This is a genomic window from Sphingorhabdus sp. 109 (genome assembly GCF_902506555.1).
Lineage (GTDB): Bacteria > Pseudomonadota > Alphaproteobacteria > Sphingomonadales > Sphingomonadaceae > Parasphingorhabdus.
The window spans coordinates 3,153,837-3,265,549 of sequence record NZ_LR732707.1 but is presented as its reverse complement, the minus strand read 5'-3'; the positions used below and the strand labels follow the sequence as shown (position 1 = coordinate 3,265,549).

Here is a 111,713-nt window from a genome sequence, read left to right as displayed (position 1 = left end):
GGTGATCGAAAATGCAATTCTCGCCGCCGGAACCGCGCCCAATGGCGCCAATCACCAGCCATGGCATTTCGCCGTGATCGAATCCGCAGAGAAGAAAAAGGTCCTGCGCGCCGCAGCCGAAGAAGAGGAGCGCGCCTTTTACCAGAGCAAGGGCAGCGAAGAATGGCTGGAAGCACTTGCGCCGCTCGGCACCGATGCCGACAAGCCGTTTCTCGAGACCGCGCCCTATCTGATCGTCATCTTCGGCCAGCGCAAGGGCGGTATGAATCCGGGCGAGACGAAGCAGAATTATTATGTCAACGAAAGCGTCGGCATCGCCACCGGCATGCTGATCACCGCGCTGCACGACGCCGGTCTCGCTACGCTTACCCACACGCCCAATCCGATGAAATTTCTCAATCAGCTCTGCGATCGTCCGCACCATGAAAAAGCGATGATGGTGCTGGTCGTCGGCAAGCCGGCCGCCGATGCCACGGTCCCGGTGCATGCCACAAACAAGAAACCGCTGGACGCCATTTCCTCATGGCTGTAGTATATAAATAATACAGTGGGAGCAACAGAATGAGCGCGTCATACCGCTTCGTGGAGATAGACGCGCTGCGCGGCTTTGCCGTCATGGGCATATTGGCTATCAATATTGCCGCTTTCGCCCAGCCGGAAATGGCGTTTGTCAATCCGCTGCTGTCGAGCCATGCGTCCAATCTCGACATCGCCGGATGGGCGGCCAATTTCATCCTTTTTGACGGCAAGATGCGGGGTCTGTTCTCACTGCTGTTCGGTGCCAGCAGCGCCATGGTGATCGAGCGCGCCGTCGCCGGCGGCCAGTCGGCGGCGGAAGTTCATTTTTCGCGCATGTTCTGGCTGGCGCTATTCGGTCTGGTGCATTTTTTCCTGCTCTGGATGGGGGACATATTGTTTCTCTACGCAGGGTGCGGCTGCATATTATACCTGTTTCGAAATTGGGACGCGGAGCGGCTCGTCAAGTGGGGCGTTATCGCCTATGCCGTCGGAGCGATCCTGCTGATCACCGACCTGGCTCCCCTGCTGCTGCTGGCACAGGAAGCCGCGCAGGCCAATCCGCCGCAGGACGTGTTGGACCGGATTGCAGAAATCTATACGGTGATGGGGACATCGCCGGCAGAAATCGCCGCGGAAACAGCGCGGATCAGCGGCGGTTTTGCTACGCTGCTGCAATATAAGATTTTCCACCAATGGTCGGTCCCGCTGGAGAATTTGATGCTCGGTCCGATCGAAACGATCCCGCTAATGATGATCGGCATGGGGCTCTATAAAAACGGCTTCATCCTCGGACAGGAAAATCCGGCGACCTACCGCAAGATTGGCGTGGCAATGATGGCTGTCGGCCTGCCGGTTTTCGTCGCGCTCGCGGCCATCGCCCATCACCAGAATTTCAACACCTTGTGGATGCTCAACATCACCCAGGCATGGTCGGCATTGCCGCGGTTGTTGATGATCATTGGCTATGCCGCGCTGCTCATCCATCTCGTCCAGCGGTTCCGGGACAGCCTGTTCGTGCAGCGCGTTGCGGCAACAGGCCGTGCCGCCTTCTCCAACTATCTCGGCACCAGCATTGTCATGACCTTCATTTTCTACGGCTGGGGTCTCGGCTATTTTGAACAGTTCGGCCGGTTCGAACTGCAGCTGTTCGTCGTTGGCGCATGGCTGGTCATGCTGCTCTGGTCGCGGCCCTGGCTATCGCGCTATCGCTACGGCCCGCTGGAATGGCTGTGGCGCAGCCTGGCGCGGCAACGGGCGCAGCCGATGCGCCTGTCATGAAGGATCGCTGACCGCTTCTGCCGGACCCGATTGTTCATCATCGGTGAACGCGCTGGTATAATTGGCGCTTAGCTGCTCGTACAGATTGAACCCGGAGACAAACTCCAGCCGGTCCCCGGCATCGTCCATCAGCCCTAGCGGCCGCCCATCCGGCGTATATGCAAAGTTCAGCAGATGGCCTTTCTGATCCCGGCGATATATCGAGCAAATTACCGGCGAGTCGAGACCGCCCATCATGCTGTGCATCACGATCGCTTCCGTCTCTGCTTCCAGAGAGGCATCGCTTTCCGGATCAAACGGTATCCCGGAATATCGATACACGGTCAGATGATCCGATGCTTTTGCTATGGGATTTTTCATGCAACTGGCTTTGCCGGTCTGTATTTCATCAGCCGCCAGGAAAACAACATGGACCGGACTGATAGCAACAAAGATGCCGCCCTTGGCATCGACCGGACTTACGGCTTTCGGCCCCGCTTGAATATATTCCCAATCGGCAAGAATGTCGGCAGGAATTTTTCCGAAAAGCTCCAGCGACGGCACCTCTCCAAGGGTCAACAGACCGTTATTGGCAATGCCGCCCGGCAAGGACTCTATATGTCCGATCAGGTCTATACCTCTGGTGTTCCAACCTGCTTCCGTTTCTCCGGTCGGCACCAAGGCGGCGCGAAGCTCGCTTTCAACCGATTCCAGAAACTCTTCCAGGTCCTCGGCTATTTCCGATGGCATTATCTGCCAAAATTCGACAACCGGAAACGGTTCCGGAGCGGTCGATTTTCCCGCGTCTTCCCTTTCGACCATTAGCTGCGTCGATTCAGGCACATTGGCAGCATCGACCGACGTTGACGCCAGGGCCAGCGCAACCGGAACAATGGAACTGTATATTCTACGCATCACAAACCTCATGCTCTGGCCATGGGCCGGTTTAACCAATATTTCCTATTTGGGAAGATTCCATCTATCGTTATTTTGATATTGCGATCTATTCTCATTAGCGATATACGAGTCGCAGAGAGGAACCGAGATGGTTGTTTGCGTTTGTAATGCGATTAAGGAAAAAGACCTGAGAGCCGCCGTGCGTAGCGGAGCGGACAGACCTTCCCAGGTCTACGCCCAGCTCGGCCGCAAGCCGAAATGCGGACAATGCCTTTCCTTTGCGCAAACCATTATCAAATCCGAAGTTGCGACCGCTTAGCATTCGCGTTAGCAAAGCATTGAAATAATTGCATTTTTTCGGGTAGCAGCCCTTTCGCTTGTTGGCGATATGCTGTATAGACTTCCCCAATTGATCCACTGACAGAAGGGAAGGACTCTGCCATGAAGGGTGATACGAAAGTCATCGAGTTTCTCAACGAAGCGCTAAAAAACGAACTTACTGCCATCAACCAATATTGGCTGCATTATCGCATGCTGGACAATTGGGGCGTGACAAAGCTGGCCGAATTCGAACGGCACGAATCCATCGACGAAATGAAGCATGCGGACAAGCTGGCCGAGCGGATTTTCTTCCTCGACGGCCTGCCCAATTTCCAGCTGCTCGGACGGCTCAAGATCGGAGAAACGGTCGAGGAAATTCTCAAAGCCGATCTCGAACTGGAATATGAAGCGCTGCCAATGCTCAAAAATGCGATCGAGCATTGCGAGAGCGTCCGCGACTATGTCAGCCGCGACCTTTTTGCCGAAATTCTGGAAAGCGAGGAAGACCATGTCGATTCGCTCGAACAGCAGTTCGACATGATCGAACGCATGGGTATCGAAAATTATATCCAGCTACAGTCAAAACCGGTCGAATAGGAACGTAACGGGAGCTTCAGCCGAACCGGCGGCCAAAGCCGGTCGGCTGCCGCTGCTGCACCAGCGGGCTGGTTCCCCTGTCCAATATGGCCAGCGTATCCTCGAACATCGGCCGTAGTGCTACCACCAGCTCGATAAGCTCTTCTGGCGTCTCGTGATGTTCAACACAGGCGCGGGCGGTCATTTCGATCGTTTCCGCTGCAATGCTCAATTTCATGCCACCCAGTTGCAGCGCCTCGCCTTTCAGCTTGTGCGCTGCTAGCACCATGGCTGCAGGATCGTTGGCCCGCATCGCTTCTTCGATCTTGTCCACCGACTGGTAGCCATCTTCACGGAAATAGCCCAGAATCCGGACGAAATGCGGCCCAAGAGCCGAGCGGGTGTCCGCCCAGACCTTCCAGTCAATCAGTTCGCTTTCTACTGGTCCCACAGAACGCTCCCGGCGCAATAGCGGAAATACGCTATCCTCCCCGACCATAGGGCAGAACCTGTAAAAACTTAGTTACCAGGCCCAGAAAACTGCCGGTTTTTCTAACAAGCTACAGAGAATTCAATCTTTTTCATGATAAGGGTTTTTGGGTGCGCGAATGATCAGTCGCACCGGGACGCCGCCGAAGCCCAGTTCGCGGCGGATACCGTTGACCAGGTAGCGGCGATAGCTCTCCGGCAAATCGTCGACCCGCGTTCCGAAAATGACGAATGAAGGCGGCCGCGTCTTGGCCTGGGTGATATAGCGCAATTTGATCCGCTTCCCGCCGGGTGCCGGGGGCGGGTTTTCGCTAATCGCATCCTCGAACCAGCGGTTCAGCTTACCGGTCGAAACCCGCTGCGACCAGATCCGTCGTGCCTTGAACGCAGCCTTCATCAACTGGTCGATACCCTTGCCGGTAAAGGCCGACACGGCAATCAGCGGCACGTCGCGGACTTGCGCAAGGCCGTCGTCAAGCGCCGCCCGGATGCCGTTGAACAATTTGCTCGGCCCTTCGGCAACATCCCATTTGTTGATGCCGATTACCAGACAGCGGCCTTCCTGGATTGCATGGTCGGCGATCCGCAGATCCTGTGCTTCCAGTCCCTTGGTCGCATCGAGCAAAAGCACCACCACTTCGGCAAAGTCGACCGCATGGCGGGCATCGGCCACGGCCAGCTTTTCCAGCTTGTCATTGACCTTGGCCTTTTTCCGCATTCCGGCGGTGTCAATCAGTCTGACCTGCCGGTCCGGCTCTATACCATCCAGCTTCTCTTCCTCGGTCAGGGCATCATCATGCCAGACCCAGTCGACGGTGATGCTGTCGCGGGTGATCCCGGCTTCCGGCCCGGTAATCATCCGGTCTTCATCCAGCATCTTGTTGATCAGCGTCGACTTGCCCGCGTTCGGGCGGCCAACGATCGCCAGTTTCAGCGGAGCCGACTCGTCGGTTGGTTCTTCCGCGGCAGCCGCCCTGAAATTCTCGACATAGGGCTGGATAGCCTGGAACAGGTCGGCGATACCGTCTCCATGCTCGGCGCTGAACGGGATCGGATCACCGAAACCGAGGGAATAGCTTTCCAATATGCCGGCTTCCGCCGCTTTGCCCTCGGCCTTGTTGACCAGCAGGACAACCGGGGTTTTCGCGCTTCTCAGCCAGCGGGCGATTTCCTCGTCGAGCGGGGTCAGGCCCGCCCGGCCATCGATAACGAATATCGCCAGTTCCGCCCCGGCTACCGCCAGTTCGGTTTGCTTGCGCATCCGGCCAGGCAGGCTTTTCGGATCCTCATCCTCATAGCCCGCGGTGTCGATGATATTAAATTCGAGCCCCAGCAGATTGGCCGCCCCTTTGCGACGATCGCGCGTCACCCCGGGCGTGTCGTCGACGAGCGCCAGCTTCTTGCCAACCAGACGGTTGAACAGGGTTGATTTGCCGACATTCGGTCGACCGATAATAGCGATATTGGGCAGCATGGAGCCGGTCCCTATCCTTTGGTTCTGATCCTCAGCGGAACGCGGAAATCCGGCCGCTGTCGTCGAGAATATATAGCATGCCACCCGCAGCAACCGGCGGCAGCGAAACGCCGTCGTTCAGCTCAAACAGCGTCTGGCTCGATCCCTCACCCGGCGAAATCGACACGATTTCGCCTTCGGTGCTGGCTACGATCAGACGGTTGCCAGCCAATATCGGCCCCGTCCAGTTGATCGGGTTCTTCTTCTTTTTCTCGTTCCGGAATGCGGCGAGCTGGCTGATCCAGCGAACCTTGCCATTCGGCCGTGCGATGCACAGCAGTTTTGCATCGTCGGTCAAGACGAATACCCACTCGCCCGCGACAACGGGTGTGGCGATACCGGCAATGTTCAGTTCCCAGATACGCTGGCCGGTGACCAGCTCATAGGCAGCCATACGGCCGCCCTGTCCCAGCGCGAAGACCCGTCCGCGATCGATCACCGGATCGGCATCAATATCGGACAAGGTTGCCACCGAGGTCGAGATGCTCGTGCGCGCCAGTGCGTCATTCCAGAGGTTGCGACCATTTTCGTATCGATAGGCGGTCAGCTCGCCGGAAGAATAGCCGGCGACGACCGTGCCCTGTCCGGCAGCAGGAGCGGCGACACCGAAAATTCCGGCCAGTCCGACCGTACCGGCTTCGTTCCACTGCACCGAACCGTCTGCCATGCTGAGCGCGTAAATCTGGTTGTCCTGGGTCATTACATAGACATTGCCATTTGAGATCGTCGGCGAGCCGCGCAGCGGTCCAGCCGGCCGGACTTTCCATATCTGGCTGCCATCAGCCGCATTGAGCGCGACGACATCGCCGACGCCGTTGGTTGCGTAGACGACCTCACCCAAGACGCTCGCACCACCGCCGAAACGCGAATTGGAGCCGTCGCCCTTGACCTCAATCTGCGATGACCAGATTTTTGCACCGGTTGCAGCGTCGAAGGCATGCACCATGGCTTCCGTGTCGATTGCGAACAGCCGTCCGCCGGATATCACCGGCGCCGCTGCCAGCCGTTCCCGCTTGGTGGTGCCGCTGATATTGGCGGTCCAAACCCGTTCCAGACTGCCCGGCAAGGCGATATGACCAATCGACTTGCTTGCGTTTCCGCCCGACTGCGCCCATTCGCTATTGGCCACAGGAGCCGGCAGGATCACGGCAATCGAGGCCAGTGCGGGATCGACTTCCGCGCCGCTTTCACCGCTCAATATCGGCGTGCGCTTGCCCAGCGTCGGCGTGTTCTTCTTGTCATCGCCATCGCCGCCGCCCAAAATGCTGCAGCCGGACAGCAGTGACAGAGTCAGCAGGCTGGCGATCAGTGTCTTACCGGAAATCATTCCTTGGATTCTCCCTCGGTCGCAACCACAGTTGGCGGTGCAACTTCATTATCATCGCTGCCCGGTTCGACAGCGTCAATGCCCTCGACGCCGGCCATCTGCAATGCGCGCGACCGGATCGTCGCCGGAACGCTCTCGTCTTTTGCCAGCTGGGCGAAAAGCGGCCCCGCCAGATCCGACTTGTTCAAATTCAGATAAGATATCGCCACCATTTCGCCGGCGCTCCCGAACCAGGGGTTGCCCGGCACCGCAAGCGGCTTCAGCCGGTCGATCACCTGCTGCGGCTTGAGTGTATCGAATTCAGCGGTCGTCTGGCGGATCAAGGCAAGATCGCGAAACGGCTTTGGCAGGCTGTCGTCGGCAGCAACCTTGGCATAGCCGGCGATCGCTGTTTTCGGATCATCTTTCTCCAGCGCGATGCTTGCCCGAAGGATTTGCGCTGCGGCCCGATAGCCGCTTTGTTCGGCCTCCGTCAGGGGCTCAAGCGCGGTTGCGGCGCCGTCCAGATTATTCTGGCGGATGCTGTCAATGGCCGCGACATATTCCTCGCTGCGCAGACCGGCATCTTCATTCTGGCTATTCTGCCAGAAGATCCAGCCAGCCAGTGCGCCCAGAGCGAGAACGATAGCTGCGAAAATCCAGATCCCGTAGCGCGTGACGATGGTTTTCAGCTGGTCCTCGCGCACCGCCTCATCGACTTCCCGCAGAAATACCTGTTCTTGCTGGTCCGGCTTCTCTTCCGGGGCTTTATATTTGTCTTTGGCCAAGCTGGCTTCCTCAAATCTGTTTCGCATGTCCTGTTCGCCGGTCAGGCAAAGACATTATGCAATCGGCTGTCCTTTAGCGTCCGCGATAGCAAATGTAAAAGTCTATTGACCATTTCCACAGGCTGAACAACGGATCGGCGGAATAGAAGAAATATCGCTATTTTTTCGGTTGATAGAGCTGGTCGGGGCCCGGAAACGCGCGTTCCCGGACCTCTCCGGCATATTGCTCGGCGGCCTGGTCAATCTGTTCGGCAATATTATGATAGCGTTTCACAAAGCGGGCCGTGCGGTCGAACATGCCGAGCATATCCTCGGTCACCAGCACCTGGCCGTCGCATTGCGCGGACGCGCCGATACCGATGGTGATCGCATCGACCGCCCTCGTCGCCTCGATCGCGATCGGCTCGAGCACGCCCTCCAGCACAATCGCGAAGGCACCCGCCTTGTCGAGCGCCACCGCATCGCCGACGATCTTCTTCGCCTCGGCATCGCTGCGCCCGCGCGCTGCATAGCCACCGAGCACGTTGATCGCCTGCGGCGTCAGACCGACATGGCCAACCACCGGAATACCGCGCTGGACAAGGAATGCGACGGTTTCGGCCATGACTTCCCCGCCTTCAAGCTTGACCGCAGCCGCACCGGTTTCCTTCAATATCCGCGCCGCGCTTTCATAGGCCTGTTCCGGCGAGGCTTCATAGGAACCGAAAGGCATGTCGACGATGACGACGCTATGATAGCTGCCACGAACCACCGCCGCGCCGTGGTTGCACATCATCTCCAGCGTGACCGGAATGGTTGAATCAAGGCCGTAAATCACCTGCGCCAGCGAATCGCCGACCAGCAGCATATCGCAATGCGCATCGAGCAATTGCGCTGTACGCGCGGTATAGGCGGTCAGCATCACCACCGGCTCCGCCGTCACCCCGTCAACCTTGCGGCCCTGGATTTTCGGCACGGACAGGCGCCGCATCGGCTGGGGCCGGGGATTGGCGCGACTGGTGGACGTATCGAGTTTGAAGGTCGTGGACATGGCTATCCTCAGCAGAACGTTATCGGACTGGCCTCAATAAGCGACGATGGAGGATATGGCCAGCTTCGCGGTTATTGCCTTACAGCTGTCACCGCCTGAGCCGGATTGTCGCTGAAAAGTCCATCCACGCCGGCGGCGACAAATGCACGTATTTCGCCCGCCAGATCGCCCGGCTCGCGCGGATCGATGCCGCTCTTCAGATCGGTCGGCAGAAAATAATTTTCACGGCGGAAGGTCCACGGGTGAACCACAAGACCGGCCTCGTGCGCGGCCGCGACCAGTCCGGTCGGCTCGCCCAGCTGACCGATGGCATTGCGGCCGATCACCATATCCTTGGACGGTCCGACCCCGTCAGCATAGGCGGCAATGGCGGCCAGACCGGACGGGGATACCATGGACGCATAGGTTTGCCCGGCGATGTCGGGTGGCCCGCTCTCCCCGGCCACCAGCTGCACCAGCCGGACTTCGGTATTTCTGGCCAGCGCCTTAAGGTTGCCGACTTCGAACGACTGGATGAAGACCGGATCATCCGCGCCATCAAAGCCATATTGCTTGAGCAACCGGAGCATCGGTGCCTCGTGGTTCAGCCCCAGTGTTGCAAAATAGCTCGGATGCTTGGTCTCCGGGTAGACGCCAATCCGCCTGCCCGTCTTGACCGCATGCGTTTCGAGCAGTTGCAACACCTCTTCAAAAGTCGGGATCTCGTACTGGCCATCATATGGCATATTGCCCGCCCGCAGGTCGGGCAGCCGTTCTCTGGCCCGCAATGTCTTCAGCTCGGCGAGGGTGAAATCCTCTGTGAACCAGCCGGAAAATTCTTGGCCATCGATAATTTTTGTGACTTTGCGACCGGCAAATTCCGGCCGGTCGGCAACATCAGTGGTGCCGCCGATTTCATTCTCGTGCCGGGCCACCAAAATGCCGTCTTTGGTCAACACCAGATCGGGTTCGATAAAATCTGCCCCCTGTTCGATCGCCAGCCGATAGGCCGCCAGCGTATGTTCGGGGCGCTCCCCGCTGGCGCCGCGATGGGCGATGATGATCGGAGGCTCTCCGGTAAGCGTTGTCATGGTCATGCCGGTTTTTCCTGCCTGTTCCGCCTGCGCGCCGCATCCGGCCAGCGCCAGCGCCCACAGGATCGGCAGGACAATGCGCCCGATCCTCATCACCCGATCTCTACGTCTTTCCAGAAGGCAACCCGTCCCTTGATTTCTGCGGCCGCTTCCTTTGGCGCCGGATAATACCAGGCCGCATCCTCGTTGATTTCACCCTCGACGATCAGGCTATGATAGGCTGCATCACCCTTCCAGGGACAATGGCTGGTCGTATCGCTATGCATCAGATATTTTGACCAGACCGCATCGCGCGGGAAATAATGATTGCCCTCTACCACGACCGTGTCGTCGCTGTCGGCGATCACCGTGCCGTTCCATTTTGCCTGAACCATTTGCTTGTCCTTTTCCTGATACCAAAAGCTGCGGCAACCAGTGTCAACGGTATCCAAATCCAGATAGCTTCGGAATATAACACTTTAATGCCACGGCCACTGATAAAATCGGAAACCCCGATCGGCGATACGGCAATCGGGGTAAACGGAGCGAAATGGCGTATCTCGTCGAATGGCCAGAACACAGCCACGCCCAGACCGCCATTGGTGAGCATATCCAGCGCACCGTGCGAGGCCATCGAGACAAACAGAAAAGCCGCCGCCACGCCATATCGCTGTGGCCGCAGCAAGGCCGTGGCGAACAGTGCTGCAGCGGCGGCAAAGAGCAGACTATGGGTCGCGCCGCGATGTCCCCAGCCGTCGCCATATGCGATGCCAAGCCGGAAGCCGATCACATCGGCGTCGGGGAGCATCGCGACCAGCAAACCGGTTGCGATCACCGGCAGGGAAAGCCGACTCCGTCCCAATATCAGCGCGCCCGCAAGCGGCACCGCAGCATGGGACATGATCGTCGGCATCAGCTGTTGCGCGCTGTCAGACCCGCTGCTTCATAATCTGACGCCTTGAAACCGACCACCAGTTCGTCGCCATGTTCCAGCACCGGGCGTTTGATCATGCTGGGATTTTCCGCCATCACCATCACCGCCGTATCATCGCCAATATTTTCCTTCACCATGTCGGGCAGTTTGCGGAAAGTGGTACCGCGCTTGTTGACCAGCGCCTCCCAGCCGACCTGCATCACCCACATTTCCAGCTTTTCCTTGCTAATTCCCGACTTTTTATAGTCGTGGAAGACATAGTTAATGCCGTTTTTCTCCATCCAGTTGCGCGCCTTCTTGATCGTGTCGCAATTGGAAATGCCGTACATTTTGGTTTCGTTGCTCATGGGCCTGATCCTGTTTTTGCTGCACGTCGCCCCAGAGACACAGGTCAGCGACCGGACAATGGTCGCTTTTCGGGCTCCGGGCCGTGCAAATTCGCTTCCGGAACTGAATTAGCCAGAAATGTTCGTCGCGCAAGGCCCAATCGGGACTGCGTTGTTCCAGTTGCCGCGCGGTCCTGTCGGCAGTCTTTGCATCCGTCAGGCCGGTACGGTTGCAGATCCGGTCTCGCAATCGGCCCGCAGCGGACAGGATGGACAATCCGGTCGTTTCGGCCGGCAGATGGTCTGGGCAAGGCGCTTGCCGAGCAGATGGTGCTCGTCCAGATCCTCCGCCGACCATTCCGGCGGCATCAGCGGCATCAGTTCGTCATAAGCGCGTCTGGTATCGGCCCTGGCCGGTACCAGACCCATGCGCTGCACCACGCGCCGATGGCCGGAATCGAGCACCAGCGCTTTGCGATTGAAATGGCTGGTATTCATGATCCCGGCGCTGATCTTGCGCGCAATCCCGGGTAGAGTCTCCAGCCAATCCATCGCGTCCGCCGTCTCCATGGATCCGAGATGCTCCAGGCTGGCCTTGCCGCACCGCGCGATAATGTCGTTGAGGCAGGCCTTGAGCCGCTCTGCCGCCATCCCCGGAAAAGTGGCGGTCTGCAAATGGTTCCGCAATTGCCCGACAGGCGCCTCGGCAACGCGCTCCCACGACCCGTATTCGGCGATCAACCGATCGGTATTGGCGTTGGACACCGCGGTTTTCGCGCGCGCGCCGATCACGCCCTGTACCAGAACCCACATGGGATCGCGGCGCATATCGTCGACCGGCATCACCCGGCCGAACCGCTTGATCAGACCGCCGTGCATCCTGCCCAGAATTTCCATGCGATGATCAGGGCCGAGGTCGAGTTGCATCAGCGGAATATGGCCGAGCCGCCGATCGGTAGCAAGGCTATCAGCCCCCCTGAAGCCGGTCGGTCAGTCAAGGCGGCGGCCAATGGTCACAACCGGCTGCGCATCAAGGCGAAGCGCCTTGAAGAAGCCGGTCGCCGCCTCATCGATCAGATATCGACAATGATCTTGCCGAAATGCTGCCCCGATTCCTGATGGCGGAACGCATCGCCCAGGTCGGCGAGCGGAAAATGCTTGTCGAGCACCGGTTTCAGGCCATTCGCTTCAATGGCCGCGATCATGTCCTGTTGCTGCGCCCGGCTGCCCACGGTCAGACCCTGCACGCGCAGATTCTTGCCCATCAACAGGCCGGTCTGCACCGGCCCGGCAAAGCCGGTGAGCACGCCGATCAGGGCGATATGGCCGCTGATCCGGGTTGCCATCATCGACTGGTCGAGCGTGCTCGGCCCGCCGATCTCGACGACGCAGTCGACACCCTTGCCACCGGTCAGCTCGAGCACCTTCGGCCCCCAGGCCTCGATTTCCTTATAGTTGATCAGATGGTCGGCACCGAGTTCCTGCAACCGCTCCAGCTTGGCGTCGGAAGAGGATGTCGCGATCACCGTCGCACCCGCCGCCTTGGCAAATTGCAGCGCGAAGATGGACACGCCGCCGGTGCCCTGTACCAGCACCGTGTCACCCGGCTTGACCGTGCCATCGACAAACAGGGCGCGCCAGGCGGTCAGGCCGGCGCAGGTCAGGGTCGCGCTCTCGGCGGCGCTATAGCCTGCGGGCGCGTGGGTCCACGAGGTCGTCGCGCCAATCGCCTGTTCGACCGCATAGCCGTCGATCCCGTCGCCCGGCACACGCTTGAACCCGCCTTCGGGCGGCGCACCGTCGATCCAGTCGGGGAAGAAGGTCGAAACCACCAGATCCCCCACTTTGAACTCGCTGACGCCCTCGCCCACGGCGGTGACTTCACCAGCGCCGTCGGACATCGGGATCCGCTTCTCGGCGGTTGGGATCATTCCCGTGACCACGGCATAATCATGGTAGTTGAGGCTCGACGCGCGCAGCCGCACCGCGATTTCGCCGGGTCCGGGCGCCGCCGGATCGGGCAGGTCGACCAGCTTGAGATTGTCGAGCGATGCGGGAGCGTGGAGTTGGATGGCTTTCATGGGGTTGTTCCTTACCAGAGGGTTTTGACCGGATAATGGTGAATATTCTTGTCGGCGGTGACCAGTGTCAGGCCCAGCACAATCGCATGAGCTATCAGCATCCGGTCGACCGGGTCACGATGAATATCGGGCAATTCGGTCGCAATTTCCCATAGGTCGGCTGGAAAATCGAGTAGGTGAAACCCCAGTTTTCGCTGAAATCTGGAAAGCGGAACGCTGGCCGGAAAACGGCCCCGCCCCAGCAGATCACTATATTCGTAGGCCGTCACGGCACTGACGAACAGCCGGTTGTCGACATTTGGTAATTCAGCAAGAAAGTTGTGGCTCAAGCGCGGGTCGTCATCTCCGATCCACGCCAGCACATGGGTGTCAATCAGCAGATCCAAATTTCCTCCGGAACCGCTCCTCGGGATCGCCCCGGTCGGCTTTCAGTGCTTCAAGACTAAGATCAAAGCCCTTAAACTCTTCCTTGAACGCCCCGACCGCCTGCACCCGCCGCCGCGCAATTTCTTCGCGCTCCGCCCGGTTGGCTATTTCAATCGGCACCAGCTTCAGCTTCGGCACGCCCGCTTTTTGCAGGATCACCTCTTCCCCGCGCAGCGCCGCTGCGACAAGTTCCGAAAGCCGGGTCTTGGCTTCGCCTATATTGACATGGATGGTCATTGCTTGACCAATATAGCTTGGTCAAGGGGGTTGGTCAAGTTGGAGTGATGACTGGTTTGGCGACCAATTTCGCGTAGGAAAGATGCCATCGGAATTATATATGCGGATAGCGTGCAGCCACTTGCTGCGGCGATAGCTCGCGCTAAGCCCTTCGACAGGCTCAGGACGAACGGGAGATGGGGAAGGGCCGCAACAGAGAAGAGCCCTCAAAGCTCCGTTCGAAGTGAAACAAACCAATCTCCGTTCGTGCTGAGCTTGTCGAAGTACGAATTCGCACAATCTAGCGTCAAGACCGTGATCGCGCCAGGCGAGAAATCAAGCCCCAGTCACCATCAATCAAGGCCCGCTTTTTTGCTCGTGACCAGCCCTTTATCTGTCGTTCCGCCGCAATGGCTTCTTCACGTTTGGAGAAATATTCGCTCCACACCAGCACCACCGGGCGGCGGCAGTGGGTATAACCGCCAATTGTCCCCGACTGATGGGCGGCAACGCGCGCTTCCAGATTATCGCTATGCCCGACATAAAAATGCCCGTCCGCGCATTTCAGCATATAGGTCCAGAATGCCATCGCCGCACGATAGCGCGCACCCGTCCTTCGACAAGCTCAGGACGAACGGAAGGAGATGATTGGCCTAAACTGTTAAGAAGCGAGCGCTCAAAAAGCCCCGTTCGTCCTGATCCTGTCGAAGGACCGAGTTGTTCACACAGCTATTGTCGTTCAGTCGGTCGCATCAATTTGGTGCTTCCCCAGCGCTCTTTTTGCGATCCAAGCTACCACAGCACCATAAAGGGAAAATAGTACCAACGCTATCAAGTTGCCCAAGATCAAGCTTCCATTAAACGCAAACATGAAGAAAATTGCAATTCCACAAACTGAGCCCAGAGCGATCCAATACCTTAAACTATATCCGAGAATGCTCTTCGCCAAAATCAATAGGACGAATCCCACCGTCAAGCTTAGCGTCAATGAAACCGGCAACACGTACATCAGAGGATAAAAAAATTGGGTCGAAAGCCCGTCAAGCACCCAATATTCACCTCTGACAGCCAAGATCAAATACGGCAGTATTTGGTGGAAAGACACCAATAAGCCCACCGCTAAACCGATTGCCAGCGCACTCCTTAACATCGACAATTTGCTATAGTGCATCTTGCTTTATTCCCACTCGATCGTCCCCGGCGGCTTGCTGGTATAATCGTAAACCACCCGGTTGATCCCCTTCACCTCGTTGACGATCCGCGTCGATACGCGGGTCAGGAAGCTGGCATCGAAGGGGTAGACGTCGGCGGTCATGCCGTCGGTGCTGGTAACCGCGCGCAGGCCGCAGACGCTGTCATAGGTGCGGCTGTCGCCCATCACGCCGACGGTTTTCACCGGCAGCAATACAGCAAAGGCCTGCCAGATCGCGTCATAGAGGCCGGCGTTGCGGATTTCCTCGAGATAGATGGCGTCGGCCTTGCGCAATATGTCGCAGCGTTCCTTGGTCACTTCGCCGGGAATACGGATGGCCAGTCCGGGTCCGGGAAACGGATGGCGGCCAACGAAAATTTCCGGCAGCCCCAGTTCACGGCCGAGATCGCGAACTTCGTCCTTGAACAATTCGCGCAGCGGCTCGACCAGCTTCATGTTCATGCGTTCCGGAAGCCCGCCGACATTATGGTGCGACTTGATGGTGACGCTCGGCCCGCCGGTGAACGAGACGCTCTCGATCACATCGGGGTAGAGCGTGCCCTGGGCTAGGAAATCGGCGCCGCCGACCGCCTTGGCCTCTTGGTCAAACACGTCGATGAAGGTCGCACCGATAAACTTGCGTTTCTTTTCCGGGTCGGTGACACCAGCGAGACCCGAGAGGAACATTTCCTCCACATCGCGGTGGACCAAAGGCATTTTATAATGTTCGCGGAACAGGCTGACCACCTGATCCGCCTCGCCCATCCGCATCAGGCCATGATCGACAAAGACGCAGGTCAGCTGGTTACCGATCGCTTCGTGGATCAGCACCGCGGCCACCGCGCTGTCGACGCCGCCGGACAGGCCGCAGATAACTTTCTTGTCGCCGACCTGGTCCTGGATTTCCTTGATCTTGGCCGCCTTGAATTCCGCCATCGTCCAGTCGCCGGCGCAGCCGCAGACATGGCGCACGAAATTGGCGATCATCTTGCCGCCATCGGGCGTGTGCACGACCTCGGGGTGGAACTGGGTGCCATAATAGCGCCGCTCGTCATCGGCAATCAGGGCGAAGGGCGCGCCTTCGGTGGTCGCGACGATCCGGAATCCCGGTGCAAATTCGGTAACCTTGTCGCCGTGGCTCATCCAGACCTGGTGCTTCTCGCCGACCTTCCACAGACCATCGAACAACACGCATTCTTCGCTGATCTCGATGAAGGCACGTCCGAACTCGCCGCCAAACTGGCCGCCGTCGCCGGATTCCACCTTGCCGCCCAGCTGATGCGTCATCACCTGCTGGCCATAGCAGATGCCAAGGATCGGCAGGCCGCTTTCAAAAATCACATCCGGCGCGCGCGGGCTGCCTTCTTCGGGCACACCGGCGGGTGATCCGGAGAGGATGACCCCCTTGGGTTTCAGCCGGTGAAAGGCTTCTTCCGCGGTGTTGAACGGAGCAATCTCCGAATAGACTCCCGCCTCGCGCACCCGGCGGGCGATAAGCTGCGTGACCTGAGAGCCGAAATCGACGATCAGAATGGTTTCTTCATGAGCTATGGACATGGCTTAGCCGCTTAGTGGGCCACCCCATTCGAGTCTAGTGCCTTTGTCGCCCGCCACCGCAAAATCCCGCCCGGCTCAGGCGGTGGCAAGCTCGCCCAGAAAGACCGCCAATATCACGCCGATTGCAGTCGCGACGCCGGCCATATGATGATCTTCCTTATAGGCCTTGGGAAACACCTCGGTCGCGAGCGATGCCACAACCGCACCCGCAGCAAAACAGCGGGTCGCAGCCAGCACATGCGGAGAGACGCCTTCCAGCGCGAAATATCCGATGATCGCTGCGGCCGACAATATCAGCGCGGTCATCGCCCAAAGCCCCAGCGTCCTGCCCCTCGACAGCCCGTTGCCGACCATCTGCTTGGCCCCGCCCGCGGCTTCGGGAAGATTGGACAGCAGGATCGACCCGGCCAGCGCCGCCACTTCAATCGGCGCCGCCCCGATCAGGGCGACCCCGAGCGCCAGATTTTCCGGCACCCCGTCCAGCGTGATCGCGGCCAGCAAACCGCCGCCGCCTTCCGCTCCCCATTTTTCGTCGATCCAGTAATCGACAACGGAAAAGACCATGGCCCCGGCTGCCACCGCGCCCAGCCCGACCCACAGGTTGCTTTGCGCGACCGCTGGCTGGATCAGTTCGCTGACCAGCGAGACGATCAGCGCGCCCCCGGCAAGCGCTATGACAAAGCCCTCGGTTTTGCGCGACAATTTGCCGTAGATACCCCAGAGCGCCCCGGCGATCAGCGCCGCCGACACCACCCCCACGACAAGAAAAGTCATCAACATGTCGGGATAACGCTCCTCATCAAACTAGGTTGGCCGAGCCCGTAGTAACGAGCAGTGCCCCTGCGCAGGCAGGGGACCATCTCCGGAATTCCCGTCGCCAGAGACAGGTTATTTTCAGCGCTCCGGCCCCGGCATTGCGCGAACTAAAAAGCATTCCGTCCAAGCGCACCATCGGGAGATGGGCCCCCGCCTGCGCGGGGGCACATCGAACAGTCCCGGGGTTCATCCTATCCCTCGGCCATATCCCGCAATTCCGTCTTCAATATCTTGCCGATATGACTGCGTGGCAGTTCGTCGATCAGGCGCAGTTCGGAAAGCCGCTGGGTTTTGCCGAGATTGGCGTTGGTCGCCGCCTTCAGCGCTTCCGGATCAAGCGTCACACCGACGTCCGCCACGACGAAGCCGACCGGCGTCTCGCCCCATTGCCGCGAAGCCACACCGATGACCGCCGCATCGGCGACGCCGGGCTGCGCCATCAGCGCTTCTTCCAGATCGCGCGGATAGATATTGAAGCCGCCCGAAATGATCATGTCCTTGGTCCGGCCCATCAGCGTGATGAAGCCGTCCTCGTCGACCTTGCCGATATCGCCCATCCGCTGCCAGCGGTCGCCATTTTCGTCATACCAGCTGGCTTCCTCGGTCTTCTCAGGCTGGTTCTTGTAGCCCGACATCATCGTCTGCGACCGGCCGACCAGCTCGCCCATTTCGCCCGCGGGCAGCCGGTTGAGTTGTTCGTCGACGGTGATCACCTCGCTACCGCCCCAAGCGATGCCGACCGTGTGCAGCTTGTCGGGATGCTCGTGGCACAGCAACAGGCAGACCACGCCGCCCTCGGTCATCGAATAAATCTCGATCAGCCCGCCCGGCATGCGTTTGAGCACTTCCGCCTTCAGCTCCGCCGAGAAGGGCGCGCTGGTGCAATATTTATGGGTCAGGCTGCCGAGATCAAAATCGTCAAAGCCTGCAAAATCCATCAGCCGCTGATATTGCACGGGCACCAGCATCGTATGGCTCGCGCGGTGTTCCTGCGCCAGTTCCAGCCAGCGCTGGCAATCGAACTTGCCCATCAGCACCACCGTCCCGCCATAGGCGATCGTCGGAGTGAACAGCGCCAGCGTCGTGTTCGAATAGAGCGGCGTCGACAGCAGGGTGACCTGACTGGGCTTGCCATATCCGGTCGCCTCGCCCACCGCGGCATGATACCAGCGCATCTGGCGGCTGTGGACAATGCCCTTGGGCGTGCCCGTGGTGCCACTGGAATAGATGATATTATAAGGGTCTTTCGGTCCGACATCGGGATCGGCGGGCATCGCGCCTTCGCTTGCCATCCAGTCGGACATCGCCGGCGCATCGTCCACCGCCTGATCGAGCATCACCTGTTTGAGCGGCGGCAAAGCTTCTCCACTCTCCAGCAGCTCGGTGCGCTTGGCGCAGTCGATGAACAGATGCATCGCGCCGCTGTCGCGCATCATGTTCGCCAGCTGCGTCGGTGTCGCCGAAGTGGTCAGCGGCGCCGCACAACCACCCGCAACGATCGCGCCGAGATAGGCCAGCGCATAGCGCACCGTGGTGGTCCCCAGAATCGCAACCGCCTGCCCCTTTTGCAGCCCGTCCGCCTGCAACTGCGCCGCAATCCTGTTGACCTGCGCCGCGGTCTCCGCCCAGCTGAGCTTCTCCCCGCTGTCATCCAGCGCGATCCGGTCGGGCTGGTTGACCACATGGGCGTTGATCAAATCGGCGAGATGGCCGAACGGCTGCTCGAGATAGCGGGCGGGGTCAATATGTTTCATCAAGCGATTAATTCCGCATATCGGTTTGAGATGCAATGGCTTTCCGCGCGGCTTGTTCTTTTGAACAGGTAGGGAAGATTTTCACGCGAAGACGTGAAGGCGCTAAGGGTGATAATTATTGACGATGCGGCGTAGACCCAGCTTGAAGGTTGTCGCTGCAAATTCCAGAATCTGGGCAGATCATCGTCATTGCGAGGAACGCAGCGACGCGGCAATCCAGAGCGTCTCACCCCAATCACTAGCGCCTGCCGCCCTGGATTGCCACGCTGCGCTCGCAATGACGTCCTTGGCGCAGATGCGCAAAGCCCTGGCCAGAAATACCCCGGTCACCTACCTCTTCGCGCCTTAGCGGCTTCGCGTGATAAAACTAGCCGGCCACCAGCTTCACAAAGGTGCTCTCGACCCAGCCGCTTTTGCACGGCCCGTCATAATCACGTTTCGAGCGCACCGGAGAGGACACGCCGCAATCGCCGGGTCCCTTGGCGGCAACCGGTGTCGCGCTGTTTTCTTCAGCGCCTTCGACGTCGTCAACAACGCCGTCATCATAGACAATGCCAAACCATTGCTGGTCGATGCTGCGAGTGCATATCCACAGTTGCTGACCTTCCCCTATTTCCGCTTTCTGCTTCGCTGCATCAAACGGCGCAATCCGGACCGGAAGCGTGCCGCCGCGCAGACCCTGCACCCGTCCCACCGCCTGGCAGGCATCAAAACGCGGCCCGCCTTCACCGATGCGCACCGGCTTTTCAGCCGGATCCGACCCCTGGCGCGCCTCGCGGCCCGTCGGATTAACGAGATCTGCCTGCGCTTCGGACAGGTCATCCTCCACCCGGGTAGTCTCGGAACAGGCAAGCGTCGCCAGCGACAGTGCAGAAATAGTCAGGATTTTTCGGATCATGACAGAAGGTCTAGCGCAAAAGCAGGGTCCTTGGGAAGCTGCGAATATTTGCGGCGGCGGGGCCGAGGCTATTCGACTCCCATCCTGCCGTTCGTCCTGAGCCTGTCGAAGGACGCCGGAGAACGCAAAGATGCTTCGCCGCGCTCGGCCCGAACGGATTGAGCCTCACAGCACGATCTGCGTCTGCGTGACCACGGCCACGAGCGTTCCGTCTTCCAGCGTGATCTTCGTCTGCCAGACCGACTGGCGGCGGCCAATCTTGAACGGCGTCGCCTCGCCATAGACGGTGGAGCCCTCGGGGGCCGCACTCAGGAAATTGGTCTTGCTTTCCGATGTGGTGGTGCCGTTCGAACCGTCTGGCAGATTGGCAAAGCCGCCGAACGCGCCCAGCACATCGGCGAAGGTCATCACCGCGCCGCCGTGAATGCTAGGGCTGCCCCGCCCGTTCCCCGCGGTACAGATTTCCGGCCGCACCAGCATTTCGCCGCGCACGACATCCTTGCCCATCTCGGTAATCGTAATCCCCATGGCTTTGGCAAAGGGCACCATATCGGCAGGATTGGTCATGATCGGGGTCCTTTTTACTCGTTTTCGGCGTAAAAGCGGGAAGAATTGTATTGTTTTGCACAAAGGCGCTGCGGGAGAAAGGGCTTTTGACCGCCGCCGTGGAAGACTTCCCTCGGCGGCTGCTGTCGCCCCCTATCCATTTTGATAATCATCACCTCGAGCCATTATTCTCCCTCCAATCTCAAACCCTTATAAACCATTGAATCGAGGGGATTTTAATATCCCGAAATCCTACATTTCCCTTGGGTTTGCCGGCTCCAGCGGCTATGGTTGCGCTATGAGTGACATTAGCAAGAACGAAACAGCGGAAGATGCATCCAACTCTTCCAATCAGAACGAATATGGCGCCGATTCCATCAAGGTTCTCAAGGGCCTGGACGCGGTGCGCAAACGGCCAGGCATGTATATCGGTGATACCGATGACGGCAGCGGCCTCCATCATATGGTGTTCGAGGTGTCGGATAACGCGATCGACGAAGCTCTCGCCGGCCATTGCGACCTGATCCTGATTACGCTCAACGCCGACGGCAGTGTATCGGTCGAGGACAATGGTCGCGGCATTCCGACCGGTATGCACAGCGAGGAAGGCGTCTCGGCCGCCGAGGTCATCATGACCCAGCTTCACGCCGGCGGCAAGTTCGAGAACACTTCCGACGATAATGCCTATAAGGTCTCCGGCGGCCTGCACGGCGTCGGTGTGTCGGTAGTCAACGCCCTGTCCGAATGGCTGGAACTCGATATTTGGCGCGACGGCAAGGCGCATAATATGCGCTTCGAATTTGGCGATGCGGTACGGCCGCTGGAAGTGACCGGCGATGCACCGCCCGCCGATAATGAAACGGGCGTCAAAAAGGGTACGAAAGTCACATTTTTCCCGTCCCCCGCGACCTTCAAAATCACCGAATTCGATTTCGAGAAACTGGAGCACCGCTATCGCGAACTCGCGTTCCTGAACAGCGGCGTGCATATCATTTTGCGCGATGAACGGCACGAGGAAGCGAAGGAAATCGACCTCTATTATGAAGGTGGTATCGCGGCTTTTGTGCAATTTCTCGATCGCAACAAGACTGCGCTGGTGCCCGAGCCGATCGCCATTCACGGTGACCGCGACGATGTCATCATCGACGTCGCGCTGGAGTGGAACGACAGCTATTATGAAAATGTCCTCTGCTTCACCAACAACATCCCGCAGCGCGACGGCGGCACCCATCTGGCAGCCTTCCGTTCGGCGCTGACCCGGACGCTCAACAATTATGCCGAAAGCTCGGGCGCGCTCAAGAAAGAGAAGGTCAAGCTGACCGGCGATGATATGCGCGAAGGCCTGTCGGCAATCGTCTCGGTCAAACTGCCCGATCCGAAATTCAGCTCGCAGACCAAGGACAAGCTGGTCTCCTCGGAAGTTCGCCAGCCGCTGGAAAGCCTGATGGCCGACAAGCTCGCCGAATGGCTCGAGGAAAATCCGCAGAACGCCGCAATGGTGATCCAGAAGGTGATTGATGCCGCTGCCGCCCGCGAAGCCGCGAAAAAAGCGCGCGAACTGACACGCCGCAAGGGCGCGATGGATATCGCCTCGCTACCCGGAAAACTCGCCGATTGCCGCGAAAAAGACGCAAGCAAATGCGAACTTTTCCTGGTGGAAGGGGACTCCGCAGGCGGTTCTGCCAAACAGGGCCGTGACAGCATGTATCAGGCGATCCTGCCGCTGAAGGGCAAGATCCTCAATGTCGAGCGCGCGCGGTTCGACCGGATGTTGTCCTCCAAGGAAGTCGGCACGCTGATCCAGGCAATGGGCACCGGCATTGGCCGCGAGGATTTCAATCTCGAAAAGCTGCGCTATCACAAGATCGTCATCATGACCGACGCGGACGTCGACGGCGCGCATATCCGCACCTTGCTGCTGACCTTTTTCTATCGCCAGATGCCCGAGATCATTTTAAATGGCCATCTCTATATCGCCCAGCCTCCGTTATACAAAGTCGGCAAGGGCAAGAGCGAGGTCTATCTGAAAGACGACAATGCGCTCGACCAGTATCTGGTCGAGGCCGGACTGAACGGTATGGTTCTGCAGACCGGCGAAGGCGCACGCAGCGGAGAAGACCTGCGCGGCCTGATCGAACATGCCCGCAGAATGCGAAGCCTGATGACCTATGTGCCGCGGCGCTATGACAGCACGATTGTCGAGGGCATGGCACTCACCGGCGCTCTCAACCCCGATCACGGACGAACGGAACGGCAGGCTGCGGTCGACGCGACTGCGGCATGGATGGACAAGGTGGACGAGGAAGGCCGCTGGTCCGGTCAGGTCTCCGAAGAAGGCGGCTATTTGTTCCAGCGATTCTGGCGCGGCGTCACCGACCATCATATCATCGAAGCCAAATTCCTCGAAAGTGCCGAAGCGCGCAAGCTGCACCTGCTCGCCTCGGAAGAGAGCGTAACATATGGCAGCGGCAGCCGACTGGTCAAATCCAGCCCGGGTGATGCGGATAATAGCGAAGATGGCGACATCGGTTCCGAAGGAACGCTGATCACGCGCCCCTCCGAACTGCTCGATACGGTCATGGCCGCAGGCCGCAAAGGGCTGTCAATTTCCCGCTACAAGGGTCTGGGCGAAATGAATGCCGAGCAACTCTGGGAAACGACACTCGATCCGGAAGTCCGCTCCCTGTTGCAGGTGACCGTGGAACAGGCTGATGTCACCGATGATATTTTCACCAAGCTGATGGGCGAGGTGGTCGAACCGCGGCGCGAATTTATCGTCGACAATGCGCTGAATGTCGCCAATCTCGATATTTAGCCTCAGTTGCCCTTAGGCCTTTGGGCCATATGGTGATGGGCCATCCCGTCGCTTAACTGTCTGTTGCAATGATAGTGAGACGCTTGTGAAGCAAGGCAGCAGTGATGGGAAACAGCGATGCGCCGGGTGACTGTCTGGTACGACGGCGCCTGTCCGCTGTGTATCCGGGAAATCGCCCTGATGCGTCGGCTCGACTGCCGTGATGCCGTCTCCTTCATCGATATATCCGTGCCCGCCGCGTCCTGCCCGCTCGACCGGCAATTGATGCTCAGCCGGTTTCACGCTTCGGTAAACGGGGACATATATACCGGTGCGGCCGCATTCGCCGCCATGTGGCGCGTCATTCCGGTCCTGCGGCCAATCGGCCATCTCGCCCGCATTCCGGCTGTGCTGCGGATCCTCGAGGCCCTGTATATCCAGTTCCTGAAAATCCGTCCGCACATCCGGAAGCGGTTCAAACCCGCAGACTAGGATCAGGAAGCGGCGGCGACAGCCCCCATCATCAGTTCCTGGTCCTTGCGGGTCGGATTGCCGCGCAGGCACAGTCCACCGTTGACCTGCAAATTCTCGCCGGTCATGAAACATTCGTCGCTGGCCAGGAATACGGCGGCAGCTGCAATATCCTCGCTGGTGCCGATCCGCCCGAGCGGGTAGCGCGCCTCGAAGGATTCAACCAGTCCCGGCACCTGGTCGACACCAGCGGTCATGGGCGTGCGTGTCAGACCCGGAGAAATACTGTTGGCTCTTATGCCCTGCTCGCCAAATTCATGCGCCACGCAGCGGATGATATGGTCGGTTGCCGCCTTCGTGCCCATATATGCGGCGTGATCGTTGAGCATGATCGTCGCGGTTGCCGAGCTGATCTGGATGAGTGATCCGCTATCGCCCATTGCCTTGATCATTTCCTGATAGAATTGGAACGGCCCGACCAGCTGCAGCGCTGACATGGTTTCCAGCTCTTCCCTGGTGTTTTCCAGAAATGGCTTGAGAAACCCCAGTCCGGTGGCATTGACCGCAATATCGACGCCGCCCATTTGGCTTTTCGCGCTATCGGCTAGCGCCTTGATATCCGCTTCGTTGGTGAGATCGCACAGTGCGTAATGGCCGCCAATCTCCTCGGCAAAGCGCTTCAACTCCTCTTCGTGGCGTCCTGCAACCAGCACATCGGCACCTTCATCGTGAAAACGCTTGGCAATTACCTGCCCCATATTGTCGCGGCCGGCAGCCCCTAAAACTATCGCCCTTTTTCCTTCCAGTCGTCCCATAGACTTGCTCCTCCAATCCAGTTGTTATGCGTTTCGCCATATTAGTTGTTCACGAACTGCGGACTACTCTCACAATGGCTATTGTCGCCAAAAAAAAGGCCGGATTGACGTGAGTCAATCCGGCCAAAATCAATCAACGGGAGTTGATCAGAACTTGAAGGCGGCTTCCACGAACACCTGACGGCCGCGATTCTGGGTAAGCACGAGATCGTCACCGACACCGGGCTCGAGGAACGGGCGACCACTGCTGGTGTTGGTCCAGATTTTGTCGGTCAGGTTGACACCGATCAGCGACAATTTCCATTTGCCGTCCGGATCGCCAACCGAGACCGAACCGTCGATCGAGATATAGCTGTCCTGTTTCATATCCGAGAAGGAATCCTCGTTGGTGAAATAGGAACCGCTATATTGCAGGTTGCCGTTCAATCCCAGTTCGAGAGCATCGCCCATCGGGACTGTCCAGTCGAAAGCAGCATTGGCGGCGAATTTCGGCGCGCGTGCGGCGGACCGGCCGTTAATGTCTTCTCCCGATGTGGTCACGAACGGAGCGGTAAACTCCGCATCGGTATAAGCAATCGAACCGGAGAGATTCAGACCCTCGACCGGCGTGCGCCATCCCCATTCGACATCGACACCCTGGCTGGTCAGCTGGCTGGCATTGAACGTCTGGAACTGGACCGCAGCGGCATCAAAATTCTGCACCTGAAGATCATCAAATACATAATAGAAAACCGAAGTGTTCACCGTCAGCGTGCGATTGGCGAACTGCGCCTTGACCCCGACTTCGCCGCCGAGACCGGTTTCCGATTTGAATTTCAATGCGTCGGCAACCGCCTGACGGGTAGCCGGATCCGGATCATTGAAGCCCAGCAAGCTGGATGATGGCAGAGCGCTGTTGTCAATACCGCCAGATTTGAAGCCGGTCTTGAAGGCACCGTAAATATTAATGTCCGGAGTGGCCTGATAACGGATCGACAGTTCCGGCGAGAAATTGTCGTCGCTGAACTCGATCGGTCCGGAGAAAAAGCCGCTTGGAATGAATGCCGGGCCCGATGACAGGAAAGTGTGGACATAAGGCACCGAAATCCGGCTGGTCTTGTTCTCGTCCGTCCAGCGTACACCGCCGGAAACCTGCAGCTCTTCCGTCAGGTCCAGCGTTGCACTGGCGAAAAACGAAAGCGCTTCGGTCTTGGTATTCTGTTTCTTGTACCAGTCATAAGTATAGCCAGTGACCGGATCAGCGCCGAGGAAAGAAATATTCACACCCTGCTGCGAGGTGTTGAAATCGATATCGCGTGATTCATAAAATGCACCGACCATGAAATTGAACATGCCGTCAAAATCACTGGTGATCCGAAGTTCCTGAGTAAACTGCTCGGTCTTGTTCACAGGATCGCTGCAACCCGCGTTACCGGGTACACCAGGCGAGATCTCGCCGAGATAGGCATAGCAGTCGGTGTCGATCGAATCGAGGCTGAGATAGCCGGACACCGACGACAGGGTCAGATAATCGGAAAGACCCAGATCCCATTTCAGCCGCCCGAAGAAAATATCGGTTTCGCCATAAGGTATGCCATTTTCAAAACGGGTGTCGCCGCCGGATCCGTCGGGGACATTGCCCATAAGAACCGCTGCGCCATCAGAAGTGTGATACAGGCCGTCACGATCGTTACAATCGGCGTTCGAAGGGATGACGACCGCACCGGAAAGCAGATAGACAGGATCCGCCACGCCATTTGCACCGCAGTTGATGTCGGTATGACCGATGGCGCCATCGCTCTTGTTCTTGACATAGTTCAGCTTCAGATTGGCATTGAAATTGTCAACCGGATCCCATTGCAGGGTCACCCGGCTGATGAAGTTGCTGATCCCTCGGGAATCCCGGACGCTGCCATCGGGATTGAAGGCCGGGGTTCCCGGTGCCAGCTTCACATAGTCCTCGATATCCTGATATTGCGCAGCAACACGGATGCCGAGCGTATCGGTGAGCGGCCCGGAAATATGCCCGCCGAGCGTGTAACCGTTTTCCTCAAATTCGTAGGAAGCTTTGCCAGCGACTTCCCAGTCCCGGGTCGGATTGGCGGAGCGGATAGCGAAGACACCGCCGGACGCGCTTTTGCCGAAAAAAAGTGACTGAGGTCCCTTGAGAACATCGATCTGTTGAACATCGAAGAAGCCCGCCTGAACGATCCGCATGGTACTGACTTGAACACCGTCAAAGTCAAATGCGACAGCGGAATCGAACGCTGCCGAAAGATTCGACGATCCGACGCCGCGGAGACTGATCTGGCCACCAGAACCCGAGCCACCGACCTGCACGTTGAGCGCAGGCACACGGCTGACCACATCGGCAATTTCATTGACCTGATATTTGTCCAGCGTGTCGCCGCCAATAGCGGTAACCGTCACAGGCACTTCCTGCAAAGTTTCGGTCTGCTTACGGGCAACCACGGTGATGACGTTGCTATCATCATATTCGACAGCGTCCTGTGCGTATGCTGGTGCCGCAATGCCGGCGAAAGCCAGGCTCGCCGCCGAACCCATCAGCAGCCCCCGAACGGAATGGCAGGGCGATATTTTAGCAAGACGTGTCGATTGTGTACTCATAAGAACCTCCAAAAAAAAATACCTCAGTGATGACCTGAGGCATATCCAAAAACTGACGGCTATTTGTCTGCCGCCTTGTTTCGCAGCGAGTAACAGGTCCCTTGCTGCCTGCTACTGTCACTTTCGCTATTTGGCTGGTGAGCGCATCGTCAAAAATGACAGGCCGGGAACAGCTTGCGCTGCCCCGGCCCGTTTAGATCAACCGTGAAAAACAGTTAGAACTTGAAGGCGGCTTCCACAAATACCTGACGGCCACGATTTTGCGTCAGCAGCAAATCATCCCCAACACCCGGTTCAAGGAACGGACGGCCGGCACTGGTATTGATCCAGATCTTGTCGGTCAGGTTGACGCCGACCAGCGACAATTTCCATTTGCCGTCCGGATCCCCAACCGAAACCGACCCGTCGATGGACACATAGCTGTCCTGCTTCAGATCGTTCAGCGAATCTTCGTTGGTGAAATAGGAGCTGCTATATTGCAGGTTGCCATTCAATCCGAGTTCCAGTGAATCGCCCATCGGGATCGACCAATCAAACGCTGCATTGGCCGCAAATTTTGGCGCGCGCGCCGCTGCCCGCCCGTTGATGTCCTCACCCGAGGTGGTCACGAAGGGAGCGGTGAATTCTGCGTCAGTATAGGCAAGCGAGCCGGAGAAGTTCAGGCCCTGAACCGGCGTGCGCCACGCCCATTCGACATCGACACCCTGGCTGGTCAACTGGCTGGCGTTAAAAGTCTGATACTGAACCGCGGCAGCGTCGAAATTCTGAACCTGAAGATCATCAAAGACATAGTAGAACACCGAAGTATTCAGGGTAATCGTGCGATTTGCCAACTGGGTTTTCACGCCAATCTCGCCACCCAATCCGGTTTCGGAATCGAACTTCAATGCATCGGCGACCCCCTGACGAACAGCAGGATCAGGATCATTGAAGCCAAGCAGGCTAGAGGATGGCAATGCACTATTGTCTATGCCGCCGGATTTGAAGCCGGTTTTAAAAGAAGCGTAGATATTGATATCGGGCGTCGCCTGATATTTGATCGAGGCTTCCGGTGAAAAATTGGAGTCCGAGAAATTGATGGGCCCCGAGAAAAAGCCGCTCGGGATAAAGGCAGGGCCAGCCGAAAGGAATGAATGAACATAGGGAACGGTAATTCTCGATACCTTGCTTTCGTCAGTCCAACGCACACCGCCCGACAGTTCCAGCTGGTCTGTCAAATCCAGCGTGGCACTAGCGAAAAACGATAGCGCTTCGGTTTTCGTGTTCTGCTTCTTATACCAGTCATAGGTGAAGCCTGTAATGGGATCTGCGCCGAGGAAAGAAATATTCACGCCCTGCTGCGAAGTGTTGAAGTCGATATCGCGGCTTTCATAAAATGCACCGATCATGAAATTGAACATACCGTCAAAGTCACTGGTGATACGAAGCTCTTGCGTGAATTGCTCGGTCTGGTTGACCGGGTCACTACACCCTGCGCCACCCGGAACGCCGGGAGCCAATTCCCCGACATAGGAATAACAGTCGGTGTCGACAGCATCGAGGCTCAGATAACCGGAAACCGACGACAGGGTCAGATAATCGGAAAGACCCAGGTCCCATTTCAGACGGCCGAAGAAAATCTCGGTTTCACCAAAAGGCGTGCCGTTTTCGAATTTTGTATTGTCACCGCCTGAGCCGGTCGGAATGTTGGATACCAGGGCGGCCGCACCATCGGAAGTATGGTAAAGGCCATCATGGGAGTTACAGTCCGCATTCGACGGGATCACAAGTGCGCCTGACAACAGATAGATGGGATCCGCAACACCATTTGCGCCGCAACTTACATCAGTATGCCCAATCGCGCCGTCGCTTTTGTTCTTGATATAATTCAATTTCAAATTCGCATTGAAATTGTCAACCGGATCCCATTGCAGGGTCACACGGCTGATGAAATTGCTGATACCCCTGGAATCCCGGACACTGCCATCGGGATTGAAGGCCGGCGTTCCCGGTGCCAGCTTCACATAATCTTCAATATCCTGATATTGCGCAGCTACGCGAATACCAAGCGTATCGGTGATCGGACCGGAGATATGCCCCCCGAGCGTATAACCTTTTTCCTCAAACTCGTAGGATGCCTTGCCTGCCACTTCCCAGTCTTGGGTTGGATTGGCGGAACGAATGGCGAAAACACCAGCGGAAGCACTTTTGCCAAAGAACAGAGATTGCGGCCCCTTCAGAACATCGATCTGCTGAACATCGAAAAATCCGGCTTGTACCATCCGCATGGTGCTGACTTGAACACCGTCAAAATCAAATGCCACAGCGGAGTCAAATGATGCGGAAATGTTGGAAGAACCGACACCACGCAAGCTGATCTGCCCACCCGAACCGGAGCCACCAACCTGCACGTTCAGTGCAGGCACACGACTGACCACATCGGCGATTTCATTGACCTGGAATTTTTCCAGCGTATCGCCGCCAATCGCGGTGACCGTGACAGGAACTTCCTGCAAAGTTTCGGTCTGCTTGCGGGCAATAACGGTAATTATGGCTGGCTCATCCATGCCTTCGGAATCTTGTGCCAAGGCTGGCGACGCCAACGCCGCGCAAGCGGTGGCGGCGGCCGAGCTCAGCAGAAGCGATCTGACTGCTGTGCTTTTCAGGTTGGTTTTGTGGCGCGGCGAATTTCTGGTCATAGCTCTCTCCCAAATGGCCCGGTCGGGTCGACCGGAATCCTTTTCCAGTTTTTGGCGGTTTTACAGCCTTAGTGTGGGGTTTATCTTAAGCATGCGTTCCGGATCGCTCTGCTAGCCAATTTGATAGCAACTAATGAAAACTGTGGTGTCTGCGCAACAAAAGTACGTTTGCGCCGCCAATCCGTATACCCACTATCGATAATGCTAACGATAATAGGGATTGCAACAGCGGGCTGCACGACGCCTAAAGCATCGCAACGATTCAGAACGGGAGATTGATCAATGGGCCGCCTCAAGGGAAAAATTGCCATCGTAACCGGCGCCGGATCCGGCCTCGGAAAAGCGATCAGCGAAACATTTGCCGCAGAAGGCGCCCGGGTCGTGCTAACCGACATTGAGATTGACGCCGCAAAACAGGTCGCCGAGAGGATCGGCGCCAATGCCATCGCCCTGGAGCAGGATGTTGTCGACGAGGCGCGCTGGGATAAAATATTCGCGGAGACGGCAGGCGCTTTCGGTACGCCGCATATTCTGGTGAACAATGCAGGGCTGGTCCTCCCCGGAACAATCGAGGATTGCTCGTTCGAACTGTTCCGCAAACAGACCTCTATCATGCTCGACGGTGTATTTCTGGGATGTCGCAGCGCCGTGCGAGCGATGAAGTCCAACGACCAGCCGAGCTCGATCATCAATCTCAGTTCGATGGCGGCCTTGCAGGGCTATTCGCCATTTGTCGCCTATAGCGCCGCCAAAGGTGGCGTGCGGTCGATGACCAAATCGGTGGCCCTGCATTGCAAGGAGCAGGATTACCCGATCCGCTGCAACAGCCTGCATCCCGCCGGGATCGACACGCCGATGGTGCGTCAGGAATCCGTTGGCGCTGGCGGCGGAGAAACGCCGGCAACCGGAATGATAAAGATTGGTGAACTGGGCCACCCCAATGATGTTGCGGCTCTATGCGTCTATCTGGCGAGCGATGAATCCCGCTTCATGACCGCTGGCGAATATCCGGTCGACAACGGGGTGCTCTACAAGCCCGCCTGATATCAGGAGGCGGCAGCACCCACGGCTGCCGCCATCTGGTTCTGGAATTCGGCAAGGTCGAAATAATCCCGCCACTTGGCGATCTTGCCATCACGCATTTCGAAGGTGCCCATCACGCGGATGGCGATCCACTGTCCGTTGATCCGGAACTTGTCGGTGCGCTCGGTCAGCACCGCGTCGCCCTCGGCGGCTATATGGTGAACGATCCATTCCGCACCATCGGAACCCATCCCGGATCCGTCGAAAAAGGCCCGGACAGCATCAATCCCGACGCACGGCTCCATCGGGATATTATGATAGAAAATATCGTTCGCCATCGCCGCGTAGATCGCGTCAAAATCGAGCCGGTTCCAGGCGTCGATGAAGTCGAGCACCTGTCGCTTGCTGTCGGACATGGCGAAAATTCCTTCTATTCTTCCGGTGAAACGTCGAGGATCATCTTGCCCTGGTTGGCACCGGAGAACAGCTTCATAAACGCAGCATAGCTGTTCTCGATTCCCTTATCGATATCCTCGTCATGCTTGATCTTGCCCTCGGCCAGCCATTTGCCCATATCGGCGATGCCTTCGGCGAAACGCGGCGGGTAATCGCGAACCAGAAAGCCCTTGATCGTCGCCTGACGGGAGATCAGATACCAGAGGTTGCGAATGCCGACCGGCTCGGGGCTATTATATTCGCTGATCAGGCCGCAAAGAACGACGCGGCCATATTCGTTGATCGCGGTAATTCCGGCATCGAGAATCTCGCCGCCGACATTTTCCCAGATGATGTCGACACCATCAGGGGCTGCCGCTGCAATTTCCTTTTCCAGATCGGCCTGACTCTTGCCGCGATAGTCGATCGCCGCATCAAAGCCATAATGATCGGTCAGCCGCGCGCATTTTTCGGCACCACCAGCGATGCCGACAACCCGGCAGCCCTTGATCTTGCCAATCTGCCCGACCAGCGAACCGACCGCACCAGCCGCGCCGGTGACCAGCAATGTGTCACCTTCCTTGGGCTTGCCATCGTCGATCATGCCGAAATAGGCGGTCATCCCGACTGCGCCGAGCACCGACAGAAAATTGGTTGGCGAAGGAACCAGCGAAGCATCGACGGGCGAGGTAAAACCACCGGCTTCGACGACGGAATATTCTTCCATCGCACTGAGGCCGACAACCCACTGGCCAACCGGAAAATCGGGATTCCTTGACTCGAAAACCCGGCCGACCGTGCTGGCCGTAACCGCCGCACCGAGAGCGATCGGCGGCATATAGCTTTCGGCATCACTCATCCAGCCGCGCTGGGCCGGGTCGAGCGAGATATAATGATTGCGCACCAGAAACGAGCCGTCGGCGAGTTCCGGCAGATCTTCCTCGACCAGCGCAAAATCGCTCTCCTTGGGCTCGCCCACCGGGCGACTGACAAGTGTAAATTTGCGGTTTTTGGTCATGAATTATCCTTCATTGGCAATTTTGTGGGATTTCTTGATTTTCTTGGCGAGCGACCATTTGTGCACCTCGGTCGGCCCATCATAAACGCGGAAAGCGCGCACTTCACGGAACACCTGTTCGACCACTGTATCCTTGCTGAGGCCAGTACCGCCCATGACTTGCACGCAATTGTCGGCAATCCGGAACAAAGCTTCGGAAACAGCAACCTTGGCCATCGAGCTTTCGGTTGTCCCCAGCGCACCGGTATCGAGTATAGAAGCGCACCAGTCGATCATCAGTTCGGCCTGCTTCAAATCGATTTGGTTCTGCGCCAGCATGAAACCGACCCCTTCATGATCGATCAGCGGCTTGCCAAAGGCCTGCCGCTTGCAGGCGTAGTCGATGGCGATTTCCTGAGCCCGGTCACAACTGCCAAGCCAACGCATGCAATGGGTTAGACGCGCTGGCGCCAGACGCACCTGGGCATATTTGAAACCTTCGCCGCTTTCACCGAGCATTTGGTCCGCTGGCACACGAAGATTGTCAATCTGGACAACCGAGTGACTGCCCGGCATCGAGCTGTCAATTGTGTCGAGTACGCGCTCGATCTTGATTGCGGGGTCCGGAAGGTCGACGAGGAACATCGTCGCACCCTCATCGGATTTCGCCATGATGATCCCGACCTTCGCGCCTTTTGCACCGGTGATGAACGTCTTGCGACCATTGATTACCCAGTGGTTCCCGTCGGGCTTGGCCGTCGTCTGCATCATCATCGGATCGGAACCAGCACCATTTTCACTCGCTGGCTCGGTCATGAAAAAGGCTGATCGTTCCCGCCCGGATACGAGCGGCTCAAGAAACCGCTCCTTCTGCTCAGGCGACGCGCATTTGCCAAGCAGGTACATATTGCCTTCATCGGGCGCGAAAGTGTTCACCGCCAGAGGCCCCAACGGCGACAACCCGGACTTGCGCAAAACCAGCGCCGTTTCCAGATGGGTCAGGTGGCTGCCATCTTCACGGATATGCGGCGTCAGGACACCGGCTTCTCGGGCCAATGCACGCATTTCCTGAACCAGACCGTCGGTCGGGCCATGGTCTTCGCACCGTTCGTCCTTTTCATAAGCAAAAATCTTGTCGCGAACGAATGTCTCCACCCGTTCAGCCATGTCATGCGCTTCGGCGCTGATCTTCTTCGTCATTGAATCTCCTATCTTTGGAGAATCGTTACGGCAGATACGCCCGGCGCGCCATAGACTTGTGTATAAGCAGTCTTCGGATCGCCCTGCACCTGCCGAGCGCCCGCGGTGCCGCGCAGCTGCACGACATTTTCGTAGACCTGCCGCAGACCCGACGCACCGATAGGTTCGCCACAGGCAAGGCACCCGCCATCCGTGTTGATCGGCAGTGAACCGGTGATATCGCTGCGCCCTTCCAGCAGCCATTGCTCCTGCTCGCCGGGCTTGCAGAAACCATTTTCCGCCATATGCATGATTTCCGCACCGGATTCCGTATCCTGCAATTGCGCAATATCGATATCTTCGGGGCCCATGCCAGCCTGCTCAAAGGCAGCCTTGGACGCGATTTCGGTTGCCGTGCCACCGCGTTCATTGTCGATCGACGCGGCAAAGACCTCGAAGGAGCCCGGCGGCCGGGTGCGCATCACCGAGCTTTTCAGGCGAATGATGGGCACGCCCAGCTCCCTTGCCTTTTTCTCGCTGGCCAGAATGACCGCGACGGCCCCTTCGGCGGGCGAACAGAACATATATTTGGTGAGCGGATCGCAGATCATCGGTGCGTTCATGATCGTTTCCAGGTCCACCTCGCTCCGCCGCCAAGCATGATCGGTTTTCACCCCGTTGCGAAACGCTTTTTCGGCAACCCGGCCCAATGTTTCGCGGCTGATATTATGTTCGTGTAAATAGCGCATGATCTTCGCGCCAAAAAACTGCACGGTCAGCATATAGCCGGCTTCACCATACCAGTTGGGCAAACCGTAGGCCGACGGATCGGCATTGAAGGCACCGCGTGGATGCTTGTCGAAACCGACCGCCATGCCCATTTCATATTCACCCGACTTGATCGCGCTGACAGCGGCGTTGAGCGCAGAGCCGCCGGTAGCACAGCCGTTCGAGACATTGATGAACTGGATGCCGGTCAAGCCCAGCTGCGACACCATATTGTCGGCGCTGCCCGATGCCGCCGAGCCGCCGAAGGCGAACTGGACATCTTTCCATTCGATACCGCTGTCGGCGAGCGCCTGCCGGACCGCGAAAATGCCTTGGTCCATGCCATCGCGCCCTTCGGTGCGGCCGAACGGATGAATGCCGGCTCCTACGATACAAACGTCTGACATGATTATTCTCCCTGAACAGGTTTGAAGGCATGGATGAGCTTCTGCTCTTCCACCGGCGCATCGGGATCGAGCGGAATCACCGTAAATTCGACCTCCATGCCGATTTTGACATCGTCCGGATCAATGCCGGTCAGACGAGATTCCACCATCGTCTGGTCAGGCAGGCTGACATAGGCGACCACATAGGGCTTGAACTTCTCCGGATCGGTCGGTCCGATATAGGGGGGCTTCGGCGGAAAGCGCTGGACGGTATAGGTCCAGACGGTGCCGCGCGTACCGAGCACAACGGGCTCGATATTGTCATCGGGAGTTAGTGGCAGCGGAAAGAATATCTGGCCTGTTTGCCTGTTGCGCGCGCCCAACAGGGCGCCCATGTCATCGGTAAACAGATTATCAGCAATCGGTTGTGCACTCACGAAGGTCTCTCCTTTTATGCGAATCCTATAAGGGGGAAAGCGGGCGGCAAATAACTGCCAAAACGGCTAGGGAGGATGCGCCTCAATAGCCTGGATGCACCGCCAGCATGCCACCATCGACCAGCAGATCGCTGCCGGTCGCGAAACTGCTGTTGTCACTCGCGAGATATACAGCGGCCGCGGCCAGATCGCTGCCTTGCCCGATCCGGTTCAAGGGCGACATGGCGGCCGCCATTTCGACCATCCCGGGAACGCTCTTTGCTGCGGTGTCGATAATGCCGGTATGAGTGGCGCCGGGCACCAGATTGTTGCAGCGGATATTCAAGCCGCTTTGCGCGCAGTACACCGCCACCGATCTGGACAGCATGCGTACCGCGCTTTTCGAGGCGGTATAGGCAACATCACCGGGCAGCGCGGCAAAAGCGCTGGTCGATGCGATATTGATGATCGAACCGCTGGAACCGCCCGGATTTTCCTTCATTGCGCCAATTGCCTTTTGGCACCCCAGCATCACGCCGGTCAGGTTGATGCCGAGCAGATGATGCCAGCTGTCGAGATCCATTTCCTCGATATTCTTGCCAATCACGATGCCGGCGTTGTTGACCAGGATGTCCAGCCTTCCGAATTCGCCAAGCGCCTTGGCCATTACCCCGTCCCAGGCCCGGGCGTCGCTCACGTCCTGCGCCATGAACAGCGCGCCTGCGTCATCCGCAACCTCCTGTCCCAGAGCGTCCTGCACGTCGGTAGAAAGAACCCTGGCACCCTCTTCGACAAAACGTTCGACGGTCGCTGCCCCGATACCCGAAGCGCCGCCGGTGACGATCGCCACCTTGCCTTCCAATTGACCCGACATTTTCTTCTCCCTATCAAATTCAGCAGAGGCCTATCACGCCTCGGCACTCTAGTTCCGGCCCCATATACAGCGAAAGGAAGCCTGATGCTCACACCGGAATATATGAAACAAATTGTCGACCAATATCTGGCCGCAATCAACGATGGCGATATGCAGGCGGTGATGGACCTCTATGCCGACAATGCTGCCGTCGAGGACCCGGTTGGCACAGAGCCCAAATCCGGCAATGATATTCTGGAATTTTACACCAAGGCCTTCTCCGGTGGCGCCAATGTCGAACTGACCGGCCCGGTCCGTATCTCGGCAAAAGCGGCTGCTTTTCCGTTCCGCGCCGAAATCAACCAGCAAGGCGGTCATATTCTGGTTGTGGACGTGATCGATATTTTCGAGTTTGATGCCGACGGCAAGGTGGGCAAGATGACGGCGCATTTCGGACCAGCCAACGTGACGGTAAAGGGCGCCTAGCCCGTTCCCCACCCGATCAATAGCCGGACTTTTTTGCCCAGCGATCACTGTGAAAACCGGCATCGCCGAACATTTGCTGCGCGACATGGACCCGCTTGAAATAAAGTCCGACATCATATTCGTCGGTTACGCCGATTCCGCCGTGCATCTGGATCGCTTCCTTGGTTGCAAGCTGCGCGACCTGGCCGGTCTTGGCCTTCGCCAGCGAGCAGGTCATGCCGGCATTGGCAAAATCCTGATCGAGGTCTTTCAGCGATTTCAGCACCGCCGATTTCATCATTTCGATCTCGGTCGCCAATTGGGCAGCGCGATGCTGCAATCCCTGAAATGAGCCTATCTTCTGGCCAAATTGCTCGCGTTCCTTGAGATAGTCGGTGGTAACGTCGAACACCTGTTGCGCAGATCCGGACATTTCCGCGCTCAGCACGGCCCGACCAGCAGACAATATGCCTTCCAGCGCCCCGAAGCCGCCGTCCAGTTCACCCAATATATCATCTCCGGTGACTTCCAGGCCATCAACCGACAGATTGGCTGCGTTGCGGCTGTCGACCATGGGCGTATGCTCGCGCGTAATTTCCGGCGCGTCGGCATCCACCAGGAACAGGGTGATACCATGCGGATCATCCTGTTCACCCGAAGTTCGGGCTGCAATGATCAGCTTGTCTGCGACATGGCCATCCGCGACAAAGGTCTTTGTTCCGGACAGCGTAAAGCCGTTGCCCGACGGTATGGCGGAGAACGCAATCCGGCCGGGGTTATGCCGCGGGCCTTCGTCGACGGCCAGCGCATAGAGCGTCTCGCCGCTGCTGATTGCCGCCAGATTTTCCGCTTTTTGCTTCTCGGTCCCATATTGCTGGATGGCTGTTGCACCCAGAACAGACGTCGAAAAGAAGGGCGAGGCGGTCAGATTGCGGCCCATCTGTTCGGCCAGAACACCGGCACCGACATAGCCGAAACCGCTGCCACCATGTTCTTCCCCGACGATGATACCGGCCCAGCCCATTTCGGCCATCTCGGACCAAAGCTCACGGCAGAAACCGTCTGCCGGCTTGTTGTCGCGCACCTTGCGAAAAGCGGCAACCGGCGCTTTTTCAGCCAGAAAACCGTTCGCTGCATCCTGCAGCATTTCTTGTTCTTCGTTCAATATCAAAGGCATGATAATTCGCTCTATTCGCTCGGCAATCCCAAGACGCGCTTGGAAATGATGTTAAATTGAACTTCCGTGGTACCGCCAAGGATCGAATAGGCCCGGTGATAGAGCCAGTTGTTGGCCAGGCTGCCATATTCGATACCATCTTCACCGATGGTTGCTCCGGTCGTGCCTTCGATCTCCATGAGCAACTCGGTGCCGCGCTTGGTGAGTTCCGATGCGGCATATTTGAGCATCGAGGATTTCGCCCCCAGACCGCTACCTGCATTGGCTTCGTCGGTCAGCCGCTCCACCGTCAAATTATAGGCCCAGTCGTCCAGCTCAGCCTGCGCTATGCTCTGCCGCAAGGCGGGATCATCCAGACGCCCGGTGGCATCCAGACCGATTTTCTCGGCTGCATGCTTTCCAAGACTCTCTGGCCCGCTCGTACCGCGCAACGGTGACATGGTTCCGAGCATCCCGCGCTCGTGCACCAGCAGATTTTTTGCCACGTCCCAGCCACGATTGACCTCGCCGACAACCGACGCATTATTCTCGCCATAGCTTTTGGGAACTTTGACATTGTCGAAAAATGTTTCACAAAAGGGCGAGTGGCCGGAAATCAGGACGATCGGCTTCACGCTAATGCCCTCGCTGGCCATGTCGATCAGGATGAACGTGATACCCTTGTGCTTCGGGGCGTCGAAATCGGTCCGCACCAGACAGAATATCCAGTCCGAAATGTCGGCATTGGACGTCCAGACCTTCTGGCCGTTGATCAGCCAATGATCGCCCTTGTCCTCGCATTTCGTCTTGAGCGAGGCCAGATCCGAACCGGCTCCCGGCTCGGAATAGCCCTGACACCAGCGAATTTCGCCCCGCGCAATTGCAGTCAGATGCTGCGCCTTCTGTTCGTGCGTACCAAAGGCCAGCAAGGCGGGGCCAAGCATCGATATGCCAAAATTGCTCAGCGGCTTGCGGGCATTGATCGCCTGGCGTTCTTCATCGAGAATCTTGGCTTGGTCGGCAGAAAGCCCGGCTCCGCCATATTCCTTGGGCCAGGTCGGCACCGTATAGCCCTTGGCCAGGGCCCGCTCGAACCATATTTTCTGCGCCTCGGACTGGAACTCCCATTGGCGTCCACCCCAACATTGATTTTCGGCGGTAATATCCCCGTCGCGCATTTCCTCGGGACAGTTTTCTTGCAGCCATGCCCGCACTTCGATGCGGAAATTTTCAAGATCGCTCATGACTTAACCTCTCGTGACAACCATGTCATATGTCAGCCGACACGATGCTGGCACTGCGCATTTAGTTAGCGATGTCATCCGCACCATCAGTCCAGACGAAGCATTTGCTTGCCGAAATTCTGGCCAGCGAATAACCGCTTCAATGTCGCGGGAATATTGTCAAAGCCGTTCTGGATATCTTCTTTGAAGGTTATTCTGCCTTCCTTGATCCACTCCCGCATACGTTTGCGCGCTTCGGGAAATTCACTTGCATAATCCGAGACGATAAAGCCCGACATGCTGGCGCGCTTGAAGATCAGGTTGAAATAATTCTCAGGACCGGCCGGCATGTCGCCCTGCTCGTAGCGGGAAATACCGCCGCAGATCGCGACCCGGGCATGCATCGCGATATGTGCCAGCGCATCGTTCAGGATCTTGCCGCCAACATTGTCGTAAAAGACGTTGATTGACTGCGCACAATGTTCCTTCAACTGCGCACGGACATCGTCATTCTTGTAGTCGATCGCTACATCATAGCCGACCTCTTCCGTCAGCCAGCTGCATTTTTCTTCACCCCCGGCAATGCCAATGGTGCGGCAGCCGGCGATTTTGGCAATCTGCCCGACCATCGAACCGGTTGCGCCGGCCGCACCGGAAACGACGACCGTATCGCCCGGCTGGGGCCGGCCATGTTTCAGCAGGCCAAAATAGGCGGTCATTCCGGTCGTACCCAAAGCGCCCAGATTGGCAGCGAGCAAATCATCGTCCGGAACCTTGTTCAGCTCGCCGCCGGGAACATGGGCATAATCCTGCCAGCGCAGCATCCCCATGACCTTGTCGCCCTCGGCAAATCCGGGATGACAAGACTCGACCACGGTGCCAATTCCGGAACCGCGCATCACTTCACCAATTTCGGTGGGCGCGACATAGCCGCCGATATTTTCCATCCACCCCTTCTGCGCAGGGTCGAAGCCGAGAATTTCCGTCTTCACCAGCACATGGCCTTCGGCACATTGCGGAACTTCGGTGACGACCTTCTTGAAATCATCATCCACTAGTCCGCGCCCTTTGGGACGCCCATTGATCAGCCATTGCCTGTTGTCGGTCATATATTCTCTCCGTTGGAAGATTTAGAAACCTGTTAGACGGATTCTCTTGACCAACCGAACTGCCAGCTTTGATAGCTGACCGGTTAAAACCGCTATCGGCCGCAGTGGGCGGGAAGATTTAGCACCTGTGATTGCTACTTTTCAGCCATAGTGAAGGGCGTAACAAAGCCTGACTATCGAGTGGCCCGCTGGCGGCTTACTCCCTATAACAATAGTGGCGGGTCGGGCCGCTCGCGCTATGACGTTTTTTAAGGATAGCGTCCCCTTCAGAGGGCCGCATTACAAAGGAGCAAAGCCTTGGCAAATAGTGACATGGCGGACAAAGACGTCCTCATCGATATTTTTACCCGCGCCGACCTGATCATGCAGTCGGATATCAAATTCCGGCAGATGATCGGAGCGGGCCAGTTGCAAATCGTCTATTATCCCGTGCGCGGACAGGAAGTTGTCTCCTCGGCAATGATGGCAGCGGTGAACAAGGAAGATTATCTGGTCACGATTTATCGCGGCCTGCATGACCAGCTCGCCAAGGGCATTCCTTCCAAAGATCTCTGGGCCGAATTTGCCGGCAAGATGGCGGGCACTTGCAAGGGCAAGGGCGGGCCGATGCATATCACCCATCCCGAAACCGGAGTGATGGTGACCACCGGTATCGTTGGCTCGGGCATTCCCATTGCTAACGGCCTCGGTCTCGCCAGCCAGCTCGACAAGGATGGCAAGGTCACCGTCTGCTGCTTCGGCGATGGCGCTACCAATATCGGTGCTTTCCACGAGGGCCTCAACATGGCCCAGATCTGGAAGCTTCCGGTAATCTTCCTGTGCCAGAACAACCTTTATTCCGAACATACCCCGATGGCTTTTGCCACCAGCTCTGATTCGATCAAGCAGCGCGGCGAAGGCCTTGGCATGCGGTCGGTGCAAGTGAACGGCAATGATGCCAGCGCGATGTATGCAGCCGCGAAAGAAGCGGTCGAATATGCGCGTGCCGGCCACGGACCGACGCTGATCGAGGCGATGACCTTCCGGTTCCACGGCCATCTGCTTGGCGATACCAGCCATTATATCCCGAAAGAGGAAATGGAGCAGGCGAAGAAAGACGATCCGATGCCAATCCTGCGCCAGCAGTTGCTCGATCTGCAGATCAGCGAAGCGGATATTGCCGCGATCGAAGCGAAAAACGCAGCGATCATCGAGGAAGCGTCACAATTTGCGCTCGACACCCCCTATCCTCCGGGCGAGGAATATCGCATCGATGTACTCGACGTGGAGATTGCAGCATGAGCGAGAAACCAAAAGAAATCATGTTCGCCCAGGCCTGCAACATGGCGATGGCCAAGGCGATGGAAGACGATCCCAAAGTCATTTTGATGGGTGAAGATATCGCCGACGAACAGGGCGGTGGCGTGTTCAAGGTGACGCTCGGCCTGTCCGAGAAATTCGGCACGGACCGCGTCCGTTCGACCCCGATTTCCGAACAGGCAATTGTCGGCGCCGCGGTTGGCTCCGCAATGGTCGGCTACAAGCCGGTCGCCGAGATCATGCTGATGAACTTCATCACCGTGGCGATGGACCAGATCGTCAACCATGCCGCCAAGCTTCGCTTCATGTCTGGCGGACAGACCACGGTTCCGCTGACAATCCGCACCACCACCGGTGCCGGCACCGGTCTTGGTGGTCAGCATAGCGACATGCTCGAGGCATGGCTGGCCCATGTTCCCGGCCTGAAGGTTGTTGCCGCATCCAATCCGGCGGATGCCTATGGCCTGCTCTATTCCTCGATCATGGATCCCAATCCGGTGATCTTCATCGAGAATACGCCGGGCTATTTTGTCAAAGGCCCCGCTCCGGCAGCCGATCATACGGTGCCGCTCGGCAAGGCGTCTGTCCCGCGCGAAGGCACGGATGTCACCCTGATCGGCTATGGCAGCAGCATCAGCCGGTGCCATGCTGCCGCAGACAAGCTGGCCGAAGACGGCATCTCCTGTGAAATCGTCGATCTGCGCACCATTGCGCCATTCGATGAAGAAACGGTGCTGAAAAGCGTCGCCAAGACAAAGGCTGCGGTCGTTGTCCACGAAGCGGTCAGGAACTTCGGTGTGGGCGCGGAAATTTCTTCGCGCATCCACGAAGAACTCTTTTCCGAACTGAAAGCACCCGTCGGCCGCGTCGGCTCCGGCTATGCGCCCGTTCCCTTTTCCCCAGCGATCGAAAAGGCCTGGATGTTCAGCCAGGACGACATCGAACGCGAAGTGCACAAAATCTTAGGATAAATTACAATGGCTACAGAAATCAGAATACCGAAACTGGGCTTCAGCATGGAATCGGGTATCCTTGCAGAATGGCTGGTCGAGGACGGCGCAGATGTCACCGCCGGACAGGAAATTTACGCGCTGGAAAATGAGAAATCGACACAGGAAGTCGAATCGCCAGCAAGCGGAAAACTGAAAATTCTTATCCAGGCCGATGGCGAAGAATATCCGGTCGGCGAACTGATCGGAACGATTGAATAGCAAAAGCCGGAAGGCACTACAGCTCCTATCATTATGGTTAGGAATGTTTGGTTGACTAGAAAACCAAACAACGCGACACACGGCGATCATAAAATAAGCGTCGCAAGGAGTAGTGCCAGATGGCTGACAATTTTATCGCAGAAATTCCCGAGATTGGACGGAAACGTTTTCGGGAGAATGTAAACAGTGTCACCATCACCAATCCGGCGGAGATTCGTCCTGCTGCCGAGGCCGTGCACAAGATTGCCCAGTCCTACGGCTTCAGAATAGCGGTTTCCGCCGATATCTCATCCAAGGCGCATCTGGTCGATGCCGACGGCAATCTGATCAACAAGGACGTCTTCGGCTGGGTTGCTGAAGGCGAACGCTGGTGGGAAGATACCCGTCTCGCGCTCAGCTCCCCCCTGCCCAGGGCCTGCCGCTACGAAAGCGAGCCGATCTGGTGCAATGGTGACGGCTTCCACGGTCATTGGCCGAATGAATATCTCGACAAGATCGACCTGAAGGATTTCTACGCGCAGGGCGGCACCTCGGCAAAATCTGCTATTCTCATCCCGGTGCACCTGCCGTTTGGCCAGATAGCTGCGGTCAGCTTCACCCCGCTGGAGCACGATATCTCCGATCTTACCGAACCCTATCGGCTCTATTCCGATTTTTTCGGCATCATCACCCGCCGTTTCGTCACCGGCTATGTACTGGCCATGCGCGAAAAGCACCGGATGCCGGCCAATTGTATACTGTCCAAACGGGAAGCCGAGTGTCTGCACTGGGCGGCGATCGGCAAGACCGACAAGGAAATCAGCATGATCCTGTCACTCAGCCATGCGACGATACGCTATCATGTTAACCGTGCCGGGCAGAAACTGAACAGCGTCAACCGCGGACAGACGATTTTCAAGGCCGGACAGCTTGGGTATCTCGGCGCGACCGACTGATCGCGTGATCTAGAGATTATCTGCCGCGTCAAGCGCGGCGCACTATCGCTATTTCCGCAAAATCGCGAACACCGCGGTCATCGTCATAAGAACCGTGTCGCCGCAGACAATCCGGCCGCTGCAATAAGCGGTACGCTTGCTCATGCGATCGATCCGGCAATTGGCCTCGACCCAGTCATCCAGCTTTGCGGCAGCCAGATAGTTGGTATTCAGACTCATCGTAGCAACCGGCAGACGGGGCCTTTCGGCCTCATGAACCTGCAGGCTCAGCGCCACGTCGGCGAGCGTCCCGAGGACGCCGCCGTGCGCGACGTTAATATGATTGATCTGGCCCTCGTGGATGCGCGTACCGACGATGATGCCCTCGTCACCAGGCCGCACATAATAGGGCCCGGCCATGTCCAGAAACGGGTTCGAAAATTTCGCCCGTTCAAAACCGGCCGGGACAGACTCAACCAAGGTCAGGCAGCCGCCCGCTTCGGGCTCTTGGGCGGTTCGTCAGAATTCAGCCACAAATTCAGCGTCTCGTGGAAATGGCGTAGCTTCGATTCCTGATATTGCGCGAACAGGGAGACGCCATCCGGCTGACTCTTGACCCCTTTCTGCATCGCCTTGTGGTTGAGATAATCCTGATTGAAAATCTTGTTCAGATAGCTGCCGAATTCAGCCGCCTGAGTATAATCGTCATCCAGGTCGAGGAACGTGCATTTTGCCGGTTCGGGCCGCTCCGCGCCCTCGGGCAGCGCAACCATGAACATGACTTCATGCAGCGATTGTTCCGGATTGTCACCATCCGGCCGGAACCGGTAGAAAATCGGGTTGAAGTCGGCCCATGGACTGATGTTCGGGAACACGCTGTAGAAAATAGCGTCCATCAGATCGGCGTCACTGATCTCGTCGACCATATCGCCCCACATGGGCCGCATTTCCTCGCGGCGCGCCTGTGCGGCCTCATCGCGCAATGCATGTGCGGATTCATCGGTATAAACCATCGGCATATCTTCATCCGCCGGCGCGATCTTTCCGCCAATCCAGTTACACATGTGCGGATCGGCCGATGTCACATCGCCCTCGATATAATTGGCTTCCATATCGAAAATGCCGCTTTTGCCGTTCGGCAGCGATACTTTGACGCGATTTTCCTCAAGCCGTTCGAACTTGTGCTTGCTGATCGGGTGGATGAAACTCTGGAACGCCTTCTGGTCCGGGAAAGCTGTCGGGTCGGGATTGACCAGTCCGGTATGCGGACTGGGCTGACCATGGGCAGACATTGCACGGGAAATATTGTGCCAGACATCATATTTGCTGTTCGCATCGGCAAAGGCGGGCATCAGCTCGGGATGGGTGCCGACCACATGATAGGATTCCATGAAGGCTTCCTGCGCAATCTTCCAGTTGCAGGGCAGACGCTTGATCATATGCGCAGCCTTGTAGCGCCGCTCGAAGGGAATCTGGAAATGGCGATCGATATCGCCGAGGAAATCCTCCAGCGGCTCGCAATTCGGATCCGGATTGATGAAGACGAACCCGCCCCACTCGCCGACACTGACTTCCTGCAAGCTGTGGGTTTCTTCGCTGACCGAGGGAAAATCCCACTGGCAGGGCACTTCTTTCAGCTTGCCGTTGAGCTCCCAGGACCAGCCATGGAACGGGCAGCGCAGCGCCTTCTGGCCTTTTTTGTGATTGTCGCAAATTGCCCGGCCGCGGTGCATACAGCTGTTCGGGAAGGCCTTGATCTCGTCTTCCGAAACGCGGACCACCAGAAAGGACAGCTCGGCAATATCATAGACGAACGTGTCGCCGACATTCTTGATCTCATCCTTGTGACAAGCCATCTGCCAGACGCGTTTCCAGAGCTTCTCGACTTCGCGGTCATGCTCTTCCTTGGACCAGTAGCGGCTGACCTCGACGGTGGTAACGCCCGGCTCCATCGGAGATTCCTCGAGATACACGGCGGGGGGAGCGACTTTGTCACCCTCCAGCAGTTCCGTGTAGGAAATACCGTTAGACCGATTATGTCCGGTTAAAGTCTCAACCATCATCTTCTCCTGAAAACTGAACGTCTTTGTTTCGATCAAAATAGCCTAAACAGGCCCTTCGGCCACTAGTGAATCTGGCAGCATCGCCTGTTGTTTTTGAGAGGTTAGTCCCCGGTGGTTACCTGTGTATCTTTACATCATATAGAGACGGAAGCGAATCCGCCCCGAAGGAGAAATCTCACGTGAAGCTTTATTCAAGCCTTGGTCCCAATCCCCGATTCATCCGCATGTTCATCCTCGAAAAGGGGCTCGATATCGAACGGGTCCATATCGACATTCTCACCGCGGAAAATCGGCAGCCGGATTTTGCCGACAAGAATATTCTCGGTACCACGCCGGTGCTCGAACTGGACAATGGTTTCATGCTCAGCGAGATCATGGCGATTGCCGAATATCTCGAGGAAACCCATCCCGATCCCGTGCTGATCGGATCCACTGCCCAGGAGCGCGCAGAAGTGCGGATGTGGACGCGGCGTATTGATCTTGAAATCGCCGTTCCGATGACCCTCGGATTTCGTGGCGGTGCCGGACGGCCGATGTTCGAACCGCGAATGGAAGTCGTCGGCGCTGAAGGCGCGGCCGACCTGTCGCGCATGGCGGACAACAAGTGGAAGTGGCTCGACAGCCAGCTCGAAGGCAAAGACTATATCTGCCAGGACAAGTTCACCATGGCGGACCTTATCGCCTATTGCTTCATCCAGTTCGGCTACACCGTCGGCTGGTCGCTGCCTGAAGGCACGAATAATCTGGCAAAATTTGTCGATCGGATCGGCGAGCGGCCATCCTCGAAAGTCTGGCAGGACAGCGAATGACCAACAAGCCAGCCTCTCTCGCCAAACTCGGCACGATCATGCAGATCAGCTATGTGCCGGAGGATTATGACGCCGCGCTCGATTACTGGACCCGGAAAATGGGCGCCGGCCCGTTTTTCCACACCGAAAAGGTCGAAGTGGAAAATGTCAAATATCGCGGCGAGCCTTCCGATATCCAGTTTTCCATGGCGATCGGCTACTGGGGCGATATCCAGGTCGAACTGATCCGCCCGAACAATGAGGCCCCGTCGATGTTTAAGGACTGGCGGGAAAAAGGTCTGCAAGGAGTTCAGCATCTCTGTCTGGTGGTCGACGATCTGGCGCACGCCCGCGCGCTGACCGAAGAAGCGGGGGGCGAGGTGATCCAGGAAGTCAGCCTCCCCGGTGGCGTCGGTGGTGCTTTCTACGCCGATTATGGCGGCGGCCCCGGTACGATTATCGAATATCTGCAGATCCCGCAGGCCGGCCTCGACGGCTTTGCCGCAATGCGCCAGATGCATCTCGACTGGGATGGCAAAACAAACCCCGTAATAGGAAAAGAATAGATGAGCGAAGCGCCAGAACGCCGCCCCGACCAGAAACCGATCCGCTGCGTGCTGGTCGCCGCAGGCAAATATCATGATATCGATTATGCCCGGCTGGAAGTGATGAAGCTGCTCGCCGAGGATGACCGGATCCGGGTTCGCGTATTCGAGGATTATGAAAATCTCGAAGCGATCAGAAATGCCGATTTCCTCGTCAGCTATACCTGCGACCTGCAACCCAGCGAGGCGGCGCAGAAGACTATTCAGGAGTTCGTCAACAACGGTGGCCGCTATTTCGCGCTGCATGGCACCAATTCTGTATTGCGCTTTCTGGAAGATGGCCGGGTCGATGCACCGGATGAAATGCCGGTCTTCGCCGACACGCTCGGCACGCGCTTTTTGAGCCACCCGCCGATCATTCCGTTCACCGTCGACAACGCCCAGCCGGATCATCCGCTGGTCAAGGGCATCCCCAGTTTTGAAACCGTCGACGAACAATATCTGGTCGAGACCCGCGCCGAACTCGATGTTCTGCTCGACACCGAATATAATGGCACCGACGATATCAGCGGCTTCGTCCATAGCGATATCGAGAAGAGCCGCCATCCGGTCTTCTATATCCGCCGGATGGGCGAAGGCGCCGTGCTCTATCTGACCATGGGACACTGCCGTGGCCATTATGACATGGAGCCGGTGCTCGACTGGTGGCCTGAGGTCGACCGTTCCGGCTGGCAGCAGCCGATCATCTATGACCTGCTGCGGCGCGGTATCGGCTGGAGCTGCGAACCGGCCATAGCAAAATTCTAACCCCGATTTCACGAAACATAAAGGAGACGACAATGGATTTAGGACTCAAGGGCAAGAAAGTCATTCTCACCGGCGGTAGCCGTGGCCTCGGGCGTGCAGCGCTGGAACATTTTGCCGCAGAAGGCGCCGATGTCGCCTTCTTCTCGCGCAACGCCGAACAGGTTGCGACGGCGAAAAAGGAGCTCGAAGCCCACGGCGGCAAGGTCTTCGCCGATGCGCTCGATATGAGCGATCTCGACGGCTATGCCAAATGGCTTGAAAAAGCGGCGGGCGATCTCGGCGGCTGCGATATTTTCATCCACAATGTCAGCTCGTCGGGTGCCGGCGCAACCGGTGACTGGGAAGTTACGTTCAACACCGACATTCTCGGTGCGGTCAAGGCGATGGAAGTGCTGGAACCCCATCTCGAAAAATCCGACGATGGCAGCGTGATTTTCATGTCCTCCACCGCAGCCTTCGAAACCTTTGTTGCGCCACAGGCTTTCAACGCGATGAAAGCCGCGCTGATCACCTATGGCAGCCAGCTCGGCCAGGCGCTGGGTCCCAAGGGCATCCGCGTCAACATGGTATCCCCGGGCCCGATCAAATTCCCGGGTGGCAACTGGTCGCAGATCGAGAAAGGCATGCCGGAATTTTATGAAGGCACGAAAGCCGGCTTCGCTCTGGGTGATTTCGGCACCGCCGATGACGTAGCCCGCAGCGTCGTCTTCCTCGCCAGCCCCGCGTCCAGCTACACCACTGGCGCGCATCTGGTCATCGACGGCGGCTTCACCAAGCGCGTCCAGTTCTAAAACCACAAGCCTCCCCCTCCCGATCGAGGGGGAGGCTTGATCTGCCTTTCGGGCTCCGTGTTCCGGGTTGTGCTCATCAGCGCTGAGTGATTTTCCAGCCGGCCGCCATAGTCAAAATGGATGCTCACGCTATCCCCCGATGATTTTATGAGGCAAACGATGCAAAGCGCATTATAGCGCGCATCATGTCGACATCTGCGCAAAACTTCACTCTGCCCCGGTCCCTTTGGACTGCCATGCCCTATCTTGCCCTGTTCGGGGGGATGGCTTCCTTGGCGATAGGAACTTCCTTCGCAAAACAGCTGTTTCCACTGATCGGTGCGGAGGGCACATCCGCGCTGCGGGTCAGCCTGTCGGCGCTTATATTGATAGCCGTTTGGCGCCCTTGGCGTTTCAAGCTGAGCAAGGCTGATGCTGGCCGAATATTATTATACGGGCTCGTGCTGGGGCTGATGAATCTTGCCTTCTATCTGTCACTGCGCACAATACCGCTTGGACCGGCTATCGCGATCGAATTTATCGGGCCATTGGCTCTGGCGTTAATACACGCCCGTCGCTGGATTCACTTTGTCTGGGTTGGCTGCGCAGTTGTCGGACTGGGTCTTCTGCTGCCCCTCCGCGGCGGCGTGCATGCACTGGATCCCGTCGGAGTGGCTTTCGCCGCAGCAGCAGGCCTGTTCTGGGCCCTGTATATTGTTTTCGGCAAGAGCCTGTCGCACATGCACGCAGGACAGTCCGTGGCCCTTGGCATGAGCACCGCCGCACTGGTCATTTTGCCCTTTGGCGTCATGAGCGCGGGTACAGCCTTGCTGTTGCCGTCGGTGCTGTTTGTCGGTCTGGGTGTCGCCCTGCTCTCCAGCGCTCTGCCTTACTCACTGGAAATGATTGCCCTGCGCCACATCCCGGAGCGGACCTTCGGCGTGATGCTATCTGCCGAACCGGCCGTGGGCGCGATTGCAGGCATGTTTCTTCTTCATGAACAACTCAGCGGCCTTCAATGGCTGGCCATCGGCTGCATCGTCATCGCCTCGATCGGCGCGCTTCTGACCACCGAATCGGACAATGCGATCATTACGCCCGGTGCCCCGGCATAGACGGCTGTCCCGTCTGCCAAGACAGATATTCCAGCCGCCTCAAGCGTGCGCGAGCGCATAATCAAGCGCCGCGCAAACAGCCGTGACCTGCGCCTCGTCACATATCTGCGGGGTTGCTCGCGGGCTGTCGGGATAGACTTCGGTGGTTGTCCTGAACCGGGCATCGGTCATGGCGCCACACATGGCATATTGGGCTTGCGGATATTCGATCACGCCGTCAGCGACGACTGGCGAACCAATAATCATGTCATTCTCATCCGGCGGAGCGATATGGGTTACCCGTTCGACCGCCGCGATGATCGCCTGTTGGAAGGCGGGTTGCGGGTTCGCGCTGTCATCGACGAGATAGAAACCGTCCGGCACGGTATCCGGCTCATAGCTTTTCCCGTCTCGTGCCGCCAGCGCGGGACGAAACTCGGTCTCGTCGCTGTCGGTTGTTTCATGCAGGTCGATATGCAGAAGGAACGGCCCGGGCTGCGCAGCCACCAATGCCATCAGCGCGGCACACTCAGCCGCTTCGCTGCCTGTCTTGAAGTTGCGATTGGGATCCAGCGCGTTGTAATTCCAACGATTGACGCGCTCGTAGGCCCAAGGGCTCACGCAAGGTGCGACAAGAAGATTGATCTTTCCGACATAGTCGGCTGCGCGCGTTTCCAGAAATTCAAGGGCACCCATTATGCCACTCGTCTCATAGCCATGGACGCCGCCGGTTACGAACGCCGTGGGCAGAGCCGGGTCATGAGGACCGTTCCGCAGAGCGAAGAGTGAATAGATTTCCTCAGCGTAATCGAGTTGGCCATATGTGATGATATCAAATTGGTCAGTCATTGCCTCGATCCGCGGCACAACGTCCTGAGCATATCGGCGCTGGACGGATTGACGTGCCCGCCATTGTTTCCGTTCATATTCGCCCCAAGCCTGGCCCGGAATTCCGATCGGATAAAAGGGATTACTATTCATTGGGGTCTCGCTGGCCAGAGGCATGAATCATGGTTGGGCATTCTTGCTGCCAATTCTAAACCAATTTCGAGCAAGTGCCAGCGCTGCAGTCCGCTTTCAGACCAATATAGACGCCAAAAACAAGCGAATCATCTTTCGATCACTTGCCTTTCCCGATGAAAGCCCCAATCCGCTCGTGCATATCGGGGCCGTGGCCTTCGCTCTCCATCACTTCCCATTGCAGTCCGGCGTCGAGCGGGCCGCCGTCGGTTGCCTCCAGCAGCCGCTTGTTCGCGGCGTGGGAAAATCCGGAATTGGCGACGATCTTGCGTGCCAGTGCCTCGATCTCGGTATCAAACTGCGCGAGCGGCACCGCATATTCGGCAAGACCAATTCGCACCGCTTCCTCGGCATTGATCATGTCGGCGGTAAACATCAGCCGTTTGGCGGTGGCAACGCCCACTCGCCGCGGCAATCGCTGGCTCATCCCCCACACCGGGGTCAACGCCCATTTCGCATGGGTATCGCCAAAGCGCGCGCTGTCCGCTGCGAGAATGAAGTCCGCCGCCAGCGCCACTTCCAGCGCGCCCGTATAGCAATGGCCGTGTACAGCCGCGATCACCGGCTTGGGCAGCTTTTCCAGCATCCGCAAGGTTTCGGAATGCCAGCCGGCCGACGGCAACGCTTCGCCCTCGGCAATATCGCCGAGATCATGCCCGGCGGAAAAGCATTTGCCCGCACCGCGGAGCACGACGCAGCCGATACTGTCATCCTTGCGCAGATCCTCGACATGGTGCCGCAGCTCGCGAAACATCGCCACCGTCAGTGCATTGAGCTTGTCAGCCCGATTGAGCGTCAGCAGCGTCCAGCCGTCCCGATCTTCCCGCAGCACCAGTTCCGCCATGTCCCTTCTCCCTTTATCCCGGCACGGTTCGTGCGAAGCCTGTCGCGCCAACTTGGTAACAGGCCCTTTGACGGCCACAGGACGAACGGTTTACGGGATTCCGGCCGCACAGGCAATCAGTTGACTGCCCGGTCCTTGCCTTCCCAATAAGGTGCGCGCAAATCCTTGCGCAAAATCTTGCCCGACGGATTGCGCGGCAGGGCGTCGATGAAATCGATCGACTTGGGACATTTATAGCCGGCAATACGCTGACGCGCGTCAGCGATCAGCTCTGCCTCGGTCAGCTCCTGCCCCTTTTTGACAACCACGCAGGCTTTTACCGCTTCGCCCCATTTTTCATCGGGCACTCCGATGACGGCAACATCCGCGACTTTGGGATTGGCATAGAGCGCATTCTCCACTTCCGCAGGATAGACATTCTCGCCACCGGAGATGATCATGTCTTTCAGTCGGTCCTGGATATAGAGATAACCATCCTCGTCGAGCGAACCGGCATCGCCCGTCTTCAGCCAGCCGTCGGCATCGATGGCTTCCGCAGTGGCATCAGGCCGGTTCCAGTAGCCCTTCATATTCTTGGCCGAACGGGTTGCGATTTCGCCGATCGTGTAGGGCGGCAAGGTCTCTCCCGTTTCCGGATCGATGATCTTGATTTCGACACCGGGCAAAGGCGTACCGACCGAGCGCATCTTCTCGTTGCCGTTGACATCATGATCTTCCGGATTGAGCGTCGTGATCGTCCCGGACGTTTCGGTCATGCCGTACATCTGGACGAAACCGCAGCCCAGCACATCCATCGCCTGCTTCATCAGTTCCAGAGGTATCGGCGATGCCCCGTAGGTGATATATTGCAGATCGGAAAAATCGACCTCCTTGGCGCGGGGGTGATTGAGCAATATCTGGATCGCCGCCGGCACCATGAAAATTTTCGAGATCGTGTATTTCTCGATCAGGTCCAGCGCCTGGGTCGGGTCATATTCGGGCAGGACAACCGCGCTGCCGCCAGTGAACATCACGCCCAAGCCGGTGCCGGTGCCGCTGATATGGAAACAGGGCATGGCCAGCAGGGTAATCTCCCCCGGGATCGGCTTTTGCCAGTCCATCAGATCTTCTTCGGTCAACCCGGAGCTGCGCGAGGAAAAAATCGAACCGCTGGTCATGATCGCACCCTTTGGGTGGCCGGTCGTGCCTGATGTATAAAGCTGTAGCGCGTCATCATCCTCCGCGCACGGGACCATCGGATCAACCGCGTCGAAACTATCACGCCATTCCGGATAGCTGGCGAATTCACCCTCGGCTTTCTCGCTGCCCAATATCAGATCGACATGGTCCAGATCGGCCGCGATCTTGCGGACCAGATCATCAAAGCCGGGGCCGATGAACAGGATCTTCGCCTGGCAGTCGTTGAGGATATAGGCCACTTCCGGCGGGGCGAGACGCCAGTTGACCGGGACCATAACGGCACCCAGCTTCGCCGCCCCCACCAATATTTCGAAATAAAGGTGACTATTCTTGCCCATATAGGCGATCCGGTCGCCCTTGCCGACGCCTTTCGACTTCAGCGCCTGAGCCGCCCGGCTGCTGCCTTCATCAAGCGCCGCATAGGTCATCTCGTCACCTTCATAGGTGAAAACCACGGAATCCGGTTGTTCCTGCGCGTGAAAACGCACCACATCGGCAACGGAAATAATATCTTCTTCGGTCATGCAATGGTCCTCTTGGCGCGATTCTGTGATCGGCTTTTCCATGGAATACATAGAGACGCCATGACATGATACAGCTAGCAGATTGACTAGCCGCAAAGCCCCGACTCCGGTGGCAAAAGCAATGCAAGCTGCTTTAGGGTAAATCCATGCGCGAACCGGCATTGCATCAGATCACCATGATGGAGGGAGGACCGGAGGGTCTTGTCCGCTTTGCCGCCGATGCCGGGCTGGCCGGTGTCTGCCTGTTTACCACCTCTCCGCTTGATGCCGCAGGCCGCAATATGTTCCCGCTGGTTTCTGCGGATGCGGCTCCGTCATTCGGGCGTCTGCTCCGCGACCATCACGTGTCTGTCATCAATGCGGAATATTTCCCGGTGATGGCCGGGCGGGATGTTGCCGACTATCTCCCCGCCATCAGTCTTGCCGCAGAAATCGGCGCCAGACGGCTGGTCAGCCATGTTCACGATACCGATCCGCACCGCGCGGAAGACCAGTTGTCCCATCTTTGTACCCTGGCTCGCGCGCACGATCTCGATGTCGGACTGGAATTCACCGGCTTTGCCGCCGGTTGCAACAGCCTGCAAAAAGCCGTTGCTCTACACACTCGTCTTGCCCAGCCCAATCTGGCCATCGCGATCGATGCGCTCCATCTGTTCCGCACTGGCGGCACTATAGAGCAATTGCGATCCGTCGATCCGGCTATCATCGGCTACGCCCAGCTCTGCGACGGTCCCGCCTTGCATCTGTCAGCCGACTATCTGGATGAAGCGATGAACCGGATGGTCCCCGGAGAGGGTGTCTTCCCCCTGCGCGAGCTTGTCAGCTTGCTGGGCTCCCATGTCGATATCGACATAGAAGTTCCGGCTTTCATGAGACCATCGAAAATCAGCGCGAGAGATTGGGCCCAACGCGCGATCCGGGGAAGCCGCAGACTGCTGGGCTAGGACGCGGGCGGCGGAACATCCGGTGCAGGCAAATCCGACAAATCGAGCCAGCTGTTTCCGGACTGGCCATAGAAACTGTCCAGCACCGCGAACGGCAGGCTGAATGGCCGGCCCCAGCTGCTGTTCCACATTGCAACCACGCCCGTTCGCGCTGCTGGATCGAAAATCATCGTCGAGCGAAAGCCGTCTACCGCTCCGCTGTGCCCGACCAACTGCCGGTCAGAATAGGTAAAACTGCGCCAGCCAAGTCCGTAATGCGGATCCTTTAGCGCGCGGGCCAGATCGCCCCTGTAGACACGATGCGTCCGGACCAAGGGCGCATGGGCCAGCGTCAGCGCTGTGCCCGAGAGGACATCGCTGTTCTCGCCCATCTGCGCGCGCATCCAGCGGGCCATATCGACAATATTGCTGCTCACACCGGCAGCTGCAGGCACCCGCCAGTAGGATTTCGACAGGGTCCGCACCTGATCACCGCGATGCGGCCGCGCCCAGCTTTTCGCGCCGGTCAGACCGCTCATGCCGAATTGCGCGCTTGTCATGCCGAGCGGTTCGAACAGACGCTTTTGCACCGCATCAGAATATAATGTTCCCGCTGCCTGACCCAATATTTCGCTCGCCGCGTCGAAGGCGATATTCTGGTAGCTGTGGCAGCTGCCCGGCACGCATTGCAAAGGGGCATCGACCAGCTGCCTGCGAAGCATTCCGGGATCCTCGCCGTCCTCCAGCTTGCTGTCATAGGCATTTTTCGTGAGGCCTGTCCGGTGGGAGAGCAGTTGCGCCAGATTTATCTGCGTTTCAGCATTGCCCGGAAGCCGTAGCGAAGAGTGCCAGCTGCTCAATGGCGCCTGCAGATTGAGCCCGCCCTCTTCCGCCAATTGGGCCGCAAGCACACCCGCGACGCCTTTTGAAACCGAAGCCCAGCGGAAAACCGTATCCGGCATCACCCGATCGCCGCTTGCCCTGTCGACCACGCCATAGGTTCCGACAAAGCGCAGCTCGCCATCTTCGACAATCGCTACCGCCAGCCCTGCCATTTCGGGCCGCGCTGCCAGCACCGTAAAGTCGCGGTCGAGACCGCGATAATCAATCTTGCCGTGCCAGTCGTCCGCCGCAACCGGAAGCTTCTCCTGCGCCACCTGTTGGGCGAGCAGGGGTAGCGGGAAACCCGCGCGCTGTTCCACCAGCGCGCGATAGCCGTTCCAGCTCACCAGCAGCAGAGCCGCCAGCCCGAACAGCAGCGCCAGAGATCTTTTCACCGCCCGGATCTTATAGGGCTAGTTCATAGGCCGCAGAGGTTTTGGCAGCAACATCCTCGGCGCTGACATCCGGTGCCAGCTCAATCAGACGGAACGGACTGTCATGGTCTGGCCGCTGGAACACGCACAGATCGGTAATGATCATGTCGACGACATTGGTACCGGTCAGCGGCAAGGTGCATTCCGGAATGAATTTGGGGCTGCCGTCCTTGGCACAATGATCCATCACGACGATGATCTTCTTCACGCCCGCGACCAGATCCATCGCCCCGCCCATGCCCTTGATCATCTTGCCGGGGATCATCCAGTTGGCGATATCGCCATTCTCGGCGATTTCCATCGCGCCCAATACCGTCAGATCGATATGGCCGCCGCGGATCATGGCAAAGCTGTCGGACGAACCGAAATAGCTTGAAGATGGCAGCTCGCTGATCGTCTGCTTGCCGGCGTTGATCAGATCGGGATCAATCTCGTCCTCATAGGGAAACGGTCCGATGCCCAGCATTCCATTCTCGCTCTGCAAGGTGACTTCCACGCCGGGCGGGATATGGTTGGCAACCAGCGTGGGAATACCGATGCCGAGATTCACATAATAGCCGTCATGCAGTTCCTTTGCCGCCCGAGCGGCCATTTCATCGCGAGTCCAGGGCATATCTATCCTTCTTTGTCATCTGGTTTGGCTGTCGGCTTCCTGGTCGCCTCCACAAGCGGAGGCGGGGTCAGAAACCAGCCGTTGTCAAACATATGGTTGAGCGCAATCGCGCCGTCGGGTTCCAGCAAATAGTCATAAAGTTCGTCAAAATCGGCACGGTCGTCACCCGCGATGGCGACAATACAATAGTTGCGCGCGGCATCCCAACGCCGCACCTGTTTGCGGTCATCCCCTCCGCGGTCAAGAAAAAGAAAATCATCCGATCCGGAACGCGAAAGACCGGCCTCGTTGAGAATGGCAGAGATTCTCCCGGATGCGGCCACCGGATGATCAGACAGCCAGATCACGCTGATCTCGGCCGAATGCAGCCGGCTGAGCGCTTCGACCAGACCATTTTGCCGGTAAAGCGTGTCGGCCTTGATCAGGTCACCGCCCGTCGGACTATCGAGATCAATCAGAACGGCCAACGGCTTGCCTTCGCATTCGATGGTTTCCGGCTCGAAAATATCCACGCGCGGGACCAGCACCACCGAATCGACGCCCTCTCCGGCTTCCAGTTTGGCCGATTGCTGCAGCGCATGGGCCGCGAAATCAGCATAAGGGGACGCGTCCAGACCCGGCGTCGGGATTACCGGAGAATCGCGGTCGGCAGATTTTCGCTCGAGATCGAGCCCGGCAATTTCGAACGCACCGCCCTGTCCGGCGAAACCAGCGTCTTTCTCCCGCATTTCCACCGCCTCGTCACCGTCGAGCCCGATCGTCACGGAGCCAGCCGGAATCGCCAGATCAATCGCTCCGGATGCGACCAGATCCTGTTTCGCCTTGGTCCGGTCGATCTGTGCTTTCCCCATGGTGCCGATTGCCGCGAGCGGCAATATTGCGGCCACGCAACCGGAGAGCAACGGCAAGGCTGTCAGTATCAGCAGAGACAGGCGGATTTGCGCCATCAGGCGTCTTCGCGCTCCCGGGTCATGCGGAATTCGATCTTCTTGTCATAGGGCGATCCATCGATCAGCCGTTTCACATAGATTCCCGGCAGATGGATGCTATCGGGATCCAGCTCGCCCACTTCGACAATCTCCTCGACCTCGGCGACGCAGATCTTGCCTGCGGTCGCCATTGGCGCGTTGAAATTGCGGGCAGTCTTGCGGAAAATCAGATTGCCCGCCTTGTCCGCCTTCCAGCCCTTGATCAGGCAGAGGTCGGCAAAAATGCCCCGCTCGAGAATATAGGTTTCGCCGTCGAATTCCTTATGCTCCTTGCCCTCAGCCACCTGGGTGCCAACCCCGGTCTTGGTGTAGAATCCGGGTATCCCCGCACCGCCGGAGCGGCACCGTTCGGCCAGCGTGCCCTGCGGACAGAATTCCACCTCCAGTTCGCCGGAGAGAAATTGCCGTTCAAATTCCTTGTTTTCGCCGACATAGGAAGAGATCATCTTCTTCACCTGGCGCGAACGCAGCAATTTGCCGAGACCTTCATTGTCGATACCGGCATTGTTGGAGGCTATGGTGAGATCTTTGACCCCGTCTTCCTGGATCGCGTCAATCAGCCTTTCCGGGATCCCGCACAGGCCAAAGCCGCCCACGCAGAGATGCATTCCGTCAAATAATAGACCCTCGAGAGCGGCCGCCGCATCCGGATAGATTTTCTTCATAAATATGCTTTCCTGACTGATCGCCCGCCATCTAGCGCAGGAGGCGCACGAGCGTCCAGAATAGAATATGCTTGAATCGGCTTATCGGTTATGCGCGGATGCATGTTGCGTGTACTTGCCTGCCTGTCCCTGTTCTTCTTTCTTGTCCCGGTCACATATGTGCGGGGCCCCGAGCCGCCGGCAAATGACAGCCAGTATATCGCGCTCGAACCGGTCATGCTCGACGCCCGGGACCCAGACCGCACCCGGATCGGCCGTCTGGAATTTCTCGGCGGCTGGAAAATAACCAGCGATAACGAGGAATTCGGCGGCATATCCTCGATGCTGGCGCTGGCCGACAACCGCTTCCTGATGCTGAGCGATAACGGCACGCTGGTCGGCTTTACATTGGACGAGGACAATCAAGCGGCGGTCCGGCCGTTCATTGCCCCCCTGCCCGACGGCCCCGCACCGCCCAACGAACATGCCAAGAAAAACTGGGATTCAGAATCCTTCCTGCATGATCCCGCAACCGGCCAGTTCTGGGTCGGTTACGAACATCAGCACAGTATCTGGCGCTACGGTCCGTCCTTAGCGCGCAAGGAATCGGCGAATTTCCCGAAAGCGATGCAGAAATGGCCCGACAATGGCGGCGCGGAAGCCATGCTCCATTTACCGAACGGCCGCTTTCTGGTTTTCTCGGAATCCGCGGATTATTCCGGTGGCGGCTACCAGGCGCTGGTCTTTGACGGAGACCCGTCCGAAGCGGACACCAAGGCCCGGCTGATGGGCTATCGGGGCCCCGAGGGCTACCGCTTGACCGATGCGGTGCTGATGGATGACAAGACAGCATTGATGCTGCACCGGCGCTTCACCCCGATCGACGGGGTCTCCGCGATATTGTCGATTGCGCGATTGGCCGATTTCCGGCCGGGCACAGTCGCCACGTCGATCCCGGTCGCGACGCTGAAACCACCGGTCAAGGTCGACAATATGGAAGCTCTCGCCGTTACGCGCGACGGGGACAGGGTGATTGTCTGGCTCGCATCGGACGACAATTTCAATATGCTGCAGGAATCTCTGTTGTTCAAATTCCGGCTGCTGGATGCCGAAGACAGCGCAAAAAGGCCCCGGCCCGGGCAGAAAAACGAAAAAGCCGGAGCGAGCCCCGGCTTTTCTGCGTTCGAATCGGAATGATCGCTTAAGCGGCGGCGGCCTGCTTTTTCACGATTTCCTTTTTGATGCGTTTGACGCGCAGGCTCAACTTTTCGTCCTTGGTTTTCAACAGCCAGTTGTCGAGGCCGCCAACATGTTCCACGGAACGCAGACCATGGGTGGAAACACGCAGTTTCACGCCCTTGCCCAGTGTATCAGACAAAAGAGTCACATTTTGCAGATTGGGCAAAAATGTCTTCTTGGTCCGGTTTTTGGCGTGCGACACATTATTGCCTACCAGCCGAGTCTTACCTGTCAGTTCGCAAATCCGCGACATCGTAAAAGTCCAATTTCTTGTTATTGAGTGATTCCCAGCGGGAAAGAGCGGTCACCTAACCATAATCGAGCCATGCGTCAAGCATGTCCGAGCCATTTTGCGCGAACCGGTCCGTCTCCGGCTCCCTATAGCCTTCGAACCGCTTCCGCGCTACTCCACCGGCATGACGGCAGCAAGATATACTTCATTCATGGGCGACGCGCTCGAGCAGGCGCACGCGGCTGTCGCTGTCGACGAAGTGCCGGTCGGCGCGGTGATCGTCCGGGATGGCCATATCATTGGCCGCGGCCATAACCGTACCCGCATCGATCAGGACCCAACGGCCCATGCGGAGATTGTCGCGATTCGGCAGGCGGCCCGATTTCTCGGCAATGACCGGCTGGACGATTGCGATCTGTGGGTGACGCTGGAGCCCTGCACCATGTGCGCCGGCGCGATTGCCCACGCCCGTTTGCGCCGGCTCTATTATGGTGCGGAGGATCCCAAGGGCGGAGCGGTGGACAGCGGTGTACACTTCTTCGACGCCCCGACCTGCCATCACCGTCCCGAGGTTTACGCCGGGATAGAGGGCAAGCGCTCGGCCGAGTTGCTGCTGGATTTTTTCCGCGGCCGGCGCGATTGACAGTTAGTGCACAAAGCGCGCGACAACATCGCGATAGCTGCGTGACACTTTTACCTGTGCGCCCGATCCCAAAATCAGGAAACATTCGCCATTGGTGTGCGGCTTCACTTCCCGGACCTGACTCAGGTTGACGATCGTCGAGCGGTGCACCCGCTGGAAATGACGCGGGTCGAGGCGTTTCTCCAGATCCTTCATGGTTTCGCGCAGGATCAGGCTGTTGTCCGCGGTATAGATGCACATATAGTCGCCAGCGGCGTCGATCCGTTCGATCGTGTCGACATCGACGCGGAAAATCTGGCCGCGGTCTTTGACATTGATCAGCTTCTCATAGCGATTCGCCGTCGCAGGCTCCTCCGATTCGTCGATATTGGCCATGGCATCGGGTGCCACTTCACTGAGCACATTTTTCAGCTTTTCCAGCTCGGCCCCACCGCGTTTTTCCAGCAGACGCTTGCGCACCCGGTCGATCGCATCGGCCAGCCGGTCTTCCTCGACCGGCTTCACCAGATAGTCGATTGCTTCCGCCTCGAAGGCACGCACGGCATGTTCGGAATAGGCGGTTACAAAGATGAACAGGGGCGGTTCGATTTCCATAATCCCCTGAACCACCGAAAAACCGTCGAACCCCGGCATCTGGATATCCAGAAAGACCAGATCGGGCTTCAGGGTCTTGATCTTGCGAATCGCTTCGCGGCCATTGCGACAGGTGTCGACAATCTCGATATCGTCAAATTTTTCGAGCCGGATCTGCAGGCCCTGAATAGCCAGCTTCTCGTCATCGACTAATATTGTCCTGATCGTCATGTTTTTAAATCCTTATGCTGAAATGATGCCATCGTCCGTGCATTTGCCGACTCCCGCTGATGGTCATCACTGGATGCATGCTCCCCAAAAATAGTCTCGTTTCTCAACTGCTCTCCGGTGGCGGCATGATCTGCCGCTTCCCGCTGAATTTGCTCTCTGGTTTCAAATGGCAAGGCAATGAACACCGAAAAGCCTTCACCGGGCGAAGAGCGCGTCTCGAATATCGCGCCTTCTCCATAAGCCTGGTTTAATCGCTCCTGAATATTGCCAAGTCCTACGCCGGTCGATTCAGCTTTTCCGCTCGTATTTCCTGCCTTGCCCGGCCCGGTGTCCGAAACGGTAATCCGCAACTTGTCGCCATCGAGATGGGCCGAGACCGAAATATCCGCCCCTTCTTCCTGCGGTGTCACCGCATATTTGATCGCATTCTCGACCAGAGGCTGCAGCAGGAGCGAAGGCAATAGCGCGTTGCGCACGGCCGGATCGATATCGAAATGCGACCGCAACCGTTCCTCGAAACGCATTTTCTCGATATCCAGATAAAGGTGCAGGGTTTCCACTTCCTGCGCCAGCGTCACCCGGCTGTGGACTTCATTGACCAAAGTATGGCGCAAGAAAGAGGATAGGCGCGAGAGCATGGCATTGGCCGGTTCGGTCTGGCGCAGCAGCACCAGCGTCGAAATACTGTTCAGTGTGTTGAACAGGAAATGGGGGTTGAGCTGATAGCGCAACATCGCCAGCTGCGCGCGGGTTGCCTGCGCTTCCAGTTGCAGCAGCTGGTCATTCTGTTCCTCGACCCGCAGGAAGAAATTGATGGCGTAATAAAGCGCCGACCAGGCCCCCAACAGCATGATGCCCAGAAAGAGCGAACCGAGAAACAGAGTCCCGAAGGCCGTTTCCGAAGTCGGGTTCTGGATAAGAAATACCCAGGCGTCGATGAAGGCGTAGAGAGCGGAGGCAATGGTCAATATGACGGCGGTACTGCTCCAGGTCACAATCGGACGGCGGTGGATCAGATTTTTGTAAACCACCGACAAAAGCAGCGAAATCGAATAGCCGGTGATGGTCGAGATGATCACCGGCACCAGAAAGCTCAGCGGTAGCCCGTTGGAAATCCCGCCGATCGCGCGCAAGATAAGCGCACCGGCCCAGCCGGCGGACTGCAGGTTCCAGAACGCGCGGTTCTTGTTGCCAAAAAACGGCTGGGGTCGAATTTCCATGACGGCCATCACCTTATCTATAGCGGGGCATTGCCGCTTGGGAAAGAATCGCCTATCATTTGGACAAATAAGTCGGAAAACGGCAGACTTCTGACGATATTGCCAGGATATTGGCATTGTCGGCCATGAAACTTCTGCCGGATATCCGAATATGCAAAGAGGAGAGTATCATGGGCGGTCCCAACGAAGTTCGGGCAAAATTCCCTTCCATGGAAGAGGGCACGCAGGAAGACTGGCAGATCATCGGCGGGCATTTCGCCCCTTTTGCCAGCAAGGTTGCCGACCGGGTGCTCGACCATTTGAAATTGCTCGACGGCGATTTTGGCGGTTTCCCGATCGACCGGATGCAGCACAGCCTGCAAACCGCAACCCGCGCGCACCGCGATGGCCGGGACGAAGAATATGTCGTAATGGCCTTGCTGCATGATGTCGGTGACACGCTTGGCACCTACAATCATCCCGATATTGCCGCTGCGATCCTGAAACCTTTTGTCAGCGAGAAAAATCACTGGATCACCGAAAAGCACGGCATTTTCCAGGGCTATTATTTCTTCCACTATCTCGGCCAAGATCGTGACATGCGCGAACAGTTTCGCGGTCACGAACATTTCGAGGATTGTGCGGAATTTTGCGCGAAATATGACCAGACGGCCTTCGATGCCAATTATGACACGGCGCCGCTGGAATTTTTCGAACCCATGGTCCGTCGTGTCATGGCGCGTCCGGTAAACAGCATTTACGCGACCGAATAGGGGCGGCTTGCCAGCCGTTTCAGGCGGCGGAAGATTCGCCGATATCCTTTAGATTCCGGACGACGATATCGTCGCGCCGGGCACCGTCGGCATCCGGCTTAAACTCCGATTCGTCGATCCAGCACAGGTCCTCCATTTGCAATATCCGGCCATCATGGGCCTGCATGCTGATCTGGGCAATCGGTTGCCGGTCACGCGAATCACACAAGATCGGATTGGACTGGACGCCGGTTTCCCATCTTTCGCCCCATTGCCGCAGCGCAATCATCGTCGGCAACAGATCCTGCCCCTTGTCGGTCAGTCGATATTCGACTTTTCGCTTGTCATGATCACAGGGACGACGGGTCATGATTCCCGCTTCCACCATCCGGGTAAGCCGATTGGCCAATATGTTACGGGCAATGCCGATTTCACACAGAAAATCTTCAAAATGTCCGACGCCATTGAGGGCGGCGCGCAAGATCATGAAGCACCAGCGTTCCCCAATCACTTCCAGCGAAACCGGAAGACTGCATTCGTCGCCCGGCAGACTCGATAGATTTTCTCTGATTTTATCCATGCATCGTTCCTAACCCAGTTTTTTCGTCTGTGCGAAAAAAATATACGTTTTTAGTTGCAACTTAAAACTTATCAATATAAGTATTGATTCGCAACCTAGATTGCAATGCCCGATTTCTTCCCCTTGCGGCCGCTCCCCGGCTGGCCGCAGAAAACGACTGACGAAAGGAAATATCATGCTTCTCTCCCAAAGCCCGCTTCGCGCCTCCATATTCTTCTCGATCGCGGCGATGGCCTCGCTCACCCTGTTTACGGCAACGACGGCCGAGGCGCGGAGCACACCCATTGCCTATACCGCCGAGCTGCAAGCCCCGGTAGAATCGTCTCAGGAAATCATCAAAGGCGCGGTAGTGCGCTGTTCCGGGACCGGCTGCGTCGGTACGAAAAGCAACTCCTCCGCCCGTTCGGTCTGCGCCAAAATCGCCGACAAGTTCGGCCCGCTCGCCAGCTTCGCCTACAAGGACGAAGCGTTTGATGCCGAGGCGCTCGCACAATGTAACGACTGATTTGACCGTCCCCGTCTGACCGGCCTTCTCACTCCCCGTGGCAGCCAGATTCCTGGCCCCCGCCGGTCAGCTTTGGCGCCGAAGCCTGTCCTAGCTTCCCTTCCCCGGAAACTAGCGGCGGCTTCGGCGCTCTTTTTTGTTGCCCCGACACCAAAAGCGCACCATCTTTAGCCTATGCTGAGACAATATGAACTGGTGGAACGTGTAAGATCCTACGATCCGGATGCAGATGAGGATCTGATCAACCGGGCCTATGTCTTTTCCGTGCAGCGGCACGGCAGTCAGAAACGCGCCAGCGGCGACCCCTATTTCAGCCATCCCATCGAGGTTGCCGGGCTGATGACCGACCTCAAGCTGGACCAGCAGACAATTGTAACCGCACTGCTCCACGATACCGTCGAGGATACGCTCACCACTACCGAAGAAATCAGCAAATTATTCGGTTCCGAAATCGCCCGGCTGGTCGATGGCGTGACCAAACTGTCAAAAATCGAAGCCCAGACCGATAATGAAAGAGCCGCAGAAAATCTGCGCAAATTCCTGCTCGCCACATCTGATGATATCCGCGTCCTGCTGGTCAAGCTGGCCGACCGGCTGCACAATATGCGGACCCTGCATTTCATCAAGAGCGAAGAGAAACGCCTGCGGATCGCCCATGAGACCATGGATATCTATGCGCCGCTGGCCGAGCGGATCGGCATGTATGAATATATGCGCGAGATGCAGCTTCTGGCTTTCGAGCATATGGAACCGGAAGCCTATGAAACGATCACCAAGAGACTGCAGACGATCAAGGAAGGCGACGAGGGTCAGGTAGACAAGATTGCCCTGTCGATCCAGAAGGCGCTTGAAAGCGGCGGGCTGGCAGCGGATGTCAATGGCCGGGAGAAACACCCCTATTCGATCTGGCGCAAGATGCAGGAGCGGCACGTCAGCTTCGAACAGCTGACCGATATCATGGCGTTCCGCGTGGTGACCGACAATAGTGCCGAATGCTACCGGGCGCTCGGCATCCTGCACGAGAAATGGAAAATGGTGCCGGGCCGGTTCAAGGATTATATTTCCACGCCCAAGCGCAATGGCTACCGCTCGATCCATACGACCATCATGCACGGCAACAATATGCGCGTGGAAATCCAGATCCGCTCGCAGCGCATGCATGAGGATAATGAATTCGGTCTTGCCGCGCACTGGGCTTATAAACAGGGCAACCGGCCCGATGGACAGGCCGGCTGGATCCGCGACCTGATCGAGATCCTGGACCAGGCGGAAGATGCCGAAGAATTGCTCGAACATGCCAAGCTGGCGATGTACCAGGACCGGATTTTTGCCTTCACCCCGAAAGGGACCCTGCTGCAGCTGCCGCGCGGATCGACCACGGTCGACTTTGCCTATGCGGTGCACACCGATCTCGGAAACCAGGCGGTCGGTGCCAAGGTCAACGGGCGGCACGTCCCGCTCCGGACCCAGCTGCAAAATGGCGATGTTGTCGAAATCCTCAAGTCCAAGGGACAGGAACCGCAGCCGGGCTGGCTGTCCTTTGTCATTACCGGCAAGGCACGCGCTGCCATCCGCCGCAACGTCCGGTTCAAGGAACGCGACGAGATTATCGCCATCGGCACGGAACTTTACGAGGAAATCATCGAGCGGCTGCCCGGCAAGATCGGCAAGCGCGCGATCAAGGCCGCGCTCAAGCGGCTGGACCTGAAGGAGCCGGACGACCTGATGATCGCGATTGGCACCCGTCAGCTCAGCGATCGGGAAGTGATGGAAGCGATCATCCCGGGCAGCGTGCACGACAATGACGACGAGCGGCAATGGCCGGAACAGGATCGCGCGATCTCGATCAAGGGCCTGACGCCCGGCGTCGCCTTCAATCTCGCCGAATGCTGTCACCCGGTACCCGGAGACCGGATCGTCGGCTTGCGCCGCAGCGGCCAGAATGTCGAGGTGCACACGATCGACTGCCAGAGCCTTGCCGACGGCGTCGATGCCGACTGGGTCGATCTCAGCTGGGGCAATGAAAGCGATGGCGCCGCGGCGCGGCTATGCGTGGTCTTGCACAACAAGCCGGGGACGCTGTCCGAAATGGCCGGGATTTTCGGCTTTCACAACGCCAATATCCTGAACCTGCGCCTGTCCCACCGGGACGGCCCGTTCCATACCTTCGACGTTGATCTGGAAGTACACAATGTCCACCATCTGATGCGGATATTGTCAGCTCTGCGCGCGTCGGAAGCGGTCGCTCAGGCCGAACGCACATGATCGCGTCGGCAAGCCTGGATTAGTAGCCGGGCGCGGGATCAGCGGCTTGGCGGTGGTCCGCCGGGCATTCCCTCAGCCTGCATCTGCTGACGCAATTCTTCCATCTGCGCCTGCGAAATGAAATCGATCAGCGTAACGTCGAAAATCAGCAGGCTGTTCGGCGGGATCTGTTCGCCGGGGGAAGCTTCGCCATAGGCCAATTCGGACGGGATCCAGATGCGGTATTCGCCGCCTTTCTGCATCAGCTGCAGCGCTTCGGAAAAACCGGGAACTACGGCGCCAACCGGCATCGGTGCCTGCTCGTTGGCATCGAAAACCGTGCCGTCGCGCAACTGGCCTTCATATTTGACCAGAGCCGTGTCGGTGGCGACCGGCGAAGGCCCCTCGCCCGGAGTGATGACTTTATATTGCAGCCCGGATTCGGTTGTTACAACGCCGTCTTCACCGGCATTGGCTGCCAGAAACTGCTCGTTGGACGCGCCCGTCACAACCGCACTCTGGGTTCCTGCATAGGCGAGACCGAATGCTGCGGCAGCAATCAGCAATACACCGATCCAGATCTTGGTCAGTGATCCCTTTTTGATGGGATGAATCGGAACCGTCGTAACAGACATGGGCGGGCTACCTTGTTCTTGTGGAGCCGAAGCGCTTAAATGAGACCATCGCGTTCCATACGCTTGCGATCCATCTTGCGGGCGCGACGTACGGCAGCTGCCTTTTCGCGAGCACGCTTTTCAGACGGCTTTTCATAATGGCGACGCAGTTTCATTTCGCGATAGACGCCTTCACGCTGCAATTTTTTCTTGAGCGCCCGAAGGGCCTGATCAACATTATTATCGCGAACCATGATTTGCATAAGACTGAGTAACTCCGTTCAGATTTCGTAGCGGTCCAGAAGCAATTTCTTCCGGCCTATATTAGTGTAAAAGCCATAAAAAAGGGTTTGCAGCAGAATCAATCTGCTTCAATCTCGCGCCGCCTATCAATTTCTTGGAACCGAGGCAAGCTTTTACGCGATTCTTTGCGCGAATGAGGGCAGCTTGGCCTTCGTCTTTTCGGGTCATTGCTATAATATGGCGGATAATAAAAGACTAGCCGATTCGAGGAGAGACAGACATGGCCACCGCAATCAATATCCAGTCCAGTTGCAGCGAAGAAGAATGGAAAGCACGCCAGCGGCTTGCCGCCTGCTACCGGATTTTCGCCTATCTCGGCTGGGACGAAATGATTTTCAACCATATCACGCTCAAAGTGCCCGGCGAGGATGATGCCTTTCTGATCAATCCTTATGGCCTGCATTTCAGCGAGGTGACCGCCTCGACCCTGGTCAAGATCGATATCGACGGCAACACGCTGGATGGCTCGACCTACCCGGTCAACAAGGCCGGCTTTACCCAGCACAGCCTGTTCCACCGCGAATTGCCCGATGTCCATGCCATTATCCATACCCACACGACAGCAACCATGGCAGTGTCCTCGGTAGAAGGCGGACTGCAGCCAATCAATTTCTACGCCGCAGCGATCGTCCCGCGCCTCGCCTATCACAAGTTCGAAGGCATCACCGTGCACGAGGATGAAGGCCCGCGCTTTCTCGCCAGCCTTGGCCAGAAACGGATGATGATGCTGGAAAATCACGGACCGGTGGTGATGGGCCGGACACTGGAACAAGCCTTCCTCAACCACTGGGTGCTGCAACGCGCCTGCGAAATCCAGATGCAGACCCTGTCGATGGGCAAACCGGTGCTGATCGGTGAAGAGGTGATCAAAAAGCATCTCGACAATCTGTCGCAGGCCTCGATCGATCCGCTGCAGCAGGGCGTCCCCGAATTCGACGCAATGGTGCGGCTGATTGATCGCGAAGACAAAAGCTGGCGCGACTAATAACCGCTTTCGTCATGCAGAACCTGTTTCAGCATGACGGGCATTGGCCCATGACCAAATTTGCCGACGATGCGAATGCCCATCAGCATTTACTCAACCCGGCATTGTGAGAATAAGCGCCGATAAATAGAGGCCGAAGCCAAAAACGCTATGGCCCAAAATGCTGCTCAGACGGGCTACCAGTGGGTTGGGCGTATTTGCGGCTGCGATTCCCGCTCCCATCGCTGGTTGCATGATGAAGAAAGGCGCCACAACCGTGGCCAAGCCGATGGCAAGTGCGGGCGCGAGTGTCGGATTGCTGATCCAGTTCGACCCGAAGAATAGAAACAGCACCGTCGCATAGAATATTCCGATAATATAATGTGCGCTCCAGCCGATCAATCGTTCGCTGGCTATAGGCGGGGCAGCGGCGATATCGTGATGAACAAACCGGCCTTTTGGAAAATATCCAAGCCACCGGCCCACTCTGGCCCAATTGGCGACAGGGAGACCCAGCACATGGCCCGCGAACAGTGCCCACAGGTCTAGCAAGGCCGTGGCGCCGATACCTATTGCGACAACTGCAATTACAAGTTCTGGAGTGTTCGGGTTCATATTGCCTTGCCATATGTTATGATATATCATGCTATTTAGGCCTTGTTTATGGCTCCGTCAATACAACTTGTCGGGCTGCATTGTCGGACCGCATTTTCTGATGTAACGATTGGCTTCATGACCAAATTCACCGTCAACGACCGTCCGGTCCAGTACCGGATGGACCCGGAAACCCCCCTGCTATGGGCGCTGCGCGACGCATCCAATCTCACCGGCACCAAATATGGCTGCGGCACGGGCGATTGCGGCGCCTGCATGGTCGAGGTCGACGGCGAGGCGATCCGCTCCTGTCTGGTCACCATCGGCGAGATGGAGGGCCGTTTTGTCACGACGATCGAAGCGCTGTCGCGCGATCGCAGCCATCCGGTGCAACAGGCCTGGGCGGCAGAGAATGTCCCGCAATGCGGCTTCTGCCAGTCCGGCATGATCATGGCGGCGGCGGTATTGCTGAAGAAAAATTCCAATCCGTCAAAGTCCGAAATTGACGAAGCGATCACCAATATCTGCCGCTGCGGCACCTATCCGCGCATCCGCGAGGCGATCCAGCGCGCCGGTCGCGTGGCCCGCGGAGAAGCGGTGCTTAGTTCAGCTCCGCCGCCGGGTATCGACCCGGAAGATGCCGCCAAGGCCGTGCCGGCGCTGACCCCCAAGGAATGAGTTGTTCACCCGAGACGGCGGGTGTCCATCCAGGACCATCAGGATACAGCCCGGCCGGAATTTTAAAGCGCTTTCAGGTCGCAAAGAGCTGAACCTCTTCCCGATTGGGCGCTGACCCGATTTTTGGCGATGGGCCCCGGTCTTCGCCGGGGTACAAGTTCCGCGAAAAGTCTAAAAGCCGAATTTCACGGTCAGCCGCGCGTTGAGCGGTTCACCGGTTGAAATATTGTCATTATTATGGACCGACGGATAATAAGTTTCGTCGAACAGATTTTCCACGTTGAGCTGGACCTGCACCTTCTCGCTGACGTCATAGTAAAGAGCAGCGTCGACCCGGGTGAAAGCCGGTATGCGGACGCTATTGTCGTTGGTCGCGAACTGGCTCGACTGATGGGTCACACCGACACCGGCCGCAAATTGCGTGGTGAAATCATATTTGGTCCACAGCGAAACCATATGTTCCGGCACCTGGAAAAGGCGCAGTTCCTGACCGGCAACGGTAGTCGCATTGCGTTGCTGGCCATCGAGATAGCTATAGCCTGCATTGATTTGCAACCGTTCCGTCAGCTTGCCGACGAGCTGGAACTCGACGCCTTCGGTCCGCGACCCGGACAAGGTGCTATTGCCCTGATTGTCGAGCAGGATAGACTGGTCGTCCCGGTCCAGACGGAACAGCGCTGCGGTCAGGCTAAGCCCGGATGTCAGGTCATATTTTACACCGATTTCGTAATTGTCGAAGGTTTCCGGTGCGAGATTGGCGGTGCTCGGGGTGAGCGTCAGAAACTGGTCACCCGAACGGGGCAGAAAGCTTTTGGCATAGCTCGCGTAAATCGAGATATTTTCCTGCGGCTTGTAGATCGCGCCGAATCGCGGCGAGAATTTTTCGTCCGTCCGGCTGAGCAGCAAGCTGTTCTGGATATCGTTGACATCAAGATCAAAACGATCAAAACGCACGCCGCCGATTATATCGAAATGATCACCAATACTGATCTGGTTCTGCACATAAAGCGACAGGAATTTCAGGTCGGAAACGGTGCTGCGGCTGAATGCCGGAAAGGTGAATGCCGGAACGACGATAGGGTCGGTTAGCGGAACCACTATCTGGTCATCACTGCTGGCGGCAAAGAATATATCACGGCGGGCATTGGCAGATTTTTGCTGGCCGATTTCATAACCGAGCAACAGGCTGTGGCCCAGAGCACCAGTATCGCCCGTCCACAACAAATTGCCCTGCGTGATGAAATTCTCGCGGTCAGTCGTGTCGACATAGCCGTCGAGCGTGACCGAATTGGCGACGGGCGTCAGCCGGATATCGTTGCTCACCGCATCGACCGGATAGACGTTGCGATAGAGCTTGTCATAATCGCCATATTGGGTGGTCGAACTGAAGCTCAGCTCATCACTGAAATCATGTTCCACCCGCAACTTGACGATATGGGCCTGCAGCGTCGTGCGGTTGGTTCCGGGCTGGCCGAACAATGTATCGCGATATCCGGCAAGCGGTCCGCAAGGGTCGCCGAACGAGCAGGCATCCCCTGCGGCGCGCAGTTCCGCCGGATTGCCGCGGTCTACCGCACGATCATCATCAACATATTCGTAGGACAGCAATATCCGGTTCTTGTCGTCCAGTTCGGTACCGAATGTCGGGTTGATGGCGAAACGGCGGCCATCGTAAAAATCGCGATGGTTGTTGAAATCCTCATAAAGGCCATTGAGCCGGAAGGCCGCGGAATCGCCGACGGGCAGATTCAGGTCACCGGCAAAATAAAATGCGCCAAAGCTGTCGACACTGGCGGTCGCTTCGCCAAACTGCCGATCGGAGATCGGTGATTTCGTCACCCTGTTGACGATTCCGCCACCGCCGCCCCGGCCAAAGATCATCGCATTGGGGCCTTTGTGAATTTCAACCCGCTCGATATTATAGAGCGGCCGGAAATATTGGACATCATCGCGAATACCATCGACGAAGAAATCGGCGGTGGTGTTCTGCCCCCTGATGGTGATCTGGTCGCGATTGCCTTCGCCCTGTCCGATCGATGCGCCAGGCGTATAACGGAGAATATCCCCGATATCCTGAAGCGCTTGGTCATCCAGTTGCTCGCGGGTCAGGACTGATACGGTTTGGGGAGTATCTATGAGCGGCACGTCGGTTTTCAAACCAGCGCTGCTGATCGCGACATAGCCCTGCTTTTCACCAGTTACGATAATTTCCTGATCGTCGGAAAAGCCTTCCTCCCACATCTCCTGACCGGATGCGTGCGCCGGACTTGCCGCGACCGCGGCCAGACTAACAGAGGTTAAAAGGCACAACAAACGGCACGAAACAATATCCACAGACCCCCCTCGCTTGAGAATTATTCTCAATTGCCGCTTCGCTAATGCGATTAGTTCTCATACGCAACAAAGAATCGTTGGGTTTTTGACATTTTCTTTGAAACAACCGCCAGACTTGTGCTTATGAAGCGGCATTGACCCAATGGGAGAGAAACATGAAAGCGACGATCTGGCACAACCCGAAATGCGGCACATCGCGCAAGACTTTGGCGATACTGGAAGAGACACCAGGCGTTGATCTGACTGTGGTCGAATATCTGAAAAACCCGCCGAGCCGTGCCAAGCTGGAACAGCTTTACAGCGATGCTGGCATGACTCCGCAGGAAGGCCTAAGAGTGCGCGGTTCGCCTGCCGAGGAGCTCGGGTTGACGGAAGACAGCGCTACAGCCGACCAGATCCTGGATGCAATGGCGCGGGAGCCAATCCTGATCAACCGGCCGCTGGTCGAGACCGAAAAAGGGGTGCGGCTGTGTCGTCCGCAGGAGATCGTGCAAGAGATACTCTGACCGGAGCGTCTTTCAGCGGGTGGAAACAACAGACCGGGAAAGATGATGTCGGTAGTCGCAATATACAGCATGAAAGGTGGCGTCGGCAAAAGCTGCACGGCGGTCAATCTGGCATGGAACAGCGCCGTCGGCAGCTCCCGCCGGACCTTGCTCTGGGACCTTGACCCGCAAGGCGCGGCGTCGTTCATCCTGAAGGGTGACCGGTCGAAAAAGGATCGCGCACGCGCAATGGTCGCCGGCGATGTCAAACCGGAAAAACTGATCAAGCATACGGACGTGGAGAATCTCGATATTCTGGCCGCCGACGTGTCGTTGCGTGGTCTCGACCGGCTGTTCTTCCAGATTAGCAAGAAACGGCATCTCGGCAAGCTGCTGAAGGAAATCGGCAGGCATTATGACCGGATCATTCTCGATTGCCCGCCCGGCCTGACCGAGACCAGCGAACAGATTTTGCGCAACGCCGATATTGTCATCGTACCGACAATCCCGTCGCCGTTATCGGAACGCGCCCTTACCGATGTCCAGATGTTCCTGAACAGCAACAGCAAGAAACACGCGCCATTGCTGCCGGTATATACGATGGTCGACAGGCGCCGCTCGATTCACAACGAGGGCTTGGCCCGCAAACCGAAATGGCCGGTCATCCCGATGTCGAGCGCGGTGGAACATATGACAAAATTGCAGCAACCGGTCGGAAGCTTCGCGCCACGCAGCCCAGCCGCCCAGGCCTATGCCCGGATCTGGCGCGGTATCGAGAAGAAGCTGGCCAAAAAATAGACCGGCCGGAGAGGTTCAGGCGGTTCTTTGGCTATATTCCAGATGCCCGGGTTCGTACGACTGGAACAGTTGCTTGGCATCATCGGCAACCATCGGACGACCGAAATAATAGCCCTGGATTTTGCGACAACCCAGCCGCTTGATCATCTGGACTTCCGCCTCTGTCTCGGCCCCCTCGGCCGTCGTCGACATGCCAAGCGAATCCGCCATGGCTACAACGGCCCGGATAATCGCAAGGCTTTCCGGCGCATTCTTCGCTGCCCCCTGGACAAAACTGCGATCCACCTTGATTGTGGTGAAACGGGTTTTGCGCAAATAGCCAAGCGAACTATAGCCGGTTCCGAAATCGTCAAGCGACAGGTTGATGCCCAGATCGATGAGCTTGTCGAGCACTTCCGCAGCACCATTGCCTTCGTGCATGAAAATGCTTTCGGTCACTTCTATTTCCAGCCGGCTGGCCGGCAGTCCGCTTTCTTTCAGGGCGGAGACAACCATCTGGAGAAAGTTCACTTCAGCCAGCTGATCCGCCGAAACATTGACCGCGAGCTTGACCGAAGACGGCCATGACAGGGCTTCCTTGCAGGCGGTTCGCAATACCCATTCGCCGATCGGAATGATCAGCCGCGCTTCTTCGGCCAGCGGCACGAATTTGGCTGGCGACACAATGCCGAATTCCGGGCTGGTCCAGCGCAGCAATGCTTCAAAACCGACGACACCACCCGAATCCGCGCTGACAACGGGCTGATATTGGAGCGACAGTTCGTCGTTCTTCAGCGCCTTGCGTAGAGCGATCTCCATGACCCGCCGCTCTTCCGCCTGGACGTGCAGCTTCGGCTCATAATGGGTGAAGGCGCCGCCGCCCTGGTCCTTGGAGCGGTAAAGTGCGAGATCGGCGCTGCGCATCAGCATCTCGACCGTCCGTCCGTCCCGGGGACCGATCGCGGTGCCGACGGAGGCACCTATGTAAAGCGTATGCTGGTCGACTTCATAGGGCCGGGACAGCGTATCGATGACCTTTTCGGCCAGCAATTCCATATATTGCGTGTCGCTGGCTTCCTTGATCACGATGGCAAATTCGTCGCCACCGAGACGGCCGCACAGCTCGTTGTCGGTCATGATCGACCGCAGCCGGTCGGCCACACGCGCCAGCAACCGGTCGCCCACCGGATGGCCGAGCGTGTCGTTCACCGCCTTGAACCGGTCCAGGTCGATCATCATGAAGCCGCAGCGGCCATTCCATTTTTCGGCGGTTTGCATCGCCTTGCTGGCCGCATCGGTCAGCTGCAGGCGATTGGGCAGGCGGGTCAGCGTATCAAATCTGGCAAGTTGTGAAATCTTGTCTGCCGACTGGCGCTGTTCGGTAATGTCCGATCCGACGCCGCGGAAGCCATGAAACACGCCATTGTCGTCGAGCTTCGGCGAAGCGGATAATTCCCACCACCGGGTTTCGCCATTGATCTGCACCGGCACCAGCATGTTGCTGAAACTGTCGCGCCGTTTCAGCTTGTCCGCCAGTTCGTGCAACGCCGTCGAGAATTTCCCGCTGTCCCAGGATTCTCCGGCAACCAGCTGCAGAAACGGCTTGCCTTCGATTTCCTCGGTCGGCTGGCCGATCGCATGGGCAAAGCGCGGCGAGACGTGGATGATGCGACGCGATGTATCGGTCTGCCAAAGCCAGTCGGCGCCGGTATCCTCGAATTCCTTGAGCAACAGACTGACCACTTCGCTTTTCTCGTTGAGACTGGCTTCTGCAACCCTGCGGTCAATGAATGCCCGTCCGGACATCAGGCATCCGGCAATCAGCAGGATCGCGATCGAAAGCGATGCCATCGCCAGATGCGCACTGCCGACGTAAAGCCAGCCGCCGATTATCGCGATGCTGGAAGATGCGATGAAGAAAATGCTGTTGAGCGGCATATTCGACAACAGCATTGCGGAGCCGACCATCAGGCAGACGATGGTTGCCCATACCGGTATCATCGTCATCAGGTCCGCGCTAAAGGCAAACAGCAGAAAACCGGCGCCCCAGAGCATACCCCCGGCCAGGGAGATGAGATAGAATATTGTCAGATCGGAACGGCTGATCGACTTCTGCTGCCAGGCCGACTGTTTGCGATAGAGCAGATGAGCGTAGATATAGACCGCACACAGCCCCAGGAGCCAGGCCCCGAGCAGCAGGATATTGACCTGACCAACGCCCAGTTGCACGGTCAGCAGACCGCACACGACCGCAGCTACGATCTTCAGCAGACCATGCTGGCTATTGCCGTTGAATTGCAACGCGCGGATGCGGCCCCAGTCGACCCCTTCCGGATCCGACAGACCAAGCAACACGCTGAGCGGGATTACCCGCGGCAGACCATTTTGAGCGAATGTTTTTGACACCGCTCGTCCCTACAAGGAAATTCTTAGCGAAAAGTAAGGAAGGACCTGATTTTCTTCACTATTTTCGGGCGGGCCCTGAAGCGCCGGTTCAGGCGGCCACCGCATAGGGCTGGATATCGCCGGAAAGATAGAGATTTCGGGCCTTCGCACGGCTCAATTTTCCGGAGCTGGTGCGCGGCAGGGTGCGCGGAGGCACCAGTTCGATCACACAATTCATTCCGGTGATCGCCCTCACCTTGTCCCGGATCTCGTTCCACAGCCGCAGTCGCTCGATCTCGTCCGAGGTCCGGCACTGGACCAGAACGGCAGGTGTTTCTTCACCACCCGGCGTGGTAATCGCAAAAGCCGCGATGTCGCCGGCCTTGAATCCGGGCAATTGTTCCACCGCCCATTCGATATCCTGAGGCCAGTGGTTTTTGCCGTTGATGATAATCATGTCCTTGGCGCGGCCGACAATGTAGAGATAGCCGTTCGAGAGATAGCCCATATCACCGGTATCGAGCCAGCCATCGACCAGACAGGCGTCAGTCGCTTCCTGGTCACGATAATAGCATTCCATGACCGCCGGGCTCTTCATCCAGACTTTGCCGACCGATTTTTCGGCCAGCACCGTTCCGTTTTCCTCGCGGATTTCCAGCTGGGTATCACGGACCGGCTTGCCGCAATTGACGATGGCGCGATAGCGTTTCGGACGGCTGCCGTCGCTCGTCTTTTCGCCGGAAAGCTCGGTCTCTTCCACCAGTTCCACTTCCATGCCTTCGCCGGATGGCATGAGGGTCACCGCCAGCGTGGCTTCGGCCAGACCGTAGCTGGGCAGGAAGGCCTTGGCATCAAATCCTGCCGGTGCGAAGGCATCGGTAAAGCGCTGCATCACGTCGGGCCGGATCATGTCGGCGCCATTGCCGGCGAGCCGCCAGCGCGAAAGGTCGAACCGTTCCTGCACATTGGACTGGCTGCCGATGCGCCGCGCGCAAATCTCATAGCCGAAGGTCGGCGAGAAGCTGCAGGAGGTGCCCGGGTTGCGGGTGATCAGATCCAGCCATGACAACGGCCGGCGCGCGAAATCGGCGGTCTTGAGATAGTCGGTCGAGACCTGGTTGGCGACCATCGACAGGAAGCAGCCGACCAGCCCCATATCATGATAGAAAGGCAGCCAGGAAATACAGCGATCAGTGTCGTTGATCAGCATGCCATGGGCGTGCGAACCGAGATTGTGCAGCAGGGCCTTGTGGGTGACGGCAACGCCGTGCGGGAAGCGGGTCGAGCCGCTGGAATATTGCAGATAGGCGATATCACTGCTGCTCGCCGCAGGCAATTCGACATCAGGCGCATCCTGTTGCGCGAAAGCATCCCAGCCGAAGATCGGGATCGATCGCGATTGCCCGGCGGGGCCGGCCAGATCCGCGATTTCGTCCGGAAACAGCAGCAGAGAAGGATCACAGCTGTCGAGCTGCACCCCGATCTGGTCGATATAGCTTTCCTTGCCGCCAAAAGAGGTTGGCAGGGGCAGCGGAACCGGCAGCGCGCCGGCATAGACCGCGCCGAAGAACAACGCGCAGAACTGCGGCTCGGTATCGGCGATCAGCGCCACCCGGTCACCCGGCTTGATACCGGCAGCAATCAGACGTTTTGCCGCCGCCATGGCGTCATCGCGCAGTTCGCTGAACGGATAGGCCCGGACCAGCGTTGCCCGGGCATCGTGAAAATTGAATCCCTTTTGTCCTGTGGCTGCATAGTCGAGGGCCTCGCCCAGCGTCTCGAAATCGGAGAAGCGGCGCGGGAGTTCATCCAGGGTCGGAGTTGGCGTCAATTCGGTCATTCAATATCCATTTCCGGGAGGTCCAGCCTTCCCAAAATCAGTCTCATGCGCATTACCGGGAACGATTGATCGGCTTTTTTCCACGGTCAGATGCATCTACCAGTGTCATTGATGACCTCTGGCGTTTAAATTTCGGCCCGACTGTGGCACAAAAAGGGCAAAGGTCATAACCGAAGGTCAAGCCGTTGAAAAACAGCGTTAAAACGTTAGATCAGGAGAGCCTGTACCGGCTGGCCATCCGCTATGTCGAGCGATATGCAACGACCCGCAAGAAACTGGCCGACTATCTGAACCGGAAAATCCGCGAAAGGGAATGGCAGGATGCCAAACCTCCGGCAGTAGAAGCGCTGATCGAACGGTTCGTCGATCTGGGCTATATCGACGATGCATTATACGCGCAGACCAAGGCGGCGGCGCTGACCCGGCGCGGATACGGGGCCCGGCGCGTCTCGCTGGCGCTGTATCAGGCCGGGATCAGCGAAGCGGACGGAGCCGAAGCCTTTCAGATCAGCAAAGAAAATAAATGGGCTGCAGCAGATAAATTTGCTCGCAAACGGAAGATCGGATGCTATGCCGAAAGCCAGCAGGACGAGGACATATGCCGCAAGCAGTTGCAGGCTTTTCTGCGGGCCGGCCATGATTTCGATCTGGCATCCCGTTTTGTTTTCGCCCGGCCCGGCGAGGAAATAACAGCGGAAGACTAGTTAGCACGAGTGCAAGTAGATTGCGGTCCAGTTGAATTGGGCTCTATGGCGTCAAGAATCGCCAGTCTTGCAATATTGTGATATATAGTGCTGATCGAGTCGAAATATGTTAGTTTTTTGATTTGGTTTAGTTTTGTTCGGAGATGCATAGTGGCAAGCTTGTTTGCGGAACCTGATCCTGCGGGTAATCGCACGCCCCATCACAGCGAGCATGATCATTCCTCAACCGACGGCGAATTGCTGCGCGCCACCGGCCGGGTGAAATGGTTCGACAGCCATCGCGGCTTCGGCTTCATCGTTCCGGAAAATATCGATTCCGGTGACACCTCTTCCGGCCCGCAATCAGATATATTGGTGCACTGGAGCCTGCTGGAATCCCTCGGCACCCGCGAATTGCCGGAAATGGCCCTGGTCACCTGCGAATATGCGGTTGCGCCCAAAGGGCTGCAAGCGACCAGAATATTGGACATCGACCTGTCCAGTTGCGGCCCCAAAGCGGACAAATCGGAGCCGAAAGGCAACCGGCAGGCGATGCATATCGTCGACGAGAATTCCGCCTTCGTCAACGCCGAGGTCAAATGGTTCAATCGCGCCAAAGGCTATGGATTTCTGGTGAGCGACGCGTTCGATGGCGATATTTTTCTCCACATGGAAACCCTGCGGGATGCGGGCATTGCAGAAATTGCGCCGGGCCAGCCGCTACTGACCCGCATAAGAGACGGAAACCGCGGCCATATGGCGGTGCAAGTCTGCCTGCCTCCGTCTGACTGAAAAAGAGACCCCCCGCATGATCAAGCATTCAAAAGCGATCGCGCTTTCCCTGACGCTGCTTGCCACGGCAGCCCTACCCGGCTGCCATGCCCGGGCCGGTGATAGCAGTGCGGCCAGCGCACAGAGCGGGCCGCAGAATGAAATGCCCCTCTCCGAAGCGGGGCTCAGACAGGTGCCGCTCAGCGTCAAGACGTCGGATGCGGTGCATCGCTTCACCGTCGAAGTGGCAGAAAGCGCTGCCGAACAGGCACAGGGCCTGATGTTCCGGACCCGGCTGGCGCCGGACGAAGGAATGATTTTCCCCTTTGCCAAAGATCGCATCGCCAGCTTCTGGATGAAAAACACCGTGATTTCGCTGGATATTATCTTTGTCCGCCGCGACGGGACGATCGAATCGATCGCGGCCAACACCACGCCCTATTCGCTGGAATCGGTCCGCTCCGGCGAGCCGGTGGCCGCCGTGTTTGAAATTGCCGCAGGGCGCGCGGCAGAACTGGGTATCGAACCCGGCGACAAAATCACTTGGCAGTGACGCTATCAACAAGCGCCACCATCCGTCCGCTTTGACATTTTTTCATTGCGAAGCGCATGGCTGCGGGGCTAAGCGCACAGCATGAACATATTGGCGAAAATATTCACTTGGTGGGACGGCGCAACGATCGGCACCGCCCTGTTTAGCGCCCGCAAAGGCAAGCGCGTCGGCGAAGATGTGTTTGGCAATATCTATTATCAGGCAAAAAAAGCCGAATCCGGCGATCCGGCCGGCAAGCGCTGGGTTATTTACAACGGCTCCAATGACGCCAGCCGCGTGCCGCCGGAATGGCACGGATGGCTGCATCACAGCTATGACGAAATTCCCGAAAGCCATTTGCCGCAACCGCGCATCTGGGAGAAAGAGCCGAGCGGAAACCTGACCGGCACCGCTTATGCCTATCGCCCGGCAGGGGCACTGGAACAAGGCGGTCACCGTGCCGCAGCAACCGGCGATTATGAATCCTGGAACCCCGCCGAAGCGGAATGACCGGCATGCTGCGCCACTCCGTTTCCTTTCCGATGCTGGCCGCCATGCTGTTGCTGACGGGCTGTGGCTGGTTCAGCGACGACAATGTCGAGGAAAATGCCACCGGCCAGGCGGCTGAAAAAGGAGAAGTTGCTGCAACCGATGGGGATCTGGTCGCACCGGTTACGGAGCAGATCGGAACGCCGATGGCGGAACGGGTTGCCACGCTCGGCTTTCTGAACAAGCGCAACGGCCTGACCCGGGATCTCGAATTGCGGCCCGGCCAGTCCATCCGCATCGGTCGCGCGATCGTCCGGCTGCGAGCCTGCGAACGCACCGCCCCCTGGGAACTCACCCCCGAGCAGGGCGCCTTTGTCCAGCTGCTGGTTAACGAACGCCCTTCCAATCGGTCCGGCGAGGATCAATGGAAACGGGTTTTTTCCGGCTGGCTGTTTCGCGAATCGCCGTCGCTGAACGTTGTCGAGCACCCGATCTATGATGTCTGGGTCAAGAGCTGCGCGATGAGCTTCCCCGGCGAGGAAAATCCGCCGGAAAATTCGGTCAATCCGACGGCACCGCGCACATCATCGTCCAATCTGGCCAACAATATATCGAGCGCGCCGAACGAGACGGAGACGGAATCGCCATCTCCCCCGGCCGCCGCGCCAAGCCCTGCTCCGGCACCGGCAGCGAGACCAGCACCACCGGCCAGCAATCCGCCGGAAGACCTGATCGGTGACCTGATCGCCGAATCCGAAGACGGCGCATAGTTCCGCACTTTTCCGAGCATAGCCAGATAGGCTTTCTGGCTGATCTCGACCGCGCCCAACGATGCCAGATGATCGGTCATGAACTGGCAGTCGAGCAGCGGAAATCCGCCGACCTTCAACCGGGCCACCAGCCATGCCAGCGCCACTTTCGACGCGTCGCTGGCGCGCGAAAACATGCTTTCCCCGCAAAAGGCGCCGCCAATGGCGAGGCCATAGAGACCACCGACCAGATCCTCCTCACCGGATTCGGCATTCCATAGCCAACATTCAACGCTGTGCGCATGGCCCAGCTGGTGCAGCTGGTTGAACGCCTGTTCGATCTCGGCATTGATCCATGTTTCCTGACGGTCGTCGGCCTCGCTGGCGCAAATCCGGATCACATCGGCAAAGGCACTGTCGGTCGACACCCGGAACCGGTCGGATCGGATGGTCTTGCGCAACGAGCGCGACATCCGGAAATTGTCGAGCGGAATGATGGCCCGCGTTTTTGGTTCCACCCAGAAAGTGTCCGGATCGTCCCGGGCATCCGCCATCGGGAAGATGCCCGATGCATAGGCTTTTAACAGGAGATCAAGATCAATGGTCATAGGGGATGGATAACGTGGCCGGTGCCGTTCGCCCAGCCCGAAAACAACAAAGCCGGGGCGTCAAGGATGGCGCCCGTCAGGCCGCCATCAGCACCCGGGCTTCCTCGGCAATTTTCTCGGCGATCGCGGTATATTCGCTGGCAAAGCCGGCATTGGTGCGCCAGGCAGCACCGATGCTGCGGGTGACCGACCAGCCTTCGACATCGAGCAAAGCGACATCGCCGCCGCGGGGCAATTCGGATCGCACGTAAAGCGCAGGCAATATCGCCAGTCCCAGCCCGGATGCGACCATCTGCCGGACGCTGTCCAGGCTGGTGCCTTCATAATCGCGCAGCAGGTTCATATCATGCTGCTGGCACTGTCGCGCCACGTCGCGGTGAAGATGATGCCGCCGGTCCATGCTCAGCACGGGCAAACCGGCCAGATCGGCAAGCGTCAGATTATCCCGCGCGGCGAGCTCGTGATCGGGTGGTGCCACCAGTAGCAAGGGTTCGCGAAACAGCGGCTCGATATGCAGATTCTCGCCTTCGATTGGCAAGGGCCCCAGCAGCATATCGATCGATCCCTTGGTCAGTTCCATGGCCTGCAGATCGGGAATGCCCTCGCGCATATAGAAGCGCAGGTCCGGCCGGGTGCGATGCAGGGCGGCAATCACCGGAGGCATCAGATAGGGCCCCAATGTCGGCGACACGCCGAAGCGCAAAATACCCGCGAGGCTGTCGCTGGCCCGCTCGGCCAGATCACGAATATCCTTTACCTCGACCAACACCTGCCGCGCGCGCGCCGCAATTTCGCGCCCCACCGGCGTCAGCTCCGCGCCATGGGTGCGGCGTTCGACGAGGGTCACACCCAATCGCTGCTCCAGCGTCCGCAGCTGATGGCTCAGGGTCGGTTGCGAAGCGCCGGCGGATTGTGCCGCCTTGCCAAAATGACCCTGGTCGGCGACCGCAACAAGATATTCAAACTGGCGTAACGTCGGCATGGCACAGCTCCATACTATAGAACATATCTATTAATAAATATGATTTCATTCGATTGGATTTATCATGCCTCATCCCGCATATCAACCTTATCGATGCCCGGGCACGGTTGAAAGAGGTAAGTCAAGGACCCGTATAGCAGCAACCTGATCCGCAAGCATCGTACAGGGGCGCCGATATCGCCGCATTGGCGGCATTCTCCGGTCCCTTCCCTTCCCCCGCTACTGGGGCGGCAGCACTCCCTCAACGGCTCGCCGCCCCGATTTTTATGACCGCAATTCCGGAACGAGGACGACAGCCTGATGGTAAAGAAGATGAGCGCCGCACTGCAGGAATTTATTGCGCAGGAAACCAGCGCCGGCATCATCCTGTTCTGCGCTGCGGTCGCGGCCATGATCGCGATGAACAGCGCCTTCAATCCCTATTATCTGGCCTTTCTCGATATCCCGGTAGCCATCCAGTTCGGCGCACTGGAAATCGCCAAGCCGCTGTCGCTGTGGATCAACGACGGGCTGATGGCGATCTTCTTCTTCCTGGTCGGACTGGAAGTGAAACGCGAACTGATCGAGGGGCAGCTTTCCACTGTCGAACAGGCCGCTCTGCCGGCTGTGGCAGCGATCGGCGGCATGGCGCTGCCGGCGCTGGTGTTTCTCTATTTCAACTGGACCATGCCGCAGAATATCAGCGGCTGGGCGATTCCGGCGGCGACCGATATTGCCTTTGCCCTTGGCGTGCTCGCCCTGCTCGGCAAGCATGCGCCCGTCTCGCTCAAGGTGCTGCTGCTGGCGATCGCGATTATCGACGATATCGGCGCGATCATCATTATCGCCTTATTTTACACCGCCGAAGTCTCCGGATTCTCGCTACTGCTCGCCGGCGGCGGAACCATCGTGCTGTTCGCAATGAACCGGCTGGGCGTAATCCGCACCGCGCCCTATATACTGGTGGGCATATTCCTGTGGATCTGTGTTCTGAAATCCGGCGTCCATGCCACGCTGGCCGGAGTCATCGCGGCGCTGGCAATCCCGCTTTCCACCAAGGATGGCCGTTCGCCGCTGAAACATCTCGAGCATATGTTGCACCCCTGGACCGCTTTTCTGGTGCTGCCGATATTCGCTTTCGCCAATGCCGGCGTGTCGCTGGCAGGTCTGCAAATTGCCGATCTGATGGCCCCGCTGGCGCTCGGCATTGCCGCCGGTCTGGTGATCGGCAAACAGGTCGGGGTGTTCGGTTTCATGTTTCTGGCGACGAAGATCGGTCTGGTAAAACGACCGGCGGGGGTCAGCTGGATGCAGCTATACGGCCTCGCCTGCCTGACCGGCATCGGCTTCACGATGAGCCTGTTCATCGGCAATCTGGCCTTTGTCGACCCCGAACAGATCGAAACCGTTAAACTGGGCGTGATCAGCGGGTCGCTGCTTTCGGGCCTCCTGGGATATTGCCTGCTGCGCTTCACAACGTCGCCCGGACCTGCGTACCCCACGAAACCGGCCTGATCGCCTTTCCCTGCCAGAACAGCTATGTCGAATCTGTCGGCAATCGCCGCAAAGCGTGATAGAGCGCAATCATGAAGCGACAATTCTATCTGTTGGCGGGACTGACTTCGCTTGCATTGGGCAGCATCGGCATCATCCTGCCGCTGCTCCCGACGGTGCCATTCATGATTCTGGCGGCCTTCTGTTTTGCCAACAGTTCGCCACGGCTGGAGGCCTGGCTGGTCGACCATCACGTCTTTGGCCATCATATCAGGAACTGGCGCGAGCGCCGCGCAATCACCCGGCGCGGCAAATGGGCGGCGACAGTCGCCTTTGCGGTCAGTTGTGGGCTCGCCCTGCTGTTTGTCAAACTGCCGTGGAATCTCGTTCCGATCGCCGCTGCGCTGATCAGCGGCAGCTGGATCTGGACACGCAACGAGCCCGATCCGGCCAAATTGCCGGTCCAGCCCCCTTCGCATAAAGAATAGTTTCCGCAGTCCGCAAATCTGGTAATCTTCAGCCAAATCTGAGGAGAGAATTATGTCGCGGCAGCAATTGTTGGAAATGACTCGTTCGCTGGTCGAACATGGCAAGGCGGGCACAATGGAACTGGTCGATGACGTGGTCGCAATACCGGCGTCCGACTATACGGATGAAGCGCAGTTCGAGCGCGAGAAGAATCTGATCTTTAAACGGTTGCCGCTGATGATGGCACCATCCTGCGAACTGCCCGAACCAGGCTGTTACAAGGCGATGGAAATGGCCGGCATTCCGGTGTTGCTCACGCGCCAGAAAGACGGCACCGCGCAGGCCTTTCTCAACAGCTGCACCCATCGCGGCAATCCGGTGGCGCAAGGCAGCGGCAAGGCCTCGCGCTTTACCTGCGGCTATCACGGCTGGACCTTCAAGAATGACGGCGACCTGCTCGCGATCGCATCGCCAAAGGATTTCGGCAAGGTCGACAAGGCAAATTTCTGCCTGCAAAAATTCCCGACGCTGGAACGGGCCGGGCTGATCTGGGCGACGCTGGATCCGGACAGCACGCTGGACATCGAGTCCTATCTCTGCGGCTATGACAGCCTGCTCGAACATTTCGGCTTCGACAGCTGGCACCTGTTTGACCAGCGGACCATCCCGGGGCCGAACTGGAAGACCGCCTATGACGGCTATCTCGACTTCTATCACCTTCCCGTTTTGCACAAGGACACGTTCGGTTCCGATTTCTTCAACCGGGCGAACTATTTTGCCTGGGGACCGCACCAGCGCCTGTCCTCCCCGTCGAAACTGATCCAGAAAACGGGCAGCGACGAACAGCTTGATCTCACCGAGATCGATGAAAAAGACTGGCCGATCGACGCATTGCTGCAAGGCGTGTGGACGATCTTCCCGCATATCTCGATTGCCAGCTTCTACGGCGGTGGCGGCCGCGGTGCGATGATCTCGCAGCTGTTCCCGGGCGAAAATGTCGGGGAAAGCTACACCACGCAATTTTACGTGATGGAACATGAACCGACCGACGATGCCGTGCGCCAGGGTGCGCGGGAGCAATTCGACTTTCTTGAAGTCGTGGTCGCGGAAGAAGATTACAAGACCGGGAAGCGCCAGCACGAAGCCTTGCAATCGGGTCTGATCGACAAGGTCTGGTTCGGCCGCAACGAGGGTGGCGGACAGGCTTTTCACCAGTGGGTCGATCGCCTGACCAAAGCCGATGATGCGGAACTCAACCGGATTTTTGCACCACAGTTGCAAGCCGCGGAGTAGGGAGAATCAGGCGTTGCGATAGTCCCTGACCGGGGGCAACGCCTCTTTCCACTTCGGTTGTTCGGCGCGGAGTTTTTCCAGCATCTTTTCCCAATAGGCTTCGGTCTTGCCCTTGAAGCGGATGTCAAAATCCTCCTGCGTGCGGAATTCCAGCAGTTCAACGCCCGCGTCTCCGATCGTATAGGTATAGGGCGTGCCGGCGGGCAGGAAAAAGCCGTCGCCTGCCGCCATCTCTTCGGTGCCCATCCGGATGTCGCCGCTGATCAGATAATAGAGGCAGTCGCTGTCGTGGCTGTGCAGCGGCAGCGGATAGCCGGGCTTGAACCAGACATAATGCAGGGAGAAGCCAAATCCGCTGAACAGGCATTTGAGCACCGCGCCGTCGCCGATGCCTTCCTCGCCCAGCTTTGCCGCACCGTCGAGAATGACCGGATCGTCATCGACATAGGTCATATGCCCCGCCTCATCGAGGCTTGGCGCATCTTTGCCTCTGAAAATTCGCATCACTTTCAGTGGTTCAGGCTTGCTCGCAACAGGAGCGTCTGCATCTGTCATATCATCCTCCGGACCCGTTCGGGTCATGACATTAGCAGCAGACACTCCATCCGGCAAAGCCGATAAAATGTCAGGCGCTAGTCAGCCTGATATTTGGTCATATAATGGTTCAGCACCGCTGGATTGAGCACATTCTTGAAGGCGCAAGAAATGCCCTGGTTACTGCTGCGGACCACCTCCGCCTCGAGCGCTCCCAATCCCGGCAGGGTCAACCAGCACAGGGTGCCGGGATGCGCGGGTTGCAACGCGTCGCTGGTAAATCCGGCGAGCGAAATGGAGGTTATTTCGACCGGGAAGCTGCGGGAGCAGGAGAAGCGCATCCTGGCCTTGATCGCGACCTGATAGCCCGGCGCAAATCTCTGCGCTCCGGACGCCGCAGCAGATTGCATGGCCGGTTGGCCGTTGCCTGCGGATATCGTTGAACTGCGAGCCAGTGTTTCTGCCATACCTGTTTCCTTCGGGGCGTTTTTTCGCGACGGCGGCGCCTCCCCTGGTCTGAAGAAGCCGCGAGACAGGAAGTCTAGTGCTTACCGGTAAATTCCGCGTTTACAATCATGGTAAACAGAAAATGTGCGGAATGAATCGTGGCGCGTTTTGGCCCTTTGGCGCACAATCACGCTTGCCGAAATCGTCTCGGGACGCTAAGGCGCGCGAACCGGCTGTTTCGCAAGGGCGATGCGGCCCGTGCAGGAGTGTAGCTCAGTTGGTAGAGCATCGGTCTCCAAAACCGAGGGCCCACGGTTCGAGTCCGTGCACTCCTGCCATTTTTCCCCTTCATAACCGAAGTCCTCATGACCCAGTTTATCTCCGCCATCCGCCTGATTGTTCCTGACTATGATCAGGCAATCGCCTTCTATGTCGGGCTGATGGGATTTGAACTGATTGAGGATAGCGAGATTTCCGAAGACAAGCGCTGGGTGCTCGTTGCACCGCCCGGCAGCACCGAAACCCGGTTGCTGCTGGCCAAGGCCAGCAATGAGGCGCAGGAAGAAATTATCGGCGAGCAGGCCGCCGACCGGGTCTTCCTGTTCCTCGAAACCTATGATTTCGACAGCGACATCGCCCTGATGGAGCGGGCAGGGATCGATATTATCGAAGAACCCCGAATCGAAAGCTATGGCAAGGTCGTTGTGTTTCGCGATCCGTTCGGTAACAAATGGGACCTGATCGAACGCCATTGAGGGCTATCGATCAATATCCAGCGCTCCGGCGATCATCCCCCATATCTGATGCGTCAGCTTCTCCGGATCCGGCCGCGGGTCCATGCCCATGGCGTGCATGATGCCGCTGCGAAGCGCACCGATAATGGCAGCGCCGGCGATGGTCGGATCGATATGGGTGCCGATATCGCCGCGTCTGATGCCGGAATTGATATTCCGAATCGCCATTTCGATCATCTCGTCGTGCCGGGTGGACTCGACCGCCGCCACCTGGTTGGTCAGGGCCATTTTTCCGAGAATGACGGGCGCCATGGGATCATTGTAGAGAAATTCGACCACCGCCATCAAACGGCGTTTCTCGCGCACGCCCCATGTGATGTCCGGGTCGAAATACTGGTTCGCCACCTGATTATAGCGATCGTAGAAAGCGTGGATGATGGCCCCGAGCATGCCGGATTTGGAGCCGAAATAATGGTATGCGAGGCCGACGGATACGCCGGCTTTGCCGGCGACCTGCCCCATTTCCAGTTCGCCGTCCCCTTCGCGCAGGAGCAATTCCGCAGCCGCCAGGATGTTTGCGGCGCGCATGATCTTGCGGTCGGAGCTTTCCCCTGCCCCGCGCTCCTTTGTCTTGCCTTCTCTCATTTTTCCTTGACCGGCCACAGCCCGTTCCCCCGGATATCCTGCATCGCAACGCCCTAGCAACTATTTGAATTGAATTCAATTCAAATAGTTGCTAGGCGATCCGCACAGACCAATGACGGAGCGGACGCATGAACATAGCGAACCAAATGGACACTGCAGCGACGGACCTCGCCCCCTATCTGCAGGGACGCGACTTTGACGATGCCTGGGACCAGTTTCAGGAGGAAGGCTATGTCATCTTCCTCGATGTCCTGAGTCCCGAGCAGCTGGAGCAGCAGCACGCGGCACTGAAACCCTGGATCGACGCCGATATCCGCGGCCGCAACAATTTCGAGGGCGACCGGTCCAACCGCATCTACGGGATGCTCGACAAGGATCCGGTCTTTGCCGACCTGATATCCCATCCCCTGCAACTGGCCTTTGCCGAACGGGAGCTTGGCAAAAGCTGCCTGCTCTATGCCTGTCTCGCAATCAACCTGCATCCCGGCGAAACTGTCCAGCCGTGGCATTTCGATGACAGCCATTGCAGTCTGGCCCGGCCGCGCGACCCGCTCAGCCTGTCGACTTTCTGGTCGATCAACGACACGACCGAGACCAATGGTGCCACCGAAATCATCCCCGGCAGCCACAAATGGGGTGACGAACAGCCGGCCGGTGCCAATCGCGGCTCCGATTTCAAGACGGGCGTTACCGACAAACAGACCAGCAGCAGCGATGACCATCCCGATATGATCAAGGCGACCATGCCGGCCGGTTCGCTGATGATCGCCAAGGGGACCTTGTGGCATCGCGGCGGCGGCAACAGTTCGGATGCCCATCGCCTGATCGTGACGCCGCAATTCTGCAAGGGATGGTGCCGCCCGCTGGAACAGCAATTGCTCGCGGTGTCTCCCGAAAAAGTTGCGCGCCTCCCCAAGCGGGTCCAGGAATTGCTGGGCTACAATATCCACCCCCCCTTCATGGGCTATGTTGACGGCATGCACCCGGGCAGGGTCTTGACGCAGATCTGAACTGCCCTCGAAGGGAGACCATATGAAAGCCCTGAAAAGCGACGCGCCACTGATCGTCTATGTCGACATCAAGAGTCCCTATGCCTTTGTCGCCATCCGGCCGACGCTGGCGCTGGAAAAATCTCTTGGCATGCGATTCGACTGGCGGCCCCTGACGCTCGATATCCCCAGCTATCTGGGCTCGGCGCGGAAAAGCAAGGGCAAGCTGGTTGAAAGCAACCGCAGCGCCAGCCAGTGGACGGGGATCAAATATGGCTATGCCGATGCCCGCCGCTATGCCGAGCGACAGGGCCTGATGCTCAAAGGCACCGAGAAAATCTGGGATTCGTCGATCGCCAATATCGCTATATCCTGGGCGATGCAGACGGATCGCGACCGGCTGGGTGACTATTTTGAAGCGGTCTACCCGCCCTTCTGGCGGCGGGAGCTTGATATCGAGGATGTTGCGGTGGTCGAGGCCTGTCTGGAGCAGGCCGGTATCGACTCGACCGGCTTTGCGGCCTTTGTCGAGGGCGAGGGACGGGCGCATCATGACGCGCTGCAGGCGCAGCTTCACCCGAGTGGCATCTACGGCGTTCCGACCTATGTCTTTGACGGCACCATCCTCTTTGGCCGTGAACATCTCCCTTATGTCCGCTGGCACCTGCAGGGCCGCAAAGGTCCGGCGCCCGATATCGCTTACGAAATTGATAGCGCGGAGGCATTGCCATGCTGACTGTCTTCATCGACTTCAAATCGCCCGCATCTTACCTCGCGTTCGAACCGACACTGGGTCTGGCGCGGGAAACCGGCGTTCCTGTCGACTGGCGGCCTTTTGCGGCCCGCCCCTTTCTGATTCCCGACAAAAAGGCCGACGAGACGGTCGGGGAGCGCCATCGCCGCGTCCGCGCGATCGCCCGGCGCGACACCCATTTGCATTATGCTGCGGTTCAGGGGCGGAACATGCATTTCGCGACGGATCCGGCGGGTAGCGATACCGCTCTTGCCGCCCTGGCGGGCTTGGAGGGTGACCCGGTACCGTTCATCCGCGCCGCTTATGATGCTTATTGGACGGATCAGGCGAACCTTGATGACGAGGCGGAGGTGGCGGGCCTGCTATCGGACGTGAACCTTGCTCTTCCCGACATGCAGTCGGCCCGTGAAACGCTGGATTCCATCCGCGCCGCGGCAGAAGAATCCGGCATTTTCGAATCGCCTTCCTATGTCATTGCAGACCAGCTATTTGTCGGCCGCGAGCATCTCCCGTGGATCGGCTCGCTGATCAAAGCGGCGACCATCCGGTAAAATCCCGTTCTTTTTCTTGCGAATCCGGGAATCTGGGTATAAAGGGCTGGTTCTTTCCGAAACCATGCATATATCCGAACACAGTCAAATGACTGACACCCGGAGTTTATGTGGAAACCGGCGAGAAAGTTTAGGGAATCAAGCATGGCGAAAGTCAATCCAGGCGAATTCATGAATCAGGTCAAGGCCGAGACCAACAAGGTCGTCTGGCCGACATGGCCCGAGACCGTCCGTACGGCGATCCTCGTGCTGATCATGACAACGATACTCGGCCTGTTTTTTCTGGGCGTTGATTCGGTTTTTAACGGGATTGTAGCCTGGCTCCTCAGCCTTGCCTAAACGCCCCACTCAGTTTTTTTAGGTTATTCGCATGGCACGCTGGTACATCATTCACGCTTATTCGGGCTTTGAACACAAGGTCAAGGAAGCCATTGAGGCGGACGCCAAGCGTCTTGGCCTGACCGAGCTGGTCGAGGATATCGAGGTCCCGACCGAAACCATCACCGAAGTCAAGCGCGGCAAGAAGATCCAGTCGGAGCGGAAATTCTTCCCCGGCTATGTGCTGGCCAAGCTGGAAATGACCGACGATGTCTATCACCTGGTCAAGAACCAGCCCAAGGTTACCGGCTTCCTCGGCAGCAGCGGCAAACCGCAGGCGATCAGCGAAGCCGAAGCGGCCCGCATTCTCAACACCAAGGAAGAAGCTGCCAACGCTCCGAAAGAACGGATCACGGTCGCTTATGAAATCGGCGACGAGGTCAAGGTCAAATCCGGCCCGTTCAACAGCTTCAACGGCATTGTCGAGGAACTGGATTTCGACAAGAACAAGGTCAAGGTTTCCGTGTCCATCTTCGGTCGCGCAACCCCGGTCGAACTGGACTTCGGCGAAGTCGACCTGATCAGCTAGTTTTCATGCTTCGGACCCAGGTCCGGAGCACAACAGAATTTGGTGGCTTTCAGCTGCCGAATACCACCGCGGGAGGAAGTTTCGGCTTCTGTCTGACCGCTTAATTTGAGGTTTCGGAGACCCGCTCATCCTGAGCTTGTCGAAGGACCGAAAGAATGAAAGGACTGCCAAATGGCTAAGAAAATTGATGGTTATATCAATTTGCAAGTACCAGCCGGTATTGCAAATCCATCCCCGCCAATCGGCCCTGCACTGGGTCAGCGCGGCGTTAATATCATGGAATTCTGTAAGGCGTTCAACGCGGCTACGGACAAGCTGGAAAAAGGCACGCCGATCCCGACCAAGATCACGGTCTATGGCGATCGCAGCTTTACCTTTGAAACCAAGACGCCACCGGCCAGCTATCTGATCAAGAAGCTTGCCAAGCTGAAAAAAGGTTCGAGCGAACCTGGCAAGGCTTCCGGCGGATCGATCAAGGCTTCGCAGATCAAGGAAATCGCCGAAACGAAGATGGCCGACCTCAATGCCAATAGCATTGAACAGGCTATGAAAATCATTTCAGGCACCGCGCGCTCGATGGGCGTAGATGTGGTGGAGGGATAAGAAGATGGCGAAACTCTCCAAGAAAATGCAGGCGATCAACGAAAAAATCGATCGCGAAAAGCTCTACGGCATCGACGAAGCAATCAAGACGTTGAAAGACCTGGCTTCGTCCTCGAAATTTGACGAGACGCTCGACGTCGCGATCAATCTCGGCGTTGATCCCCGCCATGCTGACCAGATGGTCCGCGGCGTGATCTCGCTTCCTGCCGGCACCGGCAAGGAAACCCGGGTTGCCGTGTTTGCCAAGGATGCCAAAGCAGACGAAGCAAAGGAAGCGGGCGCCGACACGGTTGGTGCGGAAGATCTGATGGAAGCCATGCAGGGTGGCGATCTCAACTATGATCGTATCATCGCAACCCCCGACATGATGGGTGTTGTCGGTCGTCTCGGCAAGGTTCTCGGTCCGAAAGGCCTGATGCCGAACCCGAAACTCGGCACGGTGACCCCGAATGTCGCGCAAGCGGTCAAGGACGCCAAGGGCGGCCAGATCGAATATCGCGTCGAAAAAGCCGGTATCATCCACAATGGCATCGGCAAGGTCAGCTTCTCCGAAGCCGATCTGCGCAAGAATTTCGATGCGCTCGTCAACGCGGTCATCAAGGCAAAGCCAGCCGGCGCCAAGGGCAGATATGTCCGCAAGGTCGGCCTGAGCACGACCATGGGCCCCGGCCTCAAGGTTGATCTCGGCGAGATCGAAGGCGCCTGATTGATAGGGGTCATCCCGGCGCAAGCGGGGATGATATGCAATGCTTTTAGAAAAAGGCCGGGCGCGTTCCCGGCCTTTTTTCATGCGTGACAATTTCCGGAAGGACCGACATGACCCACTTGCAGATCAGCGCGGACCTGTCCTACCGCCTCGCCGCACCCTGCACGATATTGGTCCAGGTCGAGGCTGCGGCGACCGCCGGACAGGCGCCGACCGATTCGCGCATCGATATCGGTCCGGCGAACAGCAAAACCATCGTCCCGGCCCATGACCGCATCGGCACAAGATTGTGGACCACGCAGGAGGAGCAGCTCAGCATCTCTTATGCGGCGCAGGTCGCGATCGATCGCGCCGACCCCGATTTTGCCGCTTTGCCCGCCACCGACCTGCCAGACCTGCCGGGAGAGGCCGTGCCCTATCTGTTCAACTCGCTCTATTGCTCGGTCAACGCCTTTGACCAGGTGGTGACGGAGGAATTTGCCGGGCTGAGCGGTGGTGCTCTGGTGGCCGCCATGGCGGATTATATCCGCCAGACCATGCGCTACGGATCGGACGCCGACAATGTCCACAATGATGCCGGACAGAGCTTTGCCGCGCGCAAGGGCGTGTGCCGTGACTATGCCCATATATTGATCAGCATGGCGCGCTCGGCCAATATCCCGGCCCGCTTTGCCAGCACCTATGCCCCCGATGTCGCGCCGCAGGATTTCCACGCCGTGTCCGAAGTCTTTCTCGACGGCCACTGGCGTCTGGTCGACCCGACCGGCATGGCAAAGCCAAGCGATATGGCGGTCATCGGCATCGGCCGCGACGCCACCGATGTCTCGTTCCTCACCGCCTTCGGCAGCATGCAAATGGTCGAGCAAAGAGTGAAGGTAACCCGCATCTGAGCCGCAACCCGCGATTTCCGGCTTTCAGTACCCGCCCTTTTCGCTTTAGAATTGCTCCCGATCAACTTCCGGGAGGATGATATGCACAAGGGTTCCTGCCTCTGCGGCGCCATCGATATCGAAGTCGCCGGCGACCTGCCCGAGGCCGACGCCTGCCACTGCAGCCAGTGCCGCAAGCAGTCCGGTCATTACTGGGCCTCGATCGACGTGCCGACCAGCGCCGTCACCATCAACGGCGAAGACCATATCCGCTGGTACCAGTCCTCGGAAAAAGTCCGCCGCGGCTTCTGCGACACCTGCGGCGCCTTCCTGTTTTGGGACCCGCTCCACCACGACACAATCGCCATCGCCATGGGCTGTTTCGACCAGCCGACCGGCACGAATATCTGGAGCCATATCTTCGTCGCCGACAAGGGCGATTATTACGAGATTGAAGAAGGGGTGCTGCAGCGGGATAGATAGTTGGGCGTTCAACCGATTGCCCGCTTCACCCCGCAAGCCGCCATCATCTTTCACCCCGTCGAATGACTGAAAGTGGGTGGTTAGTGGACATAGAGATAAGCGACTTCAAATGACAACTTCATCCCGAAAGTGGACATTGGTTGGTGGCCGTTTGAACCCCGGAAACTCGCTGGGAAATGGTAATTCAGTATGTGCTACAATCCGGTGAAGGAAGAGGCTCAAGTTTGATCATTTGAGTGGGTAGAACTACTTTGTTCCAAAGGCCCATATGTCCTCCGCGGCCTTGCCTTTCTCTGCCGATGAACCTTATTCGGAAGGCCGACACGGTATAGCATTTTTTCTGCTCATCATATTTGCCTGCGAGTTCCATTGGCGGATCATACCGCAGCCAAGCCGAACGCTCGTCCTTCGGTCGTTGCTCAGGTGCAGAATCTGCGCCCTCGACAAAGGTTGAACCCTCAAATTCATAGAGCCAGACCCCGTTATATTCGCGTGCAGCGCTGAAATGATAGCATTCCGGGCCAGTGTCGCGAATAATAGCGTTTCCTTCCTGAGTTTCGCAAGGTTGACCCAAGATCAAGGCTATGGGGATCGAAGTTCTGAAACGATCTTCCCATTTTACGAAATCTGAGGGATTGCCGAGCCAAGGCCAGAAGATGACCCCGATAATTACCAATCCCAGTATGCTCATGATTCTCTTACGACTGACGAGGCCATATTGGCCGAATATTCAGACGTCCGCAATTAGGGCGTCGGCGGAACGGCATCTTTTCTATTTATAATGTCCGCTTTTGTACCCAAACCAGACGTCCATCCCCCCACCCACCAGGTGGTGGAGGCGGAGGTGGTGGAGGTGCATCCGGTTCGCCGCCGAAGTTGTAGATCAAGCTACCGAGGATCGAGTGGGTCGAAATATCGGTGGAAACATCACGACCGAGCGAATCAACGAGATCAACTCCGGTTGTGTTGAAATAGCGATATTTCAGGCCCACGTCCCAGCTGTCGCTGAGTGGAGCGCGAACACCGGCAATAGCCTGCCATGCGAAACCGGTATCGGAGTCGTCCAGCCAAGGCGTAGCAATCACATTGGTGAGCTCAGTACGGGCAACACCGACGCCGCCGCCGACAAAACCCTGAATTCCATCATCAGCGCCGAAGTCGACCAGACCGTTCAGCATGAAGCTGAGCGCGTTGACATCGCCGTTTGTATCGATGAAATATCCAGCATTTCCGGAATTTCCAAGGCCAGGAATAAACGCACCGCCGAGAACCGGGGTCGTACCGACGAGGTCGCCGGAGCTAGCCTGCTTGTAACCGACTTCGGCTTCCAGACGGAATGATCCGAAATCATAACCAACTATTCCGTCGAAATCATATCCTGTGTCGTGATCGATGCTAGCAGTATCTGCGATACCACCAATATCAAGATCAACGTCCTCGACAATCATCGCACCGCCCTCGACACCGACATACCACTGGCCGTCACGGGCCAGGGCAGGTGTAGCGAGCGCTGTGGAGGCAAGTGCCATTCCTAAGGCAAGCTTCCGCATTTATATTCCCCTTCTCAATTAGGTTCTAAATTCACGCCGCTTTCTACCCGCTTGATCATTCCAGTGCAAGCGACCAAATTGCATAACTGTTGCGAAAATGTCGCCATTTTCAATAATTAGGCCAAAAAATAGATCATAATCTCGGTGAGATAGCCGAATTCCGCCCGCCAACAGCGCAGATGAGTCACTTTCAGCTAGTAGACAGCAGAATCCCCTGTGCCACCAGGACCGACAGAATCGAATCGATTGCCAAGCGCGCCTCGCTGTCAACGACAGCGCCCCCTGCCGGATTTGTGACGGTTTCCGCCGATTGCCAGGATCCCCGATAAACCGCATAGCTTTCGCTGGATTTGACATAAATCCGCATCACCGTCTGCGGGACGATGAATAGCCAGCCATTTTCCGTCCAGCCGGCGATATGATCATCACGGCCTAGCCAGTCATTCACGGCACCCGGTGCGACCAGCCAGGACTGGCCGGGCGACGGCACGATATTCGAGGGATCGCTCTCGACCGCCTGCACGACCGGATGCAGAAGGAAATCGATTCGGGCGAGCGCTTCATTGTGGAACAATTCCTTATGTGCCTGCCCGGTCGCCAACAGCGGGATGTCGAATCGTGCGGTTTCCAAAATTGCCATGACATTTCTCCTTTCGAAAATGGATAAAGGTGAACATCAGCGGTTCTCAAAGCGGGATCGAAAAGGCGAGCGGCTCGGACCGGCCGGCATCGCCAATTTGGAAGATGCTGACATCCATGCTGCTCGCATTGCCGGTCATGAAGGGTTCGATCTGGGCGGTCGAAACGATGGCAAATGGCTCCGTTGTTTCCAGTGCCACCACCGCTACCGACCCGCCGTCGGCGACTAGCTCAACCCTGTATTTCTCGCCCGCCTCGGCCAGCGGCACGCCGACGTGGTCGGACCAGACTGTTCCGGCGCGGGATCGGCGGGTCCATTCGATCTGAAGCGCTCCCCCGGCCATAAACGCCCATTCCGGATGGACCGGTGACCAGGGTTTCAACGCCCGTCCCGGCATCTCGATGGTCGAGAGGGCGGGAACAGGATCCTCTCGCCCCGCAGCGAGGAAAGCCGCCGGAGCAAAGGGGGTGTAGAAGGCGGAAGCGATTTCCAGCATTGACGCGCCATCGAGCAGGACAAAATCCTCGTTCGCACCATGATTGGCAATTTTGTCTTCGGTGCCACCAAGACCGCGGATGAACCGGGACAAGCGAAAGCGCCCTGCTCCCAGCGGATTGGCCACCGCGAACTGGATGAATTCACCGCCGATATGGGCAATATTGCTACAGGCCAGCAGACGCGCCTCGTCGGCATGGGCCAGATGCATCCCCGGGTTGTGCAAATCCACATCGATCCGGTTGACTTGGTCGATCAGGGCCGGGTTTGCCGGGCCAAGCGTTCCGGCCACAGTCCCGAGAATCGTCGGCGCGGGTATCTGGCCGATATAATCACCTGGCGCGCCGTCCGGGCCGGCCGCAAACAGCCGCGCGTTGCGCCATCCGGCATCACCGGCTGCAGCAGCATAGAGCCTTGCCGAATCCGACGCGGCGGTCGGCGCATCCAGAGCGAAAGGCAAATCGACCAGCACCAGACGGGTCGGCCCGGCGCGCAGATCAGGATCGGGAATATTTCTGCCGTGATCCGTTGCGATCTCCCCCGCCATCTGATCCGATCGCACACGCCGCAGCGACAATTGCGCGCACGACGCACCAATTTCGCATTCTCTTATCCGCCATAATCCATTGAAACCGGCCATTTCGACCAATGTCGCGGGCCGCAAAGGGTGACTGCCGAGCGGCACGGAAACATGCAGGCCGAAGCGTTCGTCATAATCTGATGAGAGGCTGGTGGCAGCGAGTTCTTTCGCCCGCTCTGCCGATATCGCCGCCGGAAAATCCATCACCACTGAGATCCTGCCGCTTCCCGGGCGGAATGCCATCTGGATGCCGGACTGATAATCACGCGCCGGATCGTAGTAGCGTAGCGACAATTGTCTCGGCGTCGCTGAAATGGCAGTAGTGCGGCTGGCGGGCCTTGCAATGTCCTGTTGTCCGGCCGTCCGGACAGAATCATCTGCAATGGCGTAAACCGGTTCGGCGTCATCCGCTGCGCGCGGGCATGCCTCGATCCGGCCGATTGCATGGGGCGCGGTCGAAAAGGATAGAGGAATGGTATCGGTGAGCGCCCGCAAAGCCATGTGCCGGTTTTCGCCACCGGCGGCAAAGCCTGACAGCGTCTCTGACGCGGGCAGAATAATCCGCTGTGCGGAAATATCCGTGATGATATCGGCAATCGCAACCGGACCGTTATCGGCGATCACCTCGAAGGTCAGCGACGGGATACGATTGCCATATTCGGTCAGGTCCATATCTTCAAATACCGCCAGCGCCAGCCCGCGATAGGCGGGCGTCCCGCCATCGGCTTCAGCGCTAGCCATCAGGCCGTCGACGGACTGGTCCTCGCCACCGGGATAAAAGGCAAAGCCGGTTTCGGTCTTGAAATCCCCGGCCGCCCCGCGGAAGATTTTCCCGTCCGCCCAAATGCGGCCGATGGACTGGATCCGGCGACTGGACAGGGCAACCGCGAAACAGGCGGAATAGCTGTAGATTGTGGTACTGGGCCGTCCCTTGCCGCCGCCCTCGCGGGATCGCGTTTCCTTCAGATCGGTTGCCCAGACCACCGTTCCGGCAACCCGCATCCGGCCGAATATCCGGGGTATTTGCGAGCCATAGCTCGACGTCTGCACGGCCAGTTCCTGCAGCCGCGGCCCCTCGCGACCCTTCGGTTTGAACAGGATATTCTGATCGACCTGCTGGCCGATAATCGCTCCGATTGTCCCGCCAATCGGTCCGCCGATCGCGGTGCCGACAGCGCTCAAGACCAGCGTCGCCATTCAATCCTCCGTCAGCCTGAATATCGCGACAATCGGCCATGGCGCTTTGCCAGGGCAAAAGACCACCTTGCCGAGACCGGCATGGGCGTGCACGAAGCCGTCACCGGCACGGATCAGGAAGTGCCACTGCACGCCACTGGGCCGGACCAGGACAATATCACCTTCGCACAGTTCCGATTCCGGCGGGAAGCGGGTAAATCCGGTCTCCGCCATGAAGGTCCTGATCGAATGTTCGGACCCGCCGCGGATCGAATAGCCATTGGGCACGTCGCATTCGAATTCGCCGGCCAACAGGCATTGCTGGGCCAACCCTATGCAATCCAGCCCGATCTCTTCATCGCGGCCGTGCAGGCAAAAGCGCGCACCGCAAAGCGACATAGCCTTGTCAGCCATCTTCCGTGATCCTTCTCTCGTTCGTGTCATGCGCCGGGATATCGCGTCAGCAGATCATTACCGGGCAAATAGGGTTCGCCGCGAAAGTTGATGCTGTTGGAAAAGCGGTCTCGGCAGGTTGCGAAATTCTTGTTGCAACCCTCGGTGAGCAACACTCTTGCGCCCGGAGCGACGGTTTCTGCGGGCGGGTCGGCCAGCCTGACAACAGCCGCTTCCCCGTCGACAATCGCATAGCTAAGTCCGCAGTTGGGACCGTCGAGAAAGCGCAGGGAACCGAATGCAAAATCGGACGCGGCATCACCCAGCGCCTCGATGGCGATCGTATCGCCGTCAACCGACAGGACCTGGCCTTCCCGCTGATAGCGGCGCAGGCTGAGCTTGCACTGGTAATCGCCAAACTCGGCGCGACAGGTGGGTGATGTCAGCGGCGCAACCGGCTCGTCGAGAAAGGATGTCGCGCCCAGCATTTCAACTGTGAAACTGTCGCCCGACCGCACGATCTCTCCGAATTCACCGCAAATCAGCGGCAGAGGCTCGGCCTCGGGCTGCTGCCAGTCGGCCAGCGAAATATAGAGCAGCGCGCCGTCCCAGCGCCCGGCCTCGAGATCCGCCACCGCAATCGCCGCACTGGTCATCACGCCGGCAATTTCGACATTGTCGACCTCCAGACTGTCGGACAGCGCGATCGAGGATGGCACCATGCCTGGAGCCGCGCGATACCGAAATCCATCGATGACAAGATCGCGATCATGCGAGGTAAAGCCGAGAGCCACGCCATCTGCGCGCTCTAGCCGCCAGAGATAGGTGCTGGTCGTGACCGTCCGGTCCAGCCAGTCAAGGCTCATGACGGTTCCCGGACTTCGACCAGAAGGACTTCGGGAATATCACCGGCCAGAAAGGTCGCATGACTGACGGACAGCCGGTCGCTTTCGAAACGCACCGGCACATCGAACAGGAAACCGGCGGTGATATCGCTCTCTTCGGCGGGCGGACTGTCGAAGATTATGATGCCCGCCGGACCCAGCGACCAGCCAGCGGCAGGCTCACCGTTGACGGCGACCAGCACGGTTTCCGGATCGGGCCGCGTGATCAGCCTTTGTTGCGGTTCATCGGCCGGATCACCATAATTTTTTACCAACTGATATTCGGTCCTCTGGCCGTCGCCTTTGCCGAGATACTGGTCGGTCAACCACGGCGCACCGACCATCTCGTGCGAGCTGTGATCATAAGGATCGCGGAAGCGAAAAGCCTTGGCCGCACCCCGCCGCGCACGAAAAAAGGCAATCAGGGCCCGCAATTCGTCCTCGCTCCGGACGCCCGGCCCGACATCGAACTCCAGCCGCGCATCGGCCCAGTCGCTGTTGCGTTTCTCGTGACCGGAAAGGGTCGTCACGACATTGGTGGAAAATCCGGGCGACACGCTGGCCCCCTGACCGATTGCTATCGGAAAGCGCACGTCGTCGAAGGCGTTCACATCTTCTTCCTCTTCCTGAAAATAGGTAAAACCGTCCCGCGCCACCTGCGGTAGCGCCCAGACAAAAATATCCGCAGTGCCCCGTTTGCGCGCACCGGCAATGGCATCGACCATATGGCTCCAGATAAAGCTGTCCGCCGATTGCAGCACAAAGCCGGAAAAATACTGCTGCTGTTCAACCGGATAGCCCAGCCTCTGCGTCGCGAGGGCAACCCCGGCCGCCGTGGCCGACCGATTGCCTGCGATCACCCAGTCATAATCCTCGAGTTGCAATATGTCGAAAGCGGGAGCGGCCCAGCCGACAGGCAGGTTAGCCCGCTTGGTTTCCGGGGCCTGCTCGTCCAGAATCGTCGGCAAATAGGCCAGCAACAGGGTCTCGACCGGCGTTTCGCCCGCTTCATCCTTCACCGCATCCAGCAGATCGGCGGTCGATGCGGCCAATATCTCCCCGGCCTGGTCGAGCATGGCCTTTTGTCCCGCCGTCTTGGGGCCATCGATGCCGCCGATGCTGACCGCGTTTTCACCGAGAACCGCCAATGCAGCCGCGTCATAAAGACAAATTCGCTTGTCCGGCATGACCCACCACCACGGCTCACCCACCTGAAAGCGGATCGCCACGCCGGCGTCCCGGGCAATCGCGGTAAAGGCCCGTGCCACGGCTTGCAGATAGGCCATCGCATCGCCATTGGCCGGCGAGAGCAAGGTCGACGGCGGTTCCCAGCCGGTCAAGGCCGGATCGCCGTTCTCCGCCCGCTGTTTCCAGTCGCTCCAGCAATGCTCGTCGAACAGTTCGTAGGATAGCGACAGGATCACGGAAAAACCCATCGCTTCGGCACGGATCATCAGATCACGGTGCCACACGGCCGCCGGCTCGTTGATCGCGGCAAATTGCTCGCCCGGTTGCGGCGCGGAAAGGCTGACACACAGCCCCTCCCCGACCGTCTCCAGCCGGAAATAATGGCTCATCCCGAGATAGTGGTTGACCGCGCCGCGATAGCCCAGAGCGCGGATCATCCGCAGCAAGCGTTCCGGCGTCTGGTTGAAACTGTCATCATAGGCAGTAGCCATAGACAGGCTATTTTCCGGCAACATGACATCACCGGTGTCCAGCACCGCGCCCTGGCCATGGGTACGGATTGCGCTCATCTCGACCCAGCCGATTTTTGGCGTGGGAAAACGCGTGCCTTGCTCGGCATATTCTGGCGGTACGATCGAAATGAACAGCCGGTCGATATCCCCCGGATGAACCGGATCGGCCTCTCCCGGCAACAGGAAACCACCATCGACATTGGAAAATTCTATCGCGATATCTGCATCGGTCGGCGTGCCGCTGGCATAGTTCCACAATCGCACATACCAGGATTTCGGATCTCCTGCCGCATCCCGCCCTTCGATTGTCAGCGTCGGGCCGTTGATCGCATCGAGCGGCATGATGCCCGAGGACCGCCAGTGAAACGTCCATTTGAGCCGGGCATAGTCGCGCTCCGTTTCGTACGCGAGCAACGGATGGTCGAGCACATCCTCGCTCTCCCAGATCAGACCGGCCAGATCGTCGCTATTATAGAAGACTGCATCCACCCGCAGTGCATCGGCTGCAGTGGTCACCACCGAGGCCATCATCGGACGCGGGAAATTGATCGTCCAGAAGCGGGGATCGAAGCGCTGGATGAAGCCGTTTTGCTGCCCAGTTCTTTTGTCGGTTAGCCAGAATCCCATATCAGCCCGCCTTTGCCGACAGCGCGTTGCTCACCGCTCGCACGATTTGCCGGCTTGACCGACGCATCTGCTCCGGCGCGCTGCCCCGGCCATTGTCGGAAATATTGATTGTCAAACGGATATTGGGCGCTGTGTTGACCGACACCGGCGGCTCGATCCGCCCTGCCGCGGTCGGCACGAACAATTCTGGCCCGCGTTCGCCGACCATATAAGCACGGCCGCCGCTGACCGGACCACCGGTTGCCCGCCCCGGCGCGCCAAGAAAGGCGCCCAGCAAGGATGTTCCGATATCGAGCAGCCCGCCGCCCGAACCGCCACCGAAAAGATTGTGCAAACCGCTCTGGACTGCTGCACCGGCGATATCGTTCATCACCGACAGCGCCACCCGGCGCAGATCTTCAAAATCCAGTGAACCACGACGGATGGCGCGGCTGAGGGTATTCTCGAGCGCCGCCCCTGCGCGCTCCAGGCCCGAGCCAAAAGGGCCATCAAGCTGGCTTTTCATATCGGCCACATCCTTGGCAAAACCGGCGGTATCGGCGCGGACGCTGACCACCAGCCGTTCGATATCTTCATCCATCGGGGAAAGTCTCTTTCAGTTTTTCGAGTTGTTCGGTGCCGAGCGGGGCCTGGCCGGGCCCGCGGCCGGTGAAGACCGCAAATATGGTTGCCAGTTCAGCAGGCGTTGCGTGCCAGAACTGGTCCGGCGTCCAGCCGAGGACAGCGGAGACGGTGCCGCATAATATTTCTATCGATGATGCGAAATAAGTGTGCCCCCGCGATGGCGGGGGTCCATCTTGGAACAGATCGTCTGCCGAGCCAACGGGAGATGGATCCCCGCCTTCGCGGGGACACGCTTTACCAACCACGTCCCGACAATATCTGCTTCAGTACGATCTTCAGCGCCGGCGTCACTCCGGCGAGCCCCAGTTTCATCATCCCCTCGCCCAGCTGGTCGCGGGTCAAATGCTCAGGTCGATCGCTGGCAACATGCCAGAACAGCGTAACGATTTCCGACAGCAAAAGCCGCCCGCCCGCCGCTCGGCCAACCAGATCGAACAAAGATCCCAGTTCCTCCTCGGCGGCTACCAGCGCCGCAAAACTGGGCCGCAGGATCAGGCGCGTGCCATCGATGACAATCTGAGCTTCGCCGCGCAGGGCATTGGCGGGCCGGTCAGACACTGGCGACCGCGCCCGAGCTTTCCAGGCTCAACGTGTAGCTGCGCTCGCCATTATAATCGCCGCTATAGTCCAGCCGCGCGACGAGAAAATCGCCCTGCATCCGCTCGCCGCCCTCGAAGCTGAGTTCATAGGCGTCGATAATGCCCCCCAGCGCATGATTCTTGATTCGCATCTCCGCGTCCGAGCCGGTGAACACACCAGCCCCTGACACGGACACAGACCGCACGCCCGCACCCGACAGCAATTGCCGCCAGCCGCCGCTGTCCTTGCTGGTGATCGCCACCGGCTCGCCATTGATCGACATCTGTGTGGTCCGCAAACCCGCGATGGTCGTGTAGCTGACGGGATCCTCGCCATCGCCGATTTTCAGGAGAAAGGCGCTGCCTTTTTCTGCTGCCATATTCCGGTTCCTTCATGTTGGGTGTTGTGCCCCCGCGAAGGCGGGGGCCCATCTCGTGCCGCTTGAATTGCGCACAAAATATCGATTGTTCGTGGAGCCAAGGTCGGGAGATGGGCCCCTGCCTGCGCAGGGGCACTAAGCCCTCAAAACCCTCGCCCGATACTCGACTAACCCGCTCCACGGGCTCACCGCGCTGCGCAAAATGCGCGTACGGCGGAAATCGAAAGTGACGATCTGCCAGCCATCGGGATCATCTAGTCCCGGTTCCAGAACCTCCTCGACCAGCGCCATCAACCGGTGCAGGCGCGCCGCCGTCTCGCCATCGTCATGTACGGTTAACGCAAGGCTCAACTCGCGGCCGACCCCGCCCTTGTGGCTCCAGTCGAGGGAAGCCCCGGTGGCCAGCGCGATATAGGGAAAGTCCGCCTGCGGCGGCGGGCCGTCAAATATGCCGCTGACCAGGCCTGTCAGTTCCGTGTGCGCATTCAGCCTTGCGACGAGCTGTCGCTGCACCGCTTCCAGCGCGCTGCTCATCGCACGGCCCGCATCAGAAAAGCGACATCGCGCAGGCTGCTATTCTCGATCAGCCGCTGTTTCAACCGCCGGGCTTCCACCCCGATTCCTTCGCCAGTTTCACTGACCTGCACATCGTCGGGCAATTCTTCCGCCAGCGCCGATTTGATCTCGGTTCGGGCGCGGGTCAGCCGCTGTTCGGCAATCGCCTCCCCGCGCTTCTGCAATTTTTCCATCATCTTTTTTCTTCCGCCTGCAGGATGGTCTTCCGGGTCCGTCGGTGCTCCAATATCACGCTCGATATCGTCATTACCCGGTCCCCCCAGACCAGCCGGTCGCCCGGCCTGATCACCCGGGTTTCACGCAGGGTGAACCGCCAGCGTGGCAGGGCCGAACGGCTTTCCGCCTCGCTGACGGCGCCCGTTTGCATCGCTTCGGCCGCTGCCCAGAAGACACCAACAGTAAGATATTCCGGTTCGGCCGAGCCCAGCGCATCGCGCCCGACACTCTGCCGCTCGATTGATATGCGTTCGCGCAAGATTCCGGAAAATTCCTGTCCCATCATGCCATCCTCATCCGCCGATGGGGTCGCCACAAGGCGGTCACCGCGCTCGGCGGACCACCGGCGTCAACACCGTCGCGATTGGCGTAAAAATAGCCCGCCATCCGCACGATCCCCTGGCGCAGGCCCGCAGGCAGTGCGTCCCAGTCCATCGCCAGACCGGCGCTATAGGTCACCCGGATTCGCGAACCGCCGTCGCTCCGGTGCAGCCTGATCCAGCCGATACCGTCGCTGTCGATGTCGAGCGCATAGTCCTCGACCGCAAACGCCGCCGCGATCCCGCCCGCGCCCAGCGCCTCGACCGAAACAATCGACTGCACCGGCAGCCGCTTCAACTTCTGCCAGACGTGCCGCGCCGGCAACATATCTGTCACTGATCGCGCGATCAGCATCTGCCCGGTAAAATCCTCGCACAAGGACGCCGCGCCGCGCAGAAACGCATCGATAGCGTCATCATCGGCCTGATGGTCAATCCGGACAAATTCCCTGACCTCTGCGATCAGCGCTGCCGGCAAATCCGGCCAGTCTGAAATGGGGAAGCTCACGGTCGCGGCATCCTTTCACTTGGGTTTAGAAATATGCGCCCGCGCCGGATCGAGGGGAGGAGCAACCGGCACGGGCGCGCTGCGCCGAAGCGCAGCAAGGGCTTCAGGAAGCGCTGAACTGCATCAGCTTGATCGCTTCCGAATTCATGATCTGCCCGCCAACCCGCTTGGTCGCATAAAAATGGACAAACGGCTTGTTGGTGAACGGATCGCGCAAAATGCTGGTCGCGCTGCGTTCGGCGATCAGATAGCCAGCGCGGAAATTGCCGAAGGCGATCGACAGGCTGTCCGCGGCAATATCCGGCATGTCTTCGGCCTCGACCACCGGATAGCCGAGCAGGGTCGCGGGCTGTCCACTGGCGAGCGAAGGCTGCCACAGAAAGGCGCCATCTGCCGTCTTGAACTTGCGGATATGGGCGAGGGTCGAGCTGTTCATTACAAAGGAGGCGCCCTGCCGGTAGGCGGGACGCAGCGTGTGGACCAGATCGACCAGCACATCCTCGCTGTCGAAACTGCCCGACGCGCCGGACGGCACATATTGCAGCGAACCAAAGGCGCGGACATCATCGCTCTCGTCGGTCACAGTTGCATTGAGAAAACCGCGCGGCTGGTTGACGCCGGAGCCACCGACAAAAGCCGCGCCTTCGGCCTGGGCAAATTCCCGGGCAATTTCGTCCGCCAGCCAGGATTCAACGTCAAAGGCCGCATCGTCGAGCATCGCCTGGGAGGCCGCCGGATTGGCGTAAAGCTCACCGCTCGGCGGCGCGATTTCGTTGAAATCCGGCGTATCGGTTTCCGGACGGCCTGCGGTCTCGCTAACCCAGCCGGAGGGCGTTCCGCCGGTGGTCACCAGCTTGCGATAGCCTGCCGTGCCGGTCTGCACCACCGTCGCAATCGAACGGATCGGCGAGATATCCTTGAGCATTGCGCCGATCAGCGCGTCAATTTCCTGCGGCACGGCAAAGCCGCCCTCCGGACCGGACGCACCGGAAAAGCTCTTCAGTTCGACCCCGGCCTGATCCCCGCGCCGGAGATATTTGGCGACAAAATCCTGAGCGGCAGCCGAAGGCGGCATCCCCTTTGCGCCATCGATATTTCCGGTCAGCGCGGGCCGGGCCGAAGCTTTGGAAATGTCCGACATCTGCACCTTCAGGCCATCCACGTCCGTGCGCAATGATTTGATCTCGTCGCCCTGGCGGGCGACATCTTCAGCCATCAGCACCGCGTCGAATGACGCTTCAAGCGGGTCGGCCTTGGTTTCGAATTTGGGGGAATCTGTCATGTCTTTCCTTTCCTGTCGTTAAGTTTGCCTAGAGTTTCGGGATCGCCCGGAGATACAAGACGCCTAAGGCTGAGATGATCTTCGTGCCTTTGCTATTTCGTGGAAAAAACCGGCTATTGAACCAGATGAACGCGCGCCCGTGGCTGCATCGGACGGGTCACCAGTGAAATTTCCGCGACATCCAGATCGAGCAGTTGGCGGGGATGTTGGCCCGTCGCCCGTCTCACCCGGTAACCGAAGCTCAGCCCCTTGCCCGATGCGCCAGACAGTAAGGCTACCGCCTCTCGCCCCGCCCGCGTCGCGGTCGATATGGTCCCGATCACCCGCAATCCACACCGGTCCTCGCGCGCATGGTCGACGCGGCCGATTGGCTGGCGCGGATCATGTTGCCAGAGCAACGGCAGCGATTTTCCGTCCGCCAGATCACCAAAGGCACCGGGGCGAATGATATCGCCGCCCTTGTCGATCCAGTTGAAGATGGCGGCATAGCCAGCGAAGCGAATATCTCTTGGCCCATCCCCTTCAGGGAAGGGACCTATTTGATCCAGTTTCTTCACGATATCAGGTGTCCCAGACCCAAGCGCATCGCGATGCCGACCAGCAGCAGTGCCAGCGCTCCGCGAATTATCCAGCGGATCGCCGCTTTCCACGCGCTCGCCTTGGCGTCGCGCCAGGCGCGGAGCAGCTCGCGCAATTCGTCGATATCATCCTCGGCACCGGGATCGGAAAGCCCAAGCCGGTCCAGAACCCGCACCGCGCCGCTGTCCGTCGCTTCCTCGACAATCGCGCGCAAGGTCACCAGATCAGCGCCATCGCCTTCCGCCTGCGCCATCAGGCGGGCGAGCATTTCGTTGTTTTGCATTTTTTATAAAACTCCGTTTTAATCTCAAGCGCCGGGCGCGGGCATCCGCCCGCTTGGCTTTCGCGCCAATAAGGCGCGGCGGCCGGTCGGCCTTGCCTCGGCTTCGCCTCGGTTAGAAACCAATCAGGATTGGGAGCGCCGAACCGACGCGAAGCGGAGGCAAGCGCGACCGCGCGTCCGCAGCGTAGCGAGGATAGCCAAGCGGGCGGATGCCCGCGCCCGGCGCCTGAGGGTAAAAAAAATCCCGCAAAGCGAACTGCCGCGAGACACAATTATATCCCCAGCATCGCCCGTTTCTCTTGCGGCGACAGAAATTCCGCGTCGCAAACCTGCTTCCACAACCGCTCCCGATCTTCCGACAATGCCGGGATCTGGTCGCGATCCACCGCCAGCTTCGCGTCCGGCCACCACGCACCCAGCGCACCTGACAGGCCGTCCAGTATCTTCCCGGCCAGTGGCAGGATGGTCAGCCGCCAGAGCGCCCGGTTGGCCTCGCGATAGTTAGCGTAACTATTATCACCGGGCAGGCCGAGCAGCATCGGCGGCACGCCAAAGGCCAATGCGATCTCCCGCGCCGCCGCCTCTTTCAGCGCGACAAAATCCATGTCCGCCGGAGTCATGCTCATCGACTGCCATTTCAGACCGCCCTCGAGCAGCATCGGGCGCCCGGCATTGCCCGCTCCCGCAAAGCTCGCATCCATCTCGGCCTTCAGCCGGTCGAACTGCTCCCCGGTCAGCGCCGATCCGTCGGCACCCGGATCATAGACCAGCGCCCCCGATGGCCGCGCCGCATTGTCCAGAAACGCCTTGTTCCATTTCGCTGCCGCATTATGCACCGCCACCGCTTTCGCCGCAGCGCCCAGGCAGCCGAGACCATAATGGTCATCGGTCGGGTGAAAGCCCTTGAGGTGGATGATCGCCGGCCGGCCCATCGCGTCTTTCGCAGCAAAGCGGGTGCGATGTTCGCCGGCGCGATAGGCATAAGCCACCGGCCAGCCCTTGGCATCGGGTTCGACGGTAATCCGGTCCGGCCGCAGCGCGAAAAGCTCGGCCGGCCGCTCGCCATCACCATGGATGACCTGAACATAGGCATTGCCGTGCAGCAATAAATGCGCGGCCATCGTTTCAAGCAATGACTGCCCGCCGCCGGATCCCTGGACCAGAATGGCGACCTTCTCCGCCACCGGCAGCAGCGGCGCGCCGCCAACCCCCTCGGCGACAATGCGCACCGCCCGCTGGGCAATGGCATTCTCGACATAGGCCTCCCGCACCCTACCTTCATAAGAAAAAGGCGCGTCCCCCGAAAGAGCCGCGCCGCCATAAGTGCCGATATAGGACCGCCCCAAAGGCGGCCGCGATGGTCCGCTCCCGCCCTTGAAGGCGAGCGAAATATTTTCCCAGAATGTCATATGTGTTCCTTTGTACCCCTGCGAAGGCAGGGGCCCATCTCCTGCATCGTTTCAGTTGCGCTCAGGAATTGATGAGCGCTTGGGCAAATCTTGGCGCAAACCAGCTCCATCGTGAAGGTCGAGGCTTCCGGAGATGGCCCCCTGCCGGCGCAGGGGAACATCACCAAACTCTCGGCTCCCGCCTCCGCCCCAGCATCAACTCCGTCAGCGCCCAGACCAGAGCATCCGCCCGGTCCGGTGACCGCCCCGGTCCTTCATAGCCGCCGCCGACCAGCAGCCCGCATATCTCGTCTTCGAGCTCCGGAAATGCGCCAACATGATGCACCCGTCCATTCTCATATAACGCCGCCACCGGCTCGGCCCGCGCGACCTTGCCGCGAGCAGCATGCACCAGCTTCACCGGCAGCGAAATCTTCGCCGCCTGCAGCACCGATTTGACCATCGCGCCGCCCTGATTGGCTTCTGCAATCACACGGTCGGCATCGAAGCGATCGGCCGCATCGGCCACCTTGCGCGCCCAGGTTTCGGGGCTGGCCTTTTCCACGCTGGCATCGGCCAGCACATAGGCTTTGCCGTCTCTGCCCAAGCCCGCGACGATGATCCCGCAGGCGTCGCCCCTTGCCGAGGCCGGGGGATCGACGCCGATAACTATTCTGGCGAAGCCGATCTCCCGTTCGTCTCGAGCGCAGTCGGGAGACCGGTTAGAGCGAGGCGCAGTGTCTCGACTTCGCTCGACACGAACGGCATCCCGGCCAACCCGACACTCCTCAATCGTCGCCCTCGTCCACAGCGCGCCCTCGACATCCTCGATCAGTTCGCCATCCAGTTCCTGCCGCCCCAGCCTTGTGCCACCATAATCCGCCGTCATCGCGGTGAGAAAAGCCACCGGCAGATGCAGATCATTATCCTGCGTCCGGCCTCTTGTGATCGCTGCCTCGCCGCCAGCCAGAGCCCGCACCAGCGGCACCGGCCGTGGCGTCGTAGTAGCAACCAGTTGCGGCCGGATACCGAGACGCAGGCCCATTTTCAGATTGTCCCAGGCCGCTTCCGCCTGCCCGGCATTGTTCATCCATTTGGCGATCTCGTCGCACCAGCCATGGCTGTGCTGGGGCCCGCGCAGGCCCTCGGGTTCGGCAGCCGAATAGAGGTGCGCCTGCGCGCCATTCTGCCATGTCAGCCGCTTCAGCGACGGCTCCCAGACCGGCCGCAGCTTCGGTGGCGCGATTGACAACAGGCCGCTTTCCCCTTCGACCATCACGGTACGGGTTTCGGCATAGTTCGCGCCGACCAGCGCGAAGCGGGCACTGCCATCGCCTTCGGCAATCTGTCGCACCCATTCGGCTCCTGCCCGTGTCTTGCCAAAACCGCGGCCCGCCATGATCAGCCAGATCGACCAGTCGCAATCGGGCGGCATTTGTTCGGGCCGCGCCCAGAAGGGCCAGCGATACAAAAATTCCTGCTGCTCTATCCTGCTCAGCCGCGAGACAAACAGGTTGCGATCGCGCGGTTTCAGTCGGGCTAAAATCTCCGTCGCATTGGCATCATTCATCATTGTCAAAAGCCGTCGACCCTGCCCGCCCCTCGGCCAGCGCCTCCCGTTTGAGCAGCTTTTGGTGCATATCCGCCAGCTTACGGTCCAGGCTCGCGCGCACCTGTTCCGGGTTGATATCCTCCCCCGCTGCGCGGGTCATCGCCACCATATGCCGGTGCGCGAGCAATAGTTTGACACCGATGCCGTCATTATAGTGCCGGACTCTCGCCACTTCTTTCCCTTCGTGAAAAACCGGCTTCTCGACGCCGTGACGCGCGCGTTCGAGCAAATCGACTTCCAGCAACTCATAGCCGGCCGCCAGCGAGCGCATCCATTGCTGATAAAATTCCGGATCGCGCTCGCGCCACAAATAGACGGTCGACACCGAAACACCGGCTGCTTTGGCAGAATTCTTCACGTGCGAACCGATCGCGAGCTCTTTCAGGAATTTCAGCTTCCGCCTGTCGTCATATATTCCCCTGATTTCCGATTTTGCCATGGCCTACTCCGTGCCGGACGGACGCGAACCGTCCGGACATAAAAAAGGGCCCTCCGGTCGGAACGGCCCCGCCTGTCCAGCGGCGTCATTCAGAGCCGGTTGGCCCGAATCACAATTTCGCGATGTTCCTGATATGTACCTGAACAGCGTGACGATGTCAATGAATTTTTACCTATCTGGTAAATTGATCGCCAAAATCCATCGTCGGAATGACCTGCTCGCCGATATAGTCCGCCGCCATCTCCGCCAGTTCCCGGCCGAGATGCCAGTCCAGTATCTGCATGCCGTGAATGATCGGCGGATTGACCAATATGTCCTGATCTCCGAGCATTTCCTTCGACGCCATCCGGCTGGCGACCACCATCGAGCGGGACATGATCTCGACAATCGAAGGGAATTCCGCTGCCTGTTTGCGGCGCAGGACCAGATCGCGCAGCAGGCTCCAGCGCCCGCGAATATCATCATATAGCGCATCTGTGCGCCAGACCTCGTTCGGATCGCCCAGCGACACCACGATATTCGGCCCGGCCTTCAGCCCGTGCATCACCTTGACCGGAACATTGTCGAGCACGCCGCCATCGACCAGAATATTGCCTTCGCCGTCGATGAACGGTGGCAATATGGTTGGCAGCGAACCCGATGCGCGAACGCATTCCCACAGCGGCCCGCGCCGATGGATATGCAGGCCGTTGGTCGACAGGTTGGTCGAGACTCCGAAAAAATTGATCGGCTGGTCGGCGATATCTTTTGTGCCGTAGCGGTTCTTCAACTCACTATCGAATACCGTCGGATCGAGCAGCGAATTGATCGGCAGCGTCAGCCGCTTCATCGCCTTGGCCTGGATGAACATCGCCTCCATCTGGTCGAGCGTTTCCTCGACGCTCATTCCGCGCGCAATCGCGCCGCCCATAGCCGCTCCGGCGCTGGTACCGCCGATAAAGTCGATCGGGATATCCGCCTGCCGCAATGCCTTGATCACGCCCAGATGGGCGCAACCCAGCGCCCCGCCGCCGGCCAGCACCACGCCGACCGCCCGGCCCGTCAGGAACCGCGCGACCTTGGCGAAATCACTGTCATGGTCGAGCGCAACATGATGGTGCAGCTTGGGCGCACGCGGATCGATCCAGTCGCCGCTGTGGCTGATCGTCTTGCCACTGTTTGAGCGGAGCAGCAGCAGGGTGCGCTGCGGTTCCGCGATCCAGCCCATCGCGGCTCTTTCCATAGCATTAGGCTCCGGCTCCGTCTGTCCGGGCCGCGCCACCATCACCAGCGCATCGGCGTTGCGGCAAACCATCTGCCCCCAGTCCTCCGGTCCGCTGCCGTCGATCAGGACATAGGCACCTTTAGATTCCTGCTCTGCCAGCCAGGACTGATATTCTTCCGCGTCCGCCGCTTCGCTGGTAGCCCGGTCCAACGGCACCACGGGCGTCTGCGGCCGGACCACGGTTTGAAAAGCCTCAGCCAGGCGCGCCAGAAAGCCGTCCGGCAGCTGACTGGTTCCGGCCGGAAGCATGGCGATCACCCGCGGGTTTTTTGCTATGATCGACGAGGTTCGCGCCGTCGCGACCGCCAGACGCTCGGACACCAGTTTGAGCATGGCGGCATATAATTCGGGATGCTGCACAGCGATCGCGTCAAAGGCGCTGCGGGACACTTCCCGAACGCGTGAATCGCGCATCGCCACAACGTCGGCGGTGCGCTGGCCACCGGCAAAAAAGGCCAGCTCCCCGACCGCTTCCCCGCTTTCGATATGAGCGACGATGCGGGTCTTGTTTACCACCACACGAAAGCGACCGGATTCGACAAAATAGAGCGCATCGGCCAGGTCCCCCTGCCGGACCAGCGCCTCGCCGCCGGCAACCCGTTTCGTCTCGGAAACCGATTGCAGCGCGTTCAGCGCTTCGGGTGCCACGCCCCGGAATAGTGCATGGCTTCCCAAATCCGGTTGTCCTGTTGGCTCAGTCACGCTGTTTCCCCCGGTCGGTGCGACCCGCCTTGTGTCATTATCCTCCTATATGCGTGCACAATC

The 111,713-nt window shown here is 58.4% G+C and carries 123 protein-coding genes, 1 tRNA gene and 1 pseudogene (1 of these 125 only partly in view); 46 read left to right on the top strand and 79 right to left on the bottom strand.

Annotated elements, in window-relative coordinates; all coding sequences use genetic code 11:
* Together BOSE62_RS15605 and BOSE62_RS15600 are read left to right on the top strand one after the other, a co-directional pair.
* Nucleotides 1–532 carry the 3' portion of a nitroreductase family protein gene (locus BOSE62_RS15605; RefSeq protein WP_159647655.1) on the top strand. Its footprint begins 143 nt before the window's first position, so the window shows 532 of its 675 coding nt (coding positions 144–675); its start codon lies beyond the left edge, outside the window; its stop codon occupies nt 530–532.
* Between the two features lie 29 nt (nt 533–561).
* A complete protein-coding gene (locus BOSE62_RS15600) occupies nt 562–1,797 on the top strand; it encodes a DUF418 domain-containing protein (protein ID WP_159647654.1) in 1,236 nt (411 codons plus the stop codon).
* Here BOSE62_RS15600 and BOSE62_RS15595 read toward each other — a convergent pair.
* Nucleotides 1,792–2,691 (bottom strand): hypothetical protein, encoded by a 900-nt coding sequence (locus BOSE62_RS15595; RefSeq protein WP_159647653.1) that lies wholly within the window; start codon nt 2,689–2,691, stop codon nt 1,792–1,794. The genes BOSE62_RS15600 and BOSE62_RS15595 overlap by 6 nt on opposite strands.
* 130 nt (nt 2,692–2,821) lie before the next feature.
* Here BOSE62_RS15595 and BOSE62_RS15590 point away from each other — a divergent pair, with 130 nt between their 5' ends.
* Nucleotides 2,822–2,992 (top strand): (2Fe-2S)-binding protein, encoded by a 171-nt coding sequence (locus tag BOSE62_RS15590; RefSeq protein WP_159647652.1) that lies wholly within the window; start codon nt 2,822–2,824, stop codon nt 2,990–2,992.
* 122 nt (nt 2,993–3,114) lie between these two features.
* The gene (bfr, locus tag BOSE62_RS15585; RefSeq protein WP_089133293.1) at nt 3,115–3,591 is read left to right on the top strand and encodes a bacterioferritin; all 477 of its coding nucleotides are present in this window, start codon (nt 3,115–3,117) and stop codon (nt 3,589–3,591) included.
* Nucleotides 3,592–3,607: 16 nt separating this feature from the next.
* Here bfr and BOSE62_RS15580 read toward each other — a convergent pair whose 3' ends face one another.
* The 20 genes from BOSE62_RS15580 to BOSE62_RS15485 form a co-directional block, all read right to left on the bottom strand.
* Nucleotides 3,608–4,021 carry an Hpt domain-containing protein gene (locus tag BOSE62_RS15580; protein WP_159647651.1) on the bottom strand — a complete coding sequence of 138 codons (414 nt, stop codon included), beginning with the start codon at nt 4,019–4,021 and terminating at the stop codon, nt 3,608–3,610.
* Nucleotides 4,022–4,141: 120 nt separating this feature from the next.
* Nucleotides 4,142–5,533: a ribosome biogenesis GTPase Der gene (gene der / locus BOSE62_RS15575; RefSeq protein WP_159647650.1), complete on the bottom strand. Its 1,392-nt coding sequence runs from the start codon at nt 5,531–5,533 to the stop codon at nt 4,142–4,144.
* Nucleotides 5,534–5,564: 31 nt separating this feature from the next.
* The gene (locus BOSE62_RS15570; RefSeq protein ID WP_159647649.1) at nt 5,565–6,899 is read right to left on the bottom strand and encodes a PQQ-binding-like beta-propeller repeat protein; all 1,335 of its coding nucleotides are present in this window, start codon (nt 6,897–6,899) and stop codon (nt 5,565–5,567) included.
* Nucleotides 6,896–7,666, bottom strand: a complete 771-nt coding sequence (locus tag BOSE62_RS15565) for a tetratricopeptide repeat protein (RefSeq protein ID WP_236554074.1) — start codon at nt 7,664–7,666, stop codon at nt 6,896–6,898. The genes BOSE62_RS15570 and BOSE62_RS15565 overlap by 4 nt, the downstream gene beginning before the upstream one ends.
* A gap of 157 nt (nt 7,667–7,823) precedes the next feature.
* Nucleotides 7,824–8,696 carry a 3-methyl-2-oxobutanoate hydroxymethyltransferase gene (gene panB, locus BOSE62_RS15560; protein ID WP_159647647.1) on the bottom strand — a complete coding sequence of 291 codons (873 nt, stop codon included), beginning with the start codon at nt 8,694–8,696 and terminating at the stop codon, nt 7,824–7,826.
* Between the two features lie 71 nt (nt 8,697–8,767).
* Nucleotides 8,768–9,862 (bottom strand): glycerophosphodiester phosphodiesterase, encoded by a 1,095-nt coding sequence (locus BOSE62_RS15555; RefSeq protein ID WP_159647646.1) that lies wholly within the window; start codon nt 9,860–9,862, stop codon nt 8,768–8,770.
* Nucleotides 9,862–10,143, bottom strand: coding sequence for a DUF427 domain-containing protein (locus tag BOSE62_RS15550; protein ID WP_159647645.1), 282 nt, complete (start codon nt 10,141–10,143; stop codon nt 9,862–9,864). Before BOSE62_RS15550 ends, BOSE62_RS15555 begins: the two co-directional genes overlap by 1 nt.
* Entirely contained in the window at nt 10,113–10,661 is a 549-nt protein-coding gene (locus tag BOSE62_RS15545; RefSeq protein WP_159647644.1) for a metal-dependent hydrolase, read from the bottom strand. The genes BOSE62_RS15550 and BOSE62_RS15545 overlap by 31 nt, the downstream gene beginning before the upstream one ends.
* Nucleotides 10,661–11,029 carry an ArsC family reductase gene (locus BOSE62_RS15540; RefSeq protein WP_089133301.1) on the bottom strand — a complete coding sequence of 123 codons (369 nt, stop codon included), beginning with the start codon at nt 11,027–11,029 and terminating at the stop codon, nt 10,661–10,663. Before BOSE62_RS15540 ends, BOSE62_RS15545 begins: the two co-directional genes overlap by 1 nt.
* Before the next feature lie 195 nt (nt 11,030–11,224).
* Nucleotides 11,225–11,935 carry an endonuclease III domain-containing protein gene (locus BOSE62_RS15535; RefSeq protein WP_159647643.1) on the bottom strand — a complete coding sequence of 237 codons (711 nt, stop codon included), beginning with the start codon at nt 11,933–11,935 and terminating at the stop codon, nt 11,225–11,227.
* 146 nt (nt 11,936–12,081) lie between these two features.
* Nucleotides 12,082–13,089, bottom strand: a complete 1,008-nt coding sequence (locus tag BOSE62_RS15530; protein WP_159647642.1) for a zinc-dependent alcohol dehydrogenase family protein — start codon at nt 13,087–13,089, stop codon at nt 12,082–12,084.
* Between the two features lie 11 nt (nt 13,090–13,100).
* The gene (locus tag BOSE62_RS15525; protein WP_159647641.1) at nt 13,101–13,475 is read right to left on the bottom strand and encodes a type II toxin-antitoxin system VapC family toxin; all 375 of its coding nucleotides are present in this window, start codon (nt 13,473–13,475) and stop codon (nt 13,101–13,103) included.
* Nucleotides 13,459–13,752, bottom strand: coding sequence for a type II toxin-antitoxin system Phd/YefM family antitoxin (locus BOSE62_RS15520; protein WP_159647640.1), 294 nt, complete (start codon nt 13,750–13,752; stop codon nt 13,459–13,461). Before BOSE62_RS15520 ends, BOSE62_RS15525 begins: the two co-directional genes overlap by 17 nt.
* 286 nt (nt 13,753–14,038) lie before the next feature.
* Nucleotides 14,039–14,320: a GIY-YIG nuclease family protein gene (locus BOSE62_RS15515; protein ID WP_159647639.1), complete on the bottom strand. Its 282-nt coding sequence runs from the start codon at nt 14,318–14,320 to the stop codon at nt 14,039–14,041.
* 150 nt (nt 14,321–14,470) lie between these two features.
* Entirely contained in the window at nt 14,471–14,902 is a 432-nt protein-coding gene (locus BOSE62_RS15510) for a hypothetical protein (protein ID WP_159647638.1), read from the bottom strand.
* A 6-nt stretch (nt 14,903–14,908) separates the two neighbouring features.
* Nucleotides 14,909–16,480, bottom strand: a complete 1,572-nt coding sequence (guaA, locus tag BOSE62_RS15505; RefSeq protein WP_159647637.1) for a glutamine-hydrolyzing GMP synthase — start codon at nt 16,478–16,480, stop codon at nt 14,909–14,911.
* 75 nt (nt 16,481–16,555) lie between these two features.
* Nucleotides 16,556–17,260, bottom strand: coding sequence for a ZIP family metal transporter (locus tag BOSE62_RS15500; RefSeq protein WP_159647636.1), 705 nt, complete (start codon nt 17,258–17,260; stop codon nt 16,556–16,558).
* 227 nt (nt 17,261–17,487) lie between these two features.
* Nucleotides 17,488–19,050, bottom strand: a complete 1,563-nt coding sequence (locus tag BOSE62_RS15495) for a class I adenylate-forming enzyme family protein (RefSeq protein WP_159647635.1) — start codon at nt 19,048–19,050, stop codon at nt 17,488–17,490.
* 367 nt (nt 19,051–19,417) lie between these two features.
* Nucleotides 19,418–19,948, bottom strand: coding sequence for a hypothetical protein (locus BOSE62_RS15490; RefSeq protein WP_159647634.1), 531 nt, complete (start codon nt 19,946–19,948; stop codon nt 19,418–19,420).
* A 165-nt stretch (nt 19,949–20,113) separates the two neighbouring features.
* A complete protein-coding gene (locus BOSE62_RS15485; protein WP_159647633.1) occupies nt 20,114–20,515 on the bottom strand; it encodes a PaaI family thioesterase in 402 nt (133 codons plus the stop codon).
* Between the two features lie 277 nt (nt 20,516–20,792).
* Here BOSE62_RS15485 and gyrB point away from each other — a divergent pair, with 277 nt between their 5' ends.
* Complete coding sequence (gyrB, locus tag BOSE62_RS15480) at nt 20,793–23,309, top strand: DNA topoisomerase (ATP-hydrolyzing) subunit B (RefSeq protein WP_159647632.1); 2,517 nt, start codon at nt 20,793–20,795, stop codon at nt 23,307–23,309.
* A 117-nt stretch (nt 23,310–23,426) separates the two neighbouring features.
* Entirely contained in the window at nt 23,427–23,780 is a 354-nt protein-coding gene (locus tag BOSE62_RS15475) for a thiol-disulfide oxidoreductase DCC family protein (RefSeq protein ID WP_159647631.1), read from the top strand.
* 2 nt (nt 23,781–23,782) lie between these two features.
* On the opposite strand, the gene BOSE62_RS15470 is transcribed toward BOSE62_RS15475, so the two are convergent.
* From BOSE62_RS15470 to BOSE62_RS15460, 3 genes are all read right to left on the bottom strand, one after another.
* Entirely contained in the window at nt 23,783–24,574 is a 792-nt protein-coding gene (locus BOSE62_RS15470; protein ID WP_159647630.1) for an SDR family oxidoreductase, read from the bottom strand.
* A 147-nt stretch (nt 24,575–24,721) separates the two neighbouring features.
* Nucleotides 24,722–27,181, bottom strand: coding sequence for a TonB-dependent receptor (locus tag BOSE62_RS15465; protein ID WP_159647629.1), 2,460 nt, complete (start codon nt 27,179–27,181; stop codon nt 24,722–24,724).
* A 215-nt stretch (nt 27,182–27,396) separates the two neighbouring features.
* Complete coding sequence (locus BOSE62_RS15460) at nt 27,397–29,859, bottom strand: TonB-dependent receptor (protein ID WP_159647628.1); 2,463 nt, start codon at nt 29,857–29,859, stop codon at nt 27,397–27,399.
* Between the two features lie 282 nt (nt 29,860–30,141).
* Here BOSE62_RS15460 and BOSE62_RS15455 point away from each other — a divergent pair, with 282 nt between their 5' ends.
* The gene (locus BOSE62_RS15455; protein WP_159647627.1) at nt 30,142–30,903 is read left to right on the top strand and encodes an SDR family oxidoreductase; all 762 of its coding nucleotides are present in this window, start codon (nt 30,142–30,144) and stop codon (nt 30,901–30,903) included.
* 2 nt (nt 30,904–30,905) lie between these two features.
* Here the strand turns inward: BOSE62_RS15455 and BOSE62_RS15450 are convergent, their stop codons facing one another.
* From BOSE62_RS15450 to BOSE62_RS15425, 6 genes are all read right to left on the bottom strand, one after another.
* Nucleotides 30,906–31,298 carry a limonene-1,2-epoxide hydrolase family protein gene (locus tag BOSE62_RS15450; protein ID WP_159647626.1) on the bottom strand — a complete coding sequence of 131 codons (393 nt, stop codon included), beginning with the start codon at nt 31,296–31,298 and terminating at the stop codon, nt 30,906–30,908.
* 14 nt (nt 31,299–31,312) lie between these two features.
* Nucleotides 31,313–32,335, bottom strand: a complete 1,023-nt coding sequence (locus BOSE62_RS15445) for an NADP-dependent oxidoreductase (protein ID WP_159647625.1) — start codon at nt 32,333–32,335, stop codon at nt 31,313–31,315.
* A gap of 3 nt (nt 32,336–32,338) precedes the next feature.
* The gene (locus BOSE62_RS15440; protein ID WP_159647624.1) at nt 32,339–33,514 is read right to left on the bottom strand and encodes an acyl-CoA dehydrogenase family protein; all 1,176 of its coding nucleotides are present in this window, start codon (nt 33,512–33,514) and stop codon (nt 32,339–32,341) included.
* A gap of 8 nt (nt 33,515–33,522) precedes the next feature.
* Nucleotides 33,523–34,671: a thiolase family protein gene (locus tag BOSE62_RS15435; protein WP_201295731.1), complete on the bottom strand. Its 1,149-nt coding sequence runs from the start codon at nt 34,669–34,671 to the stop codon at nt 33,523–33,525.
* The gene (locus BOSE62_RS15430) at nt 34,671–35,084 is read right to left on the bottom strand and encodes a Zn-ribbon domain-containing OB-fold protein (protein ID WP_236554072.1); all 414 of its coding nucleotides are present in this window, start codon (nt 35,082–35,084) and stop codon (nt 34,671–34,673) included. Before BOSE62_RS15430 ends, BOSE62_RS15435 begins: the two co-directional genes overlap by 1 nt.
* A gap of 82 nt (nt 35,085–35,166) precedes the next feature.
* Nucleotides 35,167–35,937, bottom strand: a complete 771-nt coding sequence (locus BOSE62_RS15425; protein ID WP_159647622.1) for an SDR family NAD(P)-dependent oxidoreductase — start codon at nt 35,935–35,937, stop codon at nt 35,167–35,169.
* Nucleotides 35,938–36,021: 84 nt separating this feature from the next.
* Between BOSE62_RS15425 and BOSE62_RS15420 the strand changes: the two genes are divergently transcribed.
* Nucleotides 36,022–36,402: a nuclear transport factor 2 family protein gene (locus tag BOSE62_RS15420; RefSeq protein ID WP_159647621.1), complete on the top strand. Its 381-nt coding sequence runs from the start codon at nt 36,022–36,024 to the stop codon at nt 36,400–36,402.
* Between the two features lie 16 nt (nt 36,403–36,418).
* On the opposite strand, the gene BOSE62_RS15415 is transcribed toward BOSE62_RS15420, so the two are convergent.
* From BOSE62_RS15415 to BOSE62_RS15405, 3 genes are all read right to left on the bottom strand, one after another.
* Complete coding sequence (locus tag BOSE62_RS15415; protein WP_159647620.1) at nt 36,419–37,558, bottom strand: acyl-CoA dehydrogenase family protein; 1,140 nt, start codon at nt 37,556–37,558, stop codon at nt 36,419–36,421.
* 11 nt (nt 37,559–37,569) lie between these two features.
* The gene (locus tag BOSE62_RS15410; protein ID WP_159647619.1) at nt 37,570–38,781 is read right to left on the bottom strand and encodes an acyl-CoA dehydrogenase family protein; all 1,212 of its coding nucleotides are present in this window, start codon (nt 38,779–38,781) and stop codon (nt 37,570–37,572) included.
* An 86-nt stretch (nt 38,782–38,867) separates the two neighbouring features.
* Nucleotides 38,868–39,869 (bottom strand): NADP-dependent oxidoreductase, encoded by a 1,002-nt coding sequence (locus BOSE62_RS15405; RefSeq protein ID WP_159647618.1) that lies wholly within the window; start codon nt 39,867–39,869, stop codon nt 38,868–38,870.
* 297 nt (nt 39,870–40,166) lie between these two features.
* On the opposite strand from BOSE62_RS15405, the gene BOSE62_RS15400 reads away from it, so the two are divergent.
* The 4 genes from BOSE62_RS15400 to BOSE62_RS15385 all read left to right on the top strand — a co-directional run bounded on the left by BOSE62_RS15400 (nt 40,167) and on the right by BOSE62_RS15385 (nt 43,314).
* Nucleotides 40,167–41,150 carry a thiamine pyrophosphate-dependent dehydrogenase E1 component subunit alpha gene (locus BOSE62_RS15400; protein WP_321325804.1) on the top strand — a complete coding sequence of 328 codons (984 nt, stop codon included), beginning with the start codon at nt 40,167–40,169 and terminating at the stop codon, nt 41,148–41,150.
* Nucleotides 41,147–42,139, top strand: coding sequence for an alpha-ketoacid dehydrogenase subunit beta (locus BOSE62_RS15395; protein WP_159647617.1), 993 nt, complete (start codon nt 41,147–41,149; stop codon nt 42,137–42,139). Before BOSE62_RS15400 ends, BOSE62_RS15395 begins: the two co-directional genes overlap by 4 nt.
* Before the next feature lie 6 nt (nt 42,140–42,145).
* A complete protein-coding gene (locus BOSE62_RS15390; protein WP_159647616.1) occupies nt 42,146–42,379 on the top strand; it encodes a biotin/lipoyl-containing protein in 234 nt (77 codons plus the stop codon).
* A gap of 119 nt (nt 42,380–42,498) precedes the next feature.
* Complete coding sequence (locus BOSE62_RS15385; RefSeq protein WP_159647615.1) at nt 42,499–43,314, top strand: helix-turn-helix domain-containing protein; 816 nt, start codon at nt 42,499–42,501, stop codon at nt 43,312–43,314.
* A gap of 48 nt (nt 43,315–43,362) precedes the next feature.
* On the opposite strand, the gene BOSE62_RS15380 is transcribed toward BOSE62_RS15385, so the two are convergent.
* Together BOSE62_RS15380 and BOSE62_RS15375 are read right to left on the bottom strand one after the other, a co-directional pair.
* On the bottom strand, nt 43,363–43,773 hold the full coding sequence (locus BOSE62_RS15380; protein ID WP_159647614.1) for a PaaI family thioesterase: 411 nt from the start codon (nt 43,771–43,773) through the stop codon (nt 43,363–43,365).
* A gap of 2 nt (nt 43,774–43,775) precedes the next feature.
* On the bottom strand, nt 43,776–45,353 hold the full coding sequence (locus BOSE62_RS15375) for an aromatic ring-hydroxylating oxygenase subunit alpha (protein ID WP_159647613.1): 1,578 nt from the start codon (nt 45,351–45,353) through the stop codon (nt 43,776–43,778).
* 182 nt (nt 45,354–45,535) lie between these two features.
* Here BOSE62_RS15375 and BOSE62_RS15370 point away from each other — a divergent pair, with 182 nt between their 5' ends.
* The 5 genes from BOSE62_RS15370 (at nt 45,536) to BOSE62_RS15350 (ending at nt 49,381) form a co-directional block, all read left to right on the top strand.
* A complete protein-coding gene (locus BOSE62_RS15370) occupies nt 45,536–46,165 on the top strand; it encodes a glutathione S-transferase family protein (protein ID WP_159647612.1) in 630 nt (209 codons plus the stop codon).
* A complete protein-coding gene (locus tag BOSE62_RS15365) occupies nt 46,162–46,710 on the top strand; it encodes a VOC family protein (protein ID WP_159647611.1) in 549 nt (182 codons plus the stop codon). The genes BOSE62_RS15370 and BOSE62_RS15365 overlap by 4 nt, the downstream gene beginning before the upstream one ends.
* Nucleotides 46,711–47,496: a ThuA domain-containing protein gene (locus BOSE62_RS15360; RefSeq protein ID WP_159647610.1), complete on the top strand. Its 786-nt coding sequence runs from the start codon at nt 46,711–46,713 to the stop codon at nt 47,494–47,496. It begins immediately after the preceding gene.
* 32 nt (nt 47,497–47,528) lie between these two features.
* Nucleotides 47,529–48,287 (top strand): SDR family NAD(P)-dependent oxidoreductase, encoded by a 759-nt coding sequence (locus BOSE62_RS15355; protein ID WP_159647609.1) that lies wholly within the window; start codon nt 47,529–47,531, stop codon nt 48,285–48,287.
* Between the two features lie 263 nt (nt 48,288–48,550).
* Nucleotides 48,551–49,381, top strand: a complete 831-nt coding sequence (locus BOSE62_RS15350; protein ID WP_328799800.1) for an EamA family transporter — start codon at nt 48,551–48,553, stop codon at nt 49,379–49,381.
* Nucleotides 49,382–49,420: 39 nt separating this feature from the next.
* On the opposite strand, the gene BOSE62_RS15345 is transcribed toward BOSE62_RS15350, so the two are convergent.
* From BOSE62_RS15345 to BOSE62_RS15335, 3 genes are all read right to left on the bottom strand, one after another.
* A complete protein-coding gene (locus tag BOSE62_RS15345) occupies nt 49,421–50,209 on the bottom strand; it encodes a M14 family metallopeptidase (RefSeq protein ID WP_201295690.1) in 789 nt (262 codons plus the stop codon).
* A 271-nt stretch (nt 50,210–50,480) separates the two neighbouring features.
* Nucleotides 50,481–51,224, bottom strand: a complete 744-nt coding sequence (locus BOSE62_RS15340) for an enoyl-CoA hydratase/isomerase family protein (protein WP_159647606.1) — start codon at nt 51,222–51,224, stop codon at nt 50,481–50,483.
* Between the two features lie 116 nt (nt 51,225–51,340).
* Nucleotides 51,341–52,927, bottom strand: a complete 1,587-nt coding sequence (locus BOSE62_RS15335; protein ID WP_159647605.1) for a fatty acid--CoA ligase — start codon at nt 52,925–52,927, stop codon at nt 51,341–51,343.
* A gap of 146 nt (nt 52,928–53,073) precedes the next feature.
* Here BOSE62_RS15335 and BOSE62_RS15330 point away from each other — a divergent pair, with 146 nt between their 5' ends.
* On the top strand, nt 53,074–53,871 hold the full coding sequence (locus BOSE62_RS15330; protein ID WP_159647604.1) for a sugar phosphate isomerase/epimerase family protein: 798 nt from the start codon (nt 53,074–53,076) through the stop codon (nt 53,869–53,871).
* Here BOSE62_RS15330 and BOSE62_RS15325 read toward each other — a convergent pair.
* From BOSE62_RS15325 to BOSE62_RS15310, 4 genes are read right to left on the bottom strand one after another with little or no spacing between them, the layout of a single operon-like run.
* The gene (locus tag BOSE62_RS15325; RefSeq protein WP_236554070.1) at nt 53,868–55,127 is read right to left on the bottom strand and encodes a serine hydrolase domain-containing protein; all 1,260 of its coding nucleotides are present in this window, start codon (nt 55,125–55,127) and stop codon (nt 53,868–53,870) included. The two genes, BOSE62_RS15330 and BOSE62_RS15325, sit on opposite strands and share 4 nt — an antisense overlap.
* A gap of 10 nt (nt 55,128–55,137) precedes the next feature.
* Nucleotides 55,138–55,779, bottom strand: a complete 642-nt coding sequence (locus BOSE62_RS15320; protein WP_159647603.1) for a 3-oxoacid CoA-transferase subunit B — start codon at nt 55,777–55,779, stop codon at nt 55,138–55,140.
* A gap of 2 nt (nt 55,780–55,781) precedes the next feature.
* Nucleotides 55,782–56,726, bottom strand: coding sequence for a hypothetical protein (locus tag BOSE62_RS15315; protein ID WP_159647602.1), 945 nt, complete (start codon nt 56,724–56,726; stop codon nt 55,782–55,784).
* Complete coding sequence (locus BOSE62_RS15310; protein WP_159647601.1) at nt 56,726–57,433, bottom strand: CoA transferase subunit A; 708 nt, start codon at nt 57,431–57,433, stop codon at nt 56,726–56,728. The genes BOSE62_RS15315 and BOSE62_RS15310 overlap by 1 nt, the downstream gene beginning before the upstream one ends.
* A gap of 102 nt (nt 57,434–57,535) precedes the next feature.
* Between BOSE62_RS15310 and BOSE62_RS15305 the strand changes: the two genes are divergently transcribed.
* On the top strand, nt 57,536–58,609 hold the full coding sequence (locus tag BOSE62_RS15305) for an esterase-like activity of phytase family protein (RefSeq protein ID WP_159647600.1): 1,074 nt from the start codon (nt 57,536–57,538) through the stop codon (nt 58,607–58,609).
* A 4-nt stretch (nt 58,610–58,613) separates the two neighbouring features.
* Here the strand turns inward: BOSE62_RS15305 and rpmB are convergent, their stop codons facing one another.
* On the bottom strand, nt 58,614–58,904 hold the full coding sequence (gene rpmB / locus BOSE62_RS15300; protein WP_159647599.1) for a 50S ribosomal protein L28: 291 nt from the start codon (nt 58,902–58,904) through the stop codon (nt 58,614–58,616).
* Between the two features lie 190 nt (nt 58,905–59,094).
* Between rpmB and tadA the strand changes: the two genes are divergently transcribed.
* Nucleotides 59,095–59,526, top strand: a complete 432-nt coding sequence (gene tadA, locus BOSE62_RS15295) for a tRNA adenosine(34) deaminase TadA (RefSeq protein ID WP_201295689.1) — start codon at nt 59,095–59,097, stop codon at nt 59,524–59,526.
* Between the two features lie 3 nt (nt 59,527–59,529).
* On the opposite strand, the gene BOSE62_RS15290 is transcribed toward tadA, so the two are convergent.
* Nucleotides 59,530–60,330 (bottom strand): LytR/AlgR family response regulator transcription factor, encoded by an 801-nt coding sequence (locus BOSE62_RS15290; protein ID WP_159647597.1) that lies wholly within the window; start codon nt 60,328–60,330, stop codon nt 59,530–59,532.
* Nucleotides 60,327–61,559 (bottom strand): sensor histidine kinase, encoded by a 1,233-nt coding sequence (locus BOSE62_RS15285; RefSeq protein WP_159647596.1) that lies wholly within the window; start codon nt 61,557–61,559, stop codon nt 60,327–60,329. The genes BOSE62_RS15290 and BOSE62_RS15285 overlap by 4 nt, the downstream gene beginning before the upstream one ends.
* Before the next feature lie 161 nt (nt 61,560–61,720).
* Between BOSE62_RS15285 and BOSE62_RS15280 the strand changes: the two genes are divergently transcribed.
* Nucleotides 61,721–62,302, top strand: coding sequence for an HD domain-containing protein (locus tag BOSE62_RS15280; protein WP_159647595.1), 582 nt, complete (start codon nt 61,721–61,723; stop codon nt 62,300–62,302).
* A 19-nt stretch (nt 62,303–62,321) separates the two neighbouring features.
* On the opposite strand, the gene BOSE62_RS15275 is transcribed toward BOSE62_RS15280, so the two are convergent.
* Nucleotides 62,322–62,861 carry a winged helix-turn-helix transcriptional regulator gene (locus BOSE62_RS15275; protein WP_159647594.1) on the bottom strand — a complete coding sequence of 180 codons (540 nt, stop codon included), beginning with the start codon at nt 62,859–62,861 and terminating at the stop codon, nt 62,322–62,324.
* A gap of 175 nt (nt 62,862–63,036) precedes the next feature.
* Here BOSE62_RS15275 and BOSE62_RS15270 point away from each other — a divergent pair, with 175 nt between their 5' ends.
* A complete protein-coding gene (locus tag BOSE62_RS15270; protein ID WP_159647593.1) occupies nt 63,037–63,366 on the top strand; it encodes a CC_3452 family protein in 330 nt (109 codons plus the stop codon).
* A gap of 174 nt (nt 63,367–63,540) precedes the next feature.
* Nucleotides 63,541–65,631, top strand: a complete 2,091-nt coding sequence (locus BOSE62_RS15265; protein ID WP_159647592.1) for a RelA/SpoT family protein — start codon at nt 63,541–63,543, stop codon at nt 65,629–65,631.
* Between the two features lie 38 nt (nt 65,632–65,669).
* On the opposite strand, the gene BOSE62_RS15260 is transcribed toward BOSE62_RS15265, so the two are convergent.
* Both BOSE62_RS15260 and rpsU read right to left on the bottom strand, forming a co-directional pair.
* Nucleotides 65,670–66,245: an FKBP-type peptidyl-prolyl cis-trans isomerase gene (locus tag BOSE62_RS15260; RefSeq protein WP_159647591.1), complete on the bottom strand. Its 576-nt coding sequence runs from the start codon at nt 66,243–66,245 to the stop codon at nt 65,670–65,672.
* Nucleotides 66,246–66,280: 35 nt separating this feature from the next.
* A complete protein-coding gene (rpsU, locus tag BOSE62_RS15255; RefSeq protein WP_067197663.1) occupies nt 66,281–66,487 on the bottom strand; it encodes a 30S ribosomal protein S21 in 207 nt (68 codons plus the stop codon).
* Nucleotides 66,488–66,747: 260 nt separating this feature from the next.
* On the opposite strand from rpsU, the gene BOSE62_RS15250 reads away from it, so the two are divergent.
* Nucleotides 66,748–67,512 (top strand): class II aldolase/adducin family protein, encoded by a 765-nt coding sequence (locus BOSE62_RS15250; protein WP_159647590.1) that lies wholly within the window; start codon nt 66,748–66,750, stop codon nt 67,510–67,512.
* A 93-nt stretch (nt 67,513–67,605) separates the two neighbouring features.
* On the opposite strand, the gene BOSE62_RS15245 is transcribed toward BOSE62_RS15250, so the two are convergent.
* Nucleotides 67,606–68,106 (bottom strand): DUF2938 domain-containing protein, encoded by a 501-nt coding sequence (locus BOSE62_RS15245; RefSeq protein WP_159647589.1) that lies wholly within the window; start codon nt 68,104–68,106, stop codon nt 67,606–67,608.
* 117 nt (nt 68,107–68,223) lie between these two features.
* Here BOSE62_RS15245 and BOSE62_RS15240 point away from each other — a divergent pair, with 117 nt between their 5' ends.
* Complete coding sequence (locus BOSE62_RS15240; protein WP_159647588.1) at nt 68,224–68,763, top strand: (2Fe-2S)-binding protein; 540 nt, start codon at nt 68,224–68,226, stop codon at nt 68,761–68,763.
* Between the two features lie 171 nt (nt 68,764–68,934).
* On the opposite strand, the gene BOSE62_RS15235 is transcribed toward BOSE62_RS15240, so the two are convergent.
* On the bottom strand, nt 68,935–71,004 hold the full coding sequence (locus BOSE62_RS15235) for a TonB-dependent receptor (protein WP_159647587.1): 2,070 nt from the start codon (nt 71,002–71,004) through the stop codon (nt 68,935–68,937).
* A 248-nt stretch (nt 71,005–71,252) separates the two neighbouring features.
* Here BOSE62_RS15235 and arsC point away from each other — a divergent pair, with 248 nt between their 5' ends.
* Both arsC and BOSE62_RS15225 read left to right on the top strand, forming a co-directional pair.
* Nucleotides 71,253–71,603 carry an arsenate reductase (glutaredoxin) gene (gene arsC / locus BOSE62_RS15230; protein ID WP_159647586.1) on the top strand — a complete coding sequence of 117 codons (351 nt, stop codon included), beginning with the start codon at nt 71,253–71,255 and terminating at the stop codon, nt 71,601–71,603.
* Between the two features lie 45 nt (nt 71,604–71,648).
* Entirely contained in the window at nt 71,649–72,380 is a 732-nt protein-coding gene (locus BOSE62_RS15225) for a ParA family protein (RefSeq protein ID WP_159648082.1), read from the top strand.
* A gap of 15 nt (nt 72,381–72,395) precedes the next feature.
* On the opposite strand, the gene BOSE62_RS15220 is transcribed toward BOSE62_RS15225, so the two are convergent.
* Both BOSE62_RS15220 and BOSE62_RS15215 read right to left on the bottom strand, forming a co-directional pair.
* The gene (locus tag BOSE62_RS15220) at nt 72,396–74,765 is read right to left on the bottom strand and encodes a putative bifunctional diguanylate cyclase/phosphodiesterase (protein WP_236554069.1); all 2,370 of its coding nucleotides are present in this window, start codon (nt 74,763–74,765) and stop codon (nt 72,396–72,398) included.
* Nucleotides 74,766–74,853: 88 nt separating this feature from the next.
* On the bottom strand, nt 74,854–76,584 hold the full coding sequence (locus tag BOSE62_RS15215) for a fatty acyl-AMP ligase (protein WP_159647585.1): 1,731 nt from the start codon (nt 76,582–76,584) through the stop codon (nt 74,854–74,856).
* Nucleotides 76,585–76,769: 185 nt separating this feature from the next.
* Here BOSE62_RS15215 and BOSE62_RS15210 point away from each other — a divergent pair, with 185 nt between their 5' ends.
* From BOSE62_RS15210 to BOSE62_RS17590, 5 genes and pseudogenes are all read left to right on the top strand, one after another.
* On the top strand, nt 76,770–77,288 hold the full coding sequence (locus BOSE62_RS15210) for a regulatory protein RecX (RefSeq protein ID WP_159647584.1): 519 nt from the start codon (nt 76,770–76,772) through the stop codon (nt 77,286–77,288).
* 150 nt (nt 77,289–77,438) lie between these two features.
* On the top strand, nt 77,439–78,059 hold the full coding sequence (locus tag BOSE62_RS15205) for a cold-shock protein (RefSeq protein ID WP_159647583.1): 621 nt from the start codon (nt 77,439–77,441) through the stop codon (nt 78,057–78,059).
* A 16-nt stretch (nt 78,060–78,075) separates the two neighbouring features.
* Nucleotides 78,076–78,591, top strand: a complete 516-nt coding sequence (locus BOSE62_RS15200; RefSeq protein WP_159647582.1) for a DUF192 domain-containing protein — start codon at nt 78,076–78,078, stop codon at nt 78,589–78,591.
* Between the two features lie 81 nt (nt 78,592–78,672).
* Nucleotides 78,673–79,080, top strand: coding sequence for an NADH:ubiquinone oxidoreductase subunit NDUFA12 (locus BOSE62_RS15195; RefSeq protein ID WP_159647581.1), 408 nt, complete (start codon nt 78,673–78,675; stop codon nt 79,078–79,080).
* Nucleotides 79,077–79,517: pseudogene (locus BOSE62_RS17590) on the top strand (DUF2155 domain-containing protein); the annotation flags it as partial. The gene BOSE62_RS15195 and the pseudogene BOSE62_RS17590, both read left to right, overlap by 4 nt.
* 35 nt (nt 79,518–79,552) lie before the next feature.
* Here the strand turns inward: BOSE62_RS17590 and aat are convergent.
* Nucleotides 79,553–80,416, bottom strand: coding sequence for a leucyl/phenylalanyl-tRNA--protein transferase (gene aat, locus BOSE62_RS15185; RefSeq protein ID WP_159647580.1), 864 nt, complete (start codon nt 80,414–80,416; stop codon nt 79,553–79,555).
* A gap of 76 nt (nt 80,417–80,492) precedes the next feature.
* Nucleotides 80,493–81,398, bottom strand: a complete 906-nt coding sequence (locus BOSE62_RS15180) for a hydrogen peroxide-inducible genes activator (RefSeq protein WP_159647579.1) — start codon at nt 81,396–81,398, stop codon at nt 80,493–80,495.
* Between the two features lie 300 nt (nt 81,399–81,698).
* Here BOSE62_RS15180 and nhaA point away from each other — a divergent pair, with 300 nt between their 5' ends.
* From nhaA to BOSE62_RS15165, 3 genes are all read left to right on the top strand, one after another.
* Nucleotides 81,699–82,892, top strand: coding sequence for a Na+/H+ antiporter NhaA (nhaA, locus tag BOSE62_RS15175; protein WP_159647578.1), 1,194 nt, complete (start codon nt 81,699–81,701; stop codon nt 82,890–82,892).
* 71 nt (nt 82,893–82,963) lie between these two features.
* A complete protein-coding gene (locus tag BOSE62_RS15170; RefSeq protein WP_159647577.1) occupies nt 82,964–83,359 on the top strand; it encodes a YbaN family protein in 396 nt (131 codons plus the stop codon).
* Nucleotides 83,360–83,411: 52 nt separating this feature from the next.
* Complete coding sequence (locus tag BOSE62_RS15165; RefSeq protein WP_159647576.1) at nt 83,412–84,632, top strand: aromatic ring-hydroxylating oxygenase subunit alpha; 1,221 nt, start codon at nt 83,412–83,414, stop codon at nt 84,630–84,632.
* Nucleotides 84,633–84,638: 6 nt separating this feature from the next.
* On the opposite strand, the gene BOSE62_RS15160 is transcribed toward BOSE62_RS15165, so the two are convergent.
* Together BOSE62_RS15160 and BOSE62_RS15155 are read right to left on the bottom strand one after the other, a co-directional pair.
* Complete coding sequence (locus BOSE62_RS15160; RefSeq protein WP_159647575.1) at nt 84,639–85,187, bottom strand: cupin domain-containing protein; 549 nt, start codon at nt 85,185–85,187, stop codon at nt 84,639–84,641.
* A gap of 77 nt (nt 85,188–85,264) precedes the next feature.
* Complete coding sequence (locus BOSE62_RS15155) at nt 85,265–85,633, bottom strand: PilZ domain-containing protein (protein ID WP_159647574.1); 369 nt, start codon at nt 85,631–85,633, stop codon at nt 85,265–85,267.
* 242 nt (nt 85,634–85,875) lie between these two features.
* Here BOSE62_RS15155 and BOSE62_RS15150 point away from each other — a divergent pair.
* Together BOSE62_RS15150 and BOSE62_RS15145 are read left to right on the top strand one after the other, a co-directional pair.
* Nucleotides 85,876–85,951: transfer RNA gene (locus tag BOSE62_RS15150), tRNA-Trp, on the top strand.
* A gap of 27 nt (nt 85,952–85,978) precedes the next feature.
* Nucleotides 85,979–86,368 (top strand): VOC family protein, encoded by a 390-nt coding sequence (locus tag BOSE62_RS15145; RefSeq protein WP_159647573.1) that lies wholly within the window; start codon nt 85,979–85,981, stop codon nt 86,366–86,368.
* A 3-nt stretch (nt 86,369–86,371) separates the two neighbouring features.
* Here the strand turns inward: BOSE62_RS15145 and BOSE62_RS15140 are convergent, their stop codons facing one another.
* Nucleotides 86,372–86,992 carry a TetR/AcrR family transcriptional regulator gene (locus BOSE62_RS15140; RefSeq protein WP_159647572.1) on the bottom strand — a complete coding sequence of 207 codons (621 nt, stop codon included), beginning with the start codon at nt 86,990–86,992 and terminating at the stop codon, nt 86,372–86,374.
* A 128-nt stretch (nt 86,993–87,120) separates the two neighbouring features.
* On the opposite strand from BOSE62_RS15140, the gene BOSE62_RS15135 reads away from it, so the two are divergent.
* The 9 genes from BOSE62_RS15135 to BOSE62_RS15095 all read left to right on the top strand — a co-directional run bounded on the left by BOSE62_RS15135 (nt 87,121) and on the right by BOSE62_RS15095 (nt 92,854).
* Nucleotides 87,121–88,002 (top strand): phytanoyl-CoA dioxygenase family protein, encoded by an 882-nt coding sequence (locus BOSE62_RS15135; protein WP_159647571.1) that lies wholly within the window; start codon nt 87,121–87,123, stop codon nt 88,000–88,002.
* Nucleotides 88,003–88,024: 22 nt separating this feature from the next.
* A complete protein-coding gene (locus BOSE62_RS15130) occupies nt 88,025–88,717 on the top strand; it encodes a DsbA family protein (protein WP_159647570.1) in 693 nt (230 codons plus the stop codon).
* Nucleotides 88,711–89,286, top strand: coding sequence for a DsbA family protein (locus BOSE62_RS15125; protein WP_159647569.1), 576 nt, complete (start codon nt 88,711–88,713; stop codon nt 89,284–89,286). Before BOSE62_RS15130 ends, BOSE62_RS15125 begins: the two co-directional genes overlap by 7 nt.
* A 144-nt stretch (nt 89,287–89,430) precedes the next feature.
* The gene (gene secE, locus BOSE62_RS15120; RefSeq protein WP_067197601.1) at nt 89,431–89,625 is read left to right on the top strand and encodes a preprotein translocase subunit SecE; all 195 of its coding nucleotides are present in this window, start codon (nt 89,431–89,433) and stop codon (nt 89,623–89,625) included.
* 31 nt (nt 89,626–89,656) lie between these two features.
* Entirely contained in the window at nt 89,657–90,193 is a 537-nt protein-coding gene (nusG, locus tag BOSE62_RS15115; protein WP_067197598.1) for a transcription termination/antitermination protein NusG, read from the top strand.
* A 171-nt stretch (nt 90,194–90,364) separates the two neighbouring features.
* Complete coding sequence (gene rplK, locus BOSE62_RS15110; RefSeq protein ID WP_089133374.1) at nt 90,365–90,796, top strand: 50S ribosomal protein L11; 432 nt, start codon at nt 90,365–90,367, stop codon at nt 90,794–90,796.
* A gap of 4 nt (nt 90,797–90,800) precedes the next feature.
* Nucleotides 90,801–91,502 (top strand): 50S ribosomal protein L1, encoded by a 702-nt coding sequence (gene rplA / locus BOSE62_RS15105; protein WP_159647568.1) that lies wholly within the window; start codon nt 90,801–90,803, stop codon nt 91,500–91,502.
* A gap of 110 nt (nt 91,503–91,612) precedes the next feature.
* Entirely contained in the window at nt 91,613–92,392 is a 780-nt protein-coding gene (locus BOSE62_RS15100; RefSeq protein WP_159647567.1) for a transglutaminase-like domain-containing protein, read from the top strand.
* Between the two features lie 81 nt (nt 92,393–92,473).
* Complete coding sequence (locus BOSE62_RS15095) at nt 92,474–92,854, top strand: GFA family protein (RefSeq protein ID WP_159647566.1); 381 nt, start codon at nt 92,474–92,476, stop codon at nt 92,852–92,854.
* Between the two features lie 184 nt (nt 92,855–93,038).
* Here BOSE62_RS15095 and BOSE62_RS15090 read toward each other — a convergent pair whose 3' ends face one another.
* The 22 genes from BOSE62_RS15090 to BOSE62_RS14985 form a co-directional block, all read right to left on the bottom strand.
* The gene (locus tag BOSE62_RS15090; protein ID WP_159647565.1) at nt 93,039–93,545 is read right to left on the bottom strand and encodes a hypothetical protein; all 507 of its coding nucleotides are present in this window, start codon (nt 93,543–93,545) and stop codon (nt 93,039–93,041) included.
* A gap of 85 nt (nt 93,546–93,630) precedes the next feature.
* Entirely contained in the window at nt 93,631–94,404 is a 774-nt protein-coding gene (locus BOSE62_RS15085; protein ID WP_159647564.1) for an outer membrane protein, read from the bottom strand.
* Between the two features lie 190 nt (nt 94,405–94,594).
* Nucleotides 94,595–95,044 (bottom strand): DUF2793 domain-containing protein, encoded by a 450-nt coding sequence (locus BOSE62_RS15080; RefSeq protein WP_159647563.1) that lies wholly within the window; start codon nt 95,042–95,044, stop codon nt 94,595–94,597.
* Between the two features lie 46 nt (nt 95,045–95,090).
* Nucleotides 95,091–97,316: a GTA baseplate fiber-binding domain-containing protein gene (locus BOSE62_RS15075; protein ID WP_159647562.1), complete on the bottom strand. Its 2,226-nt coding sequence runs from the start codon at nt 97,314–97,316 to the stop codon at nt 95,091–95,093.
* Nucleotides 97,317–97,709, bottom strand: a complete 393-nt coding sequence (locus BOSE62_RS15070; RefSeq protein ID WP_159647561.1) for a peptidoglycan endopeptidase — start codon at nt 97,707–97,709, stop codon at nt 97,317–97,319.
* Between the two features lie 26 nt (nt 97,710–97,735).
* Nucleotides 97,736–98,554, bottom strand: coding sequence for a DUF2163 domain-containing protein (locus tag BOSE62_RS15065; protein WP_159647560.1), 819 nt, complete (start codon nt 98,552–98,554; stop codon nt 97,736–97,738).
* Nucleotides 98,551–100,899, bottom strand: a complete 2,349-nt coding sequence (locus BOSE62_RS15060) for a DUF2460 domain-containing protein (RefSeq protein ID WP_159647559.1) — start codon at nt 100,897–100,899, stop codon at nt 98,551–98,553. Before BOSE62_RS15060 ends, BOSE62_RS15065 begins: the two co-directional genes overlap by 4 nt.
* Nucleotide 100,900: 1 nt before the next feature.
* Nucleotides 100,901–101,479: a tail tape measure protein gene (locus BOSE62_RS15055; RefSeq protein ID WP_159647558.1), complete on the bottom strand. Its 579-nt coding sequence runs from the start codon at nt 101,477–101,479 to the stop codon at nt 100,901–100,903.
* Complete coding sequence (locus tag BOSE62_RS17425; RefSeq protein WP_236554068.1) at nt 101,472–101,768, bottom strand: phage tail assembly chaperone; 297 nt, start codon at nt 101,766–101,768, stop codon at nt 101,472–101,474. Before BOSE62_RS17425 ends, BOSE62_RS15055 begins: the two co-directional genes overlap by 8 nt.
* Nucleotides 101,758–102,081: a gene transfer agent family protein gene (locus BOSE62_RS15045; RefSeq protein WP_159647557.1), complete on the bottom strand. Its 324-nt coding sequence runs from the start codon at nt 102,079–102,081 to the stop codon at nt 101,758–101,760. The genes BOSE62_RS17425 and BOSE62_RS15045 overlap by 11 nt, the downstream gene beginning before the upstream one ends.
* On the bottom strand, nt 102,074–102,481 hold the full coding sequence (locus tag BOSE62_RS15040) for a phage tail tube protein (protein WP_159647556.1): 408 nt from the start codon (nt 102,479–102,481) through the stop codon (nt 102,074–102,076). The genes BOSE62_RS15045 and BOSE62_RS15040 overlap by 8 nt, the downstream gene beginning before the upstream one ends.
* Before the next feature lie 135 nt (nt 102,482–102,616).
* On the bottom strand, nt 102,617–103,015 hold the full coding sequence (locus tag BOSE62_RS15035) for a DUF3168 domain-containing protein (RefSeq protein ID WP_159647555.1): 399 nt from the start codon (nt 103,013–103,015) through the stop codon (nt 102,617–102,619).
* Nucleotides 103,012–103,233 carry a hypothetical protein gene (locus BOSE62_RS15030; RefSeq protein ID WP_159647554.1) on the bottom strand — a complete coding sequence of 74 codons (222 nt, stop codon included), beginning with the start codon at nt 103,231–103,233 and terminating at the stop codon, nt 103,012–103,014. The genes BOSE62_RS15035 and BOSE62_RS15030 overlap by 4 nt, the downstream gene beginning before the upstream one ends.
* Nucleotides 103,230–103,559, bottom strand: a complete 330-nt coding sequence (locus BOSE62_RS15025; RefSeq protein WP_159647553.1) for a head-tail adaptor protein — start codon at nt 103,557–103,559, stop codon at nt 103,230–103,232. Before BOSE62_RS15025 ends, BOSE62_RS15030 begins: the two co-directional genes overlap by 4 nt.
* On the bottom strand, nt 103,556–104,101 hold the full coding sequence (locus tag BOSE62_RS15020; protein ID WP_159647552.1) for a head-tail connector protein: 546 nt from the start codon (nt 104,099–104,101) through the stop codon (nt 103,556–103,558). The genes BOSE62_RS15025 and BOSE62_RS15020 overlap by 4 nt, the downstream gene beginning before the upstream one ends.
* Before the next feature lie 103 nt (nt 104,102–104,204).
* Nucleotides 104,205–105,383: a phage major capsid protein gene (locus BOSE62_RS15015; RefSeq protein ID WP_201295688.1), complete on the bottom strand. Its 1,179-nt coding sequence runs from the start codon at nt 105,381–105,383 to the stop codon at nt 104,205–104,207.
* Between the two features lie 113 nt (nt 105,384–105,496).
* Nucleotides 105,497–105,940: an HK97 family phage prohead protease gene (locus tag BOSE62_RS15010; RefSeq protein WP_236554067.1), complete on the bottom strand. Its 444-nt coding sequence runs from the start codon at nt 105,938–105,940 to the stop codon at nt 105,497–105,499.
* Entirely contained in the window at nt 105,937–106,245 is a 309-nt protein-coding gene (locus tag BOSE62_RS15005) for a DUF6127 family protein (RefSeq protein ID WP_100093673.1), read from the bottom strand. The genes BOSE62_RS15010 and BOSE62_RS15005 overlap by 4 nt, the downstream gene beginning before the upstream one ends.
* Nucleotides 106,246–106,517: 272 nt before the next feature.
* A complete protein-coding gene (locus BOSE62_RS15000) occupies nt 106,518–107,654 on the bottom strand; it encodes a phage portal protein (RefSeq protein WP_159647551.1) in 1,137 nt (378 codons plus the stop codon).
* Nucleotides 107,655–107,814: 160 nt separating this feature from the next.
* Nucleotides 107,815–109,203, bottom strand: a complete 1,389-nt coding sequence (locus BOSE62_RS14995) for a phage terminase large subunit family protein (protein WP_159648077.1) — start codon at nt 109,201–109,203, stop codon at nt 107,815–107,817.
* Entirely contained in the window at nt 109,196–109,684 is a 489-nt protein-coding gene (locus BOSE62_RS14990; protein WP_159647550.1) for a hypothetical protein, read from the bottom strand. The genes BOSE62_RS14995 and BOSE62_RS14990 overlap by 8 nt, the downstream gene beginning before the upstream one ends.
* 172 nt (nt 109,685–109,856) lie before the next feature.
* The gene (locus BOSE62_RS14985) at nt 109,857–111,650 is read right to left on the bottom strand and encodes a patatin-like phospholipase family protein (protein WP_159647549.1); all 1,794 of its coding nucleotides are present in this window, start codon (nt 111,648–111,650) and stop codon (nt 109,857–109,859) included.
* Nucleotides 111,651–111,713: the final 63 nt, after the last annotated feature.

Coding starts and splice junctions, on each gene's coding strand:
- BOSE62_RS15200 (WP_159647582.1), top strand. CDS start 78,076: ATGATCAAGCATTCAAAAGCGATCGCGCTTTCCCTGACGCTGCTTGCC.
- BOSE62_RS15590 (WP_159647652.1), top strand. CDS start 2,822: ATGGTTGTTTGCGTTTGTAATGCGATTAAGGAAAAAGACCTGAGAGCC.
- guaA (WP_159647637.1), bottom strand. CDS start 16,480: ATGTCCATAGCTCATGAAGAAACCATTCTGATCGTCGATTTCGGCTCT.
- BOSE62_RS15510 (WP_159647638.1), bottom strand. CDS start 14,902: ATGCACTATAGCAAATTGTCGATGTTAAGGAGTGCGCTGGCAATCGGT.
- arsC (WP_159647586.1), top strand. CDS start 71,253: ATGAAAGCGACGATCTGGCACAACCCGAAATGCGGCACATCGCGCAAG.
- rplA (WP_159647568.1), top strand. CDS start 90,801: ATGGCGAAACTCTCCAAGAAAATGCAGGCGATCAACGAAAAAATCGAT.
- BOSE62_RS15080 (WP_159647563.1), bottom strand. CDS start 95,044: ATGGCAATTTTGGAAACCGCACGATTCGACATCCCGCTGTTGGCGACC.
- nhaA (WP_159647578.1), top strand. CDS start 81,699: ATGGTAAAGAAGATGAGCGCCGCACTGCAGGAATTTATTGCGCAGGAA.
- BOSE62_RS15235 (WP_159647587.1), bottom strand. CDS start 71,004: ATGTGGGAGGAAGGCTTTTCCGACGATCAGGAAATTATCGTAACTGGT.
- BOSE62_RS15075 (WP_159647562.1), bottom strand. CDS start 97,316: ATGGCGACGCTGGTCTTGAGCGCTGTCGGCACCGCGATCGGCGGACCG.
- BOSE62_RS15250 (WP_159647590.1), top strand. CDS start 66,748: ATGGCCACCGCAATCAATATCCAGTCCAGTTGCAGCGAAGAAGAATGG.
- BOSE62_RS15040 (WP_159647556.1), bottom strand. CDS start 102,481: ATGGCAGCAGAAAAAGGCAGCGCCTTTCTCCTGAAAATCGGCGATGGC.
- BOSE62_RS15415 (WP_159647620.1), bottom strand. CDS start 37,558: ATGCCTTTGATATTGAACGAAGAACAAGAAATGCTGCAGGATGCAGCG.
- BOSE62_RS15530 (WP_159647642.1), bottom strand. CDS start 13,089: ATGAAAGCCATCCAACTCCACGCTCCCGCATCGCTCGACAATCTCAAG.
- BOSE62_RS15090 (WP_159647565.1), bottom strand. CDS start 93,545: ATGAGCATACTGGGATTGGTAATTATCGGGGTCATCTTCTGGCCTTGG.
- BOSE62_RS15310 (WP_159647601.1), bottom strand. CDS start 57,433: ATGAAGAAAATCTATCCGGATGCGGCGGCCGCTCTCGAGGGTCTATTA.
- nusG (WP_067197598.1), top strand. CDS start 89,657: ATGGCACGCTGGTACATCATTCACGCTTATTCGGGCTTTGAACACAAG.
- der (WP_159647650.1), bottom strand. CDS start 5,533: ATGCTGCCCAATATCGCTATTATCGGTCGACCGAATGTCGGCAAATCA.
- BOSE62_RS15270 (WP_159647593.1), top strand. CDS start 63,037: ATGCTTCTCTCCCAAAGCCCGCTTCGCGCCTCCATATTCTTCTCGATC.
- BOSE62_RS15000 (WP_159647551.1), bottom strand. CDS start 107,654: ATGACATTCTGGGAAAATATTTCGCTCGCCTTCAAGGGCGGGAGCGGA.
- BOSE62_RS15245 (WP_159647589.1), bottom strand. CDS start 68,106: ATGAACCCGAACACTCCAGAACTTGTAATTGCAGTTGTCGCAATAGGT.
- BOSE62_RS14995 (WP_159648077.1), bottom strand. CDS start 109,203: ATGAATGATGCCAATGCGACGGAGATTTTAGCCCGACTGAAACCGCGC.
- BOSE62_RS15130 (WP_159647570.1), top strand. CDS start 88,025: ATGAAAGCCCTGAAAAGCGACGCGCCACTGATCGTCTATGTCGACATC.
- BOSE62_RS15240 (WP_159647588.1), top strand. CDS start 68,224: ATGACCAAATTCACCGTCAACGACCGTCCGGTCCAGTACCGGATGGAC.
- BOSE62_RS15355 (WP_159647609.1), top strand. CDS start 47,529: ATGGATTTAGGACTCAAGGGCAAGAAAGTCATTCTCACCGGCGGTAGC.
- BOSE62_RS15425 (WP_159647622.1), bottom strand. CDS start 35,937: ATGTCGGGTCAATTGGAAGGCAAGGTGGCGATCGTCACCGGCGGCGCT.
- BOSE62_RS15340 (WP_159647606.1), bottom strand. CDS start 51,224: ATGGCGGAACTGGTGCTGCGGGAAGATCGGGACGGCTGGACGCTGCTG.
- panB (WP_159647647.1), bottom strand. CDS start 8,696: ATGTCCACGACCTTCAAACTCGATACGTCCACCAGTCGCGCCAATCCC.
- bfr (WP_089133293.1), top strand. CDS start 3,115: ATGAAGGGTGATACGAAAGTCATCGAGTTTCTCAACGAAGCGCTAAAA.
- BOSE62_RS15540 (WP_089133301.1), bottom strand. CDS start 11,029: ATGAGCAACGAAACCAAAATGTACGGCATTTCCAATTGCGACACGATC.
- BOSE62_RS15410 (WP_159647619.1), bottom strand. CDS start 38,781: ATGAGCGATCTTGAAAATTTCCGCATCGAAGTGCGGGCATGGCTGCAA.
- BOSE62_RS15260 (WP_159647591.1), bottom strand. CDS start 66,245: ATGTCTGTTACGACGGTTCCGATTCATCCCATCAAAAAGGGATCACTG.
- rpmB (WP_159647599.1), bottom strand. CDS start 58,904: ATGTCGCGGATTTGCGAACTGACAGGTAAGACTCGGCTGGTAGGCAAT.
- BOSE62_RS15315 (WP_159647602.1), bottom strand. CDS start 56,726: ATGGCGCAAATCCGCCTGTCTCTGCTGATACTGACAGCCTTGCCGTTG.
- BOSE62_RS15005 (WP_100093673.1), bottom strand. CDS start 106,245: ATGCAAAACAACGAAATGCTCGCCCGCCTGATGGCGCAGGCGGAAGGC.
- BOSE62_RS15035 (WP_159647555.1), bottom strand. CDS start 103,015: ATGAGCAGCGCGCTGGAAGCGGTGCAGCGACAGCTCGTCGCAAGGCTG.
- BOSE62_RS15135 (WP_159647571.1), top strand. CDS start 87,121: ATGAACATAGCGAACCAAATGGACACTGCAGCGACGGACCTCGCCCCC.
- BOSE62_RS15290 (WP_159647597.1), bottom strand. CDS start 60,330: ATGACGATCAGGACAATATTAGTCGATGACGAGAAGCTGGCTATTCAG.
- BOSE62_RS15465 (WP_159647629.1), bottom strand. CDS start 27,181: ATGAGTACACAATCGACACGTCTTGCTAAAATATCGCCCTGCCATTCC.
- BOSE62_RS15390 (WP_159647616.1), top strand. CDS start 42,146: ATGGCTACAGAAATCAGAATACCGAAACTGGGCTTCAGCATGGAATCG.
- BOSE62_RS15520 (WP_159647640.1), bottom strand. CDS start 13,752: ATGACCATCCATGTCAATATAGGCGAAGCCAAGACCCGGCTTTCGGAA.
- BOSE62_RS15515 (WP_159647639.1), bottom strand. CDS start 14,320: ATGGCATTCTGGACCTATATGCTGAAATGCGCGGACGGGCATTTTTAT.
- BOSE62_RS15395 (WP_159647617.1), top strand. CDS start 41,147: ATGAGCGAGAAACCAAAAGAAATCATGTTCGCCCAGGCCTGCAACATG.
- BOSE62_RS15470 (WP_159647630.1), bottom strand. CDS start 24,574: ATGGGACGACTGGAAGGAAAAAGGGCGATAGTTTTAGGGGCTGCCGGC.
- BOSE62_RS15405 (WP_159647618.1), bottom strand. CDS start 39,869: ATGACCGACAACAGGCAATGGCTGATCAATGGGCGTCCCAAAGGGCGC.
- BOSE62_RS15285 (WP_159647596.1), bottom strand. CDS start 61,559: ATGGCCGTCATGGAAATTCGACCCCAGCCGTTTTTTGGCAACAAGAAC.
- BOSE62_RS15455 (WP_159647627.1), top strand. CDS start 30,142: ATGGGCCGCCTCAAGGGAAAAATTGCCATCGTAACCGGCGCCGGATCC.
- BOSE62_RS15225 (WP_159648082.1), top strand. CDS start 71,649: ATGTCGGTAGTCGCAATATACAGCATGAAAGGTGGCGTCGGCAAAAGC.
- BOSE62_RS15460 (WP_159647628.1), bottom strand. CDS start 29,859: ATGACCAGAAATTCGCCGCGCCACAAAACCAACCTGAAAAGCACAGCA.
- BOSE62_RS15385 (WP_159647615.1), top strand. CDS start 42,499: ATGGCTGACAATTTTATCGCAGAAATTCCCGAGATTGGACGGAAACGT.
- BOSE62_RS15215 (WP_159647585.1), bottom strand. CDS start 76,584: ATGACCGAATTGACGCCAACTCCGACCCTGGATGAACTCCCGCGCCGC.
- BOSE62_RS15195 (WP_159647581.1), top strand. CDS start 78,673: ATGAACATATTGGCGAAAATATTCACTTGGTGGGACGGCGCAACGATC.
- BOSE62_RS15275 (WP_159647594.1), bottom strand. CDS start 62,861: ATGGATAAAATCAGAGAAAATCTATCGAGTCTGCCGGGCGACGAATGC.
- BOSE62_RS15070 (WP_159647561.1), bottom strand. CDS start 97,709: ATGGCTGACAAGGCTATGTCGCTTTGCGGTGCGCGCTTTTGCCTGCAC.
- BOSE62_RS15500 (WP_159647636.1), bottom strand. CDS start 17,260: ATGTTGATGACTTTTCTTGTCGTGGGGGTGGTGTCGGCGGCGCTGATC.
- BOSE62_RS15495 (WP_159647635.1), bottom strand. CDS start 19,050: ATGAAACATATTGACCCCGCCCGCTATCTCGAGCAGCCGTTCGGCCAT.
- BOSE62_RS15440 (WP_159647624.1), bottom strand. CDS start 33,514: ATGACGAAGAAGATCAGCGCCGAAGCGCATGACATGGCTGAACGGGTG.
- BOSE62_RS15570 (WP_159647649.1), bottom strand. CDS start 6,899: ATGATTTCCGGTAAGACACTGATCGCCAGCCTGCTGACTCTGTCACTG.
- BOSE62_RS15025 (WP_159647553.1), bottom strand. CDS start 103,559: ATGATGGGACAGGAATTTTCCGGAATCTTGCGCGAACGCATATCAATC.
- BOSE62_RS15485 (WP_159647633.1), bottom strand. CDS start 20,515: ATGACCAATCCTGCCGATATGGTGCCCTTTGCCAAAGCCATGGGGATT.
- BOSE62_RS15060 (WP_159647559.1), bottom strand. CDS start 100,899: ATGGGATTCTGGCTAACCGACAAAAGAACTGGGCAGCAAAACGGCTTC.
- BOSE62_RS15065 (WP_159647560.1), bottom strand. CDS start 98,554: ATGAGCCTTGACTGGCTGGACCGGACGGTCACGACCAGCACCTATCTC.
- BOSE62_RS15030 (WP_159647554.1), bottom strand. CDS start 103,233: ATGATGGAAAAATTGCAGAAGCGCGGGGAGGCGATTGCCGAACAGCGG.
- BOSE62_RS15055 (WP_159647558.1), bottom strand. CDS start 101,479: ATGGATGAAGATATCGAACGGCTGGTGGTCAGCGTCCGCGCCGATACC.
- aat (WP_159647580.1), bottom strand. CDS start 80,416: ATGACCATTGATCTTGATCTCCTGTTAAAAGCCTATGCATCGGGCATC.
- BOSE62_RS15280 (WP_159647595.1), top strand. CDS start 61,721: ATGGGCGGTCCCAACGAAGTTCGGGCAAAATTCCCTTCCATGGAAGAG.
- BOSE62_RS15320 (WP_159647603.1), bottom strand. CDS start 55,779: ATGCCCTGGACTCGCGATGAAATGGCCGCTCGGGCGGCAAAGGAACTG.
- BOSE62_RS15265 (WP_159647592.1), top strand. CDS start 63,541: ATGCTGAGACAATATGAACTGGTGGAACGTGTAAGATCCTACGATCCG.
- BOSE62_RS15545 (WP_159647644.1), bottom strand. CDS start 10,661: ATGCCGACGATCATGTCCCATGCTGCGGTGCCGCTTGCGGGCGCGCTG.
- rplK (WP_089133374.1), top strand. CDS start 90,365: ATGGCTAAGAAAATTGATGGTTATATCAATTTGCAAGTACCAGCCGGT.
- BOSE62_RS15095 (WP_159647566.1), top strand. CDS start 92,474: ATGCACAAGGGTTCCTGCCTCTGCGGCGCCATCGATATCGAAGTCGCC.
- BOSE62_RS15305 (WP_159647600.1), top strand. CDS start 57,536: ATGTTGCGTGTACTTGCCTGCCTGTCCCTGTTCTTCTTTCTTGTCCCG.
- BOSE62_RS15535 (WP_159647643.1), bottom strand. CDS start 11,935: ATGCAACTCGACCTCGGCCCTGATCATCGCATGGAAATTCTGGGCAGG.
- BOSE62_RS15145 (WP_159647573.1), top strand. CDS start 85,979: ATGACCCAGTTTATCTCCGCCATCCGCCTGATTGTTCCTGACTATGAT.
- BOSE62_RS15180 (WP_159647579.1), bottom strand. CDS start 81,398: ATGCCGACGTTACGCCAGTTTGAATATCTTGTTGCGGTCGCCGACCAG.
- BOSE62_RS15555 (WP_159647646.1), bottom strand. CDS start 9,862: ATGAGGATCGGGCGCATTGTCCTGCCGATCCTGTGGGCGCTGGCGCTG.
- tadA (WP_201295689.1), top strand. CDS start 59,095: ATGGGCGACGCGCTCGAGCAGGCGCACGCGGCTGTCGCTGTCGACGAA.
- BOSE62_RS15335 (WP_159647605.1), bottom strand. CDS start 52,927: ATGACCGAAGAAGATATTATTTCCGTTGCCGATGTGGTGCGTTTTCAC.
- BOSE62_RS15015 (WP_201295688.1), bottom strand. CDS start 105,383: ATGACAGATTCCCCCAAATTCGAAACCAAGGCCGACCCGCTTGAAGCG.
- BOSE62_RS15445 (WP_159647625.1), bottom strand. CDS start 32,335: ATGACCAAAAACCGCAAATTTACACTTGTCAGTCGCCCGGTGGGCGAG.
- BOSE62_RS15550 (WP_159647645.1), bottom strand. CDS start 10,143: ATGGTTCAGGCAAAATGGAACGGCACGGTGATCGCCGACAGCGACGAC.
- BOSE62_RS15160 (WP_159647575.1), bottom strand. CDS start 85,187: ATGACAGATGCAGACGCTCCTGTTGCGAGCAAGCCTGAACCACTGAAA.
- BOSE62_RS15155 (WP_159647574.1), bottom strand. CDS start 85,633: ATGGCAGAAACACTGGCTCGCAGTTCAACGATATCCGCAGGCAACGGC.
- BOSE62_RS15350 (WP_328799800.1), top strand. CDS start 48,551: ATGGCTTCCTTGGCGATAGGAACTTCCTTCGCAAAACAGCTGTTTCCA.
- BOSE62_RS15450 (WP_159647626.1), bottom strand. CDS start 31,298: ATGTCCGACAGCAAGCGACAGGTGCTCGACTTCATCGACGCCTGGAAC.
- secE (WP_067197601.1), top strand. CDS start 89,431: ATGGCGAAAGTCAATCCAGGCGAATTCATGAATCAGGTCAAGGCCGAG.
- BOSE62_RS15490 (WP_159647634.1), bottom strand. CDS start 19,948: ATGATCCGAAAAATCCTGACTATTTCTGCACTGTCGCTGGCGACGCTT.
- BOSE62_RS15100 (WP_159647567.1), top strand. CDS start 91,613: ATGACCCACTTGCAGATCAGCGCGGACCTGTCCTACCGCCTCGCCGCA.
- BOSE62_RS15600 (WP_159647654.1), top strand. CDS start 562: ATGAGCGCGTCATACCGCTTCGTGGAGATAGACGCGCTGCGCGGCTTT.
- BOSE62_RS15375 (WP_159647613.1), bottom strand. CDS start 45,353: ATGGTTGAGACTTTAACCGGACATAATCGGTCTAACGGTATTTCCTAC.
- BOSE62_RS15170 (WP_159647577.1), top strand. CDS start 82,964: ATGAAGCGACAATTCTATCTGTTGGCGGGACTGACTTCGCTTGCATTG.
- BOSE62_RS15420 (WP_159647621.1), top strand. CDS start 36,022: ATGCTCACACCGGAATATATGAAACAAATTGTCGACCAATATCTGGCC.
- BOSE62_RS14990 (WP_159647550.1), bottom strand. CDS start 109,684: ATGGCAAAATCGGAAATCAGGGGAATATATGACGACAGGCGGAAGCTG.
- BOSE62_RS15360 (WP_159647610.1), top strand. CDS start 46,711: ATGAGCGAAGCGCCAGAACGCCGCCCCGACCAGAAACCGATCCGCTGC.
- BOSE62_RS15595 (WP_159647653.1), bottom strand. CDS start 2,691: ATGCGTAGAATATACAGTTCCATTGTTCCGGTTGCGCTGGCCCTGGCG.
- BOSE62_RS15475 (WP_159647631.1), top strand. CDS start 23,427: ATGCGCCGGGTGACTGTCTGGTACGACGGCGCCTGTCCGCTGTGTATC.
- BOSE62_RS15125 (WP_159647569.1), top strand. CDS start 88,711: ATGCTGACTGTCTTCATCGACTTCAAATCGCCCGCATCTTACCTCGCG.
- BOSE62_RS15330 (WP_159647604.1), top strand. CDS start 53,074: ATGCGCGAACCGGCATTGCATCAGATCACCATGATGGAGGGAGGACCG.
- BOSE62_RS15165 (WP_159647576.1), top strand. CDS start 83,412: ATGTCGCGGCAGCAATTGTTGGAAATGACTCGTTCGCTGGTCGAACAT.
- gyrB (WP_159647632.1), top strand. CDS start 20,793: ATGAGTGACATTAGCAAGAACGAAACAGCGGAAGATGCATCCAACTCT.
- BOSE62_RS15345 (WP_201295690.1), bottom strand. CDS start 50,209: ATGACTGACCAATTTGATATCATCACATATGGCCAACTCGATTACGCT.
- BOSE62_RS15140 (WP_159647572.1), bottom strand. CDS start 86,992: ATGAGAGAAGGCAAGACAAAGGAGCGCGGGGCAGGGGAAAGCTCCGAC.
- BOSE62_RS15085 (WP_159647564.1), bottom strand. CDS start 94,404: ATGCGGAAGCTTGCCTTAGGAATGGCACTTGCCTCCACAGCGCTCGCT.
- rpsU (WP_067197663.1), bottom strand. CDS start 66,487: ATGCAAATCATGGTTCGCGATAATAATGTTGATCAGGCCCTTCGGGCG.
- BOSE62_RS15365 (WP_159647611.1), top strand. CDS start 46,162: ATGACCAACAAGCCAGCCTCTCTCGCCAAACTCGGCACGATCATGCAG.